This is a genomic window from Rothia sp. CCM 9416 (assembly GCF_048513535.1).
GTDB lineage: Bacteria > Actinomycetota > Actinomycetes > Actinomycetales > Micrococcaceae > Rothia.
Genome location: NZ_JBLXXR010000001.1, coordinates 115,343 through 230,685, shown reverse-complemented (window position 1 = coordinate 230,685; position 115,343 = coordinate 115,343). Strand labels below are relative to the sequence as shown.

Sequence of the window (115,343 nt, the reverse complement as noted above, 5' to 3'; positions counted from 1 at the left end):
CCAATACGGCGAAATGTACACCTTCGACACCGTCTGCAACGACGTCCTCCAACGCAAAGAACCCCTCGACTGGAACGCCCCCACCGACAAGGGCTACTAAACACCCATGAAAACACCCACCACCGCAGCGTAAAGGTAACTTGCCCATAAATTCCGTAATATGGCTTGGCTCAAACTCTTTAGTATCTACCGCTATATAACTTATGTAACTGAGAAATCTCTGGTCCCACTAGATAAAAGAGTCTCATTGGTCGCAAAAAAGCTATAGACTGCGTACACTCAGGATATTTGGTTCCACCAAATTACTAGAAAGTTGGTAGGCATTTTCTACCCTGACCGGGTAGCCCTACCTGCCCTGTAGCACACACCCACAGATCCGGCTGAAAGGTGACCGAGCATGCCCGTGCCCCCTCTTGCCCAACGTACCCCACTTGAACGTACCCACCACGGTGATACTTTTATCGACCACTACGAGTGGCTCCGCGATAAAGAAAGCCAGCAGGTACTGGACTATCTGAAGGCAGAAAACGCTTACACTGAGGCCGCGACAGCCGACCAACAGCCCCTACGTGACGCTATTTTTGAAGAAATCAAGGGCCGCACCCAGCAAACCGACATGTCGGTGCCTTCGCGCAGGGGGGCCTGGTGGTACTTCAATCGCACCGTCGCCGGTCAGCAGTACCCGATTATGTGCCGGGTTCCCGCTCAGACCGAGGGCAGCCTGGCGGAGCGCTACGAGCCACCGGTCGTTCAGCCCGGCCAGCCTCTTGACGGGGAGCAGGTCGTTCTGGACTGTAACGACTTCGCCCGCGATATGGCTTTCTTCTCACTGGGCTCTTTTCAGGTCACCCGTGACGGCACCCTTTTGACTTTCGGTGTTGATGACTCCGGCGATGAACGCTACACCCAGTACTTTAAGAATCTGGAGACCGGTGACTTCCTCCCCGAAACTTTGGAGAACATCTTTGCCGGTGCTTTCTTTGCCTCCGGCGCAAGCCACCTGATCTACTCAGTGGCTGATGAGTCCTGGCGGCCCTATGAGATTCGCGCTCATGCGCTGGGCACCAGCCCGGAGCAGGACATTGTGCTCTACCGCGAGGACGACCCCGGTATGTGGCTAAGCGCGAACATGTCCTCATCCCGCACCCACCTTGTGATTACGTCCTCAAATTCTGAATACTCAGAGACTCGCATTATTAACATTCACGAGCTGGGCCAGCTTGAGCCCACCCTCATCCTGCACCGGGATGCTGGGCTTGAGCACACCACCGACATTATCGATGTCAACGGAACCGGCTACCTGGTACTGGGGCACAATTACCAGGCTCCTAACGGTGAGGTTGTTCTTGCTCCCCTGCATGACCGGTATCTTGCTTTTGAGGACTTCCGGGCGGGCTGGATTCCTCTGATGCCGCACAGTTCCGATGTCAGGATTGAGAGCTTCAAGTTCTCCCGTAACCACTGGGTGGTTATGGCACGTGAGAACACCACGGTCAAGGTCTTTATTGCCCCTCGGAGTGCTCTAGCAGAGCAAATTGCAAACCCGCATGCTCAGGGAATAGAGCTCTATGAGCCGGGCGGTTTTACCGATGAGCTTTATACCTCGGCCTTTTCGGGGGTCAATATCATGTCCCCGGTGATACGGCTGAACTACACTTCCTATCTAACCCCCAATAGCGTCTACGATTATTTCCCGGACAGCGATGAGCTCATTTTGCGCCGGCAGACCCCGGTCCTTGGCTACCTGCCAGAGCAGTACACGGCCTACCGCATGTGGGCACCAGCTGAGGACGGGGCTATGATTCCTCTGTCTGTCATGCACCGCGCTGACCTGGATCGGAGTCAGGGACACCCTGTGATTCAGTACGGCTACGGCTCCTACGAGTCCTCCATGGACCCCTATTTCTCAACGGCCCGCCTGAGCGTGCTGGACCGAAACGTCGTTTTCGTTGTTGCCCATGTTCGAGGTGGCGGGGAGCTGGGCCGCGCCTGGTACACCGAGGGCAAGAAACTGGCTAAGAAGAACACCTTTACCGATTTCATTGCTGCTACCGACTTTTTGGCACAGCAGCCCTGGGTTGATGCCTCCCGCATCGGAATTATGGGCGGTTCTGCCGGTGGTCTACTGATGGGTGCGGTGGTGAACATGGCTCCCGAGAAGTACGCCGCTTGTCTTGCACAGGTACCCTTTGTGGATGCTCTGACCACCATTCTTGATCCTAACCTGCCGCTATCGTCCCTGGAGTGGGAGGAGTGGGGCAACCCCATAACCGACCGTGAGGTCTATGAGTACATGAAGTCCTACAGCCCCTACGAAAATATCCGCCCGGTTCGCTACCCCGCCATTGCAGCGGTCACCTCGCTCAATGACACCCGAGTTTTCTATGTGGAGCCAGCCAAGTGGGTTGCCGCTCTTAGGCACACCATTGCACAGGACTCCCCCACGCCTCTCCTGAAGATTGAGATGGAGGGCGGTCACGGTGGCGGTTCGGGGCGCTATACCGCCTGGAAAGAAATCGCCTGGGACTATGCCTTCTTACTACAAAAGTTAGGTGCTCAAGACTGAGCGGACACAGGCCGGACGGCCCCTTGCATAAGTTACGACTATGACAAACAATATTTCAAAGGTCCCTCTGAGCATCACTCAGGAGGTCTTACTCTCCATTCTCAGTAAACCTGCTTACCGGGCTCAGTGGATGCCCTATGCTCAGAGGCAAAGGGGCTCTTTGGTCAACCAAAGAGCTGTAGCCACCTTCATCGCCTATCATCTCTCTGACGAGACTGGCACAGAGGTATCAGTAGAATCGCTTAAGGACCGCGTATCACGCGCACTCACGGGCTATCTACCCTCCGATTCAACGCTTCAGCTCTTTGCGTCCGCTTTTGGTTTCACTCTCTCAGAGCGCCAGGAGCTACGCCAAGCCCTTTCGGCAGATACCTTCTCTCGCAGGGCTATATCCACTACCTCGGCAGATGAGGAAGAGCCACCAGATGCCCTAGAAAGAGCACGTTCAGACTATACTTCTTTGTCCACTATCATGATCTGCCATACGGATAGGGAGGGCCTTTTAACCAGCATCGACATTACAGAAGTGATCCAAGCTGACAGGGATCATGTCACCCGTATCCTACCCCGCTTTGAGGCCCCTCAGGCTGATTTTAATCTGCTGGAGGGGGGTCAGCTACAGGTGACCCAGGCGCCGGAGAAGATCAAACCCCACGGGGAGGATAACACCCTGTGGGAATTGGTTATCCAGCCTCCTAGCCCCATCCGCAAGGAACAGATCCACCAGGTACGGTATCGAATCGATATCGACCCCTCTGAAGATCAGCTCATAGATAACCAAAATTGCATCACCCTGGGGCCTTTTGAAAAGGCCCGTTACAATTTCACCTTAGTGATTGATGGACAGGCACCCCTGAAGAACATGGTCAAAAAAATCTGGGGACCCACCATCGATGAATCCGAATTGATTGATTCTTCTAGCCTGCCCGACCAGTCCTATCATTCCCTGTCCCTACCCATTATTCAGGACACCATTGTTGCCTACCAGTGGGAGCACTCCCACTCAGATTCTTAAGGCTTTGAGAGAAAGTCACTCTAGTCATGAATCATAATCCTGATTTTCCTTCCCTGGACGAGGGTGCCCAGCTACCGGCGCCCCATTCCTTTCGTGACCAGTCGGTCAAACTAGCCAGCGCGATTCTGCGCCAGGAACTACTCTCTGCAAGCAACCGCGCTATCTGGTCTAAGCACACCGCTTCAGATGGCGATCCGCCCTCCCAGACTCTCTCAGTCAGGGCCATATCCAGGGCCATCGCCGCCCATTGCAAACACTATTATGGTCAAGACTGCTCCAGCAACCGCTATAAAGACCGGGTCAGCCGCGCTATTCGCGGGGAGCATATCAGTCTTGACACCCTCAATCTTTTCACCGAAACCTTCAGTTTCAGCCCCTCCGCCAGCGCTAACCTCCATGAAGTACTGACCACTGGGATCGAAACGGATGAGATGCTCGGAATGCTCAGAGTGGTCCCCCAGGCATCTATCGTCAGTTCCTTCACCAGAGTTGATTTAGCCCCCTCAGATCAGGATGGGGAAGACCATGTCATGGCTCATATCAACGCCAAGCTCCTGAGCCTAGAGACCGGTTGCTCGGCCTTACTGCTACCGCTTTCAGCTACTAGCACAGTCACCGTCCGAGAGAGCAACTTCTTACTCAGCAGGCTAGAGGGTGGCCCGGAGTGGGTTTTTACTCCCATGCAGTACATACCACCCCTGCAAACCTTTATGCTCAGGTTTTCTGTCCTTATCCAGGCTCCTGCCGATTCCGAGGGATTCCGAAAAATCCACTTCCCCTTAGCGACGCGCGTTCATTCCACCGGGATCCGGGTTGAGACGGGAGGACAGAAAAAAGACATCGAAATTCTACTGGAGGGTCGCGGGTCCAAAGCAGACACAACTTTAATCCATGAAACAGTGGAGGACTACTCGTCCTGTTTTATCCCCCTACTCAGCGACGACTATCTGGTGGTTCGATGGCGCTAGCAGCTGCCTTTTCCCGGTGCTACATAAGAACGACATGGGCACTTATAGAATCAAAGCACCGGTTGAGGTAAAACGGCTGAGGCCCTCTTGAGGGGTTACTCAGCCAGCCAGGAGGGCTCTAACCAGCCTGACAAACCGCAGGTGCTCACCTCATATCTGCAGGCATGCTGGCCAGTAGGATCTCTCCCCCCAGAGATCTGGCTCTCCTAAGGGCGGAACCCACCCGGTCACTGATTCAGGTAGTTTTGGTGCGATATAGCTCCTGAATCTCTAGGGCTTGTTTTTCAAGCCCAGCTCTTGGCCCGAAAGGTCAAGATGATGCCCCTAGGGTATAAATGGTGCGAGTCAAACAGCCCACCTGCTAGCAGGTGGGCTGTTTGCTATTGAGGCCCCCCGTAGAGGCTTTTATACAGCCAGTTTTTCTAAAATCAGCTCGCGCACACGTCCGGCATCTGCCTGCCCCCGGGTTGCTTTCATGACCTGGCCAACGATAGCGCCAACAGCCTGAATCTTGCCGGCCCGAATCTTATCGGCAACATCGGGCATAGCTGCCAGAGCATCGTCGATAGCGGCGGTCAGCGCCCCATCGTCAGAAACAACAGCAAGGCCGCGCTTCTCGACGATTTCAGCGGGTTGGCCTTCACCGTCAATGACAAAGCCAAGTACCTGGCGGGCAATCTTGTCGTTAATCTTCTGAGCTTCAACCAGCTTATTTAGCTCGACAACGGTCTGGGCAGTCACACCGGTTTCCGTCAGTTCAACTTCACCTTCCTTGGCGATACGAGCGATTTCGCCCATCCACCACTTACGAGCAACGGAGGCGGGAGCACCAGCAGCTACGGTTTCCTCGATAGCGTCCATAGCACCGGCGTTTACTACGTCGCGGAACTCCTCGTCCGAGAAACCCCAGTCAGCCTTCAGACGGCGACGGCGCTCGGCAGGAGGCTCGGGTAGCTCTGCACGCAGGCGCTCAATCCATTCACTGTCGGTAACGACGGGAACCAAATCGGGCTCCGGGAAGTAGCGGTAATCGTCAGCATCGGACTTGGGGCGACCCGATGTGGTTTCGCGGGTGTCCTCGTGCCAGTGACGGGTCTCCTGAACGACCTTCTCCCCTGCCTCAAGAACAGCCGCGTGGCGCTGAATCTCGTAGCGGACAGCACGCTCAACGGAACGCAGTGAGTTCACGTTCTTGGTTTCTGAGCGGGTACCGAACTCGGTGGTGCCCTTAGGCATGAGCGAGACGTTGGCATCACAGCGCACGTTACCGCGTTCCATCTTGGCATCGGAGATACCCAGGTTTTTGACGATTTCACGGATTGCCGCAACGTAGGCGCGGGCCAGCTCGGGCGCACGCTCACCGGCACCCACAATGGGGCGGGTCACAATCTCAATGAGCGGAACACCGGCACGGTTGTAATCCACCAGTGAGAAGTCAGCGCCCTGGATACGGCCAGCGCTACCACCCTTGTGGGTCAGCTTACCGGCGTCCTCTTCCATGTGGGCACGTTCAATCTCAATGGTAAAGACGGTGCCATCTTCCAGCTCGACATCCAGTGACCCGTTGGCGGCGATGGGCTCATCGTATTGGGAGGTCTGGAAGTTCTTGGGGGTATCGGGGTAGAAGTAGTTCTTCCGCGCGAAATGTGAGATAGGAGCGATTTCGCAGCCCAGAGCCAGACCCAGCTTAATCGCGGATTCAACAGCCTTGCCATTGACCACCGGAAGAACACCGGGCAACCCCAGCGAAACAGGGGTGATGTTGGTGTTGGGGGTGTCACCGAACTCGTTGGGGGCCGCGTCAAACATCTTGGTTTTGGTGTTGAGCTCTACGTGCACCTCAAAGCCAAGTACGGGGTCGTACTTCTCCATGGCTTCTTCAAACGACAGGATTTCGTCAGACATTTACTTAGCTCCCTCGAAGTCGAAGTCACGGATTAGGGTTTCAGTATCGGGTAACTGCTCGTGCAGGTAGCCACCCCATTGAGCGACAAGCAGGGCTTCCAGGCCTGCACCTGCGCGGTAGAGACGGGCGTCCTCATGGGCAGGAGCGGTGAACTGGATACCCACGGGCAGGCCGTCTTCATCTGCTAGACCGGCAGGCAGAGACAGCGAAGGAACACCGGCTAGGTTGGTGGGCACGGTAGCGATATCGCCCTTGTACATAGCCATGGGGTCGCCCTTGGTCTTCTCACCCAGCTTGTAGGCGGTGGTGGGAGCGGTGGGGCTGATCAGTACATCTGCAAGCTCAAAAGCCTTAGCGTAATCGCGCTGAATCAGGGTGCGAACCTTCTGGGCTGAGCCATAGTAGGCATCGTAGTAGCCGGCAGAGAGTGCGTAGGTACCCAGAATGATGCGGCGCTTAGCCTCGGCACCAAAGCCTGCTGCACGAGAAGCAGCCATGACGCGCTCGATGGTAATGTTGCCTTCTTCGGGCAGCTTACGCAGGCCAAAACGAACGCCGTCATACTTAGCCAGGTTTGAAGAAACCTCCGAAGCCATAATCAGGTAGTAGGCACCGATTGCTTCCCTGACGGAGGGCAGGGACACCTCAACGATTTCGGCTCCGGCTTCTTTGAGAAGTTCCAGTGACTCATTGAAGCGAGCCATGACACCGGCTTGGAAGCCCTCGCCGGTCAGTTCCTTGATGACGCCTACGCGCAGACCCTTGATGCCACCCTCAGCGGCACCTTCACGGGCTGCCTGAGCGTAAGCAGGGACCTGAACGGGCAGTGAAGTGGAGTCCTTGGGGTCATGCCCACCGATGACCTCGTGCAGTAGCGCGGTATCAAGGACGGTGCGAGCACAGGGGCCTACCTGATCCAGAGATGAGGCCATAGCAATGACACCGTAGCGGGAGACTGAGCCGTAGGTGGGCTTGACACCGACGGAGCCGGTAAGAGCCGCAGGCTGACGGATTGAACCACCTGTGTCGGTCCCCAGGGCCAAAGGAGCCTGGAAAGCCGCAACGGCAACGGCTGAGCCGCCGCCTGAGCCGCCGGGAATGCGATCCAGTGCCCAGGGGTTGCGGGTTACGCCAAAGGCGGAGTGCTCGGTGGTGGAACCCATCGCAAATTCATCGAGATTGGTCTTACCCAGAATAGGCATGCGCGCTTGGCGGAGCTTCTGGGTAACGGTACCGTCGTAAGGGCTTATCCAGCCCTCAAGCATGCGGGAGGCGGCAGTGGTGGGCTGACCCTTGGTGACAATCAGATCCTTCACGGCGATAGGGACACCGGCCAGGGCAGGCAGTTCCTTACCAGCGGCACGGTCTTGGTCAACGCTCCGAGCAACAGCCAAAGCTTCCTCAGAGTTCAGGTGCAAGAAAGCGTTCAGGCCGCTCTTGCCAGCGGCCCGGTTATCGGGGTCAAGCGCCTGACCATCGGTAGCAAGGATATGCTCCAGGTAGGCCTGGGTCACCTCAACTGAGGTCAGCTCACCAGCGGCAAGCTTTTCAGCAATTTCGGCTGCGGACAGTTTAATAATGTCAGTCATGCCTGCTCCTTAATCTTCGTCCAAAATAGCGGGCACCTTGAACTTGCCGTCCTCAGCGTCGGGGGCGCCGGAGAGAGCTTCATCAGCGCGCAGGGTCTCCCCTACAAGGTCTTCGCGGAAGACGTTCTTGAGCGGAATCGGGTGGCTGGTTGCCGGGATATCGTCAGAGACAGCATCAGAAACAGATTTAACGGATTCAACGATGATGTCGAGTTCAGCGGCCATGGCAGCTAGTTCCTCGTCAGTCATCTCGATATGAGCCAGGGTAGCTAGGTGCGCTACCTGCTCACTCGTAATTACAGACATAATCACTTCCACATTTTAGATAGAGGTTTTCATGGTCTATCTTAGCCCGCTTGCCTGCTTAACACGATTTTCCCGCCCTTACCCAGGAGCTAAGAAACCCACGACCATGGAGAGCGCAGAAAAAGCTGTGGCCTACACCCTAGGGTGTAGGCCACAGCTACAGGTTTTATAACCGCTTGAAGCTAAGAGTTGAGGTCTTACTTAGCGGGGATGTTCAGTACCCAACCGATTTCAATGACGTTTGCGTCCTTGATGAGGTCGGAGTTAGCTGCTACCAGCTCGTCCCAGCCGTTGAAGCCGTGAGCGTAGGCGATAGCGGAAAGGGTGTCACCGGCAACAACGGTGTAGGTCTGACCTGCGGGTGCAGCCTCAACAACGGGAGCTGCTTCAACGACAGGTGCTGCTTCAACAACGGGAGCTGCCTCAACAACAGGTGCAGCTTCAACGACAGGTGCTGCTTCAACAACGGGAGCTGCCTCAACAACAGGAGCAACAACTTCGGTTACGGTGGTTGACTGTGCTGCCACTGCAGGAGTCTCAGCAACGGCTGCGGGTGCGCTACCGGTGCCGTAGGCGTAGAGGTTCAAGCGAGATGAACATGCAGGCCAGGCGCCCCAGCCCTGCATCTGCAGGAGGTTTTCAGCTACACGAATCTGCTCTGCCTTTGAAGCAAACTGGGGGCTACCGGAGCCACCTGCTGCTGCCCAGGATGAAGGGGTGAACTGCAGACCACCGTAGAAGCCGTTACCGGTATTGATTGACCAGTTACCGCCTGACTCACACTGAGCCAGAGCTTCCCAAGCTTCGAGGGGGGCAGCGTTTGCTGCGGGGGTAGCTGCCAGAGATGCGGCTGCTGCGCCACCGATTGCCAGTACTGCTGCTGAACGACGAATATTGGAAGACATGTAATGCTCCGTGAGGCCACCTTATGCTCTTTCCATCCCTGGACGTCTTCGCATTGCCGTCTACCCGTAATCGTAGTGGGATCAGTTGAGGCTATACCCTGTAGACGGCATCAGGTGTGCGGTACAGCCCAGCATGCGTTCACGGCTTCCACCGTGAACTATTGACCGCCCATTCGGACAATCGTTTATTGATTCGTAGATAACGATAACGTAACGATTTCAGCTTTGCCAACCCCAATTTGAGACACAACACAGTCAAAGGGCGCGACCCCCATCGCCTCTGGAGGGTGCGATACACACACTTAAAGACAGGCTTGTATCACCCTTCACACCTTAAAAAATCCCTGATTTTTGGGGATATATAGGTTTTGTATCTGGGAGGCTAAGAGCGGGACAAGCATTTTTTAGACAGGTTAGAAGGTTCTTTTAATTTCTCAAAAAAATTTTCAACCCCTAGCCTGGCAGGTGGTTCTAGGTCACAAAAAGGTCACAAGGTCCAAAAACCCTGTGACCTTTCTGTAATTACCCTCTAGTGGGTAGGTTCGCTTGCACCCGCCAGAAGCGCACGGAACCCAGCCTCGTCCAACACAGGGACACCAAGCTGTTCAGCCTTATCCAGCTTAGAGCCAGCTGAAGCCCCTGCCACCAGGTAACTTGTCTTCTTAGAAATCGATCCAGATGCCTTGCCACCACGAATGATAATCGCTTCCTTTGCGCTATCGCGGGTAAAGCCCTCTAGAGTACCGGTGACCACTATAGTCAGGCCCTCCAGCGTCCTCTCAATTGCGGTGTCTCGTTCGTCCTCCATGCGGACCCCAGCAGCAGCCCAACGCTCAAGGATCTCTAGATGCCAGTCCTCACCAAACCATTCCATGAGGGAACGAGCAATAATTGCCCCTACCCCATCTACATGCGCCAACTCTTCTTCACTGGCCGCCCTGATAGCATCCATTGAACCGAACTCTGTGGCCAGGGCACGAGCCGCAGTGGGCCCAACATGGCGGATAGAGAGTGCAACCAATACCCTCCACAAGGGCTGATTCTTGGCCTTTTCAAGCTGCTCGAAGAGCTTTTCAGTATTGCGAGTGGGAGCGCTCGGCTTTTTGGCGGTGCCACGGGTGTAGAAATAAGGCACAAGTTCGGTAGCACCGGTAGCAACACCCTTGACCTTCTTCTCTCGCTCAATCCGAACATCAGCTAAGTCTTCGGCGGTGAGGTCAAAAAGGAAGGCTTCAGATACCAGTGGTGCCTGGGCAGGGGCGGCAGGACTGGTCAAAGCTCGAGCGGCCTCGTACCCCAGGGCTTCAATATCAAAAGCACCGCGCCCGGCCAGGTGGTTAACGCGCTCGGTTAGCTGAGCCGGGCATGAACGAGCATTGAGACAGCGAATATCGACGTCCCCGTCCTTAGCCGGGGCAAGAGGCTGACCACATGAGGGGCAGTCTGTGGGCATCACGAACTCCCGCTCACTACCGTCACGTAGCGCAACAACGGGGCCTACGATTTCGGGGATGACATCCCCAGCCTTGCGCAGTACAACGGTATCGCCAACCAGAACCCCCTTAGCTTTCACCACATCCTGGTTATGCAGGGTAGCCATCTCAACGGTAGAGCCTGCAACCTTTACCGGCTCCATTACACCGTAAGGAGTGACGCGCCCGGTGCGCCCAACGTTGACCCGAATATCAAGTAGCTTGGTGTTGACTTCCTCCGGTGGATACTTATAGGCAACGGCCCAGCGAGGCACCCGTGAGGTATAGCCCAGGCGCTCCTGGGTAAAAAAATCATTGACCTTAATGACGATGCCATCAATCTCGTGCACCAGAGAGTGGCGCTGATCGCCGTACTGGGCAATGAAATCGAGAATCTCGGCCCTGCCAGTCAGCAGCTGGGAGTAGGGGCTCACCGGCAGACCCCAGGCTTTGAGCTGGTCGTAGGTCTCGTACTGGGTGCTGATATCAAGCCCGGTGCGCGAGCCAATACCGTGCACAAACATGCTCAGGGGGCGCTCGGCGGTCAAGGCCGCATCTTTTTGACGTAGCGAACCAGCCGCCGCATTGCGGGGATTAGCAAACGGCGCCTTGCCCTGGGCAATCATCTGCTCATTCAATGAACGGAAGTCAGCCGAGGAAATAAAGACCTCACCGCGAATCTCCAGCTCTTCGGGGTGGCCCTGCCCCGCTAATTGGGTGGGGATAGAAGCGATAGTCAGTACGTTGTGGGTGACGTCTTCGCCCGTGGTACCGTCGCCGCGAGTAGCGGCACGAACCAGCTTGCCCCGACGGTAGAGCAGGTTGACAGCCAGACCATCAATTTTCAGCTCGGTCAGCCAAGCCGGGGTCTTCCCGGTCATCTGCTGAGCATTAGCCTCAGCGCGGTCCAACCAAGCGCCCAACTCTTCTAGTGAGAAAACATCTTCCAGAGAGTACATACGGGCCAGGTGGGTTACCGGGGCGAAGGCGGCTGAAGCTTCGCCTCCCACCTCTTGGGTCGGTGAGTCGTTAGCTACCAGCTCAGGATACTGGGCTTCCAGCTTCTCAAGGTCCCGGTAGAGGGTATCGTAGGCAGCATCGGAGATGGTAGGAGCATCGTTCACATAGTAGCTTTGACGCGCCTGACGCACCCGGTCCACAAGCTGGTCATACTGCTCACGAATATCTGTGGGAATCTGCTGGCGCTCACCGCCGCTTGCTTGAAGCTCGAGGGCAGTTTCTTCGACAGAGGCTAAGTCTTTATTTTCACTCACGCTTCCATTGTGCCCTATAGGAGGGCTTGACCAAGAAAACCGGGCGTAGATATGGAACAAACCCCACGCAAAAGCCCCACCTGCATCTGCAGGTGGGGCTCTGTCATTAGCCGTTTATTTCATGGTGCAGGTCTTTCTCAGAGTGGAACTGCTCTTCTTCGGTTGTGGTTGTATGGTGGTAGTCATAACCGTCAATACCTGTCACAATCTGCTGGGCGGCGCTCTCAGTTAGCTCCTTGAGCTCATCGGCACGAGCTTGGGCATCCTCAGTTGTAATCGCATCGGCTACCACAACCGTGATGTTGTCACGCCCGCCAGCACGCAGAGCCGCCATCTGAAGCACATCCGCCGCATCTTGGGGGTGCTCAACGGTAGCTAAGACACGCGCCATATAGTTATGGGACAGCTCGCCGGAAAGCCCATCGGAGCACATCATCAGGCGATCCCCCTCGCGGGCAGGAATTACCCAGAAATCAGGTTCCCAGTAGTTACCGGTACCCAGCGCACGAGTAATGACGTTGCGCCGGGGGTGTGTCAGCGCCTCAAGAGCAGTAATCTGGCCTGTATCGACCAGGTACTGAACCTCGGAGTGATCCACAGTAATCTGCTCAAGCTCCAAACCGTCGACAGGGCCGTTCGAGATAGAAAGAGCGTCCTCGGTTTCTACGTCTTCACTGCGCACCAGCCGGTAGGTGCGAGAGTCACCCACATTGAAAATAAACCACATCTGCTGGTCCCCTATATGGGTGAGCCAGGCACCGGTCACGGTGGTACCTGCTCGTAGGTCCAGGGCACCTTTAATGGCTTCATCGGCTTCCCCGATGATCCCTTTAATCTTGTCTAGAGTCTTGAGAATCTGACGATTAAGCGCTGAAGTTTCTTTACGACGTCGGCGGAGCAGGCGGCTACCTGCATCCCCAGAAAGAGCCTCGCTCGCGACCTCGGAGTCAAAGGCTTTTTCTTCTTCAGGGGTCATGCCACCGGGCAAACTAAAGATTGGAGAATAGGCCAGAGTACGAGTGCATAAGCGCGAAGCAACCTCGCCTTTCTCGTGCCCTCCCATTCCATCAGCTACCACGCAGAGAGTGCCAGCAACGACCACGGAGTCTTCATTATTATCGCGGTACTGGCCTACGTCAGTTGACTTGCCCGCATATACGGTGAGTTGTGGGGCCGGGGTCATTCGAAATCGATCTCCAGTTCGTTGCCTATGCCCGGGGTTATTGCCACGGGCCTAACATTACCGAACCCGCGCACGTTACGTACGCCCTGCGGGATCAGCACAAATCGTTTATCGTCTTCAAGCGCCTCAGCGGTTGAAGCATCGGTGAGCACAATTCCGGGCTCAGTCAAAGCTACCAGGCGAGAAGCCAGGTTAACAGTGGGGCCGTAGATATCGCCCAGACGGGGCAGAACCCGCCCCCATACAAAGGACACTCGAGCTTCGGGGAGCAGGGGGTCTTCGCTAATGAGCTTTGAGAGCGCCAAGGCGATACGAGCACCATCTTCAGGGGACTCTACCAGGTACATGACCTCATCGCCCACGGTTTTGATGATACGCCCGCCCCCCACAGCAATAACTTCGGCGCATCGCTGCTCAAAGTTCTTCACCAGAGAAGCCAGTTTGCGCTCGTTCATCTCACGCGAGAGAGAGGTATACGAAACAAGGTCAACAAAGCCAACACCGCGCGCCAAGGGCAAATCACTATCGGCCAGTGGTGCGCCGTCTTCCTCGTTGCGCAAAGCAAGGCGCAAAATCGCAGAGTTAAGCATGCGACGGTAGCCATAGACCGTAATATCCTCGAGGTCTTCAATCAGACGCGGGAGCAGGTTCAGCAGTTCCCCCCGGGCTTGTGTATCGGTCAGACCCCCGTGGATTACCATGTCTTCAACCAAGGCCTCTACCTGCCAGACAACCATGCGGTCCATCATTTGCCCGACCGAGCGGGTAATGGAAAGAGCGGCCTCTTCGGAGAGCTGGCCTTCTTGCACTAGAGAGTTCACCGTCTTAAGCGCCTTGCTGTCGGCGTGCGTGAAGTGCTCGTCATCATCCTTGTGGTTAGGGAGCCCCAAAGACCGCCAAATTTTACGGGCGGTCAGCAGGGAAACACCGGCTTCTTCAGCCACCTCCCGGCGTTTCATGGTCAGGTTATCACCCAAGAGAGCACGCTCAAGCTCTAGCACTCCCCGGCGGGCTTCGTCACTGCGGTAGAGCAGACTCTGGACGCGATTATGGGGGCGCCTGCTCCGGCTGCTTGCACTGCCGGTTTCCTCGGCTCTTTCGCTACCGGGTGCTGACTTCTCCACTGGAGTATTCCTTCTCTTCTCTCTGGCCTGAGCTCGGTGCCTCGCCATTATTACTAGCTGGACCCCAAGGGGCCTTCTTCAAGAATACCCAAATCGGTGTGACTTGGGCTACGACCGGCAGGGGTAGAGTTTCATTTACCTGCATATTCTATGCCCCCGGTCACTTTTTCAAAAACCATACAGCCATATGTGGGCTCATCACAGGACTTTTTAGGCAAAAACCCAAGGCAACTCCTGCCTCGCTTGGTCAAAAGGGATACCCCTTAGACGCCCAAAGGTGCTAGCGCTCTAGATACTCTTCTTGAGCAGTGCGGATACGGGCACTAAATCTCTCGGGATCAGGAACAGCCCGCAAAACATGGCTGATGCCACGCCCATACACGGTCAAAGGAGCCGCCGCCACAACCCCCATCAAAGCTTTGTACCCCACGCTCACCCTCTCAATTTCATACAGGGGGACGCAAATGTCTTTCTTGGCAGATAAGCCCCGGCGAATGACCAGCCGATCACTGGTCAGCAGGTAACTGGTCAAAATCCAGGCTGCGAGGTACCTGACGGCAAGCACAGCCAGCACCAAAGACACCATAAGGGCCGGGTATGAGATCCAGGCCTGCGCCGAGCCTAGCGCCGAGGAAAAACTCCACAGTGCCATGGCTACCAGCACATAGCACAGAGGGCGCACAAGCACGATCCCGTGAGCGCGCGTAGCGGTCAGCGTGTATTCATCTGGGTTGAGTGGTCCGCGTAGTTTCATCGCCTTTGAGTGTATCGGGGAAAGCTGAAAACATACCTCAACCCACCCTGAAAAGAGCCCTGTATATATAGGTATAAATGATTGGGAACAGGCCTCCCTTTACGCTCCAGCACCGTATCCTTCGGGTCGCACATGCACCACATCACCTACAGTGAAGCTGCGTTCCTGACCGGTAGCTGAGCGAACAACCAGTTGACCTTGGTCGGTCAGGTCTACACCGATTCCTCGGAAAATCTCCTCCCCCGGAAGGTGAATGGTCAGTCTGGAACCCAGGGTACTCATGGCGTCTTTGAGTCTCTGAATCAGAGTTCCTGCTCCCCTGTCAATCCCAGCATCAAAGCCTGCCGCCGCAAAGTCACGATAGTGCTGTTCAAACCGCTGGGCCAAGATGTTGAGAGCGCGGTTAAGATTGACCTCCTGTCCGGTTGCAACAAGAGTGCTAGTGGCAGTGGGCACCGGCAGCTGTTCCTGGTTGACGTTCAGGTTCATACCAATACCCACCACTACCGAGATGTTCCCTTCTGGCTCTATGACCAGTTGAGCAAGAACCCCGCAGACCTTACGGTTTCCCAGCAAAACGTCATTGGGCCACTTGATGGAGGGGCTTAGCCCACACAGTTGCTCCAGGGCATCACAAGCCGCCAAGGCCACCAGCGAAGTAAACCAGTGATACTGATCAGGCGCTACCTTATTGGCAGGGTTGGCATGAGGGCGCACCATAAAACTCGTTGCAAGGGTTGCACCGGGCGGAGCGACCCACACCCTATCCAGACGCCCCTTACCTGCATTCTGGTCTGAGGTACTCACCAGTGAAAGTTCACCGTAGCTACGCCGAGTCAGCGCATCGCCTACCAGAATCTTGCGGGCGTATTCGTTGGTAGACCCGACCCTGGTCAGCGCCTCAACCCGGTCGTACCCGGTCAGGTTAAGCTCAGTTGCGCTGAGTTTGGCGTGCATGATGGGCCCTTCTAGCTTGGGGTATCTTCTGCCCGTCATTTTACGGCTTTTGTAGCTTCCGCCGTAAGAGGGGTGAGATACTGGCTACACCATGCACCCTATGAAAGGCTATTCCCTTGGCAGTTTATGCAGTCCAGTACTCTTACGGTTCCGCCGAAGTTCAGGCTGAGCACCGACCCGCCCACCGTCAATACCTTGCCCAGCTCCACGAGCAGGGCAAGCTCTACGTCTCAGGTCCCTTGGTCGATGATCCCGCCGGCGCTCTGCTGATCTTTGAAGTACAGAACCGCCAAGAGCTCGACCAGCTTGTTGCGGCTGACCCCATGCACTCCGGCGGCGCCGTTACCGGCCACACTGTCCGCGAATGGAACCCTGTCATCGGCAAGCTCGGTTAGTAAATACAGTAAATACTGAGTATCTCCAGGGAGGGGTTAGGGCAGAGCTACGTCTCATGACATAGCCAGATGCTCTAGCCCCGTCTCTTATTTAGAAAAAATGACCTCAAAATCACAAGAATAATTGGGTGGCACAAGCGGCGCAGTCTATAGTTATTAGGAAGGACCCCACCGCCGGTCAGTTCCCATCCGCCCTACCAACCCCCGCGTGAGAAGGCCCAGCATGAGCGAGAACTCCACTTCCGAAGCCCCCGATCTGACCACCACAGCCGGTAAGATTGCGGACTTCTACGCCCGCCGCGAGCAGACCCTAGCCCCTACCGGTCAAGGCCCTATCGACCGCCAGCATGAGCGAGGCAAGCAAACCGCTCGCGAGCGCATCGAGATGCTCCTGGATGAGGGTTCTTTCGTTGAGTTTGATGCTCTAGCCAAGCACCGCACCACCGCTTTCGGTATGGAGAAGAAGAAGCCACTCGGTGACGGTTTGGTTTCTGGCTATGGCACTATTGACGGGCGACTGGTTGCTGTTTATTCTCAGGACTTCACTGTCTACGGTGGTTCACTGTCGCAGGTCAACGGCGAGAAGATTGTTAAGGTTCAGAAGTTTGCCCTGAAAAATGGTTGCCCCATTATCGGCATTAATGACGGTGGCGGCGCCCGTATTCAGGAGGGCGTGGCTTCGCTGGCTATGTTTGCCGATATCTTCCGCATGAACGTTCGGGCCTCGGGGGTCATCCCCCAGATTTCGGTCATCATGGGTCCCTGCGCTGGCGGTGCGGCTTACTCCCCCGCTCTAACTGATTACATTGTCATGGTAGATAAGACCAGCCACATGTTTATTACCGGCCCCGATGTAATTAAGACTGTGACCGGTGAAGAAGTTGATATGGAGACTCTGGGTGGTGCCCGCCAGCACAATGCTGTCACCGGTACCTCCACTTACCTGGCTGAGGATGAAGAGGACGCCTTTGACTTTGTGCGTGAGCTGGTAGAGTTTCTGCCCTCTAATAATCTCAGCGAGCCTTTCCCGCTGGATCATGACCAGGAGCCGCAGGTTACGGTCGATGACCTTGACCTGGATTTGCTGATTCCCGATTCCGCCAACCAGCCCTACGATATGCGGGCTGTGATTGAGTCGGTCGTTGATGACGGCCACTTCTTTGAATTACAGGCGCTTTATGCCCCCAACGTGATGATTGGCTATGCCCGCCTTGAGGGTAAGACCGTGGGCATTGTGGCTAACCAGCCCATGCAGTTTGCGGGAACCCTCGATATCAATGCTTCGGAGAAGGCCGCTCGCTTTGTGCGTAACTGCGATGCCTTCAACATCCCCATTCTCACTTTTGTTGACGTTCCCGGCTTCCTACCCGGTACCGACCAGGAGTTCAACGGAATCATCCGCCGCGGCGCTAAGCTACTCTACGCTTATGCTGAGGCGACGGTTCCGCTGGTTACCGTCATTACCCGCAAGGCCTACGGTGGTGCCTACATTGTGATGGGTTCCAAGAAGCTGGGCGCTGATATTAACCTGGCCTGGCCCACTGCCCAGATTGGTGTCATGGGTGCCCAGGGTGCCGTTAATATTCTCTACCGCCGTGAGCTGGCTGCTCTTGCCCAAGAAGGTGGCGACATTGAGGCTAAACGGGCTGAGCTGATTCAGAAGTACGAGGAAGAACTGCTTAACCCCTACCAGGCGGCTGAGCTCGGCTTTATTGACGAGGTAATCGCGCCCTCCGAAACCCGCGTCCGTCTTGTAGGCGCCTTGCGTGCTCTGCACGATAAGCGGGCAGCAACCCCCGCCAAGAAGCACGGCAACATTCCCCTGTAAAGGTTTAGGTAGATATGGCAACCGCTAACCCGCTCTCCCTTCTGGGCTTCGGCAAGAAACAGCCTGCACCCCGTTCTACCCCTGCCAAAGTAGAGCACGATACACCGGGTGCTCTCGAAGAGCCTCCCGCTCTTTTTTCTGTGGTCAAGGGCAACCCAACCGAGGAGGAACTAGCAGCCCTTGCCAGCGTGATTGTCGCAGCTCAGCAGCAGGCTAATGCGCACAAAGAAACCGCGCTGGAGCTGTGGCAACGCCGTCTGAATAACACCCAACGGCTAGGTGTGAAGCTTCGACCGGGGCCGGGGTCTTGGAGACGGGCGCGGCCCCAGTAGCATCATGTGGTGAGGGTAGCTAGCTAAGTTACCTAACCTTTACCTGTGACCGCTCCCATAAAAGCTAGGTCATACTGCCTACAATGGTAGGTATGACTATGCACCCTGAACTTCCTGAAATTTTCCGCACCGAACGCCCGGAAACCCAGATTGACCGGATCGCCAACGCTCACTTTGAGAAACTCCTAGAACTTGATCCTGCCTTTGCCACCATGGAGGGCTATAAGGGCCGGGAAACCGAGTACGCAGACTACTCCCCTGCGGGTATCGAAGAATATGTGGCTACTGTTCGGGCTACCCTTGCCGCACTTGATAGCGCCCAACCAGCAGATGATATTGATCTTGTCACTCTCGATGCTATGCGCGAGCGCCTGGGCCTTGAGATTGAACTGCACGAAGCAGGACTCGACAGCTGGGAGCTCAACAACATCGCCTGCCCCGTTCAAACAATTCGCGCCACCTTTGACTTGATGAACCGCTCCACTCCCGAGGACTGGGGGCACATCGCAGGGCGTCTGCACAATGTTGCTGCCGCTATTTCTGGTTTTACAGAAACCCTAGAACAGGCTCGTCAAGCAGGTAAGGTCTCTGCTGTTCGCCAGGTCGATACCATTATCGAGCAGGTGGGCGCTTACGTCTCTGAGGGCGGTTTCTTTGATTCGTTGGCTCAGGAAGTCGTGGATGCCTGCCCCGAACACGCTGAGCAGGCCCGATCCGGGGCAGAATCGGCCAAGGCCGGTTACGGTAAGTTCCTGACCTATTTGAAAGAAACTCTGCGCCCCGAAGCCCCTGAACAGGATGCCGTGGGCCGTGACCGCTACGCCCTGTACTCCCGCAAATTTGTGGGAACCGCCCTGGACCTTGAGGAAACCTACGCCTGGGGTGTGGAAGAACTCGACCGGATTATCGAGGCACAGAAGCAGGTTGCCGAGCAGATCAAACCCGGGGCCAGTATCGAAGAGGCCAAAGCACTTCTTGACGCGGACCCCGAGCGAACTCTCAAGGGAACCGATGCTCTGCAGGCCTGGATGCAGAAACTATCCGACGCCGCAGTCGACTACCTGAGCCGTGAGCACTTCACCATTGAAGGTCCCCTGCGCAAGCTTGAGTGCATGATTGCCCCCACTCAGGAGGGCGGTATCTACTACACCGGACCGTCCGCTGATTTTGAGCGGGCAGGGCGTATGTGGTGGTCTGTTCCTGCGGGCGAGGACACCTTCGGTACCTGGCGTGAGACCTCGACGGTCTACCACGAGGGAGTCCCCGGCCACCACCTACAGGTTGCTTACGCAACCGCTATGGCCGATGCCCTCAACAAGTGGCGTGCCAGTGCCTGCTGGGTCTCCGGTTACGGCGAAGGCTGGGCTCTCTACGCTGAGCGCCTGATGGATGAGCTGGGCTATCTTTCTGATTCCGGTGACCGGATGGGTATGCTCGATGCCCAACGCATGCGCGCGGCACGGGTGGTCTTTGACATTGGTTTGCACTGCCAGTTTGAGATCCCTGAGCGTTGGGTAGCTGAACTCGGTCTTGAACCGGGTGTCTGGGATGCGGAGCGCGGCTACGCCTTCCTGGAAGCTAACCTGGATACCTCTGAGGGCCAGCGCCGCTTTGAGTTCCTGCGCTACCTGGGCTGGCCGGGCCAGGCTCCCTCCTACAAGGTAGGTGAGCGTGTCTGGCTCCAGCTCCGGGAGCAGGCACGAGCTGCCGGTATCTCTGATCGAGACTTCCATACCCGCGCCCTCCTTCTGGGCTCAGTAGGGCTTGACACCCTGCGCCGAGCACTAGCAGCCTAAATACAGCTCATATGCCCCGCACTCTTACCGGTGCGGGGCATGTGGCAAGGCCTCCACCGGTTAGGCCGGTGGCCCGCCAGCGCTTTAGACCTGGTTGAGAGGCCTTGACCTCTTCTTTTATAGTCATTGCGGTACTAGACTGTGATTTACCTTACCCATCGTGGGGGTAAATCCTCACCCAGCTCAAAGGAGAGCCATGACTGTCTATGCCGCACCTGGATCCAAGGATTCACTTCTTACTTTTAAGTCCCGCTACGATCACTTCATTGGGGGCCAGTGGGTAGCTCCAACCGGAGGAGACTACTTTGAGGACTACTCCCCGGTCACCGGCAAACCCTTCACCGAGGTTGCCCGAGGAAGCGCTGCGGATATTGATAAAGCCGTCGATGCTGCCGAGAAAGCCTTTATGACCTGGGGCAAGAGCTCACCTACAGAGCGAGCCACCCTCCTGCTCAAGCTGGCGAGCATCATGGAGGATAATCTAGAGAAAATAGCTGTAGCCGAGACCTGGGAGAACGGCAAACCAGTCCGCGAAACCCTTGCCGCGGATATCCCCCTGGCCATCGACCAGCTACGCTACTTCGCCTCGGCAATCCGAACGCAGGAAGGCCGTATCTCCCAGCTGGACGAGGACACCGTTGCCTACCATTTTCATGAGCCCCTGGGAGTCGTAGGGCAAATTATCCCCTGGAACTTCCCCATCCTTATGGCTATTTGGAAGATCGCCCCGGCCCTGGCAACGGGTAACACTATCGTACTCAAGCCGGCCGAGCAGACACCTGCCTCCATCCTCTTTCTCGCGGACCTTTGGAAGGATGTATTACCAGCCGGTGTGCTCAACATTGTTAATGGTTTTGGGGCTGAAGCCGGCGCTGCGCTTTCTGGGCACAAGAGAATCCGCAAAATAGCCTTCACCGGCGAAACCACCACCGGCTCCATCATCATGAAAGCCGCCTCTGAGAACATCATTCCGGTCACCCTTGAGCTGGGTGGTAAGTCACCTAACATCTTCTTTGCCGATGTGGCTAGCCAAGAGGACTCTTTCTACAGCAAGGCCCTGGAGGGGTTTGCCTCCTTCGGCCTTAACCAGGGTGAGGTTTGCACCTGCCCTTCCCGTGCCCTAATTCAGAAGCCCATTTACGATAGCTTTGTGGAAGCTGGAATTGAGCGGGTCAAAGCTATGAAGCAGGGCAACCCCCTCGATACCGAGACTATGGTGGGTGCTCAGGCATCGCGGGAGCAGTGGGATAAGATTACCGGCTACCTGCAGCTGGGTAAAGAGGAAGGCGCGGAGGTCCTCGTCGGTGGCCAGGCCTGTGAACTGAGTGGCGATTTGGCCGGGGGCTGGTATATTCAGCCCACCGTCTTTGCTGGAAATAACGATATGAGGATTTTCCGTGAGGAAATTTTTGGTCCTGTGCTGGCAACCACCAGTTTCACCGATTTTGATGATGCTATTCGCATCGCCAATGACACCGACTACGGTCTGGGCGCAGGGGTTTGGAGCCGAGATCAGTTCACCGCCTACCGTGCTGGGCGTGCGATCCAGGCCGGTCGAGTCTGGGTCAATAACTATCACAACTACCCGGCGCACGCAGCCTTTGGCGGGTACAAGAAATCCGGTATTGGCCGGGAGAACCATCTGATGATGCTTGAACACTACCAGCAGACCAAAAACCTGCTGGTCTCCTACAGCCCTGAGCCGACAGGCCTCTTCTAGGCCCTGGGTGTTCTAGGCTCTGGGTGTTCCAGGCCCTGAGCCAGAGCCGAGCAAGAATAACCCCGCCCTTTCTCTCCTGACTCCGAGCTTATTCACCGGGGCTAGGAGAGAAAGAGCGGGTTTTATGCACTTATCAAAGTCTCTTTCCTACAAGACATTAGACTGGTCATATGCAGACCTCCACCAGCACCGATGACAACGGCCAGGACTCGCCCCGCTTGATTCTGGCTTCAGCCTCCCCAGCTCGCAAAAAACTCCTTGAAGACGCCGGCCTAAACTTCACGGTCATGGTCAGTGACGTCGATGAGGACGCCGCCCTAGCGCAAGCACAAAACCAGGCTTACGCGCGGGGGCTGGGGGAGATTACTCCCGCCCAGACAGCCCAGTTACTGGCCAAGGCAAAAGCTCAGGCCGTTGCAGCGCTCCCCGAAACCGCCGGTGCCCTGGTTCTGGGGTGCGATTCCGTCTTCGAGCTTGACGGGCAGGCCTACGGCAAGCCCGGCACCGCTGAGCAAGCCCTCCAACGTATCACCGCAATGAGCGGGCGGAGCGGGCTATTGCATACGGGGCACTGGCTCATCGACAACCGCACAGGCACCCAGCAGAAACTGCCCGAAGCCAGCGAGCTCCGCACCGCAACCGTCCACTTTGACACGCTCAGCCCGGCAGAAGCTGAACGGTATGTAGCCACCGGAGAACCCATCTGGGTGGCAGGTTCCTTCACCATCGACGGCTTCGGCGCCGCCTTTATTCGTGGGATTGAGGGCGAATATCACACCGTCGTAGGACTCTCAATCCATGCCCTGCGTACAATGCTGGGCAGTCTAGGCGTTTCAATCACCGACATTTGGAAAAAATCGCGATAAATTTCAAGATGCGGCTTTTTCTGCTTGCCATCGTAAGCGTGCCTAAAAACCGCCTCACCCGCCAGCGCGCTGCACTAGGCGGGGTAAAACTACCGAGGAGCTGTACGTGACTGAAACTAAGACCCAGGATCAGCAATTTACCCCTGTTGCAGGCCGCCACACCGGCCCCGTCAGTAAGGTACTCATTGCCAACCGTGGTGAGATCGCTGTGCGCGTTATCCGCGCCGCTCAGGACGAGGGAATCGCCACCGTAGCGGTCTACGCTGACCCTGACCGCCAGGCCCAGCACGTCCAGCTTGCCGATGAATCCTATGCCCTGGGTGGTAACACCGCTACCGAGTCCTACCTGGTCATGGACAAACTCCTTGAGGTTGCCCGCCGCTCCGGTGCCGATGCGGTACACCCCGGCTACGGCTTCCTCTCAGAAAACGCCCAGTTCGCCCAGCAGGTCATTGACGCTGGGCTGACCTGGATTGGGCCCTCCCCCGAATCTATTAACCGTCTGGGCGATAAGGTAGCCGCCCGCCATATCGCGGAAAAGGTCGGCGCGCCCCTGGTTCCCGGAACCAAGGACCCCGTCAAGAGCGCCGCTGAGGTCGAGGCTTTTGCCGATGAGTTCGGCCTGCCCGTTGCCATTAAGGCAGCTTTTGGTGGTGGCGGACGCGGTATTAAGGTTGCCCGCGAGCGCCAAGGTATTGGTGAGCTCTACGACTCAGCGGTGCGCGAAGCCCTTGCGGCCTTTGGGCGCGGTGAATGCTTTATCGAGCGTTTCTTGGATTCCCCACGCCATGTGGAAACTCAGTGCCTGGCCGATGCGCACGGCAATGTTGTGGTGGTTTCCACCCGCGACTGTTCACTGCAGCGCCGTAACCAGAAGCTGGTTGAAGAGGCACCTGCTCCTTACCTGACCGATGATCAGAACAAGCGTCTCTACGATGCTTCTAAGGCAATTTTGCGGGAGGCTGGCTACCAGGGCGCGGGTACCTGCGAGTTCTTGGTGGGTACCGACGGCACTATCTCCTTCTTGGAGGTCAATACCCGCCTGCAGGTGGAGCACCCGGTTTCTGAGGAAGTCACCGGTATTGACCTGGTACGTGAGCAGTTCCGGATTGCGCGCGGCGAAGAAATTAGCCCGGTTGACCCCCAGGTGCGGGGCCACTCCTTCGAGTTCCGTATCAACGGTGAGGACGCCGGCCGGAGCTTCATGCCCTCCCCCGGCACTATTGACAGGCTGGTTGTGCCCCAGGGGCCTGGCGTGCGCTGGGATTCCGGGGTCATTGCCGGCGATACCGTCAGTGGCAACTTTGACTCTATGATTGCCAAGCTCATTGTGACCGGTGCTGACCGTGACCAGGCTCTTGCGCGCGCCCGCCGTGCGCTGGGTGAACTGGTGATTGAGGGTATGCCCACGGTCGCCAACTTTCACGCTGCCGTTCTTAATGACCCCGCTTTTGCTCCCGGTGAGGGCGGCACCTTTGCTGTGCACACCCGTTGGATTGAGACCGAATTCAAGAATAATCTGCCCGCCTACGATGGTGCTCTTACCCTGGCCGAGGCTGAGGACGAGCGCCAGAAGATTACCGTTGAGGTCAACGGCAAGCGCATGGAAATTACCATGCCCTCCTTAGCCGGTACCGGTGCTAAGCCCGCCTCTGCGGCTAAGGCCCGTAAGTCCCGTTCGGCTCGTGGCGGCGCAAGCGGCCCGGCCAATAGCAATGAGCTGACCAGTCCCATGCAGGGCACTATCGTCAAGGTGGCGGTCAAGGACGGCACTAAGGTCGCTGAGGGTGATCTGATTGTGGTTCTTGAAGCCATGAAGATGGAACAGCCTATTACAGCGCACAAGGCAGGTAAGGTCACCGGTCTCAAGCTCAAAGCAGGCGATACCGTTTCTGCTGGGGCCCTTGTTGCAACCATCAAATAGGTAGCCTGCCCTAGGTTTATGCCGGGGCATGCCCGCTGCCTGATACCCGCCCAAGGGCTATCTGGTAGGTAGGGTATGCCCCTGTCTATTTGCCACCAGTGAATAGCGCTCTCAGAATATGAAACACAAGTTTCAGAATGAGAACCGGAGTCTTACATTAAAACCGTAGGCATACACCCCATATATCCCGAGAGAAAACCATGTCCACCTCCACTAGGCCTCGTAGAGACTCCGCAGATATCACGGTGCCCCGCAGTCGGGTCATTCTGGCCTCGCTGATTGGTACCACCATTGAGTTCTATGACTTCTACATCTATGCCACCGCAGCTGTAGCTGTCTTCCCCGCACTCTTCTTCACCGGCAACGATGACACCGCCAAGCTACTAGCTTCTATGGCAACTTTTGGTGCCGCCTTTATTGCCCGTCCAATTGGCTCTGTCGTCTTCGGTCACTTCGGTGACAAGGTAGGCCGCAAGGCCACCCTGGTGGGCGCGCTACTGACCATGGGTATCGCAACCTTCCTGATCGGTCTGCTCCCCACCTACTACCAGATTGGCCTGTGGGCCCCTACTCTGCTAACTATCCTGCGCTTCTGCCAGGGCCTGGGCCTGGGCGGTGAATGGTCAGGTGCGGCCCTGCTGGCCACCGAGTACGCCCAAGAAGGTAAGCGTGCACGCGCAGCTATGTGGCCCCAGCTTGGGGCACCGTTTGGCTTTATTCTGGCTAACGGTTTCATGCTGCTTCTTACCCTGTCGATGGGTTTCACCTCGCTAGCGGCCGGTGACAGTCTGAACCACGGCTTCCTGGTCTGGGGCTGGCGTATCCCCTTCATAGCTTCTATCATCATGGTGGCGGTTGGGCTCTACGTGCGTTTCAAACTGGAGGAAACCCCGATCTTTAAGCAGGCACTAGAGCAGGAACAGAAGGTTAAGACCCCTCTGGCTGAAGCTTTCCGTGTTGCCAGGTGGCCCATGATTCAGGGGACTTTCATTATGCTGGCTACCTACGTTCTCTTCTACCTGATGACTGCCTGGATCCTCTCCTTCGGTATCGGCAAGATTGAAGACGGCGGCCTGGGCATTGCCTATCGCACCTTCCTGGTTATCCAGATCATCACCATTCTCTTCTTTGCCGCAATGGTTCCTGTATCGGGCTGGCTGGCAGATAAGTATGGTCGCCGCTCCTCCCAGCTGGTGATTACCGCTTTCATCATGATCTTCGGTATGTCTTTCGGCTTCCTGATGGACCCTGCCAGTGTTGGTACCGGGTCCAACGCTAACATTGGGCGTATTATCCTCTTCATGGCCATCGGAATGACCCTGATGGGCCTGACCTTTGGTTCCATGTCGGCCTACCTGCCCGAGCTTTTCCCCACCAACGTTCGCTATACCGCTAGCGGTATCAGCTACAACGTGGCCTCCATCCTGGGGGCGGCGCTAACCCCCTACGCAGCGGTTTGGCTCAACGCCCACGGCGGCGTTGGCGCAGTGGGGCTTTACCTGGCCGGTGCAAGCTTGCTCACCCTAATCTTTATGGCTATTACCCATGAGACCAGGGACGTTAACCTAACTACCATGGAGCGAACCCAGTAGGTTCTATAAAAATCCAGCATCATAGAGCGCCGCAGGTCTTTCCCACGCTGGAAGACCGGCGGCGCTTTTGGTATATCTATGGGTTTTTATTTGGTGTGAAGCTGGCGGGCGGCTTCTGAGATAGAGCCGGTCAAGGAGGGGTAGACCGTGAAACACTCGGCAATATCATCGACGTGCAACTTCTTATCCACAGCCAAGGACAGCGGGAAGATGAGCTCCGAGGCTCGCGGACCAACTACAACACCACCGATCACGGTGCCCGAATGTTTGCGAGCAAAAATCTTGATGAAGCCATCCTCAACAGCCATCATCTTGGCACGCGGGTTAGTAGCCAACGGTAGCATGACCATATCGGCCTGGTACTTGCCCTGCTCGATTTCGCGCTGGCTGACGCCAACAGTGGCGATCTCGGGGGCGGTGAAGATATTAGCCGCTACCTGATGGGTTCGCAGGGGCTTAACGGTGTCCCCCATCATATGAGACACAGCTACTCGGCCCTGCATAGCCGCAACTGATGCCAGCGGGTAAACACCTGTGCAGTCACCGGCGGCGTAGATATTGGAGATATTGGTACGAGAGACGCGGTCCACGTTGATGTGCCCGGTCTCGTTGACCTCAACCCCTGCCTGAGCCAGGCCCAGGTTCTCTGTATTGGGGATCGAGCCCACGGCGATCAAAACGTGGGAGCCAGAGACCTTACGCCCGTCCCCCAGGGTTACGATAACGCCGTCACCCGCCTCGTTGTAGCAGGCGGCGTCGGCCCGCGAACGCGGCATAACTCGGACGCCGCGGCGTTCAAAGACATTTTCAAGAACGGTTGCGGCGTCTTGGTCTTCACCGGGAAGAACCTGGTCACGCGAGGAGATGAGTGTAACCGATGAGCCCAGGCCCTTGTAGGCTGAAGCGAACTCAGCACCGGTGACACCAGAGCCAACAACGATTAGCTCTTCGGGGAGCTTTTCAAGCTGGTAAAGCTGGGTCCAGTTAAGGATTCGCTTACCATCTGGCTGGGCGGTGGGTAGCTCACGGGGGTGAGTTCCTACTGCAAGGAGGATAAAATCTGCTGCAAGCTCATAGACCAGGCCGGTCTTGTCGGTGACTTCAATGGTGTGCTTGTCAACGAGCTTACCCCTCCCGTGGATAATCTTGACCCCACTACGTTCCAGGGTTCGTTTGATGTCCTGGGACTGCTGGTGGGCCAGAGCAAGTAGCCGCTCATTGACCTTTGCCAGGTCAACCGAGATAGGGGGCGGAGAGTCGTCCTCCCCCACCGAGATAGCTAGTTCTTGGGCCTTACCGAAGCGGTTGCGAGCATCTGCGCTTGCAATCAGTGTTTTGGATGGCACAACGTCGGTAAGAACGGCCGAACCGCCCATACCTTTGTCTTCAATCAGTGTTACATCGGCACCGTGGCTTGCGGCTACCAGGGCGGCCTCGTAGCCACCGGGGCCTCCACCAAGAATGACGAGTTTGTGTGATGCGTAGTCTGTTTTTAGAGTCACACCTTATATTGTGTCCTACATCGCAGGAACCCTCAACTTAAGAGGTGCAGGCGGTTGCGGTAGCCCGCTGAGTGTTCACTGTTTACCGGGTAAGGCTACTTCTTTTGTGCTCGCAGATATAGGTGGGTGGCGGGCGGGTTTGGTACCGTAGGTAGGGTGTTGAATGATTCAAATATTTCCTCCGTATCCACCGCTGACCCCTCGCACCCGGCGCTTGTTCGCGCCCGCGAAGCAGCTGACTTTATTGCCGAGAAAACCGGTGTAGAAAAGCATGATCTGGCACTGACGCTCGGGTCAGGCTGGGGTCAAGCCGCCTCCCTGATTGGTGAGGCAACCCACGTCCTCTCCGCCGATGAGGTTCCGGGCTTTCACAAGGCCGCCGTGGTTGGCCACCCCGGGACCATTACCTCAATTTTGACCCCCGGCGGTCAACGTGCCCTGGTCATCGGTGCCCGCACCCACTACTACGAGGGGCGCGGTGTTGAAGCCGTGGTCCATGGTGTTCGTACCGCTGCTGCAACCGGTGCCCGGACCATGATTCTGACCAACGGCTGCGGTGGCCTCAATCCGGCCTACTCAGCCGGTGAGCCTGTGCTGATTGCCGATCACATCAACTTCACCTCAGCGTCTCCACTCACCGGCGCCCACTTTGTTGATTTGACCGACCTATACTCACCGCGTATCCGCGACCTGGCAAAAGGTATTGACCCCAGCCTGCAAGAAGGCGTCTACATGCAGTTCCCTGGCCCCCACTACGAGACTCCTTCCGAAGTTGGCATGGCCGGTGTCTTAGGTGCTGATCTGGTGGGTATGTCCACCGCTCTTGAAGCCATTGCCGCCCGCGCCGCAGGCCTTGAAGTCTTTGGTATCTCACTGGTTACCAATCTGGCCGCAGGTATCCAGGAGACCCCTCTGAGCCACGCTGAGGTTATTGAGGCTGGCCAGGCCGCTGGCCCCCGCATCTCGCGCCTGCTGGCAGATATTATTGCGGCCCTCTAAACCCGGGCTTATCCCATCACCGGCCCCGGCATACTTTCTGCCGGGGCTTGACACCTCTCACCTTGGAGAACACACATGACCCCAGATATTAACCAGCTTCTTGAGCAAGCCCGCGCCTGGGTAGCTCTTGACCCCGACGCGGAGACCAAAAGCCAGCTTGAGGGCATCATTGCGCAGGTAGAGGCCGGCAGCCAAGATGCTGCCGCTGACCTGGCAGACCGCTTTAGCGGGACTCTACAGTTCGGTACCGCTGGTCTACGTGCTGAGCTGGGGGCAGGTCCCATGCGTATGAACCGTGTGGTTGTTCAGCGGGCTGCCCAGGGGCTAGCTAACTACGCGGTAGCACGAGCACGGGCGGAGGGCTGGGAGAAGATTTCGGCCGTCGTGGGCTTTGATGCCCGTAAGAACTCCGATATCTTTGCCACCGATACCGCCGCTATCTTCACCGCCGCAGGCATCGAGACCCACCTCATGCCCAGCGCCCTGCCCACCCCTGTTACAGCCTGGGCCACCCGCGAATACGGGGCAGAAATAGGGGTCATGGTCACGGCTTCCCACAACCCGCCCAACGATAACGGCTATAAGGTCTACCTCGGTGGGGCCGCCGTTGAACCCGGTGCGCGCGGTGCCCAGATTATTCCGCCCTATGACGGTGATATTGCCGCCTCCATCGCGGCGGTTGAAGCCCCTGTGCTGGCTGCTGAGGGCTGGAATGTACTCCCCGCGAGCCTTGCCACCGACTACATCAACAGGGTCACTCCCCTGGTGGAAACCAAAGAACGGGACCTCAAGATTGTTCTGACCCCCATGCACGGCGTGGGCGGCAAGACCGCTCTTGCTGTGCTGAACCAGGCCGGTTTTAAGAATGTCACTCTGGTCCCTGAGCAGGCTGACCCGGACCCTAACTTCTCGACCGTGGCCTTCCCCAACCCAGAAGAGCCCGGCGCCCTGGACCTAGCGATGGCCCTTGCCCAGCACATTGATGCCGACCTGATTATCGCTAACGACCCAGACGCTGACCGCGCCGCCTTTGCCATCAGGCAAGAGGGCACCTGGCGTATGCTCCGCGGGGACGAAACAGGCACTATTTTGGCCTCTCGTCTGCTGGCTCAGCTGACCAATCCGGCACAGGCAACCTTTGCTAACTCGATTGTCTCCTCCCGCCAGATGGGCGCCCTGGCCCGCGCCGCGGGAGTCAAGCACGTTGAAACCCTCACCGGCTTCAAGTGGATTGCCCGTGTTGAGGACCTAACCTTTGGCTACGAAGAAGCCCTGGGCTACTGCGTCGATCATGCCCAGGTCCGCGATAAGGACGGCATCTCTGCCGCCCTGGTCATGGCCGACTACGCCCAGGAACTCAAGGATGCTGCTTCTTCTTTCCCCGCGCTTCTCGATGAGATTGCCCGTGAACACGGTGTCTACGCTACCGACCAGCTTTCGGTGCGCGTTGATGATTTAGCCCTGATTCCGGCCATGATGAAGCGCCTGCGCACCGCGCCTCCTCAGGACTTGGCAGGTTCGCCGGTGACTGTCAGTGATGACCTGACCCAGGGTAGCGAGGCTCTGCCCCCGACCGACGGCATGCGCTTCTATACCGAAGACTCATCGCGCGTCATTGTGCGCCCCTCTGGCACCGAGCCCAAGCTCAAGTGCTACCTTGAAGTCCTTGTGCCCGTTACCGAATCCGTAGCAGAGGCCCGTTCGATAGCCGCAGACCGGCTTGCCCGCATTACCGAAGATATGAAAATCGCGCTGGGCCTCTAAGCCCACGTTGCAAGGAGAAACCATGACTCTTGAACTTACCCAGGCCGAGCTGGCCGCCATGATTGACCACACCATTTTGGCTCCCAGCGCCTCCGAAGAGGACGTCCGCCGGCTCTGCTCCGAAGCCAAGCGCTACGGCTTCGCCAGCGTCTGCGCTAACCCAGTTTGGGCACCGGTCCTGGCTGAAGAGCTAGCCGGCTCTCAGTCCCTTCCCTGCGTTGTAGTGGGCTTCCCCTTCGGCGCTTCCGCCACCGTGGTTAAGGCTTTTGAGGCTAAAACCGCAGTTGAGGCAGGTGCCGCTGAGGTCGATATGGTCATCAACATTGCCGATGCCAAGGCCGGCAAGAAGGAGGCCCTGGTTGCAGATATTAAGGCTGTAGCCGATGCCGTCCACGCAGGTGGCGCCCAGCTTAAGGTCATCATTGAAACCTCTGAGCTCACCGATGAGCAGAAGGTTCTGGCTTGCCAGGCTTCTGTTGAGGCAGGTGCTGACTTTGTGAAGACCTCCACCGGCTACTCAGCGTCGGGTGCCACCCTTGAAGACATTGCCCTTATGCGCAAGACCGTTGGCCCCGACCTGGGTGTTAAGGCTTCTGGCGGTGTGCGCACCCGCCAAGATGCGCTGGCCATGATTGAGGCTGGCGCTACCCGTATCGGTGCTTCTCAGGGTATCGCTATCATTGAAGCGGGGCAGGAAACACCTGGGGCCTACTAAAAGCGCGGGGCCCCCCGTAGGGGTGCAAACCTCTAGCTGAACACCTATACTATCTATAAAAGCACACACATCCCACTAAAGGATTTCTCATGGATAATGCCACTGAGCAGCAAGAAGCCGAGAAGCGGTCCAACGTTGAATCGTTGGGTCTGGAATCTGGTAATCGCAAGCGGAGCGGCGCCCCCCAGTACTCCGGCACCAAGGAGCTTGGCTCAAACATCGCCCTTTTTGTTCTCTGCTTTGTTATGCTCTTGGGTTGCCTTTATACCCTGGGCATGTACCCCGAGGGCGGCTGGGTCTGGTGGATGGTTGCCGTTATTCTCTACGGTGTAACCTTCATGGTTCCGCTTTGGATTCTTCCCTCTAAGACCAATGAGCGCGTGCACACCGGCGGTAGCGATCTCTTCCTTAAGTAAGTTCTGCTAGCACAAGGCAAGGCAAAAGGGGCTGGCCCACCGTCATGGTGGGCCAGCCTCTTTTATTACAGCTGCCCCAGCTAGGGGTTAAGCCGTACCTGCCTCAAAGATGGCGTGGATAAACTGCTCAGTCCACTCCACGATGGCTTCATCTACCAGGTCTTTGCCACCAAGCCGGGCTGTCTTGGGGCGGGGAACAAGAATCTGCCAGTTCTCTGTACCGGGAATCTGCCGGTAGGTTGAGCCGGGGTACATACGCTCTAGGCGCATCTGGCGGGACTCTGGCAGGTCATTGACCGGGAAAAACCGTATCTTGGGTCCCATAGCGACGATTTCCTCCAGACCCACAGCCCGAGCACGGTGGCGTAGGGAGGCAACTTTAAAGAGGTTCTCCACGGGGGCCGGGGGCTGGCCGTAACGGTCAATGAGTTCTTCGCGGGCTTCGCCCAGTTCCTCAGCGGTCTGAGCCTGAGCAATCTGACGATAGGCAGAAAGACGCAGGCGTTCGGAGGAAACGTAGTCGTGGGGCATGTGAGCGTTGACGGGTAGGTCCACCTTGATGTCGGCCGGTGTTTCTTCTTTATCTCCGTGTTGGAAGGAGGCTACGGCCTCCCCCACCAGACGCAGGTAGAGGTCAAAGCCAACACCTGCAATATGCCCTGACTGTTCACCACCAAGCAGGTTACCAGCCCCGCGAATCTCAAGGTCTTTCATGGCAAGGCGCATACCCGCGCCCAGCTCGTTGTGGGTAGCAACAGCTTTAAGGCGCTCATGGGCGACCTCGCTCAGCATCTTCTCTACCGGGTAGAGGAAGTAGGCGTAGGCGCGTTCGCGGCCACGGCCTACACGCCCGCGCAACTGGTGAAGCTGGGACAACCCGTAGTTCTGGGCTTGGTCCACAATCAGGGTATTGGCGTTGGAGATATCCAGGCCGGTCTCCACAATGGTAGTTGAGACGAGCACATCGAACTTCTTTTCCCAGAAGTCCACAATGATTTTTTCCAGCCGGGACTCGCTCATGCGCCCGTGCGCAACGGCAATACGGGCCTCGGGCACCAGTTTCTGAATCTCGTTGGCGGTTTCTTCGATAGTGGCGACCCGGTTATGAACCACAAAGACCTGGCCTTCGCGTATGAGCTCCCGGCGGATAGCGGCGGTTACCTGTTGATCGGTCTTGGGGCCAACAAAGGTGAGAACCGGGTGGCGTTCCTCAGGCGGGGTGGCCAGGGTGGAGGTCTCCCGGATACCGGTCAGTGACATCTCCAGAGTGCGAGGAATGGGGGTGGCACTCATGGCTAGCACGTCCACGTTGGTGCGCATGGTTTTGAGCTTTTCCTTATGCTCCACTCCGAAGCGCTGTTCCTCGTCAATAATAACCAGGCCCAGGTCCTTCCATTCGATGGACTCGGACAGAATCCGGTGGGTGCCCACCACAAGATCGACGGAGCCGTGCTTGATTCCCTCGATGGTTTCGGCAGATTCTTTAGCTTTTTGGAAGCGGGAGAGCACCTTGATAGAGACGGGGAAGCCGGAGAAGCGCTCGGTGAAAGTCTCGTAGTGTTGCTGGGCCAGCAAGGTGGTGGGGACCAGAACTGCCACCTGCTTGCCATCTTGAACGGCTTTGAAGGCGGCACGCACAGCGATTTCGGTCTTGCCGTAGCCCACATCCCCCGAGATCAGGCGGTCCATGGGGATTTCTTTCTCCATGTCGGCCTTGACCTCGTTGATAGCCGAGAGCTGGTCGGGTGTCTCGTTGTAGGGGAAGGCTTCTTCCAGTTCACCCTGCCAGGGGGTGTCGGGCCCAAAGGCATGACCGCGCGAGGCCTGGCGGGCAGAATACAGTTTAATGAGATCAGCGGCGATTTCCTTGACCGCTTTGCGGGCCTTTGACTTAGTCTTGGCCCAGTCGGAACCGCCCATTTTAGAGAGTACCGGAGCGTCACCGCCCACATAGCTAGAGACCTGGTCCAGCTGGTCGCTGGGCACAAAGAGCCTGTCCTTGGGGCCGCCCCGCTTAGAGGGGGCGTACTCCAGTACCAGGTACTCTTTCATGGGCTTGGGCTGGCCCGGGGTGACTGTGGCCCCGGCAATGGGGCGCTGAATCAGCTCCACGAACTGACCGATACCGTGTTGTTCATGCACTACGTAGTCCCCCGCACTCAAAGACATGGGATCTACCGCGTTCTTTCGGCGGCGCACCGGTAGCTTGCCACTGCGCAAATCGCGGGTAGCGTAGGGGCTGGTACGGCCCAGGATATCCGCCTCGGTGAGCAGACCGAGCCGCTCGGTGTCCATCATGAAGCCGCGCCCCATGCTAGCGGTTGTCATCTCGATCATGCCGGGCTCGGGTGGATTGGTCAGGTCTTGGACGCGTGATGCCGGAATCTCAGCCTGCTGGAAGAGGTCGAGTAAGCGGGCTAGCGGGCCGGGGCCGTCCGTCACGACGGTGATCCGCCAGCCGGCCTTAATCTTCTTACCGACCTCGGTGAGCAGTTCGTTGACGTTGCCCGCGTAGGTGTGCGGGGCACGTGCAGCAAGCTGAACGGAGTCAATGCCGTCATCGACCGCATCATCTACACCCAGTGCAGTCATGGCCCACCAGCCAAAGCCTCGGGCAAGGGCTTCATCACGGATTGAGGCAACGGTCCTGAATCCACCTTGGCTCAGCTCCTGGGGGCTGCGGTCAGTCAGGTCAATAGGAGCCTGGGAGGTTTCGGTAGCTGAGTCCCAGGCAGCAAGGAGGAACTCTTCGTTGGTTGCTACCAGGTCGTGGGCTCGCGAGCGCACCCGCTCAGGTTCGAAAACAAGGGGCAGGGAGCCAGCAGGCAGGTGATCGAGCAGGGTCACCATGTCGTCAACCAGTAAGGGGATGAGGGACTCCATACCCTCTACGTAAATACCGCCTGCAATTTTTTCAAGCATGGCGGCTGCCCCCGGGAAATCGGCTTTGAGACGGGCTGCTTTGCTCATAACCGCCGGGGTTATAAGCAGTTCACGGCAGGGTGGTGCCACAAGTTCTTGGGGGTGCTCCTGTCCGGGGAGGGTTCGTTGGTCAGCTATCGAGAAGTAACGGATGCTCTCCACTTCATCGCCGAAGAATTCGACGCGTACGGGATGGGCGGCAGTAGGGGAAAAGATGTCGATGATTCCGCCTCGAACAGCGAACTCTCCTCGCTTAGAGACTAAGTCAACCCGTGAATAGGCGGCGTTTGCCAGGGTTTTGATGAGCTCATCGAAGTCTTGTTCTTGGCCTAGCTTGAGATAAACCGGGAGCATCTTTTCAAGACCAGCAACCAGCGGCTGGAGGACCGAGCGAATGGGTGCCACCACGATACGGGGGGCCTGAGGGCCTCCTTGATCGAGCGCACGCAAAACGGAGAGCCTTTGTCCTACGGTATCGCTTCGGGGTGAGAGCCGTTCATGGGGCAGGGTTTCCCATGCAGGAAAGAGCTGGACTGCCCCGGGCTCTACCAGAGCGCCAAGAGCTGTTGCGGTGTCTTCAGCTTCTCGATCGGTGGCTGTAATTGCGAGCAGGACAGGCTGAGTAGCTTCTGGTGCGGAGGCACTCAGTTGGTCAGCCAAACCCGCTAGCACAAAGGGGCGGGCTCCATCGGGAGCACCGATGATGAACTCATCAACACGTGATGATGGGCTTGCAAAAGCCTGATTGCTAATAGCCCGATAACTCGGTTCCTGGCTCAGGGCGGCGGTGATACCACGCAATGACATGTTCGCTCCATCGATCAGACCTCTAGTGCAGCCCCCATTATCCCATAGGCGGCCCCCTGCCAAGGTAGGGTGATGTGGGCCATTGAAGGGGTCTTAGCAGGCAGTAACTCTTGCCCCCACATTTGGGGATTTTATCCCCAGCATTGACATACTTTAGATAGATTCCCTGGTGAGGAATTTATTGCCTTGTCCCCACAAGTTACTACCAAGTAACCTGATTTTTTACAGGGGTTATACCGATAAAATTGAAGTGTCTAGCTCACCTCCGGTTTCCTATAAATCTTCTCGCACAAGTCCCGGGGGCGCTAGCTTATTTCGCACCATCTTAAGGGACTACATGAACATATTAGGGACCTCTCTATCCTTTTTCCCCGCTATATCTCCCTTTCGGACTATAGCCCTCACCGCATCATTAGCAGCCAGTTTGGGATTGACGGCCTGCGGGTCAATGACCACCCCTGAAACTTCAGGCAGCAGTTCAGCTACGGCATCTGCCACCAAGGCCTCAGGAAATGCTACAAGCGCACCCGGGAGCGCTTCTGCTGTGGCACAGCCATCTGCTAGCTCAAATAGCTCGGAAGAGGCTCTGCCCGAAAATAACCAGGCAGCAAGTGCTCTAGCCCAGGCCACTGAAGCGAAGTCGGATGCAGACGAGGTAAAGAAAACCGAAGAGCTCTACAACCAGGTTGAGGAAACTCTCTCCAAGGTCCCCCCCCTTGATGTGCCAGGAGCAGAAGAGCTCTCTCCCGAGGGTTCAACCGCACAGGACGACAAGGCCCTGGCCGAGCCTAGCTCCTATGTCTCTCCTGAAACCATGTCGCAGCTAGAAACCATCACCACCGGTAGCGCCCTCGACCAGTACATTGCCACTGCCACCGAATACGCAATGAGTGGCTGGCATGTAGAAGGTAGCTCCAAGGTCATCGGTACACCCAAAATTGCCGACGGCGAATATCAGGGCCAGAAAGCAAAGATTCTCGAAGTCTGCCTTGATTCATCCCAAGTCAAAGTATTTGACTCCTCCGGAAACCTCATGAACTCGGCCCAGGCCACACGCTCCCTGAACATCTTTACCCTGATCGAAGACAAAGGGACTTGGAAAATAGCCTCCCAAGATTTCCCCAATAACGCAGATTGCTAACAGACATGAAAAAACCATCACTCATCACCAAGATCTCAGTAGGAGCTCTTGCCTTAGGCCTAGGTGTCTCCCTACTCCCCGGAGCAACAGCCACCAATGATTTTGCCCCTAACGGCCTGTCTTCGGAAACCGCCGCTGCCTCCTGCTGGGAGGTCAAACAAAACGACCCCACAGCAAAGTCAGGAACCTACTGGCTCTATACCCCCTCCATGGACGCCCCAGAAAAATTTTACTGTGACCAGGAAACAGACGGCGGCGGCTGGGTTCTCATCGGCCGAGGACGAGAAGGCTGGGCTGAGGACTACTACGGTCGCGGCGATGCCTCTGAGCTCTATACTCAGCCTGAAGGCTCAACTGCCTTCACCCCCGTCCAGCTCTCATCAGAAAAAGTGGATCAACTTCTCAATGGACAAAGAGTTGACTCTTTACAGGATGGAATCCGCTTCCGTCGCGCAGCAGACATGAATGGTCGTAGCTGGCAGAATACCTACGCCAAACGATCACAGACAGAAAAGTGGAGTTGGGCCCTACGCGCCACAGCCAACTGGTCAGACATTCGTTTTGAGAATCCCCCCTTCACCAGTTCTAACTACAGCACACCTGCCTCCCTAGGTAGCGTAGGCAGTTGGGGTTCTTTCAACACTCTTGATTTCACCACCTCTAAAACCTATGGGTGGAAGAATGGTTTTGCCTACAAGGCCGGTGTGTGGGGTAGCTCATCAGCCACCTCCTACCTCTGGTCACCGAGCTACGGCACCCCGCCCATAGCCTTCACCCAGGTCTTTATCCGCCCCCGAATTACTCAGAACACGGCGGGTTTTAAGGCCATCGGTGATAGCGGATTACCCGCTGAGACCAACCGTCAACTGCCCAACAGCTACACGGCTTCTATGCGTTGGCGAACCTCCGAAGACTCAGGAACCGGTGTTGTCTCTGAACTCAACACCCGAGTCCAGGCCATTGCTCAGGTCGGCAACACTGTCTTTACCGGAGGGGACTTCAAGAATGTTGTCAGCGCCAACGGCGAAACCGTTAACCAGGCTTTCATCGCGGGCTACGACGTCAACACAGCCGAATTAGTCCGCACCTTCACCCCCACCTTCAACGGGCAAATCAAGTCTTTGGCGGCCCTACCCAATAACCTGCTGGCCGTAGGTGGCGAGTTCAGCCGAGTCAACGGAAAACCAGCCAACGGGTTTGTCATTTTAGACCCGGTTACAGGTCAAACAGATACCTCCCTAGACTGGGATATTGAAAATAGGCTGGCCTCCGGAGTTCCCGTAGTCAAAACCATTGAAGTTCACGGCGATTATGTTTACATCGGTGGTTCTTTCACTCACGTCAAGGGTGCCAACCGCCTCAGCTACGCATACTCTCGTAACGCCGCCAGGTTCTCCTTGAGCGACGGGACAGTTGATATTAGCTGGCGCCCTGCCACTAACGGCACCGTTAACGGCATCTCAGCCAGCGATGACGGGGTAGCCCTTGCTGGCTACTTCACCACAGTCAGCGGCCAGCCCTCTCGAAAGCTGGCCTACCTAAAAACCACCGAGGGCACCCTGGCTAAAAGCTGGAATTGGGCCTTGTCCCACCGGGCAGATAACCCCTACCCCAGCGACGGCTTCCAGTTTGATGTTCAGGATGTAGGGGACTCCATCTGGGCCGGTGGTGCTGAGCACCTCATTGCCCAATACGATAAGTCCGATCTTTCTCGACGCTCATCCTCTATCGCCAAAAAGGGTGGAGACTTCCAAGATCTGAGCTTTGACCCGCAGGCTAACGTTATCTACGGCTCCTGTCACTGTGGTGACTGGATTTATCAGGGAGGCCAGCAGTACAGCACCCCTTGGGAAACCTCCTCTAATATCCACCGGATCCGGCTAATCGCCGCCTTTGATGCCCAGTCTGGTCACCTGCTACCAGAGTTCGCACCCGATCTTGCCGGGGCAAGAGGGTATGGCGTTTGGGCCTCCTTCCTCGATTCCACCGGTGTCCTATGGGTGGGTGGGGATATCACCCGTTCCCGAGGCGCAAACGGTACCCAAGCAACGGTGGGCTTCGCTCGCTTTACTCCCCAGGATGTTACTGCAGCTGCTGCACCTAGCAACCTGCAGGTCACCTCAGACGGAACTAACGACCAGCTCACCTGGGACAGCAACACTGCTGGCCGCACCGATTACCAGGTACTGCGCAACGATCGCGTGATTGCTACAGTCACTCAGGGCACCTCTTACTCGGTTGCTCACACAGATGATGCTCGCTACTTTGTACGCTCAGTCGATAACGTAGGCAACTACTCTGAGACAACCCCTGTTGCCCTGGCAGAAGTCAAGGCCCCACCAGCGGAGCCCACTACCCCACCCGCTGAGGAGTCCCCGGTGACTCCCCCAGACCTGCCCCAACCCACCAAGGCCCCGGTAAGCCCACCTGTGGAACCAGGACCAGGCGAGGACCCGCTTACCCCACCGGATCAGCCGGAGCCCGGGCAGGACCCTGATCAGCCCGCCGATGGGGCTGACCCAGTGGCTCCCCCCATTGGGGAGGACACTCCCGCTGACCCAGAACAACCCGATGTTGAAGATAATCCGGCTCCAGCTGACCCGGTGGAACCGATTGAGCCGGAGAAACCAGCCGACCAAAAAATCATTGCCTCTGGAGATGACTGGCGGGTAGCTTTTCACCTCTTCAGTGACTTTGACCGTAGCTGGCGCGATACCAATTACAGGTACAACACCGCCTGGCAGTGGTACACGGCACCAACTTCAATCGGTTGGGGTGAAGGTAGCCTGAAGACCCAGCTGACCTTCAACTTCTTCACCCAGCCCTCGTCCTTCTTCTTGCGTAAGGAGTTCACCTTGAACCCCGCTCCTAACCAGGAGCTGGTCCTGACTACCTACGCTGATGATGGCATCGCTATCTATGTCAACGGCAAGGAAGTGGCCCGTCAGAACCTCCCTGCCAATGCCTACCCTAGGACGGCTGCTCTTGCACGAGTTTCTTATGCTGATGCAAAGGCTAACCCGCTTACTATCACCATTCCGTCTAAGGATCTCAAAGATGGTAAGAACGTCATCGCGGTTGAGGTTCATTCCTACCGTCGTGGCGAACCTACCACCTTCGATATGGATGCAACTCTGGTAACACGCTAGAAGCTGCTCGGGCAAAGAATAGAAAATCCTGCTCCCCAAAGGTTTCCCTTTGATGAGCAGGATTTTCTACCTTCCTATACATCCCGGTAAAAGATTAAGCTCTGGGTCTTTTTGCCTACATGTTTAGCGGCGGCTTATGAAGACAGGGGACCCTTTCGTCCACCGTTTAGCTGACAAATGATAGGGACAAGTCCTTATAAATATGGGGCTTGTCCCAAGAAGGTCGGCTACTGTTTGAATCTACTCTGACCTAAGATTGAGGGATATACCCCCCACCCTTGAGCGGCATCTACCTTTCCCTACACCTGAGGGGTAAAGCAATGATAGGCCGCCTCAGGGGCTAACAAGCGGTCCGCACACCGCACTTATCTGCTCGCACTTTACTAGGGACTTCCAGGGCATGGCTATGACCTCTTCTTCCTCTGGCACCAAAGGCCGGTTCAGGGAAACACTTTCACATTTGAATGCAGCGCAGAAGCCCGGGGTGGGCGTACCTGCTTACACCCGCTGGGTTAATCGTCGGGTCGCACGCATCTTTGCAGCCGCTGCCGTTAAGTGTGGTATTACCCCAAACGGCGTCACCGCCATCAGCGCCCTCACCTCGCTGCTAGCCATGCTTCTCTTGCTGACTGCCCAGCCCGCTTTGGCTGTGGGCGCGCTTGCAGCTTTCCTCTTTGCCCTGGGCTACGCGCTCGACTCCGCTGATGGCCAGGTTGCCCGCGTGACAGGCAAATCCTCCCCCGCCGGGGAATGGCTAGATCACGTCGTTGATGCTATGCGTACCCCCGCCATGCACCTGACCATCCTGATCGGCTTCATCAAGTACCCCGGCAGCTGGCCTGTGACAGGCTGGCAGCTCTGGTGGCTACCCCTGGCTTTTTCGGTTCTGATGACCGGCCACTTCATGAGCCAGATTCTGGCAGAACAGCTCCGTAAAAAGCACGCTAGGCAGGAGCCACCCTCGGGGGGAAGTCTTCGCTCTTTCATCAATCTACATATGGATTCCGGTACTTTCTGCTGGGTCTTTATTCTCTGGGGAACGGGCTGGGGCTTCCTCATTGCCTACGGCCTCCTCTTCCTCTCAAACGCAGCAACGGTTCTTCTCTCCATGCGCCGTAAGTTCCTGTCACTCAGTACACCTCAAGGAGCATAGGTCCCATGTCCGACGTTAAAATTTCAGCACTTATTGCAACCGCAGGGGCACGCCCCCAGCTGTTGCGACAGACCGTTCAATCCATGTTTGACCAGGACTACACCGGTCACATCGAGGTTATCGTTGTGTTTGACTACGTTGATATCGATGATCTATCCGATATGACGGTACCGCCCAACCGCTCTCTTAAGACCATTGTTAACTCACATTCGAAGGGTCTTGCCGGCGGACGGAACACCGGTGTGGTTGAGGCCAGCGGTGAATGTGTTGGCTTCTGCGACGATGATGATTATTGGTACCCCACCCGTATCTCTGAACAGATCAAACTCTGGAAAGAGCACCCGGAGGCTATCGCCATTTCATCTGGCATCGTCATTCGTTCTGAAGGTAAGGAGATCGAACGTCTTGCTCCTGCGCTTGCAAGATTCGACGACTTCCTGCGCTCTCGCATCACCGAGATTAATCCCTGCACCACGCTCTTTAAGCGTGATGACCTAGTTCCTGGCGGGCGTATTGGGCTGGTTGATGAAAAGCTCCCCGCCGCCTATGGTGAAGACTACGATCTGCTCCTGCGGGCAACCCGTTGCGGTGATATTTACTCAATTCAGAAGCCCGGCGCGCTCATACTCTGGGATCGCCCCTCCTTCTTTGCGGGGCACTGGCAGTCAATGGTCGATGGTCTTACCTATATTCTCCAGAAGTACCCCGAGTTTGAGCGTCAGCCCAAAGGCACCGCGAGAATCGCCGGTCAGATCGCTTTTGCACATGCTGCCCTGGGCAACCGCAAACCCGCGCAGGCATACGCAAGATCGGCACTGCGTCGCGACCCCCTACAGGTTCGGGCCTGGGCCGCACGCTGTATTGCAGCGGGACTCATCAAGCCCGAATTTCTACTGAACCTGGTGAATAAAACAGGTAGAGGGCTCTAGATCCGCATGACGGTTCCACTCTCCCCAACCTCACACTACAATCGATTTCTGTCAGCGGTGCCCCCCACCGTGGACGCACCGCTCCCGGCCTGGCCCATTTTAATCCTGCTCTATGGCTTCCCCCTTGTGTGGGCTATGGGTTTCATGCAGTTCGCCCCAACGGTTCTAGCCTTGATCATGATTGTTCTCATGGTCATGCGCCGACACGTGATGGTTCATTCCACCATGTGGGTCTGGTTCGCTCTCATGTTCTGGGGGCTTATCTGCCTTGTCTCCATCAATACAGGATCGGAGTTTTTAGGCTGGTTCCAGCGCTACATGAACATCTTCAATGTGGGTATCTACACCGTCTATTTCTTTAATGCCCGTGAACGGATCCCTAACCACATCATGCTGGGCGGCCTGCTGACTATATGGGCAACGGTCGTTATCCTGGGCTACGCCGCCCTAGCTTTCCCCAACTTTAGGCTTCAAACGCCCATGAGTTTTGTCTTGCCGGGTTCGCTACTCAATAACGACCTGGTGAAAGCCTATGTGCTCCCCCCCATGGCAGAAGTTCAGCTCCCGTGGGGAGTCGACGTACCCTACAACAGGCCCTCAGCGCCTTTCCCCTACGCCAACTCATGGGGTTTAGCTTATGCGCTACTCACCCCCGTTGTTTTTGCTGTGATTACCGGGGTTCACTCACGTAAAACCCAGATCCTTCTTGTCCTTGCCGTAGTTGTTTCGCTAGTCCCAGCAGTGGCAACCTCAAACCGAGGTATGTTCATTGGCCTGGGCGCAGCTTTTGCCTATGTCCTCTTCCGTTTGCTTCTTCGCGGTGACTGGCGTGCTTTGGGTATAGGCTTTGTGCTCTTCCTTGGGGGCATCACCTACCTCACGGTTTCCGGTGCTATTGAGGAAATCTTGGGCCGCCAGGAGTATTCAAACTCAACCGGTGGTCGGGCCTCACTCTACGAGCTCACTTTTGAGTACACCTTGCGTTCACCACTCGTAGGCTATGGAACCTCCAAGATGGCCGATAACGTGGGTGTTTCAATGGGCACCCAGGGCCAGGTGTGGGCTCTCATGTTCTGCTTTGGTTTTGTTGGTCTGGGGCTCTTCCTACTCTATGTAGTCTCAGTCCTCATCAATACCTGGAACGTTGCATCGCTGACCGGTATGTGGGTTCACTCGGTGATTGTGGCAGCGCTAGCAGTGGTCTTCTTCTATTCCTTCGACGTCATTCAGCTCACCGTTCTTATGCTGACGGTAGCCATGATGATGAGATCTCGAATGTACGGGGAGGGCCTCTAATGGCTCGTTCTCTTGCAAAAAGTGGAGCTTTCTCAACGCTGTACGTCATGTACGGTTCGGCTGCGGCCTTTGTGGCTACGCTTATAGTGTCAAATGGTGTAGGTAAAGCCGGTGCGGGTTCCTTCTTTCAAGTCATGGCACTCTTTGCGATTGCGACTTCGCTCTGTGTCTTTGGTGCAGATACCGGCCTTGTAAGAGCCATGAGCGCACAGCGAGCTCTGGGGCAGTATTCCCTTCTACCGAAGCTCTTACGATATGCTTTTGGCCCCGCAACCCTCATTGCTTTCACGGTTCTTATTGCGGCAACCCTTATCGCGCTACCGGTTGTGACCCCCAATATGGGCACTGAAAACCGTACAGCTATCCTTGCCAGCGCACCTTTTATTCTGGTTGCGGCCTGGATGACACTGTGCTTCGGGGCACTCCGGGGACTGGGCTACACCGTAGAGTTCACCTTTCTCCAAAGCGCGCTCCTGCCTACCCTTCGTATTCTGGCTGTTCTGCTCGCTGTCAGTATCTCAGGGGCCATTCTCTCTTTGGCTCTGGCATGGTCACTCCCCCTGCTCCTTGTCTTTGCAGTTTCAGCGCTATGGGTTCGCAAGTACATGCCTCAGGGTGAAGATCTTCCCAGCTATCCAGCAAAGCATCTAGCTATTGAAGCCATGGCAAGTACACCTGTCACTGCGCCCGAGACCGCAAAAAGTTTCTGGGCCTTCAGCTCAGCGCGCGGTGTCTCGGCCATGGTCGAGGCGGTCCTGGAATGGATTGATGTCCTGCTCATCGGCCTCTTCTTAGGCCCGGCAGCCAGCGGCGTCTACGGCGCTGTCAATCGTTGTGTCCGTGTCGGTGCAATGGTTGAGCATACCGCCCGCGTGGTCACCGGGCCAGAGATCTCCTCAGCAATCGCTCGGGGTGACCTTATTAGAGCTCGCCAGATCTTTGTCTCCGCAACCCGGATTCTGGTGGCTGTTGGTTGGCCTTTTTTCATCACCTTGGCGGCCTTCGGCCCCGCGCTACTGGGATTCTTTGGCTCCGGGTTTGTTGAGGGAGCACCGCTCTTTTGGATCATCGGGGTAGCCATGCTGGTTCAGATGGCCGCCGGTGGCGTTCAGAGTGTACTTCTCATGAGCGGGCGTAGCCGCTGGCAACTTTACAACAAGCTCTCCGCACTAGCTGTTGCAGTCGCTCTCAACCTCACCCTGATTCCACTCTGGGGGCTAGCTGGGGCAGCAACCGCTTGGGCCTCAGCCGTCCTCACAGACTGTGTGCTGGCCACGGTTCAGGTCTACGGAAAACTCGGCATCAGGCCCCGCCCTTCCGAGCTGCTCCCGGTCATGAGTCTTGCGGCTGGAACTCCGTCTCTTGGAGCCGTGGGAGTTCACCTCATCTGGGGAAACCAATTCTTAGGACTCATCATCTACCTAGTTACGGTGGTACCGCTCTATGCGGCTCTCATCTACCGTTTCCGACATCAGGTAGGCCTGGAACAAGTCATCGACTCACTCACTCGCAAATTTAGCCGCTAGGCAACACATCTTGATTAATCTTTAGGGAAGGACTCATACTCATGGAACGCCAATCACGGTTAAGAACCAAGGACCAGCAAACCACACCCGTATCGCTCGGAGCAGCAGCTCGGCGGGTTCTGCGCCACCGCTTTGTGGTGCTTACCAGTTTAATGATCTTCGCGGCGCTCGGCGCTGTGGCAGGGCTTATCCTTCCTAACTCATACCAGTCTAAAGCCGTGATCAATGTAACCCAGCCCAGCTCCGGCGCATCGGGACTCCGTGCTAGCCTGAACACTATTGACATGGATACCGAAGAGGCTATTGCAGGTTCCCGCACTGTACTCGAGGCAGCTGCCAATCAGCTGGGTTTAGATGCTGATGACCTCAAAGATATGGTCAGCGTGGCAGGCCATTCCAACAGCACCATTCTCGATATTATGGTCAGCTCGGATTCACCTGAAAGATCAGCCGAGATCGCTAATACTGTAGCCCACGCTTACCTCAAACACAGGTCAGATACAATCCGGACAACCCGGGAAGAAACCCGCAAAAATATCGACGCTGTCTCTGCGGGGATGGATTCAGGAATCGTCAACCAGGCTATCCTGAGCCTAGAGGCCACCTCCACAGATACCGGCACTATTATCTCAAGCGCCCAAGCCCCTAGCAGACCATCAAATTTCACTCTGGCGCAAACCATCTTTATTGGTGCAGGAATAGGCCTGCTCCTAGGAATTTTTGCAGCCTACATCGTGGATAGAACTTCGAGGGTTCTCGGCTACCCCGAGCGTCTCTCTGAAATTGCTCAGGCTCCCGTCTCTATCATCAAGAGTGGTTCCGAAGAGGAATCTATTGCCCAGCTTCTCCGCCGAATGGATGTTGCCGATGGCAATCTCAAGAAGGCTAACTTTGATGGTGTTACTGTCTTCTCCCCTACCCCTCGCGCGGCAGGTGCGCTGACTACCTTTCTCATCAAGGGGATTTCTGACCCCGATTTTGTCGTAACCGAGGCTCCGGTTTTCAACTCTCTAACCAACAATCAGCTCAAGGCTCATATCAAGCAGAACAAGCCGCTGATTGTAGATACTCCGGCCTCAGCCTCTCTTGCAAAGGTCCTCCTTTCAGCTGACCAGAGCGGCGTTCTACTCCTGCCTTTTACCCCCAAAAGCACGGTGAAGAGCGTACGACGCCTGTTTAGTGAGCTCACTCCCTCAAGCTCCACCCAGGTTATCCCTGTTTACTTTGACACGCATACTCACGAGAAATAATCACCCATGAAGGTCCTTCTAACAGCAAGTGCTGGTGGCCATCTGGCTCAGCTTATAGCCCTTGAAAAGTTCTGGAAAGAGCACGATCGGGCCTGGGCAACCTTTGAGCTACCCGAAGTTAAGGCCGCTTTAGACGGCGAGCGCACCTACTGGGTACACTTCCCGACAACCCGGAATATTCCTAACGCAATCCGGAATATCGGTGTTGCCTGGCGGGTACTCCGCAAGGAGCGGCCCGATGCCGTTATCTCAACCGGTGCTGCGGTTGCCGTTCCGTTCTTTATTATCGCCAAGCTTCTTGGCATCAAAACGGTCTTTATTGAGTGCTATGACCGTATTACTATGCCAACGCTCACCGGCCGCATCTGCTACCCCATGAGCGATCTTTTTGTGGTGCAGTGGGAGGAGCAGAAAAAGATATTCCCTGAGGCCGTCAATATCGGCCATATTCTCTGAGCGAGGAGGTAGCTTTGAGCGAGAAAAAATATGATCTGGTTGTATCTCTGGGCACTGATTACCACCATTTTGACCGTCTTGTGCATTGGGTGGATGAGTATCTTGCGGCACGCCCTCAGGTGAGCTGTCTTGTTCAACATGGTTTCACGGCTCCTCCTCAACATGCTGAGGCTGTTGAGCGTTTGCCCCGTGCTGAACTACTGGAACTCTACCGCTCTGCGAAGGTGGTCTTGGTGCAGGGCGGGCCAGGGTCAATTTTGGATGCTCGTGAGGTAGGTGCGATTCCGCTGGCAGTCCCCCGTGTTGCTGAACTTGATGAGGTAGTTGATAATCACCAGGTTGAGTTCTCTCGTGTGATGCAGACACACGGTGAGACCATCGTGGTCAACAGCGCAGAAGATCTCCTGAATAAGCTTGATGCAGCTTTCGCTGACCCGGATTCTCTGCGAGGAACCTACCGTGTACCCGGCAGTGATAAGGCTGCCGATAATCTTACGGAGTCCTTTAGCCGCATTGGTAGTGGCCAGCCAAGTGGGTTTGTTCGCAGGGTCTGGCAGATTCTGTTGGGAATGTGCAGGAGGCCAAGCTAGGTCTGCCCCCCTTACCGCTAGCGCATTAAGGTACAAGCCTGTGGGTATCTGCTCTTAGGCTCAACGATTTAGCCATCAGTGAGCAGGGCTCGCATTTCTCAGTGTTCAAACATGTTAACCCCGTAGAATGGGGCAGGACAGAAACTATTTGCCCTGAAAGGCTTCACTATGGCTGTTCAAAGCTCCACCACTATTAACGCCGGCATCGATTTGGTTGCACGTGCTTTTGCCGACGAGAACTTTGCCCGTTTTGCAAGTGAAAAGGTACGGGTGACTTTTGAGTCTTTCCAGCTTCAGGGTGACCCTGCGGCAGCTTTTACCACCACCACTGTTCGTTCCGTACCTGCTGATCGTCTGCCCGATATGGCCAAGAAGATCCCCGGTGCTTCTCATGGCATCTCCCTGACCCAGGTCGATCAGGTCTCTGCGCCCGCGGCTGATGGTTCACGCACCGTTGTCTCAGAAGTATCTGTTAAGGGTGTTCCCGTAACCGGCAAAGCTAGCCAGAGCCTTACCCCCCAGGGAGATACGACCGTGGCTAATGTTGAGGGCGAAGTTAAGTGCTCTATCCCGCTGGTAGGTAAGAAAATTGCGGCGGCAGCTGAGCCTCAGATTGGCCGCGTGTTCTCGGCTCTGGGTTCCTGCGCAGAAGAGTTCATTCAGAACAACTACTAGGCCAGATAGCCCCATATAGCTCAAGCGGCGCCCTACCCGTTCGGGTAGGGCGCCTCTTTTCTTGGCTTCAATGGGACTTAGGCCGCAGATGGCATAGAAAGTGCCTTCAGGGCGGCGCGTAACTTAGTGCTGGAGGTGTGAGCGGTGTAGGGGAAGTAAACTACGTGAACACCGACCTCCGCAAACCGGCGCTCTAACTCCTTACCACGAGCAGTACCTTTCCAGTCGTCACCTTTAAAGAAGGTGTTGAAACGAACCTGTTCCCAGGTCTCTAGCTTATCTTCTACCGTTTCTGCTCGAACTTCATCGACAAAATCAATGTGAGAGACGATTTCCATACGCTCAGCCAAGGGCACGATGGGGCGTCGGCCCTTGGTCAGCTCTAACATTTCATCTGAGACGACTCCTGCAATCAGATAGTCGCAGTTCTTTTTTGCTTCACGCAAGATGTTGAGGTGGCCTACGTGAAAGAGGTCAAAGGCGCCAGCGGCGTAACCGATATTCATTGTTCCCCTGAAGAAAAGTGCGAAAGAACCCGCGTGCGAAAACGGGATGTTAGTGTATTTTCAGTCCTTAAGACTACGGGAGTTAACCTGCTATTGGTAGCCGTTTGAACCGCCTCTTTGGGGGACAGCCCACACTGAAAGAGGCTGGCGTGACCTGCAATAAGACCCGCCCCCTTAGCTATCTTCCATAGCCGGGACGGGCCTTATGTCAGGGGCTAAGCCGCAGATAATACCGGGGCCTAGCGGGCAGCGGCTTCTTTAGTGGCTTCTTCTGCCGCGACCCACGAAAGCATGGCGCATTTCACGCGGGCCACGAATTTGGAGACACCGGCAAAAGCTGCAGCGTCGCCGAGCGCTTCCTCATCGGGTTCAATCTGACCGCGTGAGCGGAGCATCTCGCGGAAGTCATCAACAAGTTTTTGGAACTCTTCTACGGTCATGCCAGGGGCCATCTCTGATAACACAGAAGCCGCCGCCATGGAGATTGAGCAGCCGTCGCCTTCCCAGGAGACCGACTGGATAAGGGGTTGGTTGGTATCAAGAATAATCCGCAGGTTAATCTCGTCACCGCAGGTTGGGTTGTACTGGTGGTTGGTGGCTACCCGTGCCCCTTCTGCCGGTTCAAGCAGGCCCTCACCGCTGCGCTGTTTGGAATGTTCAAGGATAATTTGCTGATAAAGCTGTTCTAGGCCGCTCATTACAGTATCTCTTCTTTCGTTGTAGGTCTTAGAAATGGTGCAGACTAAGCACCCGCCCTCCCGGGTTCTTGCGGAGAGGGTAAGGGACTACAGCAGGTCTTAGTCGGTATACCCGAAGTAGGGGCGTACCTTTGCTAGCTCTTCAATGAAACGCTCAACGTCCTGGGTGCTCGTGTAGATGTAGGCTGATGCTCGCGTTGAGGCGGTGATGCCTAGGGCGCGGTGGAGGGGCTGGGCGCAATGGTGACCCACACGAACCGCAATGCCCTGCTGGTCCAGCAGCTGACCCACATCGTGCGGGTGTACCCCATCGACATGCACGGAGACAAGCCCAGCACGCGGCTGCCCCACTGAGGGACCCAACAACCGCACACCGGGAATCTGGCTCACACCCTCAGCTAGGAGCTGCCCCAGGTGAGCTTCCCAGGCGTGGACGCGGTCCATACCTAGGTGTTGCAGGTAGCGCACGGCCTCGGCCCAGGCAACAGCCTGGGAGACCCGCTGGGTACCGGCCTCAAACTTGATGGGAGCAGGCATCCATTCAGCTTCGGTCATGGTGACCTTGGTGATCATGGACCCGCCGGTGAGGAATGGTGGCAGAGCCTCTAAAAGTTCATGTCGGCCGTACAGGGCACCGATGCCGGTAGGTGCCAGCATTTTGTGCGCAGAAAACACCGCAAAATCAACGCCGAGCGCTTTGACATCGACCTGCATGTGGGGTGCAGACTGGCAGGCATCGAGAACGGTTAGCGCCCCCACCCGCTCTGCCAGCTGGACCATGAACGCCACATCGGTCATGGAGCCAGCAACGTTAGAAACATGGGTGAAAGCTAGGACGCGGGTACGCTCTGTGACGATATTCTCCGCCGCCTGGTAGTCAATCAGCCCATCTGCCGTCACCGGGACATAACGGAGGGTTGCCCCGGTGCGGGCCGCAAGAATCTGCCAGGGAATAATGTTGGCGTGGTGTTCCTGCTCCGTAGTGATGATTTCATCACCGGGCTTGAGCGCAAAAGCTCGGGCGGCTTCTGCCCCAATACCGTCAGATGCGTTGCCCAGGGAGTAAGCCAGGAGATTCAGGGCCTCGGTGGCGTTTGAGGTCCATACCAGCTCGTTCTCCGCAGCTCCAAGGAATCCAGCTACCGTGCGCCGGGCGTCCTCAAAGGCATCGGTTGCATCAACTGCTAGGGTGTGGGCACCGCGGTGAACCGCAGAGTTAGCGCCCAGATAGTAGTTGCGCTCAGCATCAAGGACCTGAAGAGGATTCTGGCTCGTTGCACCCGTGTCGAGGTAAATCAGCGGTTGGTCGTTGACCGTGCGGTCAAGAATCGGGAAATCCTTACGCACTTCGGCCACAAGATCATCTGTGAGTTCCACCCCGGCCGGGGTGCGGTACTGGCTAGCCACCGATATCTGCCCTTCTTTCGAATCCTGCCTGTATAACGGCATGCTTTTATAGCCTATTCCCAAAAAAGGAAGAAAGGTAGTTAGGTGGGGCTGGCCTATTCCAAGTTCACAGCATCTAGGCCTGGTCCCTCTTGACGTGAAATTTTTGCTGGGCCGCAAGAAGCCCATCAGTGATCAGCAGTTCAAGGGCCTGCGCCGAATCAGACACCAGAAGGGGGAGCTCTTTCTTCTCAAGTTGTGAGAAGGGCCTGAGAACGAAATCTGCGGTCTGTATACGACCCGGAGGTCGGCCAATCCCGGTACGCACCCGATAGTAATCTTTGGTTCCCAGTGCCTTTGTCATGTCGCGGAGCCCATTATGCCCGCCTTCTCCCCCACCGATTTTCAGTTTGATAGTGCCGAAGGGGATATCCAGTTCATCGTGTACTGCGATAATCCGCTCAGGCTCAATACCGTAAAATCTCGAGAGTTCTGCCGCGGGGCCACCCGAAAGATTCATATAGGTTAGAGGCTTTGCCAGGATCAGGCGGGGGCCTCCCATGCCCAGACGTCCTTCTAGCACTTGGGCACGAGCTTTTGAGTGCTTCTTAAAGCTACCGCCAACCTCACGCGCTAATTGGTCTAGGACCATCTGACCTATGTTGTGACGGGTTGCAGCATACTCAGTACCGGGGTTCCCCAGACCGATCACGAGCCAAGCCTCTGCCATGTAACTCACCTTTCTGAGCTGATGATACAAAGAGGGTCTGCGCCGTAAATACTACGACGCAGACCCCTGAGGTTAGAAACCTCTAAACTTATTCAGCTTCATCTACCAGGGCATCAGCTTCGGCACCCTCAGGAGCGTTTTCGCCTTCTTCGCCGGTCTCGGGAACGTCAAGTTCCTCGGGCTCAGAAACGTTAACGATTAGAAGCTCGGGATCTGCTACCAGGGTAACGCCGGCGGGCAGTTCAATATCAGATGCATGAACGTGCTGACCGATTTCGCGACCTTCGATGTTAACAACCAGGCTCTCGGGGAGCTTGAGGGCATCTGCTTCAACCAGCAGGAAGGTTTCTGTCTGGTTTGCGACAGCGCCAACTACAGGCTCGCCCTCAACATGGATGGAAACTTCAATCTGAACCAGCTCGCCACTCTTAACGGTCTGCAGGTCAAGGTGCTGGAGTTCGGGGCGGATGGGGTGACGCTGGATGTCCTTGATCATGACGAGGTGTGATTCACCTTCGATGTCGAGTTCGAGGATAGCGTTGTCAACGCGAGCAGCCAGGGTGGTTGCGTGGCCGGGCATGATAACGTGCTTGGGCTCTTCGCCGTGGCCGTAAATTACTGCGGGGATGTCGCCTGCCATGCGGATGCGACGAGCGTAGCCCTTGCCGAAGTCGTTGCGGGGTGTTGCGGAAATCTTGATGGTATCTGACATGGTCAGCCATCCTTTCTATGGTTAGGAGTGATGCGCCAAGTGGTGTAGTGAACTGGCGCCAGAAATCACTTTCTAACCAGCCACCGTCAGGTTCGGACCTACCGTCTATAAGACGGTATTCCACTGCCTTGGCCTGTCGCACTATTCAGTGCAACTTTTCAAGTATGACCGATTTCGGCGGCAAAGACAAGAAAAGCGCTGTGGTCTTTATAGGTCACCACAGCGCTTTGCCCTGTTTTAGTGCTCTGCCATGTATTCTGCAAGGGCTTCCCCGTGATTACGGGGGGTGAAGCCCGCTTCGATAATTTTTGACAGGTCCATTGCGGAGTTGGTGGGGCGGGGCGCGAATACCTCAGCCTTGGCGAAGTAGTCTGCCGTGCTGACAGGGCGTACCCGGTCAGCCGAGTGCCCGCCCGCTTCAAAAACAGCTTGAGCGATCTCTGCCCAGGTAACTACATCACCGGTGTTCGAGACATGATAGGTGCCGTAGTCACACTGATTTTCGAGCAGGTGCACAATGGCACCGGCCAAATCGCGGGTGAAGGTCGGACGCCCGTGCTGGTCGGCAACCACCGTGGGGTCGATGCCACGCTCAGCCAGTGACTTCATGATTTCGATGAAGTTCTTACCATCGCCCATGACCCAGGAAGTTCGAACAATATAGTGGCGGGCTACAGAGCGGGCCGCCATTTCACCGGCGGCCTTGGACTGACCATAGACACCCAGCGGAGCCAGCGGTGCATCCACTGCGTATTCCTGCCCCAGTGGCAGGCTACCGTCAAAAACATAGTCGGTGGATACGTGTACCAGCGGAACCCCGGCCTGATCGGCGACACGGGCAAGAGCGGCGACGCCGGTGGCGTTAGCAGCCCAGGCATCGGCCCGACCCTGGGCGGTCTCTGCCTGGTCCACAGCGGTGTAAGCTGCCGCGTTGATGATGCCTCGTAAGGAGCGCCAACGATAGGCCTGCACCCACGAATCGGGGTCGGCCAGGTCAAGCTCATCACGGCCGGCGGCCAGGTAGGGAGTACCGCTTGCCTCAAGCTGTTTGACCAGTTCACGGCCCAACTGGCCCTTGGCACCAACCACCAGGAAGGGAGCGGGGGCAAGGGGTTCTACCTGAGCCAGGCGGGGGTGGCTCTTGTCCTTCTCCGATAGCTCAGCATCTTTAAGAGCAATGGGCCAGTCGATAGCTACGGTCTCATCGGCCAGGTTCAAGAAGGAGTACTCGGACTGGGCATTAGCCGACCAGTGATCGTTGACCAGGTAAGTGTAGGCAGTGTTATCCTCTAAGGTCTGGAAGGAGTTACCCACACCGCGCGGCACGAACACCGCAGTGTCGGGACCGAGTTCTACGGTCACGGTTTTACCGAACGATTCTCCGGCGCGCAGGTCTACCCAGGCACCAAAGATGCGGCCGGTTGCCACAGAGACGTACTTATCCCAAGGCTCAGCGTGAATACCGCGAGTGGTACCTACTGAGGCGTTAAAGGAAATGTTGTTCTGGACGGGTCCGAAATCGGGCAGACCGGCGGCCAACATTTTCTCCCGCTGCCAGTTCTCCTTGAACCAACCACGGTTATCACCGTGTTGCGGAATATCAATGACCAGCAGGCCGGGAATCTCGGTGGTGTAAACAGCAAGGTCTTTGGGCATTACTGGCCAGCCTTTGCGTATTTAGCCTCAACCTCAGCTTTGAGGGGCTCCCACCAGGCTCGGTTATCGGTGTACCAGGCGATGGTGTCAGCAAGACCAGCCTCAAAGTTGGTGAATTGCGGCTCCCAACCAAGTTCTTCGCGCAGGCGGGTGCCGTCAATGGCGTAGCGCAGGTCGTGACCGGGGCGGTCAACAACGTGCTCAAAAGCGTCCTCAGGCTGACCCATCAGGCGCAGGATAGTACGAAGCACCGTGATGTTGTTCTCTTCACCGTTTGCACCGATGAGGTAGGTCTCACCGATAGCGCCCTTTTCCAGAATTGTATGAACAGCGCTGGAGTGATCTGATGCGTGAATCCAGTCGCGGACGTTCAGGCCTTGGCCGTAGAGTTTAGGCTGGATACCTGCCAGGATATTGGTGATCTGGCGAGGAATAAACTTCTCGATGTGCTGGTAGGGGCCGTAGTTATTGGAGCAGTTAGAGATAGTTGCTTCAATACCGAAAGAACGTACCCAGGCACGCACCAGCAGGTCAGAACCGGCCTTTGTTGAAGAGTAAGGTGAGGAGGGATTATAGGGGGTAGTCTCAGTGAACTTAGCGGGGTCATCAAGCTCAAGATCACCAAAAACCTCATCGGTTGAGATGTGGTGGTAGCGGGTCTTATGCTGACGGACTGCTTCCAGAAGCGTAAAAGTACCAACCAGGTTGGTGTGAACAAAAGGACTGGGGTCGTTCAAGGAATTATCGTTGTGTGACTCTGCAGCATAATGGACGACTGCATCAGCCTCTCTCACCAGAGGGTTGACGACGTCCATATCTGCGATATCGCCTTTAACCACTTCACACCGGTCAGCAGGCAAGCCAGCCAGTGACATTTCATTGGCGGCATAAGTCATTTTATCGAGGACAAGAACACTATGATTAGTTTTTTCAAGAAGATAGTGAACAAAGTTTGAGCCGATAAAGCCGGCACCGCCGGTAACAAGAATTTTTCCCATGAAGCTAACAATAGTGGTAAATCACCTCAAAGTAGAGGCTATGTTAGCCCCACGAGATGTGGTGTTCATGCCACAATGGAAACTATGAAGGGAATTTTACTCGCAGGGGGTACCGGTTCGCGCCTCCACCCCATTACGCTCGGCATCAGCAAACAGCTCACGCCTGTTTATGACAAGCCGATGATTTACTACCCCATTTCGACCCTTATGTTGGCCGGAATCCAAGACATCCTGATTATCACAACACCCCAAGATCAGGAGCAGTTCAAGCGGCTTCTCGGTGATGGTTCGCAGTTCGGCGTCAATTTCAGCTACCAGGTTCAGCCCTCTCCTGATGGACTTGCTCAGGCCTTTATTCTGGGTGAAAGCCATATCGGAAATGACACCGCAGCCCTTGTGCTCGGTGACAACATTTTCTACGGCCCCGGTTTGGGCAATCAGCTCCGCAAATACAATGATGTGGATGGTGCCGCTGTTTTTGGTTACCGTGTTTCGGACCCCACTGCCTACGGTGTTGTTGAATTTGACGATAATTTCAGAGCTATTTCTATTGAAGAAAAGCCAGAAATTCCTAAAAGTGATTACGCAATCCCTGGCCTCTACTTTTACGATAACAAGGTTATTGAATACGCCAAGGCCATTAAGCCCTCCCCCCGTGGCGAACTAGAGATTACCGACCTCAATAGGATCTATCTAGAGCAAGGCAAATTGCAGGTTGAAGTTCTTCCGCGCGGAACAGCTTGGCTCGATACCGGGACCTTCGGCTCTCTTGCCGATGCAACAAATTTCGTCCGCACGGTTCAGGCCCGCCAGGGTCTTTCCATCGGCGCCCCCGAAGAAATTGGGTGGCGCATGGGTTGGATTGATGACGACCGGCTTGCTGAACTTGCACGACCTCTCGCTAAAAGCGGTTACGGCAAGTACCTGCTGGGCCTTCTCAAATAAGAGATATTTAACATTGCTGGTGTCTTGGGATGAGTTCTGACTCCTAGGACTGCCAAACAGCTGCTGTTAGAATCAAAACAAACTTTATTCTTTTTCAACTGCTTTAAACTCACATTTAGGTTACTGATGACCATACTTGACTTCGTGCGAATGTTACGCGCCAATCTAAAATTTCTCATAGTAGGAGCCCTGATCGGGGCTTTGCTGGGCTTTGGCTACTCCCTCCTACAGCCCAAGGTTTACTCCTCGTCGTCAACTGGCTATGTAACCGTTGGGGACGGCAGCGGTATTGGGGATGTCATAGCCGGATCCACAGCGGCCAAGGAGAAAGCCAACGCCTACCTAGCCCTGGTTAATAGCGGTGCTGTTGCTGAGGAGATCGTCGCCGCCAACCCCAACCTGAACCTGAGCCGGGGACAGGTCCAAGGCAATCTTTCCGCAAGCGTTGATTCCAACTCCGCACTCATCAAGGTCTCAGCCACAGGGTCAAGCCCCGAGACGGCCCAGGCTCTAGCCAACTCTTCGCTGGAAGCTGTAGCCAAAGTTGTTAACGACATGGAAGGCTCAAGCAGCGTAAAGGTTATCCCGCTTGAGGATGCCAGCCTTAACCAGCGTCCGGTAAGCCCGGATACCCAGAAACTGGTTCTAACCGGCGCTGCCGCTGGCCTGGGGCTAGTTCTAGTAACTATCCTTTTGCGCCGAACCCTTGATACCAAGCTCCGCACTCGCAACGATGCCACTCAAGCAACCGAAGCTGGGATCTTGGGAGTACTGCCTGTGTCAGACGAGCTTGATGAGGAGAACATCCTCAAGGCAGGTAAGGATCATGTTTCACAAGAAGCTATCCGCCAGATGCGCACCAATCTGCGCTTTGTTAATATCGATAACCCCCCTCATTCGCTGATTGTGACCTCTGCCGAGCCCGGTGAAGGTAAATCAACCGTATCGACTTCCCTGGCCCGGGCCCTGTCCGATGCTGGTGAACCGGTTATTATTATCGACGCTGATCTTCGCCGCCCTACTATTGCCAAGAAGTTCAAAATTGACTCTAAGGTGGGTCTGACCCAGGTGCTAGCTGGCCAGGTCGAACTTGCCGATGCCGTTCGCCAGTTTGAGGACTCTCAGCTCTTCATTCTTCCAGCCGGCCGCATCCCCCCCAACCCCTCAGAGCTCCTAGGGTCCGAGAAAATGCGTCAGCTCATCGCTGAGCTAGCCGGCGAGTTCGTTGTCATCATTGACGTCCCCCCGGTCCTTCCTGTTACCGACGCGGTCCTTCTCTCAACTGCTGTGGACGGTGTTGTGCTGGTCGGTACCGTGGGCAAGACCCGCAAGGAAAACCTGGCAGAAGCTACTGCCAACCTGCGTAAGGTCAGCGCTAAAATCCTGGGGGTCGTCATCAATAAGGCTCCCCGCACGGGTCTGGGTAACTCCTACTATGGCTTCGCCTACAGCTCCAATAAGGGTTACACCAGCTACTACGGCCAGGACACCACCAAGTCGAAAAAATCCAAGAAGGGGAAGAAAAGCTCAGCTAAGTCAGTTGAGTCCGCACCCCAGGAGTCTTAGAACTCAAATAGTGCTGTAAGGTGAGTTTTATGCCAGTCGTTTATGTAGCGACTGGCATAAACTCTATAATCCAGGGATTATCGAAGTAAGGTCTATGTCAAAAGAACAAAGTGCCCAAACATCAGCTGTCTCTGATGTTCCCCTTGCATTGCGTATCAGCCTTTCTCATGCTTATTTTCAGCATTTAGCTAACCGGCACGGCATCGATATTCTGCATGTGAAGGGTTATGCCTTTGCGCAGGAGGTCTACCGCCAGGGTAGGGTGAGCACAGATGTTGATTTGCTGGTCCGGCCTGAGCACCTACAGAAGCTCATAGAAGCTACCCAGAGTGATGGCTGGGAAATCATTGCTCGGTTTGAGACAGGGTCAATCTTTGAACATGCTATGACCCTCTACCACGGGTCATGGGGGCTTGTTGACATCCACCGGTACTTCCCTGGAATCGGTGATGCTCAAGGCTCAGCCTTTGAAACTCTCTGGCAACAACGGCGAACGCGGGAGATAGCTCATTATCCCTGCTACCTGCCTTCTCTGACCGACTCCCGTATTTTTGTTGTAGTACACGGGGCGCGTTCCGAAAATGAGTACAAGGCCGATATTGAGTATCTTCGTAAGACCCTCTCCCCCGGTCAGTGGCAGGACATGAGAGATCGTCTACCGGCGCTGGATGCTGAACTTGCTTTCGCGGCTGCTCTGCAGGAGCTGGACAGTTTCAGGGATCACCCTGACTATCTGCTCTGGAAGTCAGTATCGGAAAAGACCTCAACCTATATCCGGTGGAAGGCCCGGTTCATGCATGCCAAAGGGTTCAGGGCAAAGACGAGGGTGGTGTTCAGTATCGTGATGGTTAATAAAGATCATCTCGCCATGGAGCTAGGGCACCCACCCACCAAAGAAGAAATCCGTCAGAAGTTCTTCTCCCGGTTTATCTTCTGGAAGAAGAAGTCATGAAGGAACAAACGATGCGATACAGCCGCGCGAACCATATCGGCTTCATCATGGGGTTCGAGAGTGGGCAAAGCGCAGATGATGAAACCTATGTAGCGAATCTGCTGACCTCGGAGATTTCTGTTCTTCGCGGGCCCAGCGCCTTGATATGGGAGATTCTGGACTCTCCCCGTAGTTCCGAAGAGATTATCGCTGATATGCAAGATATCTACGGTGTGCCCCGTGAAACCGTGGCAGATAGCGTCCTCAATTTTCTGGACTCGTTAGTCCGGCAAAACCTTCTAGAGCTCACGGACTAAACCTAAAACTGATGAGGGCGGGGAACAGCTAGCTGTTACCCGCCCTCTCCTTTTAAGACCTGGCGCGCTATTGCTTGACTTGTTCCCTGATTTGCTGGATAAACCGCTCCTCACTGAACTGGGAGATATGCTCCTGGATTCTCTGGGCTGAGTAGTCATCGGAACAAAAGTCTTCAACAGCCCGACGGATCTCAGGGGCTGTTGGCAGGTCGATGAAGGTACCGGTGATTCCCTCACGGATAGTGTCGAGGAAGCCACCTGCTTTCAGGGCAATGGTAGGCTTACCGAAGGCTCCACCCTCAAGCGGGGTGATCCCGAAATCTTCGTGAGAGACCGCTAGCAGAGCTCGCGCATGAGCGTAGGCGTACTGCATCTGTTCATCGCTAAGTTCAGATGCGAAAGCTATGTTGGGGGTGCTCATCGCTTTAAGCTCATCCGCCATAGGTCCGGAACCGATGACCAAGAGTTTCTGGTCGAGCCCAGCAAAAGCCTCGACGGCATGCTGGATATTTTTGTAAGGTAGCAGACGGGAAACAAGCAGATAGTAGCCATCTGCCATGAAGTCTTCAAGACCCGGGATGGGACTCAGAGGACCGTTTGAATCCATAGAATGTGGAGGGAAAATTACCCTAGCTTGTTTGCCGTAGACATCAAAAATTCTTTGCTGGATGATGCTGGAGTTGGCTATATAGTGATCATGCCTGCCAGCAGCGCGCTGATCCCACCGACGCAAGAAGGGGCGCAAGGCTTTAAAACCTAACTCAATGGCCTTATTCATGCTGCTGCCCATATATTGATCCGTGAGGTAAATCCAGCGGGCAGGAGAGTGGCAATAGATCAAGCTCTGTGCGGGAAGGTTGAACCCGTGGGCCCACCCGGTTGACGATACGATCACTCTCTCAGCATCAACTTTGAGTCTGCTCGAGAAGAAGGGAAGTAGCGGTAGCGCTAGGCGGTGGTCTTTACGGAAGAGACCCACCTTGTTAAGGGGAGAAGTGATAACGGTGCAGTTCTTGAACTCAGGGTAAGTCTTCTCTGGGTCATAGAGAGTGGTGTAAATGGGAGCGTCAGGGAAGGCCTTGTGCAGGGCAAGAACTACCCGCTCGGCACCGCCACGCTGGGTGAGATAGTCGTGAGCTATTGCGACCGGGTAGCTTGCCTCTGCCGCAGAAGTAGAACGAGAACGCATGGGGGTGGGTTCTTCTTTCAGCTAGAAATTTTTTTGTGCACGGTGGGGGTATCTTGTACCAGCATAGCTGGAGGATTCAACGACGAGAGCAATAATCTTTTCAGCTATTTGGGCAGGCACCCGCGGGGCCAGCCAGTCAACTAGATTTCCCAGATAGTTTACGCTTCTTTCTGTCATAAACTGGGCCATAAACCTCACTGCAAACCCCCAAACCCCTGAGGGTTTTATTGGTTTCAGCGCATCCTGACCGTGTTTTTCAAGAAATATATTTCGAGCAGAACCGGAAAAGAGCGCTCTGCGAGCTTTTCCTGCAGTTGTTGTTGCCGCAATATAGTGCCTTACTTCAAGGTCACGGGCAAGAACAAACTTTGCCCCAGCATCGGCGAGCATCTTGCCCATATCAACGTCTTCCCAGCCGTAGAGACGATATCGCGGGTCATAGCCACCTACCGTGTGGTAAAGCTCGGAGGGCATTGAGCAGTTGGCAGCCCAGTAGTGCCACCAGCCTGCGGGGTCCGATGAATAGGCATCGTCCCTGAACCTTTGATCGCGGTAATGTCCATAAAACTTAGCGTGAGGGGTAGCGGGGAAGATGTTGTGCACAAGACCCATCACAGCACGCCGAGGCTGTTCCTGATGGTATGCAATGTGTCGAGAAATGTATTCCTCGTTCATTTCGATGTCGTCATCGCAGCGTATCAAAATAGCGGCGTCGGCGGCCCGGTAGCCTGCATTCAGGGCAGCGACCCTCCCCTGGTTCTGGTCAAAAACAATCATGCTGAGGTTAAGTCGTCCACGGTCAATATAGCTCTGGACAACAGCGGCTGAATTGTCGATATCGCCATCAAGGACGACAATAACCTGAAAGTTCTTTTCGGTTTGACCTTCTAAGGCATCCAAGGGGTAGTGCAACTTGGGCGCTCCCCTGCGGCTTGGGATAATAACGGCGGCTTGATAAGTTGTCATAATAATTTCAGTCTGTATTTTCTATTCGTTTAATAATTTCGGCAACTCTTGCCTTACCAGATTCGGGAGAATAGTTCTCAAACCACCGCCAGTAACTCCTGTTTAGGAGATCTTGAGAAGCTGAGAAATCTTCACTCGCCATCTCATCTAAGGCAAGGATCATCTCCGCCAGCTGTAAACTATCGCCCTGCCGGAAAATCCAGGGGTAGTCACGTCCCACAACCTCAGGTAAGGCACCTGCATCTGAAACGATAAGGGGCATTCGGGCGCTCATAGCTTCAGCTGCAACCAGCCCGAATGACTCATCCACTTCTGAGGGAACAACCAGAATATCGCTCTGAGAAAAGAGCTCACCGGGATCAACCCAACCCAACAGACGGCACTTATCCCCCAAGTGATCTAAAGCCAGGTTCACCTTCTCTTGGCTAGAGGCATCAATAAATTTTGCCTCACCCCCAATAAGTAACTCATACCGTCTATCACCAGAATCATTGAGCAGTTTAAGCGCATGAGCTAAAGTATGGGTCCCTTTAATGAGAGCAGGACGCCCTAAAAAACCGATACGAACATGGGGTTCTTGTGGCTGAACTTTGGGGGAATCTGATACCTCCGCCACCCAGTTTTCGAACGCTACAGAACGGGGCACACGCTCTGCGACATAATAGCTGGGCACCAACACGAGACGAGCACCTTTTTTAGCTACTCCATAAGCAAATTTTTGGATGCCGGTAGGTAACTGATGTAAGTGTACTAGCCGGTTTTGATCCCCAGCCGTAGCCAGAGCCGGCACAAGACCGTTACACCACAGAAAAGCATCCCTATGGTGTGCCCGCCAAACACGAAGCTGTGCCATATAAGATTTTCTGTCCCTTGCTTCTAGGGAAATTGTTGAAAACCCTTCATCCTTTGCAAGGTCTAGAAGTTCCCCCGGCTCAGTCGGACTCAAAATCGTGACCTCATGCCTTAATGAACGCAGAGCTCGGGCCACGTTCAGAAGCATAACTTCACCTCCGCCTATGGCCCCGTGGTTTGAAGCAATAACAATCTTCAACTTACTCTCCTGCCCCGGCTAATAGCGCAGTTACAGTTACCCACATGTGGTAGGTATGCCGTCTGCATTAAACCTTTCGGAAAGAAGTCAGAGTGCAGTACCTCTTTGGAGTCATAGGCTTCAATGAGTCCTCCAGCTAAAATCTCACGTCCTGCCGTAGCTTCAACAAAAGCTTGAGCCCAGTCCTGAGATACCTTATCATCTGCATCGCAGAAGAGAATAGTTTCTCCCTCTGACTGTGAGGCAACAAAATTCCTAGCCGTTGGAATCCCCTGCAGGTCGGGCTGACTAAAAGTCTTTATCCTAAACTTTGAGGTATATTTTTGGCTCCATAATTTTATGGTATGCGAAGTTTCATCAGTCGAACCATTATCGACGACTATAACCTCATAGGTCACCCCTGGAGATATTTTTTGGTTAGCCACCGCTTCGAGCTGATTCTCCAGACTGGAACCACCATTTTTCACGCAAACTATAATTGAGGCGCCATATGGTTGGGTCATTTCCTCAAACTCCTGATTTCCTTATCGTAGCCAAATAATTTAACCTTGGAGTTCGCAGGTAATGAGGTAACCGCTGCACGCAGCACATAGCCCATGCAGATAGCCCAAGGCAACGTATAAAAGACTTCGCCCAACCGGAAAGCACAAATCAGCAAGGCAACACCCACCCCCTGGGCAAGCACTCTATAGAGGGGTTCATCCCTTCTCTGCTTGCTCAGGGGGCGCACAGCAACAAACAGGGTAAGAGCAACCAAGACAACAGCCCAAATCCAGCCACCCTCGACAAAAGCAGCCCAATAGGAATTGTGGAAAAACCAGGTTCTATCTGCAGAAGAATCATAGACATATGCCTCCCCCAGCCCCTGTCCAAAGAAGCCGGTTTCTTGAACCTTAGTCCATGACATCTCGTCAATACGGGCGCGTAGGGAGTCACTACCAGATCGGTCACCAAAGACCTTTGCATCAGCATAATCCTCGGTCACCAAGTTCAGAAGGAAGTAAAAAACCCCCAGAAGCAAAACCTTAATCATTGGGTGAAAACGCGGCGCAATGAGAATCCAGAGATAGGCAAAAAGCAAGGCCGCCAGAGAGGTTCTTGAGCCTGTCTCCCACAACAGAAGACAGGAAACCGCCAGCCCCAAAATCTGCTGCCAGCGCTTTGAATAGACGGTCATAATCAAAAGAGCAAAAAGGGCATGAACCAAACCAGCATAATTTTTATCCCCAAGATACCCGGTGAGGTAGCCCCCGTAGGTGTCCGGTGCAAGACCAGCAAAGAACAAGCCAGCGTTGGTAAAAAGTGCTGTGCAATAGCCAAGAATAGCGGAGCGAAGATGTATTCTGCCCACCGCAATCACATAAATAAGCCCGGTTGTGGCCACAAGACGAATAAATCGTCGCGTAGCGTCAGCGGCATAAAGGCTGGGGTCACTCACGGCAGATACGATGGCGATATAAGCCAGGATTATCCCCAGTACAACAAAAAAAGTTGAGTACCTGCCCAAAGAAAAAATTGACTTTCGCGTGAGGGCATAACCGACAATAATGAAGACCATGAGCTGGTTGAAAGGCAAGCCCAAGCCAGGAAGAGGCTCACCATAAATCAAGGCGGCAAAAAGTAGGAAATCTACTATACGAACCTGTGAAACCTGAGTTTCTGTTCGCTTTAACAAATGCTTTCCATGCTCGCTCAGGGTCTTCTGCCCCAAAGTCAATTTACCCTCGTCGGTCACACCAACAACAGCCATACCTATCTGCCCCTCTGATATTGTGCTACAAGCTGATATGCCATCTCTTCTCTGTTAGCCCAGCTAAATGTCTGTGGAGTATGCGCGGTCGCAGCCTGCTCTAGCAGACACCGGGCAACCGTGCTTGCGGCCGTCTGGCGGTTCATCTGGTTGAGCGAGGGCACAAGCTCCTTGCCGTCCAAGATCTCGGGGTTGCCCCCAACCGCTGTTGCTACAAGAGCTAGCCCGGCTGCTTTGGCATCGAGCAGGGTATAAGAACAATTCTCCCAGACCGAGAGCTGAACCAGCAGGTCTGAGCGGCCCATAGCTTCGATGGGGTCAACAAAGCCGGGAAAACTCACGGATTCCAAAAGCCCAAGTTCTGCAACCTGTCTCTGTAGATCTTCTTTCAGTTCGCCGCTACCGGCAATCTCCAAGGTAGCCCCCGGAATTTCCTGACGAACAGCGGCAAAAGCCTCCACCAGTACGTCCAACCCCTTCTCAGGAGCTAGCCGAGAAAGCGATAGCACACGCAAAGCACCGGGGGCAGGCTGAACACGGCAGCTTTCAACGGCTGAGGCGACCCGAGCTGTATCAAGGCCGTTATAAACCACCGCAACCCCACGAGCACCCCACTTACCTTTCATCTGGTCAGCGGTGGACTGAGAAACAGCCAGCAAGCCATCTGTCCCCCACAAACGCACGCGGTGCACCTGCTCCATCACCCGCGAGCGCCAAGAAGTACCGTGGTAGACCGCATCGTCCCCGGCAATACCGTGTTCGGTTGTAAAAACCCGAGGTATATGGGTGCCCCTGCGCAGTATCTTGTTGACCTTGCGTAGGTTCACGGTCGCAGCGGCTACCACATCCGCATAAGCCAGGTGGCTGTGCACGATTGCTGGTTTGAGTTCGTCAATGACGGTGTTGAGGGTTGCCCGGGAAGTTGAGAATCCTGCAGCTGGCCCAAAATCAGCTTCGCGTACTTCAGCCCCGAGTTCTTTAAGTCGAACGGAAAGCTCCCCTGGCGGGCAGAGAACCACCAGGCGGTAGCCGGGTAGCCCGACCTCAGCGAGGTCGCTGATGTGCCGGGCTACACCACCAAAATCGGGGACCGGAACGCAGTGAAGCGCCACCGGTAGGTCGCTGTTTACAGCCACTTTTCCAGCCTATCCAGGGCAGTGAAGAAGCCCTCACCGTTGTTGACGTGGCCCTGCCAGATTTCGGGGATAAAGGATGAGTTGGGGGTAAGTTCGCGCAGCTGCTTGCCCAGCGCGGCCCAGTCCACGTCGCCTTCGCCCACCTGGACGCCTTCGCCATCCACGCCCACACCGTCAACCAGGTGCAGGTGGATAGAGCGGGGGGCCAGCAGGTCCACGGCTTCTGACAGCGGCATCTTGAGGAAGTTAGCCGCCAGCATGGTGTGGGAGATATCCAGGCAGAGGGCGGTGTTGAAGGTATCGGAGAACTCTGCGGTGTCCTTGGGGTCAAGGAAGAGGTTGTGGTACTGCTGGCCACCCATGAGCCAGGGGTAAGGGGGCAGGGTCTGAGCAGCAATTCGCACGCCGGAGGTGTCCAGCTTAGCCAGGGCCTGGCCGATACGCTCGTATTTATCGGCACGGGCAGCCGGGGCAATGTGGCCGTCCTTGGTGAAACCGCCCATGGTGACAACCATGACCGGGTCATCATCTAGGGTGAAGTAGCGGGTCAAGTCGCGGGTGATGTCGATGGTGCGCTGGACCTCGGCGATGGAGCGTTCCCAGATTTCCTGGTCGCGTGAGGCTAGGTCTACCAGGAAGTCCCCGGCGAAGAGGTCGGGCAGGTGGGTGGTGAATGACATGTCTAACTTGCGGTCAAAGACATCGTCAATGTTGACTTCCAGGTCCTTGTAGCTGAAGTGGAATTCAAGGAAATCAGGCTTGGCTTCTGAAATCAGCGGCTTGTAGTCGTGGTAGCGAACGGGTAGGCCCCAGGGGCGGTCGAATTTGAAGTCGCGGCGGGTCACCAGGTCGTCTTTGAGATCGCCCTCGAAGAAGAAGGAGCCGGCCTCAACCTCGCGCTGCATGGTGCGTCCCAGGAGCTGGGGCAGGTAGTTGGGCTGCAGTCCACGGCCAGGTGACTTGACCTCAACGTCGGCTTCGGTGACGACCTCGCCCTTGGCGATAGTGCGGGTAGCCACCAGTGACTTAGCCAGGTTCACACGGTTCATAAGCTCACCAGTGGATACTTGGCGGGGTGCGGCGGTACCGATGGACTCCTCAACCTCACGAATCTGCTGGACCATAGCCTTGAACTCTTCGGGTAGCAGGGAGACGGTATGGTCGTTGCCCTCAAGGGTCTTGTCAATGGTGAAGTGCTTCTCAATAATCTTGGCACCGCGAGCAACAGCAGCGATGGGTACATGATAGCCGCGTTCGTGGCCGGAGTAGCCAACCAAGCACTGGCCGATTTCTGCCAGGCGGTCCATATAGGCCAGGTTGACATCCTTGAAGGGCGCAGGGTAGGTGGACTGGCATTGGAGTAGCCCATAAGAGGCACCGAGTGAACGGAGCAGTTTGACCGATTCACGGATCTCTTCTTCGCGGCTCATGCCGGTTGAGATAAGCATGGGCAGGCCCCGTGAGGCCATGTCACGGAGCAGGTCATGGTTGGTTAGGTCAGCTGAGGCAACCTTGAGGCCCTGTACACCGTAATCCACCAGAGCCTGAACGGAGGGGGCATCCCAGGGGGTGCACATGATGTCCATGTCGTGCTGTTTGACATGGTCAAAGACCTCATACATCTGATCTACGGTGAAGGAGAAACGAGAGAGCAAATCGAGGGTGTACTGAACACCCAGGTCCTCGCCTGCTGACTTGGAGCCCTTCTGGCGGTAGAGAGCGTCCATGTCACGAAGCTGGAATTTAACAGCATCGGCACCGGTATCAACAGCCAGGTCTACCAGGCGCTTAGCCAGGTCAACGTCGCCCTGGTGGTTGTTGCCGATTTCAGCAATGATGAAGGCTGGTGAGTCCTCGGAGATCTCGGTGCGGCCAATACGCAGGACGTTCTGCTCATCCATGGCGATAGCGACCAGGTGGCCGCGCTCATCGACCAGGGGAAGGTGGCTAATCCCCTTGGCAAACTCCTTCTGAAGTTCAGCGGGCTCAGAACCAACCGGTGCGGTCTTGACGCCCAGGTGAGCGACGTCAAGGGCGCTGGTTTCCAGCGAGGCGGTGGGGTTGGCAATCAGCCAGCGCCGGAAGTCGCCGTCGGATAGCGAGCCTTTGAGAACGCCGGATTCATTGACCAGGAAAATGATGCGCTGGCCGTTAGCGGAGATTTTGTGGAGGGCGGTTAGAACCGGGTCCTCTGAGAAAACGATGTAGGGGGTGATGTTACGTTCGATAATCATGGGGGATTAGCCTTTTTTCTTGTGCGAGGGTGCGAGGGTGGTAAGAAGCTGGTGTTCAGCGAGGGAGAAGTCAATCATGGCATCGATGTCCACGCCTTCTACCTCATCGAGAATGAAGAGCTCAATCTTTCCGCCCAGACGGTTATGGAGGCTTTCATAGAGCTCTGTGCTGGTGATGTACATGGACCCGTTTTCGCGGTAGCGGAAGGTCTCACGGGTAAGTTCCTGCCTGCGAGGCCGATTCATAACTTCGTACTGTGCTGTCGGAGGCTCTGTTGCCGCCCAGATGAAGGGGCCGATGGGGATGACCCCCACCATGGAGTCCGAGTCTGAGTCTGCAAACTGGCGGATAGCCCGTTCCAGGGTGCCGGGTAGGCGGACGGGGCTGGTGGCCTGCAAGAGCATAACCGCATCCGGCCGTCTGCCGTCCTGCGTGTAGAAATCAATCGCGTGCTCAATCACCGGTTCGGTTGCGGTGGTGTCCTTAGCCAGGTGGGCCGGGCGGATAAAGGGCACCTCTGCCCCGTATTCACGGGCAGTATCGGCCAGTTCTGCGTCGTCGGTGGACACCACAACGTCTACTGTATGTTCACCTGCCAGAGCTTTCTGCGCCTCAAGAGCCTGCTCAATGGTCCAGGCAACCAGCGGTTTCCCAGCGATAGGCTTGAGGTTCTTGCGCGGGATTCCCTTAGACCCGCCGCGAACGGGTATCACGCAAAGAATACGCATGCTGTCTAGTTCTCCAATGATTGAGTGAGGATATGTGCGATGGTTTCCGCCGGTTCACGGCTCGGAAGCTGAGGTGCCGGGGTCGGTTCGCTCCCCCAGGGGCTCATGCCGTAGCGCTCCCAGAAATCCTGCAACCACTGCGGCGGATGCGGGTGGTAGACCCAAGCTGGAACCCCGCGAATAGCTGCTTCTAGGACCCCCGTTGAAAATACAGAGACTACCGGGGAATTTAGCGTGTTGAGGGGCTGATGACCAGAATCTATCTCTATACCCATTTTGGCCCACAACCTATGGGTAAGTACAGACAATTTATCTTTTTCACCGGGATGGGGCCTGTACGGTGCTCCGTGCTGACGGCAAAAAGTGTAGCCAGCGCGTACAAAGGAGGAGCGGGGTAGTTCTGCCCCGTGCATTTGACCTAAGAAAACAGGCCGATCTTGAAGTGACTGCTGAGCAACCTGAGGTGCTTTCTGCGCCGCATCATAGAAGAGTTGAGAACCCACCACGCGGTAGTCCACATCGCTTCGTCCTGAAATCCAAAACCGTGCGTCATCATCAGAAAAAGCTAGCAAAGTGCAGTTGGCAGGTAGCGGGGGGGCATAAGGCGTGATGAGTCCGTGTTGAACCACTAGGTAGGTGGCTTTTTGTTGTCGGGCAAAACGGTAGGCGGCAGCACCTAGCGGTAAGTAGTGTCCTACCGCCAGTACCTGTTGCACTGTGCATAGTTCGGAAAGCTCTGCTTCAACAATCGTTTGAGTTGTCCAACCCTGACCGGGTAAACAATCACTGACATCCTGCGGCGCAAATACTGCCATTGGAAGATCGGTGAGAAACTCCAAGGGACGCACCAAAGAACTCATAGTCGTAGGTGAGGTTGAATCTAACACCACCAGAACCTGGGGTTCACAGCCGCGAATATGCAGGACCCCGCTGACCAACTCCTCCTCGTCAGGAGCACCAGAACCTGAAACCAGACCCGTAACAATCGTGGGCAGATTCCGTGCCATACCTTTAAGCCTGCGTACACTATCTGCATTTTGCTGCCATTGGTACCAGGTGGCTAGGTCCTCAGGGATATTCAAACCATACTTGGTTACTTCCACAGCACCTCCAAGGCCTTGATGCGATGATCAAAAGTGTGCTCGTCCAGGGTACGTTTCTGCCCAGCCTCGCGAATCTGCTGTGCCCACTGCGGGTCCGCCAAAATGCGTTTGCACAGTTCAATGAGCTCATCCCCAGACTCGTATGCCAGTACTTCGCTTCCGACCTCGTAGTAGCGTGAAACGTCGGTACGGTCAATGATTTGTAGACCGCCCACACCAGATGCCTCAAAGGTACGCATGGTGAAGCCATCCTGATCCCCATGGATATTGAGGGTTGCGGGGGAACCTGCCATCAGGCCATAGGCCTCAGACCGGTCCAGGTCGCGGCCTGCAGGCACACCTGAGTCTTTCAAGTTCCGGCTACGTGCAACGTCCCACCAGTGACGCGACCACTGTTTTCCGTAGGCCTTCACCGGGACACCAGCGGATTGCAACTGGTTCAGCATCTGTTCACGCCCCAGGTAACGGGCCCCCACAAATGTAATGTCATGGTTTGGCTGAGGCCTGAAATGCATGGCAGAGTCAAAAGCTAGGGGTATTTCCACGGCATCAAAACCCTGGCCTTTAAGATTCTGGACGTCCGAAGGGCTATAGCTGGCTATAGGGCCGAGCAACCCCAGATCGAAGTCCTTATCTGAGTAGCGCATACGCCGTAACTCGTCGTACATCCAGGTAGCATACCGGGTGCAGGATTCCTGGAGGACATGCCACCAGGCGTCGCCTAGCTGATCGCCTTTAACAACCAGAACGATGTCGGGGCGCTCTTGGGTAAGCCGTGCGATGGCTTTATGGGTGACAAGGTTCTCGAACGATGCCGGCCGGAAACGCTCCGGCAGATCGTGCAGGGCCTTGTTCCGTACGCGCTCAGCTAGGTTAGTGGGCACATCGTACAGGTGACTAATGACTTCGTAGCCTTGCTTGCTGAGGGAATCAGCAATTGTTTTCCAGTATCCGTAGAAAACAGGAGAGACCAAAAGAAGTTTTGGTTGCTTCATTTATTCGGCTAGCCCTCGTTCGGTAAGTTCCTCAAGAGCGGTATCCCAGGCTTCGCTTTTCGCGCCGGGAACGGTCCAAGACTTGTGAATGAAATCAGCGATAGATTCGCGCGCAGCCCAACGGGCCTTGGGGGCACCGAGGGAGTAGGCGAAGCTCATATCGGCCAGGGCGTGGTTGATGTCGCCAGCTCGTTTAATCTCAACGTGCTCGATAACGGACTGTGAACCGCCGGGGACAGCGTCAATAGAGAACTGTGCCAGCTGGTCCAGGGTGATACGCTCACCGGATCCCAGGTTCAGAGTGCGCGGTGACTCTTCGATAGCCGGGGAGTTTTCCAAAGCCCAGACGATAAAACGGGCGACGTCTTCTACGTGAATGAAGTCGCGGGTTGCGGTACCGTCACCGTAGACAGAGAGGTTTTTACCTTCGCGGAGGCGGGCTAGGAAGGCTGCGAGAACACCGGTGTAGGGGTTGTGCAGGGCCTGGCCGGGGCCGATAACGTTCTGGGGGCGAATAACGGTTGCGGGGACCTTACCGGTGGTAACATCCCGGACAGCCTGCTCGCCTTGGGACTTGGTTTCACCGTAGACGGAGAGGGGGTTGTGGTCATCGTTTTCGGTGGTGCCGCGGTCTTCAAAGCCTTCGCCGTAGACGGCGCGGGAGCTGAGCGAGATAAGCGGTGCCTTCCATTTGACGGCGTACTGGGCTGCCAGGCGGGTGCCTTCCACATTCACACGGCGGTAGCGCTCGGTTTCGTACATGGACTGGGCGGTACCGGTTTCAGCAGCCAGGTGAATGATTGCATCGGCCGGTTCCAGGGCTTCCCAGGCTGCTGGATCGGACACATCCCCCACGATGATCTCACCGGGGAACTTCGCTTTTTCTGCCTCGATATCCTGGTGGACCTGTTCAAGGAGGTTATCGAGGGCAATAAGGGTGTGCCCCTGCTCTGCCAGGTGGGCTGCTACCTTAAGGCCAATGAAACCGACGCCGCCGGTAATAAGAATTTTCATAAGATTAACTTTCTAAGCGTTAGATGGAGAAGTGATGGCGCGGGGCCGGAACCCCAGCTACAGTGGCACCCGCAGGCACATCTCTAGTCACGTCGGCACCCGCGCACACGACCTTATTATCGCCGATAGTTACACCGCCAAGAATCACTGCATTCTGCCCGATCAAGACCTATTCGCCGATTGAGATAGGACCTGTTCCCAATACCTGAGCCAGGTTTTCTTTCAGATGTTCTGCAGAGTTGATCAGCAATGACTGTATTAGATCCGATGGAAACCTGGTCATAGGCGTGGATATGGCACCGGTGGCCAACGTAAACGCTATCCCCCATCGTTAGTTCCCTCTCGGCTTCAGCCTGCAACCAGCGCCCTTCAAAGATAGAGACATCTTTACCAAGGCTGATGTTCTCTAGGCCTCTAAGTTTCAGGGGCGAAACAATGACGGTTTTTTCAGCAAACTTTTTGAATGCCGCCGAATAGAGCGTTCGAGAAATCAGGCTAGATGTTATCCACCGCAGGGAAAGCATTTTCTCAACGATAGTTCGTCTTATCATGATGCCGCCTTGAGATAGGAGAGTTCCTGGTTCAGTATTTCTTTTGCCTTAACTCCGGGACTCCGGACTTCTCGAATCCTATTCACGGCAAAGTTAGCGTAACTGGTCAGCTTCAAAGCAACGATGAGCTTCTTCTGCTCATCCCATTTCTGCGCATATCTAAGGCGAGACTCAAGAAGCCAACAGCGACGACGAGTACTGTCGCCGCTGGAACCGCCGCCAAGGTGTTCGACCGTAATCGTTCCATCAAAGACTCGGGGAACTCCCCGGTCGCGCAGCCGGCGCTGCAGGTCTACCTCTTCACAGTTCATGAAGAATGTCTCATCAAAGCCACCCATCTCCAGGAACAGCTCTGTCGGTAGTATCATGCAGGCACCGATAACCCAATCGGTTTCAACGACTGCTCCGGTTGTGCATTTGAGGTCATGGCCCACCATACGGTGCCAGAAGTTAGTTGAACGGAAACGCGCTAAGGGTGTGAACCATTCCCACACATAGTGAAAGGTCGTAGGGAAGGCGCGGCCCACCCACTGGCCAGTACCCTTGTGGTCAACAACCTGGGGGCTGACCAGAGCACGCCCCAGGCGCTCACCGGAATCAACCATAGCCTGCAAGAAGTTGGGCTTGAGAGTCAGGTCGCTGTTGAGGATAAACAACCAGCGGCCGGTAGCTACGGCAGCCCCTGAGTTCACAGCGCTACCAAACCCGCCGTTTGCCTCCCGGCGGACAAGGCGCACTGCCTCGGTCTGGGGGAAGGGCTCAGGTGAGCAATCGTCCGCAACAATAATCTCGAACGAGTAGCCGGTATCTTGGTGCTTCAGCGCATCGATAAGTTCAAGGGTTGGCTCCGCTGAACCGTAGTGCGGAATAACGATAGAAATATCCAACGCTGAACCTCTCCCACTCTTCGTTTGAGTCGTCAGTACTAGTTAACAAGACCGTGTGTGCAGAGCCAGCACACTAAAATGATAGGATCCCGAGAAAAATGAAAACCCCCAAATATATAGTCCAACTGCCATTTTACATGGCAACCAATCCCCTCAGGAGAAGTTTTTACTGTGTTAGGTATTACCCGGTTGAGCCATCTACCCAGGTCAGATGAATCTCATAATAGCGCTCACACCTCTGAGCCTGCTTCCTCCCGGTAAAGTCGGAGATAAACCATTTCAAGAATCAGAAATATAGGTATATAAATAATGCCAACTAGCGCAGAAGAGAAACGCCAAAAGCATTACACCCGTCAGAAAACGCTGGTAGGTTCAATCAGCCAGAAAGTCAAAGGCTCTGGTCGGGCCGTTTTTGCTCGAGTTCTTACCTCTATCCGCCGGGGTCCCGATACTGTTCTCATTCCTCCTCCCTTTGCGCGAGGAGGGAACTGGCTCTTCGAGTGGATGGCCGCTCGCGCCCAGACCCAAAGCTCCGGGCTTCCAACACGACTCCAACAGTCAGCCGGAATGGAAAGCTGGCTCGCTGAGTTTCCCCGGCTACGAGAACTCACAGTTAGACCCCAAGATGTCAAGTTTTCGTTCATGCGGAAAATTGCCTTTCACCAAGACCTTGCTAAGCACTTCTCAGCCCATGACTTTTCGGACTTTATCGAGCAGTATTTGCTGACCTCTGAGTCCTTCTCACAGCGCCTTCAAGAGGCACGGCAGGTTGTCACGAGCGAAAGTATCGTCGTCAATATTCGCCGAGGAGATTACTACTCCAACCCTGTGATTCACCATGACTTTGGTATTGATACTGTCAGCTACGTTACCAAAGCAATACGACAGGCCATAGACGTTAAACCAGCTGACACCATCATTGTGACCAGCGACGACATTGGCTGGTGCAAAGAAAACCTAGCTTTCCTCGAAGCCTACGGAAAAGTTATGTTCGATAAAGATAATCCTGGAACATTTACCGACCTTGCTTTTGTGGCTGTAGGCCACCGGCTTATTTTGACCAATACAACTTTTGGTTACTGGGGAGGGTACATCGCATCCTTTACACACGGAGCTCAGGTCTGGATACCTAATATCCATGAACGAGCTAATCTTTTGGGTGACAGTCAGCGCCCTATGCAACACCTCGCTAACTGGAATGTGGTCACGCCCCCGCCAGGAGTTGAGACCTGGTTAGAGAGCGAAGAAAACTGAGATGAACCTTACTCACACATTTAAACAGATCAAGCATCAGGCTTACCTTGTAAACCAACAAATCAAGATAGCTCAGAAAGCGCGGGCAATCCGTCGTTCATATGAATTTGTTAGTCGCTACAGCTCACTCAACCACACCTTTACGCTCCCCCCACTCCCCCGTGTGCCGGGAATCTGGGGTATCGCTATGGTCAAGAATGAGGCGGATGTTATCGAGCAGGCTGTTAAGCACCTGCTTGACCAGGGGCTTGACCATATCATCATTGTCGATAACGGTTCAGAAGACAAGACCGTTGAGATCCTTCACGACTTAGCGCGCACTCACCCTATCAGTGTTGGCACCGATAACGAACCGGCCTACTACCAGTCGGAGAAGATGACATGGCTAGCAGATAAAGCAAAAGAACACGGTGCCACGTGGATTGTTCCTTTTGATGCTGACGAGTTCTGGTTCGGCACTGCAGGGTCGCTTGCTAGTGCTTTAGCTGTGGCACGAGAGCCGATTTTGGAGGCACTGATCTATAATCAGTTTCCCCAACCCGATGGGTCCTGGAAAGTAGATGCTACCCCGCACCAGGAAGCCAAAATCTGTTTCAAACCCAACAGGCCCTTTGTGGTGGCTATGGGTAATCACAGCCTGATAGGGCCGGGAAAAACCGGCACAAGCAAAATCGCTATTTTGCACCGGCCTTGGCGGAGCTTTGAGCAGTTCGAGCGTAAAATTCGACAAGGATCTGCCGCGCTACAACTCACAGACCTACCCGAGCACTTGGGGTACCATTGGAGATCTCTGAGCTTTGCCAGCAGCGATGAGCTTCGGCAAGTCTGGAGTAGACTAATAACCGGGGAAAAGGTCGAAGAAGATATTGCTTGGAAACCGTCTGGCAATCTCATTCCGCTTACTGAACCACTACCTAGCCGGTGGGAGAAGTTACCTCCTGGAATTTCAGTTCTGTAAAGCATTTAGAGGATTAAACCTAAATTTTTTCTTCCCCCCAAGATTTTCCAGGTATATTCCGGTCTAAGTAGATAACAAGCACAGACACCCCATAAAATTAAAAGTAATTTCGACTCCCTAAACAGGAATGTCGCGTACATAAGTTACAGGAGCCCCTTTGGTTAATACGAGCCTGCTTCAAAAACGAGCCTCTACCCTGACTCGCCTCATTCCGGATATGTTCCGCCCTTCCTTTTATCCAACTGCCCAGTATGCACGGGCTTTTTGGTGGAACGATACACCTAACTTCGGGGATCTTATTACCCCTTTCCTCTTACGCCAGATGGGGATAGCACCGATTCTTAAACCCGCCAAGTCTGCCGATTTACTGGGGGCTGGGTCCGTTCTCGAACTCCTGGGTGAAGACTACAATGGGATTATCTGGGGCTCTGGCAAGATGCATGAGCACGAAGAGACCAATCTCCCGCATGCACAATTTCTGGGAGTACGCGGTCATCTAACCCGGGCAGCATTAGGCTTATCTAAAGACGCCACTACTGTAGGTGATCCTGGCCTGCTGATGTCTGATTATGTGAAGCGTAAAGCCGCTACCGTGGATATAGCTGTCATTCCTCATTTTAGCCACCAACAAGAAGACTGGGTGCATGGGCTCAGAGAAGAAGCATCTCGCCGATCACTAAAAATTATCGACGTAGGTAACTCCCCCCTTAAAGTTGTAGAGCAAATCGCACAAGCTAGATACGTGTTAACAACTTCCCTGCACGGTCTTATCTGTGCAGATGCCCTAGGAGTTCCGGCTGCATGGGCTCTGCCAGAGCCAGTACTCGCCGGTGCCACCTTTAAATTCCGGGACTATTCTTCTGTCGTAGATCCGCAAGGGAAAATCGAGGGGCGTTTCGATTCGATAGAGAACCTCTTAAATCCCGATTCGCTCAAGCGTATCGCTCAGAGTCCTGATTCTGCCTTAGTTAAGGCAACACAGGAAAATCTTCGGAGTACCCTACAACGTATACCGCAGCTTCTGCCGACCCCCCACGTTCTGCCCCTCACTCTTCCTGTTCACCAGTATCGTCCATAGATAGAGAGCCATTATGAAAAGGCTAGAACTACTCGATACCACCCGTCTGGTTGCAGCGGTGATGGTAGTTTTTTTCCACTGGACTTTCAACGGAATTAACAATGGGAAGATTGGTACGATAGACCATCCTCCGAGCATCTCCCAAGTAACTCAGTATGGATACTGGGGAGTTACCCTTTTCTTCTTGATTAGTGGATTTGTTATTTCCTACTCGATACAGAGTAAAACCGCTCGTCAGTATGTCACGGCTCGTCTAACTAGACTCTACCCAGCTTTCTGGGTCTGTCTGCTCCTGACAACAGCTGTAGCTTTGTTAGTACGCCCAGGACGTGGAATGGATATTCAGGGTCCCGCCCAGTTTTTTGCCAATCTAACGATGGTTCCAAATTTGCTAGGCCAAGATTATGTGGATGGGGCTTACTGGACTCTAGGGTTTGAACTTTTCTTCTATTTCATTGTCTTGCTCATCATGCTCATAGGGCTGGCAAACTATCTGACCCCCATTATGATTGGGTGGGCTTTCCTCTGCGCGGCCGATGAGTTCCTCATACGTCATCAGGATTACTTCATCACTTCTCGCCCCTTCCCAGCTTTCATTGGGGGAGCCCTTATCGCCAGCTACGTTTTCGGGCATCGCTCTGTTTTCAAGCTACTAGCGATATCTTGTGCCTGGCTCTGCACCATCAGCAGTGAAGTTGGGTATTCCAAATTATTGGAGGCTATCCATCACCGCAACTATTCTTCAATTGTGGTGGCTCTTTTGGTTACATGTTTCTTCGCCATTCTGATGCTTAACGCTATACCCAGGATCCGGTTCATTAAAATACCTCACTCAAGGCTAGCGGGCGATCTGACCTACCCGCTCTATCTCCTACACGCACATTTGGGTTACATGGCCATAAGCATGTGGGCAAAGCTTGTCCGCCCAGAGCTTTTTTTGCTTTTTGTCGTGCTCCAGCTAGCTATCTTCATGCTTCTTTCCTATTGCGTTAACAGATATGCTGAAAGAGCTCTACGCAAGTTCTGGAAGATATTTTTTGACCGTACATTCGGATCCGTCATTGAGGGTATCGATAAGTTATTTATCCAGGTCCTTCCCTACCGCAGAACATCGCCCCCTTTCAAGGAATATAAAATATGAAACGTTCCCCCCTCCTCACTAATTTCAAGAAGATGGGGAATCTTTTTGATAAAAAAGCTAAAAGAACTCTCGTTATTATCGCGATTCTCTCTTCAGTTCTGGCTATCTCAGAAACCATTGCCATTGTCCTTGTTCTACCTCTTATCAATCTCGCTATGGGGCAGGAAAACGCTATACCCGGATTTCTCAAAAATTCGTTAGAAGCCTTGGGCATAGACCAGCCTTCAGGCCAGGGGTTAGTCCTTGTAATTGCGCTGATTTTAATCTTCATTACAAAAGATTTACTCACCATGTGGTTCAACTGGAGGCAATCAGGGTTCCTAGCCAACCAAAGGGTAAAGACTTCATCACGCCTCATGGAGCAGTTCATGTCCATGCCGTGGGGCTCTTTCCGGCAACGCACCACTGCGGAGATGATCCGCACTATGAACGATGCCACAGCGCAGGTCTATTCACTGGTAGTTGGTGGTTTCCTTGGGCTATCTAACGCTCTTATTACAACTCTAGCCATTCTGATAGCACTATTGATAGCCGTCCCTCTCCCTACTTTAGCTATCCTCGTTTACTTCAGTGTAGCCAGTTTTATCTACGGGCGAATCATTCGTTCTCGCACCTTAGCAGCAGGCGAACAAATTATGACTGCTTCTGTGCAAGGTTACCTGCGCGCGCTACATGGGCTGGGAGCATTTAAGGAAATTACTCTACGGCATACTGAAGAGTATTTTACGACCCATTACCGGCAGGCTGCACGTGAAGGTGCCTACGCGGCACGTTTCGCGTCCTTCCTATCGTCTATCCCTAAATATTTATTAGAGATTCTTTTTATCCTAGCTGTTGGTGGTCTACTTGCTTACATGTTCCTCTCAGCGGATGGGCCAGCTGCTCTAGGTGCTATGGCCTTGTTGGTTGCTGCAGGTTTCAGATTGCTCCCCAACATAGCACTTATTATCTCATCGACTAATAACATTAGCCTGGGCTCCAAGTCTTTGGACGTAGTTTTAGATGAGTTATACACCCAGTATCGCCCCCTTCCCACTCAACATGAGTATCTGGAACGCCTACCTTTCCATCACGAGATTGAGCTTAAAGACGTTCACTTTAGCTTTCCTGGGGCTGAGGAAGAAACCATCAAAGGCGTGAATCTAAAGATTCCTTTTGGAACCTCCGTTGCTTTTGTGGGGGGGTCTGGTGCAGGCAAAACTACAATGGTTGATTTAATTCTCGGGCTTCTGCCCGCCACTCAAGGTCAAGTATTAGCAGATGGAGTGGATATCCAGTCACATGTGCGTAGCTGGCAAGAAAACGTCTCGATGGTCGCTCAGGATGTTTACATGTCTGGCTGGTCTCTTCAACAGAATATCGTATTTGACAGTGATACCACCGACCCGGTACGTCTAAAAGATGCAGTCCGTCGTGCCCAGCTCGATGATTTAGTTGCCTCTTTACCCAAGGGGTTAGATAGCGAGTGTGGTGAAGGTGGTAGCCGTCTCTCTGGCGGTCAGCGCCAGCGGGTGGGCATTGCCCGAGCCTTGTATAGAAACCCTGCCCTACTGGTTCTAGACGAAGCAACCTCTGCTCTCGATAATTTGACAGAGAAAAAGATTACCGAAACGATTGATCGCCTCCACGGAGAGGTCACCGTTGTTGTTGTAGCGCATAGACTTTCAACCGTAAAAAACGCTGATCTTATCGTCTATATGAAAGACGGAAAAGTCAGCGCTACAGGCAGTTTCGTGGAGCTTCAGAAAAAGAGCCCCGAATTTGCCAAGCTTGTCGAGTTAGGTTCCTTAGACCGTGCTTAGAACACTTTAAGAGAAAAATCTCCGCCTGTTCTTGCATAAAATAGCTCCGCCCAGTGGCTAGGATTCTAGCTACCGGGCGGAGTATTTACTTCATTTTAAGGTTAAGAGTTCTGATGATGCTCACTATCTGGGTCCCAGGTATTCCAGATTAAAAACTTGCCCCTGCGCATGGGGCCTTCTGCTGCAAATTTGATCCGTTCATCGGGGCGACCATTCGAGATATTCTCCCAGACTTCCTGAATTTCATCACGCGTTAGTTTGCTCCCGGCCTCCCAATGCGGAGCAAACCACGAAAGGTCTTCCTGGGTGAGCTTTGAGCTGGTTGTACCCTGGCGGACCTTACGGATAATCTGCTCCACTCCCCTGTACTGGATATGCAAAATATCCAGGCCGCGCCCTCGCTGCCCAAGCCTTGTCACATTATGGTTCCCCGGAATAATAACCACAAACGGGTGCGAACGGAAAGCTACCTTACCGGGGAAAGAGTCGGCGCTATCCATAACCAGTTCTGTTCGTACTATGTCCTGCGGGGAATCAACGACCGGCACCGTGTGGTGGAACCCGGCGTACACAACAGATAGGTCGGTACTCAAAAAGTATTCTTTAAGGCTCTTGCCTTCGGCGTACCAGAACTCGTCACCGTCAAAAGGGATAATCCAGCGGGCACCTCGCTGCCAGGCCAGATGAGCCATATAGGTCATCTTTTCTGACTGTGCATGAACTGGGTTCACATCGCGGGCGATTAGAAGACGCTGATCTCTATTTGACCGTTCACATAGGTATTCCCAGGTACCGTCGTCAGACTGGTTATCGGCAATCAGTATCTTATCGACACCCTGTTTAAATAGGTGGTCAATAACGTGCGGCAAAATATCCAATTCGTTCTTGACCACCGTAATAGCCCAGAGCTCTTTACGCCCTACGCTGACCGGCGGGAGGGCACTGTGAAAGTGAATCTGGCGGATAGCTGCAATCTGCCGTTTGATTGCTTTAAGGCTTGCGTACTGTTTTACCGTATAGCTCAGTTGCCCCAGCTCTTGGCGCACCCGCTGGATTACTTTCAAGAATAGATACCTGTCTTTCAGAAACTACAAAAGGAGGACGGACTCCCCCGCGCAGAGCAGCTAAAAGCAATCTGGCAGGGAAAATTTCAACCGAACTACAGTCTAATCTAAGGAATTCAGCAACAACACGTTTTTTATCTCTACTGGTGCAGAGCAGACAAGTATCACAAAAAATTGTTATCTATTTCAACGCTACGTTCATATTCTCACCCAATACGATATCTGCTTTACTTGGCACATTATCGGCACCTAGTACGGTGCTCTTAGCTAGTCCAGAAACAGATAAGACTCATTTTAAAACAGAAGGGGCCGGGTCAAAGACCCAGCCCCTGAGCATTTACCGACCAAGCTTAGTTTGACCGACCATCAAAGAGGCTAGTGACAGAGCCTTCATCGAAGACTTCCTTGATAGCGCGTGCCAGCAGGGGGGCAATGGAAAGCACGGTCAGGTTCTCAAACTTCTGTTCGGGGCGCAGTGGCAGGGTATTAGTAACAACAACCTCACTAGCACCGCACTGGCTTAGCCTTTCAGCAGCAGGCTCAGAGAAAACCGCGTGGGTTGCCGCGATAATAACGTCCTTAGCGCCATTGTCCTTAAGGACCTTGACCGCACCGGCAATAGTGCCGCCGGTGTCAATCATGTCATCAATCAGAACACAGGTACGGCCCTTGATATCGCCCACCACGGTCTTAGAAACAGCCTGGTTGGGGACGTTAATATCGCGGGTCTTGTGAACGAAAGCCAGAGGTGCACCGCCCAGGAGCTCTGCCCACTGCTCAGCGACACGTACACGGCCGGTATCGGGGGAAACAACAGTAACGTTTGAGGTGTCTACCTTGCTGGCAACGTGCTCAGCAAGAAGCGGGATAGCCATGAGGTGATCCACAGGACCGTCAAAAAAGCCCTGAATCTGCGCGGTGTGCAGATCAACGCTCATCAGACGGTCAGCACCAGCAGTCTTGTAAAGATCTGCAACCAGACGGGCTGAGATGGGCTCGCGGCCCTTATGCTTTTTGTCCTGGCGGGCGTAAGGGTAGAAAGGAGAAACAACAGTAATGGAACGGGCGGATGCTCGCTTGAGCGAGTCAATCATAATCAGCTGTTCCATGAGGGCATCGTTAATGGGTGCCGGGTGAGACTGAATCACGAAAGCATCTTTACCGCGTACCGATTCGTTGAATCGGACGTAGGTTTCCCCATTAGCAAAAGTGTAGGCAGATGAGGGAAGAACCTCGTTTCCTAGCTCAGCAGCAATCTGCTCAGCCAGTTCGGGGTGGGCACGCCCGGAGACCAAGGCCATCTTCTTTTCGCCCGGATTCGTAATCTCAGTCATTACTGCTTATCGCTTTCCTTTTCAGGCTGTGCCGGCTGCTGCGCCAAAGCCGCCTCGGCGGCTTGGGCAGCCTCTGTTCCAGCGCGTTTTTCAATGACCCAGCGCTCGATATTGCGTTGGGGAGCTTCGTTGATGGCAAGAGCCCCAGCGGGTACGTCCTTGCGGATAACGGTTCCAGCACCAGAATACGCCCCGTCACCAATGTTTACGGGAGCAACATACATGTTGTCTGAACCCATGCGAACGTTACTTCCCACGGTTGAGCGGGACTTATTCACACCGTCATAGTTAACGAACACTGAAGCGGCTCCAATATTGGAGTTCTCACCGATGGTGACGTCGCCAGCATAGGACAGGTGGGGGAGCTTAGATCCGGCACCGATCTCTGCGTTCTTGGTTTCCACGAAAGTACCGATCTTACCCTTGACACCGAGCTTGGTGCCGGGGCGCAGGTAGGCGAAGGGGCCAACACTTGCACCGTCTGCAATTTCTGAGTCGTAGCCTTCGGTGCGTGAGATAGTGGCCTTCTCCCCTACCTTGACGTTGGTGAGCGTGGTGTCTGGGCCAATCACGGAGCCGGTAGCGATGTGGGTGGTTCCCTTGAGGTGCGTGCCGGGAAGAATGGTGACATCGTTTTCGATGGTTACGGTGACATCAATCCATGTGCTCTCGGGGTCAACAATGGTGACACCACCGACCATGTGGCCATGAGTAATGCGGTCGTTGAGTTTGCGACCCAGCTGAGCCAGCTGAACACGGTCATTAGCGCCTTCTACCTCCCAACGGTCCTCGATATCGAGTGCCGAGGTGCGGTGGCCGTCTTCGCGAGCAATGGATAGGACATCGGTAATGTACTTCTCGCCCTGAGCGTTATCGGTGGTGACGCGGGTTAGCGAGTTACGCAGAACAGTGGCATCGAAAGCATAAATACCAGAGTTAATCTCGGTGATGGCAAGCTGTTCAGGGGTGGCATCTTTAGCTTCAACGATGGCAGTGACTTCGCCTGATTCGTTGCGGACGATACGGCCGTAGGATCCGGGCTCCTCAAGGTGTGTCGTCAGAACAGTGACAGCGTTTTTACCTTCTTCGTGGAAGGCGATCAGCTTACGCAGACTTTCGGTCTTCAGCAGGGGAACATCGCCGTAGGTTACTACGACCGTCCCCTCTACCTGACCCACTTCGGAGTCAAGGCCCAGCAGGCCGACCTCTACAGCGCGGCCGGTTCCGGGAATCTCGTCCTGATCGATGATGGTGACCTGCGCATCAAAGGCGGTGACATGCTCAGCCACCTTGTCACGCTGGTGACGTACAACAACGGCAAGGTTCTTGGGTTCAAGTTCCCGCGCCACGGCAACAGCGTGCTCCACCATGGAGCGACCACCGATAGGGTGCATAACCTTGGGAGTTGATGACTTCATACGGGTTCCGGCCCCCGCAGCCAGAACGATCACGGCAGATGGGGCTGATGTAACTACTGTCACTGTATGGAACTCCTCAAGTGAGTGATACCCCAAAAATATGCCATGAAGGCACCGGGGTGGTTGAGCTCCGCCACAAGGACTCGAACCTTGAATAACGGCTCCAAAGGCCGCTGTGTTGCCAATTACACCATGGCGGAATAGGGCTGCCCTAGCTCAGTCCCATGCTGGGTTGAGCAGGAGCAGACTTAGACCATAGTAGCAAAGATAAAGTTAGGGTGCTAAATAAGAACTTTCTGAAAGCTACCGGGTAGCTGATAAATTGCTAATTCCCTAGCCAGGGCACGACAATATCCAGTGCTTCTTGAATTCGCTGGACAGCTACCTTGGCGGCCTCTGGTCCACGCAGGTAAGGATCAGCAACCTCGTCTTGGGCAAGAGGTTCTTCGTCATACTGCATCATGAAAGCAACCGGGTCAACGCGCTTGCCTGCTTGCTTCTGCACCCTGGCCATCTGGCATAGCAGGTGAACCTTTGAACGGTACTGGGGCCATTCATGCACGATCCAGTCCAGGTGCTCTTTCTCCATGACCAGCACAAGAGCTGACTCTCTGACCAGGCGTTCCGTGATTTGTTTGGCAAGGTGCTGATCGTACTGAGCACCACGTTGAGCGAGTTCGATATCAATATGGCGGGCAACCCCTGCCCCAACCATTGCACCGGTACCGGCACTATTAAAAGTCCAAGTAGAGCCATCCTCTAGCATTGCCTCTGCCAGATATTGGGCACTGGCGGAACGGGCTATATTACCGGTACAGACGAACAAGACCTCTTTTTTTGTATATGCATGATCCGGTTCAGGATCTGTTCGATCCCCCACTTTTCTCAGTAGCGAGGAAACCCCAAAACTTATCATTGCACTCCGCTCAATCTCTCTTGTTTAGGCCAGACACCTGCCGCCCATAGAGATTCTACCTGCAAATCACAGCTTGGTGGTGGGCTAACACTCTGGGGATCTAGCCCAATACCCGCATGCTGTTTTCCTTATTTTTACCTCCTCATGTTCCCTAAGGCTGTAGCCTAGTGTGGTGGCAGCGTGACATTTTGAAGACTAAATGCAGGCCACAACATACAGTGATTTGGAGGTAGATGTGATCTCACCAGTAGATGTTTATGTGGCCGTTCCAAAAGAACCAGGTTGGGCACCCATACTATCTATGGCAGATTTGCTATGCGGCTACCTGGAAACTCAACCGATTCTGCTTGACACCAGTTCATCCTTATCACTCTCGACCCGGCTCCTGGGGATGATTCCTCGAAGAAAGGGCGGAAAACGGCAGGCTCTAGTCATTGCTTACGATCCTGGGCAGCTAAACGCTATCGCCCAAAATCATCTTTTTTTGAAACAGTATTCTGCTTGCTTTGGCTGGGTTATAGACAGTTTTTGGACTGAGCGAATACCCCGTATCGCGCGTAGTAACCAAACCTATACGAAAATCTTTGTTACTGACCCAGCTGATCTAGAAGATTGGCGCAGAGCAGGCGTTGAATCCCTCGGCATTTTGCAATGGGGTACGGATGTGTGGTCAAACCTTTCAGATCGTTTGGCATCTGTGGAACATAAGACAACCGATTTACTCCGGGTCGGCAGACAACCAGTTGCATGGAAAAATGATGCTATAACTGCCCAAGTAGCCCAGGAACATGGACTTATCTTTGAGGGGCGCCCCGGATTTGGAAAATCAGCAGATGCTTCAGCCAAGATGCTCAATAATGCGCTCAGTCAAACAAAATCTGTCCTGGCTTTTTCAGTCAAAGTAAGCCCAAGAAATTACACCCATCCAACCAAGGACTATATTACGGGGCGCTGGCTCGATGCGCTGGCATGGGGAGCAGTTGTCGTTGGCCAAAAACCAGATTCGGCTTCGTCCAGGGACCTGTTATGGGATACCGCAACCGTCGATATATCTCCAGACGATATCAGACGCGGAATGAAGCAGATTAGTGAAGCCTTAGATTCTTTCTCAAGAAAGCAAGCAAGCATTAATATACTCAATTCGTTAGAGAATTTTGACTGGAGGCACCGTTTTTCGTCTCTCTTTGATCATATGGGCATTACTTCCAAAAAACTGAACCAGGATATGTCTGACATGAGCCAGATTCTCATTCAAGAACGAAAAATTCTCGCTAAGGAATAATAAAAATATGGCCCATCTATTAGGCGGCGAAGAGCTGCATATCGAATTTCCTACCCGCACTATCTTTGAGGGCATCACCGTAGGCCTCAACGAGGGTGACCGCATCGGCATCGTGGGCCGCAACGGTGACGGTAAATCCACTCTGCTTTCCCTACTGGGCGGGCGCTTGGCCCCAGATTCCGGCAAGGTCACAGTGCGCTCAGGCACACGAATTGGCTACCTTGACCAAGCTGATATCCTGGACAACACCCTGACCGTGGGTCAGGCAATTGTGGGCGATACCCCCGAATACGAATGGGCATCTGACCCCAAGGTACGCGACGTCATCGCCGGCCTGGTCTCTGACCTGAACTGGAATGCGCCAGTTGAGTCACTCTCAGGCGGTCAACGCCGACGCGTAGCCCTTGCAGCGCTGCTAGCCGGTGACTGGGATGTGCTCATGCTCGATGAGCCTACCAACCACCTCGATGTTGAAGCCATTACCTGGCTAGCCCAGCACCTCAAAAACCGCTGGCCCAAGAATGCCGGAGGCCTGCTGACAGTCACCCACGACCGCTGGTTCCTGGATGAAATCTGCACCGGCACCTGGGAAGTCCACGACGGACTGGTAGAACCTTTCGAAGGTGGCTACGCCGCCTACATCCTCCAGCGCGTTGAACGCGACCGTCAGGCCGCAACTGCCGAAGCTAAACGCCAGAACCTGATGCGCAAGGAGCTGGCCTGGTTGCGTCGCGGCGCCCCGGCCCGCACCTCCAAGCCCAAGTTCCGTATCGATGCGGCCAATGCTCTCATTGCTGATGTCCCCCCGGTCCGCAACACTGTGGAGCTCTCCCAGATGGCGGTAGCACGCCTGGGCAAGGACGTGGTCGATATTGAGGATGTGGATGTTAGCTACCCCGATACCCAAGACCCAACCCGCACCAAGGATGTCCTCAAAAAGGTCACCTGGAGAATAGCCCCAGGTGAGCGCACCGGCATTATGGGCGTCAATGGGGCCGGTAAGTCGACTCTGCTGGGCCTGATCACCCGTGCTGTGCAACCGACCCGTGGCCGGGTCAAGCACGGTAAGACGGTCAAGGTGGCTACCCTGACCCAGCAACTCGATGAGCTCACAGAAGTGGCTCACGAGCGGGTTTCCGATATCATTGGGCGCAAGCGCAGCACCTATGTGACCGGTGGTAAGGAGATGACTCCCGGCCAGCTTCTTGAACGGCTCGGCTTTACCTCTGCTCAGCTTTCAACCCCGGTGAAGGATCTTTCGGGTGGGCAGAAGCGCCGCCTGCAGCTGCTGCTCATTTTGTTGGATGAACCCAACGTACTCATTCTTGATGAGCCCTCCAACGACCTGGACACGGACATGCTGGCAGCTATGGAGGATCTTCTTGATACCTGGCCCGGCACCTTGCTGGTAGTCTCGCACGACCGCTACCTAATGGAGCGAGTCACCGACCAGCAGTACGCCCTCTTTGACGGCAGGTTCACACACCTGCCCGGTGGGATTGACCAGTATCTGCTCATGTCGGCACAGGCGGCGGCTCACCCTGCCCAGACTGCCCTTGATTCGTCGCCCCTAGGTAAGCAGGGGTCTGCAGAAAGCAGCGCTACTAAGGTGGGCGGCGCAGAGCTGAGGGCCGCCCAGAAGGAAATCAACCAGATTGACCGTAAGCTCACCAAACTGGCCGAACAGAGGCAGAAGCTGGCTGAGAAAATGACGGTTCACGACCAGTCTGACTACACCGGTCTGGCGGAGCTGGGCGCCCAGCAAGAGGCAATCCAGAACGAGGTCGAAGAACTAGAAATACGCTGGCTAGAACTTGCGGATAGGGTTGAGGGGAATTAGTACTGGCCAGGAAACAATTGGAGGGCCCCTAAAGGTTGATGGACTTTCCGCCAGGGCATTTCTTGAAAACTGCATCCCTTAACCTCTTGAGGTCTTATCCCCCTGGTTTCCGCTACTAGTAATTTTGGTTTAGGTTGATGACTTCATGACGTTCGTAATTCAGTTAATAGTATTACTATCCTTGCTCTACCTGGTGGGCAGACTCTCGAATCCCAAAAAATTTCGGGATTCCAATGATGATTATTCATTTATCACGGTTCTGGCCCATATGCTGATTATTTTAGTGACCTCAGCTTTGATTCTCAGCGGGCAGATTATAATTCTTTTGGCTGGTCTTGCGCTCTACACCTGGTGTACACAGGACCCGGCTGCCCCAGTACCGCTTGAAGACGACATGCTGAACGTGGGTTTCAGTAGCTATAAGTTTGATGGCGGAAACTTTTTGCTAGGGATCGCAATACTTATTCTCATAACAGCTATTGTCCACTTTTGGGTTAGGGCAAAATTTTTTGAAAGATTTCCTCGGCATAGCCCTGACATGAAAGAAATTGAAATATCTGAATACTTCATACAGTGGCTAACCATTTATCTTGCTGTCTATCAGTTTATTTTTGACGGACTTAAAAACGCATTCTCTTTTGTAGACACCCCAGAAAACACAGCAGCTTTCTTTAATATTGCCCTGACACCGCAAAACATTAACCTAGTGCTCCAGCCGCTCCTTATCGCTTCTTGGATCACCCTTGTGATCTCAAAGATACGCCTACAACGTAAGCATGAAGCAGATTTATAGAATCTAAGACTTCAAGCGCTTCTTAGCCTGTGGCTCTCGTTCTTCCACGGATGCTTACAACGGTTGGTCCGGAGCCGGACACAAAGCTGGCAGCTACACCCGGTTGGTGGGCTAGCCCTTCCAGGGTCGATTGGAGTTCGGGCAGAAGACTGCTAGCGGGTGCGGCTAGGTCATTGCGGAGCAAGCTCGAAATGATGGGAAGACGCTCAGCCAAGGGAGCTTGTGAGGTCAAGGCGTCAATCAGGGTAGCAGGTACCTCCAGAACAGGGTCCGGTGCCGGGTAGCGCCCGGCTTCCCTGCCCGCGTCCAGTTCACGGAAAACCGCAGGTGTCGATAAGCCCGCCGAAGCAGGGCAGAAGCCAAAGCAAAGCTGCTCTGTACCTTCCGGCACTTCAAGAGGGGTGAGCTTCTCCCCCAGGCCCAAACCCACGGCTAAACCGCCAAGCAGGGCAAAGGGCACATCCGCCCCTAGAGAGGCCGCTAGCTCTAGCAAACGCTCCCGGGGAACAGAATCCTGCACCAGGTCTGCCTGCACCAGATAGGCGTTCATAGCTTTCATGGCGGCCGCCGCATCAGCTGAGCCGCCTCCCATGCCACCGGCCACCGGCACCGCCTTCTCAATGTGGACTTCCACCGAGATATCTTGCAGCCTGAGTCCCTGCTCTTGGAGCACGGCCAAAGCTCCCCGGTAGGCTAGGTTACTGGCATCCAGCGGGACCAGGGCCGGGTCAAAAGTACCAGCAGCCACCTGCTCTGCCACGGGTGAGCCGGGAGTTACGCTCAAAGACTGGGTAATACCCGGGGCCTTAGCGGAACGAACGGTTACCCGCTCTAGAACATCTACCGCTGCGTATAGAGAGGCTACCTCGTGGTAGCCATCAGCGCGCAGAGGTCCTACTGCAAAATACAGATTAACCTTGCCGGGGGCAGTTGCAGAGCAGCTCAGCACGGTCATTGCTCACCACCGGTAGAGACCGAGAAACCCTCTGCGGGTACCTGCCGCGCCGCTTGGGCAATCTTGATGTAGTCGTGGATATCCAGCTTTTCACCGCGCTCTTGCGGGTCAATCTCTGCGGCCTCAAGCACAGCCCCGGCACGAGCAGCAGAACCCGCCCAGCTCGCAAGCGCGGCCCGCAGGGTCTTACGACGCTGAGCAAAAGCGGCATCGACAATAGCGAAAACTTCCTCACGCGGCAGGTCAGACAGTAACTCTTTGCGGCGTTTGAAGGATACCAACCCGGACTTGATCTTGGGGGCAGGCCAGAAAACATTGGTACCAATAACACCGGCCTTAGAGACCTCAGCAAACCAGTTGGCTTTCACACTCGGTACACCGTAAATTTTAGAGCCGGGCTGAGCCGATAGGCGGTCAGCTACCTCATCCTGAACCATGACCAAGGCATGTTCAATAGAGGGGAAAGTCGCAAACATGTGAAGCAGAACAGGCACAGCGACGTTGTAGGGCAGGTTAGCCACCAGGGCGCTGGGCCTGCGGGGTAGCTCGGTCACTTTCATGGCATCGGAAAGTACTACATCGATCCGGCTCTCGGAGCCGGGGCGCATAGCGGCAATAGTTGTTGGGAGCTCTTGGGCCAGGGGCGGGTCGATCTCTACAGCGACCATATCCTTGGCGGCATCCAGTATGCCCAGGGTTAAGGAACCCAGGCCGGGGCCAATCTCCACCACCGTCTCGTCGGGGCCGATATTGGCCGCCGCAATAATACGACGAATGGTGTTGGGGTCAATCACAAAGTTCTGCCCCAGGGTCTTGGTGGGACGGATGCCTAAGCGGTCGGCCAGGTCGCGGATTTGGTGGGGGCCAAGTAGTTGCTGTTCAGTCACCCCTCCAGTCTAGCGGTATCGCAACTTAGAGAGACCCCACAGGTAAACTCCACAGGGAAACCACTTACCCCGGGTAAGCCACACCGCTCACTGGCTCGGAGCCTTTAGCCCGGTAAGCCGGTAAAATCATTGACCGTACTTGCTTTCCCACACCCAGAGGTTGCTATGCCCAATCGTCCCGCTGAGCCAACCCTACCGAGCATCGGCGTAAGCCTTGCGCGGGCGCTCACCAGCAGATGGGCCTTAGCCACAGCCCTGGCTCTCACAGTGCTCAGTATCTATCCCTTCCTCTGGGACGAGAAAATGCAGGCCCGGCACTTCTTTGACCTTCAGGTCTACTACGGCGGGGTAGCTCACTGGCTGGAAACCGGCAGGCTCTATGACTGGGCCTTACCGCCCGAGGAGGTCTACGGCTTCACCTACCCGCCCTTTGCCGCCCTGGTCTTTACGCCCTTTGTTCTGCTGACCAATGCCCAAACAGCCGGGCCGATCTTCCTCATCTGCAACGTGGCGGCTCTGGTTAGCCTGGTCTACCTGAGTTGCCGGGGTATGGGAGTCAGCAAGCGCCCAGCTCTGGCGGCAGGTTTGTGGCTCACTCCTCTGCTGCTCAAGTTCTTCCCCATCAGCTTTAACATGGAGCTGGGGCAGATTAACCTCTTCTTGGTCCTACTCATTCTGACCGACGTTATCTACCTGAAGAACACCCGCTGGCACGGAATCCTGATTGCCATCACCGCCTGCATCAAGCTCACCCCGGCTGTCTTTGGTCTGCTCTTTCTGGCAACCCGCGACTGGAAATCACTCGCCCGCTTTGTAGGCACTGGCCTGGCCAGCATCGTGCTCAGCTTCGCGGTTGATTTTGAGATCGCCCGCGAATACTTTACTGAAAAGATCTTCGAATCCGGGCGGGTAGGGAGCATCACCGGAGCGCTCAACTACAACCTACTGGGCACCTGGGCCATGCTCTTCCCCACAGGTATTGCAGCAGTTCTCTTTGTCATCTCTGCTGTATCCGCTCTGGTGCTTTCCTACCTCGCAGCACGTTCCCTAGCCCGGCGGGGCCAGTACCTGGGGGCCGCCAGCGCGGTTGCGGCGCTGGGGCTACTACTCTCCCCCATCTCCTGGACCCACCACTGGGTCTGGTTCGTTATCTTCATCATCTTTGCTACCCTCTACGGGCTGGCCCGCAGGCAGAGTAGCTACCTCTACCTGGCGGCCACCGGCACCTTACTTTTCTCCATGCCTTTCGCCGTATGGTTTGGGGGCTATAACTGGGGAGGGAATGAATGGCCTAATTCATTGGCTCTCATTCACTCTCTACCAGTTTTCTGGGCTTTGCTGTATCTGCTAGTCCCAGTCCTTGAAGGGCGCAAAACCCTAGAAGCCCTCGATACCCCAGCTACCGTAAGCGGCCAGTGAGTTAGCCCTAATATCGCGGCACAACTCTTCGAGATCGCGGTCTAGGTGCGCGGCCATATACCGCACCGTGTAGTTGGTCATGTAGCTGGCATTGGGGCGGCCCCGGAAGGGGTGCGGGGTCAGGAAAGGCGCATCGGTTTCTGCCAGAATCAGCTCACGGCGAGCCATGCTCAGCGACTCCTGGATATCCCGTGAGTTCTTAAAGGTTACGGTCCCAGCAAAGCTCATATACCAGCCCCGCTCATTGCAGATTCGCGCCAGTTCTGGCCCACCGGAGTAGCAGTGGAAAATCACCGTCTCGGGTGCGCCCTCATCCAGCAGAACCCGCACAACATCGTCGTGGGCATCGCGGTCATGAATCTGGAGTGCCTTACCGTGTTTTTTAGCCATACGGATATGGGTACGGAAGGAGTCCTCCTGGGCCTGACGGCCATCTTTACCGGTGCGGAAGTAGTCCAACCCGGTTTCGCCCAGGGCACGGACGCGGGGGTCAGCGGCCAGGGTGTTGATGACGGCCAGGGCGGCTTCGAGCTGCCCGGCCTCGGCCAGTTTGGGTGCTTCGTTGGGGTGCAGGGCTACAGCGGCTAGAACGCGGGGGTCAGCCTGGGCCATGCTCACGGCATAGAGAGAGCTGGAAACATCGCAACCCACCTGCACGATAGCACCAATGCCCAGAGCCTCACCGGTGTCCAGAGCATCACGGGCGGTAATGGCTACCTCTCCATCGAGCAGGTCCATGTGAGTGTGATTATCCACGATTGCGTAGGGTAGGGGCGCGGGGGCGGGCGGAAAGGTTAGGTTACGACGGCGGCCGTCTTCCCCGGTGGTACCGCGGCGACGGGTGCCCTCGCCGCTGGCTTCGCCCTCCACCCGGTAGTGTTCTGCCCGGTAGGCTGGGGGTATTTCGCCCTCATAGATTCTGGGCGGGTTCTCAAAGATACTAGCTCCCTGCTCCTGCCTATCGGGCAAGAGGGTAGCAAAACGCTCAGCTAACTGGGTGAGTTCTTCGGGGCTCAGGCTATGGTCACTGGTGCACATGGTTTTTAGCTTTCCTGGTTTTTAAGATCGAGAACTGCCTGGTAGAGGTCGCGTTTGGAGACCCCGTGCGCTTCGGCCACCTGGGCGCAGGCCGCTTTCAGGCGGATACCACCCTCGGTCATTTCAAGGACAAGGTCGGTCAGGTCTTCAGCCTGCGCAGCCTCAGGAGCGCCCGCGCCTTCAAGCACAATCACGATTTCACCGCGCATCTGCTTGGATTCGCTCCACTCAATCAGCTCTGCCAGGGTTCCTCGGGCTATCTCTTCGTGAAGTTTGGTCAGTTCCCGGCAGACCGCCGCCCGGCGTTGCTCCCCAAAGTTCTTAGCAAAGTCTTTGAGGGTCGCAGCCAGCCTGTGGGGCGACTCGTAGAAGACCATGGTGCGCTCTTCTGCTACCAAAGAGGTCAGCCTGCGGGAGCGGTCAGAACCTTTACGCGCCAGGAAGCCCTCAAAGGTAAAGCGCCCAGACGGCAGGCCAGATAGGGCCAGGGCAGTCACCATAGCTGAGGGCCCGGGGAGAGCGGTGACGGTCAGGCCTGCTTGGGCTACAGCGGCAGCGGCTACATAGCCGGGGTCAGAAACTGCAGGCATACCGGCATCGGACATGAGGAGGACTGTCTGCCCATCGGCCACAGCCTGCACAATCTGTCTAGCCCGTTCGGTTTCGTTGTGGTCGTGGTTGACCAGCACACGCCCCCGGGTGGTAACGCCCAGCCCGGAGGCCAGTTTACGCAGGGTGCGGCTGTCTTCAACGGCAAGGATATCTGCGGTTGCCAGGGCTTGGCGCAGGCGGTGGCTAGCATCGCCCAGATTGCCGATAGGGGTAGCGCCCAGTATGAGGGCACCGCTGCTTGTCTCGGTCTGGGCTGTAGGCTGTGGGGAAGATTCCATAGCTTTTAACCCTACTATCTCAGGTTGGCTCGAACCATGTGGCGGGCCAATCAATTACCATTGCTTAGGTGAAAGCAAACCCAACCAACGCCGTCCTTTCCCTGCCCGAAGCCTTTAGCGAGTCCGCTTTGCGGGCCCGCCTGGCTGTTACAGCCCTTACTTTCCCGCGCCGAGGGTGGCTAGCTCCCCTGCTGGTACTGATCCTGGCGGGGCTGATGCGTTTTGTAAACCTTTCAAACCCGAACGCTATTGTGTTCGATGAAACCTACTACGCTAAAGACGGCTATTCCCTCTTGCATTTTGGGTATGAGCGCAACTGGGTTGAGGGTGCTAACGACAGCTTTGTAGCCGGTGCCCCCAGCGGTATTTTGGAGACCCCGGAGTATGTGGTTCACCCGCCGGTTGGCAAGTGGATGATTGCACTGGGCATGGCGGTCTTTGGGGACGATAATCCCCTGGGTTGGCGTTTTGCTGCGGCTCTTACCGGTACCCTGTCGGTGGGGTTGGTCATGCTGGCGGGTTGGCTGCTTTTCCGTTCGGTAACGGTGGCTTCGCTGGCCGGTTTACTGATTTCGGTGGACGGACTTCACCTGGTGCAGTCTCGGTTTGCTCTGCTCGATATTTTCTTGATGTTCTGGCTCCTAGCCACCTTTGTTGCCCTGCTTCTGGACCGCTACCAGGGCAGGCGCAGGCTAGCCTCACGGCTGGCAGAAGCCGCCACCGCTAACGGGGGCACCCCGCCGGATAGCCTCATGGTCTACGGCCCCACACTGGGCTTGCGCTCCTGGAGATTAATTGCCGGTATCTGCGCGGGCCTAGCAGTCGGTGTTAAGTGGAACGCCCTCTTTTTTATCGCTATCTTCGGTCTGATGACCGTCTTCTGGGATGCCAACGCCCGCCGTATGGCCGGTATCAGGCGCTGGTACCTGGCCGGTTTCCTGCGCGACGGTATTCGGGCCTTCTTCTCGCTTATTGGGGTAGGTCTGGTCACCTACCTGGCTACCTGGAGCGGCTGGTTTGCCTCACAGGATGCCTACGACCGTCACTGGGCGCAGGAGCACCCTGGTGAGGGTGTTCTGTGGCTACCGCAGTCCCTGCGCTCGCTGTGGGAATACCACCGCTCAGCCTATGCCTTCCACTCGGGGCTGGATTCCCCGCATAACTATGCTTCACCGGCCTGGCAGTGGCTCATTCTGGGGCGGCCTACCAGCTACTACTACGAGTCCCCCAAGATGGGTACTGACGGTTGTACTGTAGATTCCTGCTCGCAGGCTATCTTGAACATTGGCAACCCGGCTATCTGGTGGAGCTTCCTTGTGGTTGGCGTGTTCTCCCTGGTTATTTTTCTGATTCGCCGCGACTGGCGGTTCGGTGCTCTCTTTGCGGTTTTTGCGGTGGGCTACTTCCCCTGGTTTGCCTACCCTACGCGCACCATGTTCTACTTCTATGCGCTCTCTTTTGAGCCTTACCTTATTCTTATGCTGGCAGGTGTTCTGGGTCTGGCCTTAGGACGTTCTGGCGATACCGTCCGCCGACGCAAGCTGGGCTTGGCTTTGGTTGGGGTCTTCGTGGTCTTTGTTCTCCTGGTCTCTACCTACTACTGGCCTATTTGGACGGCGCAGACCGTGCCCTATACCGAGTGGCGCGAGCGCATGTGGTTTGACGGTTGGATCTAGGAGGGGCCTGGTCTCTAGGCTTTCTGGTTGGCAGCACGACGTTTGAGAGCCTCTTGCCTGCGGCGGGCGGTGGGCCAGGTACTGACCAGAAGCACAAGCGTTACCAGCAGAACAATAATGCCGGCGGTCAGAGCGGCATCTAGCCAGAACTGAGGCGGGTAGAGACGAATCAGGGTGTCAGACATACGGAACTGCCAGTTTCCCTGGGGGAAGAAGACCTGGTGGAAAGTAGTGAAGAAGGATTCCCAGCCCAGGATTCCAGAGACGCCCAGAGCGGTAGCGAGTAGCAGGGTCAGCAAGCTGCCGGTAAAGAGGCTCGAGCGCACCAGACCGGGTGCTTTGGTGGGCAGAGTGCGGGCTGAAAGTAGGGCGGCCACCAGCATGAGAGCGGCCAAGGTCAGGGAGCAGAGAATGACCCGTTTGACGTCAGTCATGTGCTCAACCTCGGTCGGCAGGAAGGCGGCAACTCCCCCGGTCTGGATATCGGCCAGGTAGGATTCCGGTGCCAGGTTGAGGATATAGTCCAGCCCGTAAGAGCCCAGGCGCATGCGCTCAGCAGTGTCAAAGCCGTAGGTGTCAGCGGGGAACCCGGGGCGGTGGTATTCAGCCCACAGGAAGGCAGAGCTGGCTACAAAGCGTACAGCCAGCATCAGGGTAATAAGAGGGACGGACAGGGTGATGATCAGTCGGCGGAGCACCAGAAAACGCGGTTTTTCTGTAGCTTTCTTCTGAGTTTTCCGGGCCCGGAGCTGGGGAGATTCGGTGCCTACCACCGGCTCTGCAGCGTCCCTAGCCTGAGAAGCACGGGCAACCGGAGCAGCAGATACAGCAGCGGGCTCTGTAACAACCGGTTCCAGAGGCGCAGTCCACGGCGCTGGGTCAGTGACCGGCTCGGCTTCCTTCCCTGCCGCTGAGGGGGCCGAAGACCGGGTAACAGTAGCTGGTGTACCGGCGCTCTTTTTAACGGCGGGGAGTAATTTTTCCCATTCGCGGGTTGTCTCTGCGCCTTCAGGGGTGTTGTGGTTAGGTTCTATTGCCATGGTTCCTCACACGGGGTTAGTCTCTCTGCTCTAGTATCTTACGCTGTGGGAACAAAAACTCCCGCCTGATTGAAACAGGCGGGAGTTTTTCAGGAGCGGGCAGAGAACCGGTTTTTACCAGTTACCCACCCATGCTTCGTCATCGTAATTTTCGAAAGGAATGTTCCAGTCGCCGTAGCCGTCATCGGGGTCAGCCTGGAGGTAGCCGGTATTGATAGTCTCTACAATGTCACCGACACCGAAGGTGTCGTAGAAGAACTTGACATCTTCGGGGAGCATCCCAATACAACCGTGAGAGACGTTATAGGCACCTACCGATGACCAGGCCCCGGGCAAGGCCTGATGAACGAACACGCCACCGGAGGTCAGGCGGGAAGTCCAGGAGGCCCAGAAAGGCTCATAGTAGTGGGCATCGCCCTTCTTGAGTTCTAGGGAACCGGGGTTGAAGTAGTAGCTCTCAGCCTTCTCCATGATGGGGAGCTGGCCAACAACAGAGGGCCACTCCGGGTTGCCCAGGGTGATGTAAGCTTCGCGCACCAGCACATCGTCAACGTACATTTTGATGGTTTTGGTGTTGTTATCGGCCAGAGCGTAGCGCTTGTTCCAGGTCTTGAAGCTGCGGGTGGTGGTGTGGTTACCGATCATGCCCTTGCCCAGGTCAAGGCCGAAGATATCGATAGTGACGGTCACTGTGGAGTTGGTGGCCCATTTATCTGCGGGGCGGTAGCGCACCATGTAGTCGCTGTACCAGCGGAACTTACCGGCTCGGTCACCACCGCCGGTAACGGTAATCCGCTTCTCTACCTCTGCCTTATTGATGACAGGTTCTGAGAAGTTGAACTGGATAATCTGGCCGATGCCGTAGCTGGCACCGTCAGCAATGTTCATGTGAGCATCGGCTTCGTAGGCCGGTGACACGGTGGAGAAAGTACTTTCGCCTTGGCCTCTTGCTCCCTGAGCGTCTTGGGCAGTCCAGCTGACGGTGTAGGTGCTGTGGAAGAGCATATTCTCGGTGGAGGTCCAGCTACTACCGTCCTCAGAGAGCGCACCAGCTAGTTTTTGGCCTTCGGCGGTGGTGACGGTGACATCGGTCAGGGTGGAGTCAGCAGAAGTAACCTTGACCTTCTCTATGGGGTTGATTTCTATCTCATCAAGTGCGGGGTAAACCTCAACGGTGCCGGTAAATTCCTTGGGCGCGGCGCTAGTGCTAGCCGGTGAGCTGGCTGTTCCAGGAGATGCGGAGCCCTCTGCTACCGGCTTAGTCTGTGATGAGCAAGCTGCCAGAGCTAGAGTACCCAGGGCGCCAACGGCCACAAAGGATCGACGGGTAAAGACATCTGATAGAGCTGAGGAGGGTGGATTTACCACGTAGGTCATCTTCCTTAGGTGAATATGTGTGCGATTGTTCAGGTTGTGCACCTGAAAGCATATCTGAAATCAAAGGCTTCTAGGTCTCTATCAGGCCACCCCTAATGCTGGCAATCTGCTGGGAGCACCAAAAGGTAAAAGCCTACCCAGGCCCCAAAAGATAAAAGTCGGGGCGCAAGATTTAAAGTACCTGCCGCTTAGATACTGCGCAGAGGAGGAAAGGACTGCCCAAGGGGTTCACTAGCTTCCTGCCAGGCTTCACTTTCATCTAGGCGGACGACGCTCCAGCCCTGGGGCGCGGTCAGACGGTCAGCGTGGAACTCACACAGGTCGTAGGCGTGGGGCTCACGGTGCACCGACAGCGGCCCAATCACAGCGGTGGATTGGGCGTAGGCATAAGTCAGGGTGAAAATAGCCTCACGTTGGCAGGTCTGGCGTGAGCACTGGCGAGTTGATGCCATGAATCAAGCCTTTCTTTCTTAGATAGCTTGCTTGCGGAGACGGCGACGTTCACGCTCGGATAGGCCACCCCAGATTCCGAAACGTTCATCGTTGTCCATGGCGTATTCAAGGCATGCCTCACGCACGGGGCACTCACTACACACCCGCTTAGCATCGCGGGTCGACCCGCCCTTTTCGGGGAAGAAGGCTTCGGGGTCGGTTTGGGCGCACAGGGCATCTGCCTGCCAGGACAGCTCCCCTTCATCGCCATCAGTGCTGTAGATGCCCGCGGCCTGTTGCCAGAGCGATAGGGCATCGGCATCGCTGGAGAAAATATCGGCTGAATGCGCGGCAGAGGGCCTAGCTGACTTACCTCGCCCGGTAGGGACTGAGCTGTTAATCAGTGCGGTGGCCTGGTCTTCAAGGTATTGGGTGGAGTGCATGTTGTGGTGATGGGCCAGATCAGGCTTTTGCCCGGCGACACCGTATGTGAGGCGGCTATGTAGGCCCATGGTCTTCCCTTTCATATCCCGGTAGAGGACTGAATGTATGGTAACCGGTCTTGTAAACCTGGATTACCGGTTGATATGCACACAATCTGAGTACGATAAACCGTCTATGGCCTGCTGGCGCACAGGCGGTCTATAACGGTGCATAAAAAATTCCCTGCACCTAATTACACGCGTGTCATGCCCTATTCGTCAAGCTGAGATAAAAATTTCTCACGTTACACGAGATTTTTGTTCAATAATTTGCGTTTCTCTGTGGTATATGCAAGATGCGGTCGTCTAGAAGATTCAGCGCAAAGTGGCATAAAGTTAGGGGCATGACCTCAGCAGATATGGGCGCTAGGCCCACTTTCCCCCGTTTCATAGATACCCTGTCGCAACGGCAGACTCCAGCTCTGCTCTGGTATTCAGTACCGGGTGAACGTATTGAGCTTTCAGGCAGGGTTCTTAACAATTGGGTGGCTAAAACCGCTAACTTACTGGTAGACGAGTGCGACCTGGAGGCCAATCAGCTTCTTGCCCTGCCTAAGCGCTTGCACTGGCGGTCCCTGATTCTGGCTCTTGCGGCTCTTCGCGTGGGGGCAGAAATTACCTTTGATGGGGAGCGTCCAGCACAGGTTTTTGCGGCTTTTGATCCGGCGGAGTGCGCCAAAGCAGATGCGGAGCATAGGCTGGTTCTTGCCAGTGAGCCCTTGGCACCGCGCTTTAACGGGGAGCTACCGGTAGGGGCTCTTGACTACGCAGCCGAGGTACGCTTGCACCCCGATGTCTACATGGGCTTCCCTGAGCCCGACCCGCAGGAGAAAGCCTGGGAGGGCACCAGTTACAGGGAGCTTATGCTGGCACTTGAAGAGCGAGTGCTGAACCTCGACAGCCAGCTGGGGCAGGAGACTGCTGCTCTCTGCCTACAGAGCCGGGATTTGACTACGGGCTCTCTTACTCAGGCACTTGTAGCGCTGAGCGCAGGGTACGCAGTGCTTATTCTGGACCCCCACATCGAGTGGGACCAAGAACGAATCAGTCGAGTTTTGGGCGACGAACGGGCCCAGCTTTATCCGGCTCAATAACAGGCAGAGAACCAGTTATTATCTTGGTTGCCTCTTCAATGAGCTCCGCGCGTTCCTCTTCAGCCGTCTTGTCTTGGGTGTGGCTCTTGCTCTGGGAGAAAACCCAGAACTTGTAGAGGAAGTAGCGAACGATAGTACCCAGGATTGTACCGATGATGGTACCTGAGATAAAGGATGCCATCGGGCTGGTGAGATGCAGAATATAGAGGCTAAAGAGCACACAAGATGTTTCAACACCAATCCCAATAGCGTTGACGATGCCAAATTCGATAGCCTCACGGGTTTTGTTGCCGGTTCGCTTCTGCCTAAAGGTCCACATACGGTTGACGATCCAGGAGAAGACCGTAGCTACTACACCAGCGACTACTTTGGCCTTGGCATGTCCGTCTGCAAGAATTGAATGCATCAAGAACCAAGTAACCGCGGAATTCAGAACGAATGCAAGGCCCCCTACGGTTAAAAATTGGAGGATCTCGGTACCGTGTTCTTTCCACAGTACCTGCACACGTTGGGTCAAGGAACTCAATTTTCTCCCTTACTTGGCAGTGCTTCCCGGTTGTTTTCTTAACGGTAGGTAATAGCGTACCTGGCGGCGGGGAGCAAGACACTCATCTGTTCACATAGTACAGCCTGTCGAGCAGGCGCTTAGCTCTCAAGAGTATTTTTTGCTTACATGTGGCGGTGGATTAGCTGGGAATAATCTCCACACCAGGCAGGCGCTTCATTATGTGGGGAATACTTTTACAAGCCCCCTGCGCACGGGTAGCCTAGTGGATGTGACCTACCCTATGACTGGACCCAAAATTGGTGTTGTTGGTGGTGGCCAGCTGGCCCGCATGATGGCCCCTGCTGCCACGGAACTTGGCTTTGACCTGACTGTTCTGGCAGAAGATTCGGGAGTATGTGCCCGTGCGGCGGTCGCGCAGGCACCAATTGGTGATTACCGCGACTACGAAACTCTGGCGGCTTTTGCCCGCGAGGTTGATGTTCTCACTTTTGACCATGAGCACGTTCCCACGGCTTTGCTGGAACGGTTAATCTCTGAGGGAATCAACGTCCAACCGCGTCCCTCCGCCCTGGTCTATGCCCAGGACAAGATTCAGATGCGTAAGGCGGTTGACCGGCTGGGGCTACCCAACCCGCGCTGGGCCGAGATAAGAACCCTCGATGAGCTCCTGGCTTTTGGTGACAGCATCGGGTGGCCGCTTGTGCTGAAGACTCCTCGTGGCGGTTACGACGGCAAGGGGGTCATGGTTCTTGATTCTGCTCAGCAGGCGGCCCAAGAATCTGCCTCCTGGTTTGAGCAACTCCCCCAGCGCACTGATTTCTCTGCCTTGCTTGCAGAAGAAAAGGTCCCTTTCAGTCGGGAACTCTCTGCCCTGGTAGCCCGCAACGATGCCGGCCAGGTTGAACCCTGGGCTGTAGCCGAATCTATCCAGGTCAATTCCGTATGCGATGAGGTCATGGCCCCCGCACCGGGCATCAGTGACCGGGTAGCCCAGAAGGCCCAGGATGCCGCTGTCACGGTAGCAACCGAGCTTGGTGTTACCGGCGTTATGGCCGTTGAGCTCTTTGAAGTACCCGGCAGTGATCACGGCTTCCTAATCAACGAGTTCGCCATGCGCCCCCACAACTCTGGCCACTGGACCCAGGACGGCTCAGTCACCAGCCAGTTTGAGCAGCACCTCCGCGCGGTAGCCAACTATCCCCTCGGTAGTACCGCGATCAAGGGCGAGGTGGCGCTCATGAAGAATTTCTTGGGTGGAACCAACGACGATATTTTTGGAGTCTATCCCGCCCTCATGAAAGCCTACCCGGCCGCCAAAGTGCACTACTACGGCAAGGCGGTTAAGCCCGGTCGCAAGATTGGGCATATTAACCTGACCGGGTCGCGCGCTGAACTCAGCGACCTGAGGCAGCAGGCAGCCCAGGCCGCCTCCCTACTCACCAACGGCCTAGCCTAAGGGCTCGGTCTGATGCTCAATCTTTAGTAACCCGGCTTTAGGCCACCAACCCCAAGGAGCGCTCATGGCTTCCCCTTACGATTCAAGCAACCCCATCGTCGGTATTGTGATGGGCTCCGATTCTGACTGGCCGGTCATGGAAGCCGCCGTTCAGGCTCTGGAAGAGTTCGGCATCCCCTACGAGGTCGATGTTGTCTCCGCCCACCGTATGCCCCAAGACATGATTGCCTACGGCCGTAAGGCCCACGAACGGGGCCTGCGCGTGATTATTGCCGGTGCCGGCGGTGCCGCGCACCTGCCCGGTATGCTGGCTTCGGTGACTCCCTTGCCTGTGGTTGGTGTGCCGATCAAACTCAAGAGCCTCGACGGCATGGACTCACTGCTCTCAATCGTTCAGATGCCCGCAGGGGTTCCCGTGGCAACCGTCTCTATCGACGGTGCCCGCAACGCTGGCCTGCTTGCCCTTCGAATCCTGGGTTCAGGTGATGACGGTTTTGCCCGCCAGGTCCGCTCAGATTTGGTCGATTTTGCCGCTTCGCTCCGCCAAAGCGCCCAGGACAAGGGTTCAGCCCTGCGCGCTAAGGTCCAAGAGTACAAAGACGAGCTCGATGAATCCGCTCCCCGGCCTGCGCTCTCACAGCAGGCTCCCAAGGCCGCTACCAAGCCTACCGATGAGGGACCTAAAACACCCTACGCCCCCTAAAGAGCGACAGAGGTGAGCAGAATAAAAACTCTTTTCTCACCGCGCGCCCCGTTAGCACCCAGTTTCTTTCGCTAGTGTGGTTGAGTAGTTTTCTACTCAGCCACACCGGCTTCTTGTGAACCATCATTTTCAGGGAGGCACCCTATGTCCCGCCAGAGTAACCAGCCCTTGGCACCCGAGCCTATTAGTGGCACCCGGGGGCGTGGTCAACACCTTGCTGAGCCTCTCTACACGGATCCTCTGCGCCACCCAGAAAAGGCCTCGGCGGGGGTACGATCACGCCGCGCCTGGGTCTTACTTCTACTTACTCTGGTTCTGCCCGGTTCAGCCCAGCTCCTGACCGGGCGTAGGGTGCTGGGGCGCAGAGCACTCATCGTCACCCTGTCCATGTGGGCGCTGGTTATACTGCTGGTTATGCTGTGGGCAGTACGCCGCACCCTGGTTCTTTCACTCTTGACAAGCGCCTGGTCGCTCATGCTGGTCACCGGCCTGCTGATTCTGCTGGCCGCAGGCTGGGTGCTCCTTCTGGTTGATACCCTATTAGCTATCCGCCCAGGCCTACTCGAAGGCCGCTCCAAGACTCTGGTAACGCTGGCAGTCATAGCCTCAATTCTGGTGACCGGTGGAGGCCTAACCTACGGCGCTTACGTCACTTGGCTAGGACGCGGGGTCCTGGGCAATATCTTTGCCGGTGGGACCCAGCTTAAAGAACAGGACGGTCGCTACAACATTCTTCTCATGGGTGGTGATGCCGGGGCCGACCGTGTGGGCCGCCGCCCCGACTCCATGACCGTTGCATCTATTGATGCCAAAACCGGCCAGGCCATCACTATCTCGGTTCCGCGTAACCTCCAGAACGCTATCTTTGAGGAAAACTCACCGCTCTGGCAGGTCTACCCCGAGGGTTTTAACTGCGGTGATGAGTGCATCCTCAATGCCCTCTACCCCACTGTCACAGCTAACTATGCTGACCTTTATCCCGGAGCTGACGATCCCGGGGCCGAGGCCACCATGGACGCTGTTTCTGGGGTTCTGGGAATTACCGTAGAGAACTATCTACTCATTGATATGTCAGGCTTCGAACAGCTCATTGATGCCTTGGGCGGTATCACTATTGATGTGGGTGGTCGTGTACCCATTGGCGGCGGCACCAATGAGATTACCGGCCTGCCCAACCCCATTGACGGCTATATTGAGCCGGGTGTTCAACACCTTGATGGTTTCCATGCGCTCTGGTATGCCCGTTCCCGTGAGGGTGCCAGTGACTACGACAGGCAGGCCCGCCAGCGCTGTGTGCAGGCCGCTATGCTCAAACAGCTTGATCCTGCCAACGTTCTGACCAAGTTTGCCGATATCACCGCTGCCGGTGAGCAGGTCATCGAGACCAATCTGCCCCAAAACGGCCTGGCGGCCCTAGGCGATGTGGCTCTTAAGTCCAAGAATTACGGCCTCATTCAGTTTGCGGCTGGCCCTCCCTACTTTGACGCTTTGTTCCCCACCTACCCCGATTTTGACCAGCTCCAGGCCGCCATCCAGCAGGTAATTACGGACTCAGCCCAGGGTATCCAGCCCACAGCGGTCTCCGCCGCCGCAGAGGCAAACGGTGTCCCTGTCATTGAAACCGTGGCCTACCGCGCCCAGCCTGTCGCTGAGCTGAGCGAGAACGGGACCTGCTCAGTACCTTAGGAGCAGAAAGCCGGTGGCTAAAGGCGGTAAGCTGGTGAGCATGAGTAATATCTTGCAGTCAGATATCTGGGCTAAGTTCCAAGAAGCAAACGGCCACCAAGTTTTCCGTGGTCAGGGTGAGGGCTGGCGGTATATGGCCACCCTGGAAGGCGGTTCAACCGGCCGCTATCTTTATGCTCCCTACGGCCCCGACGCTGACAATGAAGTAGCTTTCGATGCCGCTATTGCCGATATGAAGCACCTAGCATCTGACGCTAACTGCTGGTTTATTCGGGTTGAACCCACTAACAGCGCTATCTGGGGTGAGCCTAGTGGCCAAGCGTTCCTTGCGGCCAAGGGTTTCAAGCTCTCTCCTCGCCAGATTCAGCCGGCCCACACCCAGGTCATTGATCTGACTCAGTCAGAAGAGGACATTCTCAAGGGGATGTCAGCAACCAACCGCAACCTGCACCGAAATATCCACAAGAAGGGTGTTTCTTTCGAGAAGTCTCAGAACCCAGCAGACGTCGATATTCTGCTAGGCTACTTGGACCAGACCGCTAACCGCCTGGGCTTCAACCGCCAGCAGGACGACTACCTCAGGACGGTCGCTGAGGTGCTGATGCCCGCGGGGGCGGCCAACCTGTTCATCGCTAAGGCTGACGGAGAGCCGATCGGCGCTTCACTCTGCTACGACTCAGATGACACTCGCACCTATGCGCACGCAGCGACCTCCTTTGAGCACCGCAGGCTCACAGTAGGCAACCCGCTCCTGTCACACATTATTTTCGATGCTAAAGAGTCCGGCCTCAGCTACATGGATCTCTTTGGTATTGCCCCCACCGATGATCCCGACCACGAATGGGCTGGTTTTACCAAATTTAAGAAATCTTTTGGGGGCGCCTCAGTGTCTTTCCCCGGCACCTGGGATTTGCCCGTCTCTACTAACGGATACAGGGCCTACAAGGGTATCCGTTCAGCCCGTGAGCTTGCGGGCAAAGGCAAGAGCCTTGCTACCGAGAGAGTCCTTCCCAAGGCCAAGGGCACCTTAGCGGCTCTTGGTACCAAGCTGGGTAAGTAAATACCTAAGCTAAGACATAAAGCGCTGGCCCACCGATACTCCTATCGGTGGGCCAGCGCTTTATCTTTTATCTCAGTGGCTATTTAGCCCTGCATCAGGCTAGAGAGAACCTCTGAGTAGCGGGAGAGCTTATGTTCAGCTTCAATCAGGCGTACAGTACCTGATTTGGCGCGCATGACCAGTGACTGGGTGGTTACGGTGTCGCGGCCGTAACGTACACCGCGGAGTAGTTTGCCGTCGGTAATACCGGTTGCGGCAAAGAAGCAGTTATCGGTGGTAACCAGGTCATCGGTGGTGAGAACCGCATCGAGGTCGTGTCCGGCATCCAGTGCCTTCTGGCGCTCCGCTTCATCGGTAGGAGCCAGACGGCCCTGAATGATGCCACCGGTTGCCTTAATAGCGCAGGCCGAAACAATACCTTCGGGGGTACCACCAATACCCATCATCAGGTCCACGCCGGTGCCCTCACGGCAAGCTGCAATAGCACCAGCAACGTCACCGTCCAGGATCATGCGGGTACGCGCACCGGTGGCGCGAATATCTTCAACCAGCTTGGCATGGCGGGGACGGTCCAGCACACATACGGTCAGCTGGCTAACGCTGGTGCCCTTAGCCTTAGCAACAAGGTGCAGGTTCTGCTTGACGGGCAGGCGCAAATCAACCAGATCGGCGGCCTCAGGGCCGGTGACCAGTTTCTCCATGTAGAACACAGCGGAGGGATCAAACATGGTTCCGCTTTCGGCTACCGCGATGACCGAAAGAGCGTTATCCATGCCCAGAGCGGTAAGGCGGGTACCGTCAATCGGATCGACCGCAACATCAAAGCGGGTTCCGCTACCGTCACCCACCTGCTCGCCGTTAAAGAGCATGGGGGCCTCATCTTTTTCGCCCTCGCCAATGACAACGGTTCCGTTGAATTGAACGGTTTTCAAACGGGCACGCATGGCATCAACGGCCGCGCCATCTGCCATGTTCTTATCACCGGCACCTACCAGGGGGCCGGACGCAATGGCTGCCGCTTCTGTAGCTCTCACCAATTCGAGCGCGAGATTGCGGTCTTCCTTGCTTATTGGGGACATCTTCTCACCTTCGAGTTCTTATCAATTATTTTTAGGCGCAACACCGCACTGGGACGCTTCGCTGCGCCGTATACCTTCTAGCCTACTCGTTTCATCTCTGCCTTTCATGGCCCCACCCCGTCCGCTCCAGCTAAATCGGCTATATGACACAATGAACCTCGGTTGGCGTAGGAGCCACTTCGTATATGAGAATAGGAGACGTGACTTCATCCATGACTCCTGGCCCCCAGCGCCCCACAGACTCCCAGCAGCTAGCTGGCAACGACAGCCAGCCATCAGCTACCGCACCGGAGAACGGTGATGACCGTGTCCTGCCCCAGATCACAGAAAAGCAGGCCCAGCGCATCAACGCCCCAGCGCGCAATATGGTGATTTCCATGGTGGTCATGGTTCTTCTTCTGCTACCGGTTATCTGGCTCATGCCGCAGCCCAACAAGAACCCCTACCGCCCCTCAGTAGACCTACCCCTTGTAGCCTATGAGGCCAGTGACCAGGCAGGCTACCCGGTGGCGGCTGCCCAGCAGCAGGGCTGGCACTACAACTATGCCCGCTGGGTCACCGGCCAAGCGGATGGTATCAACTATTGGTCAACCGGCCAGGTCACACCCACCAACCATTTCATTGAGCTGATTCAAGCTACCAACACCAACCCCACCTGGATAGCCCAGACCGTAGGCAATGCGGTACCGGAGGCTAGGGTCAACGTAGCATCCCTCGAATGGGAAGTCCGGTCCTTGGCTGATCCCGACCATAAATCTAAGGTAACTACTTTCTACATTGGAGAGGTCAAGGGAACCACTCTCATTTTCAAGGGAGAAGCTGAAGCCTCTGAGTTCCAGGCCCTGATTGAAGCAACAGTCAGTTATATGGACTCCCCCACCTCGACAGTCGCGCCCACGCCCTCCAGCGGCATCCGCTAGGACACACCACAAGATAAGTGGCAGTTCATCTGCCGGGAGCGGGAAACAGCCTGCTAGGTTAGTCTTCAACAGATTGATCGCCGGAAAGAAGCCCAGCATGAGCACCAGCATTGAAACCCCCATCCAGGCCTGGGAACGCCTGGTAGAAGGCAACGCCCGTTTTGTGGCGGGTACACGCTCCCACCCCAATCAAGACGCTACTCGTAGGGCTGAACTGGTCGATGGGCAGTACCCCTTTGCCGCTATTTTTGGCTGTGGGGACTCCCGCCTGGCAGCTGAGATTATTTTCGATTTGGGTCTGGGCGATGCTTTTGTGGTTCGTACTGCCGGGCAGGTACTCGATGATGCCGTTCTAGGTTCTTTAGAATACGCAGCCGGTGAACTCAACATTCATCTCATCATGGTACTGGGGCACGATGCCTGCGGTGCAATTACGGCAACCAGGCAGGCTCTCGAATCCGGGACTATGCCACCGGGCTTTATCCGCAACCTGGTAGAAGGAATCCTGCCCTCAGTTATCTCCCCCGAACTGCCGGAAAATGCCAGTATCAGCGACATGGTAGTTGAGCACACCCGCCAAACAGCAGCCCGTATTGCCGAACAGTCCGGGATTATCCGAGAAGGTATCGAGGACGGCAGTATTGCCGTCATCGGGGTTTTTTACCATCTGGCTGATGGCAAAGCCGACCTGGTCTATTCCTCCTCCCCACTCATCACAATTTAGTGCTCTTCTCAGCTGTCATCTTCCGACTCGGATGCGACAGGCATCACGCAAACGTACTAAGCTATAGCTATGACTGAAAACACTGAATACCGCATTGAACACGACACTATGGGTGAGGTTCGCGTCCCAAAAAGCGCCCTCTACCGTGCCCAGACCCAGCGTGCCGTTGAGAATTTCCCCATCTCAGGTCAAACTCTGGAGCCCGCCCACATTCGTGCTCTAGCTCTCATCAAGAAAGCAGCTGCGAGCGCCAATGAAGAGCTCGGTGTGCTTGACTCTACCCGTGCCCAGGCTATCCGCGACGCCGCTGACCTGGTAGCTTCGGGTGCCTACGATGAGCACTTCCCCATCGATGTTTTCCAGACCGGCTCCGGTACCTCATCGAATATGAACACCAACGAGGTACTCGCCACCCTGGCTAACCGCGCCCTGTCCGGTAACGATATTGAGGTTCACCCCAACGACCATGTGAACGCTTCTCAGTCCTCCAACGATGTCTTCCCAACCTCCGTCCACCTGGCAGCTACCGAGGCTCTGCTCAAGGACCTGGTCCCTGCGCTGGAGTACCTGGCTGAGTCACTCGAGCGTAAGGCTCTTGAGTTCAAGGGCGTTGTTAAGTCCGGCCGCACTCACCTGATGGACGCTACCCCCGTGACCCTAGGCCAGGAGTTCTCCGGTTACGCAGCTCAGGTACGTTACGGTATTGAGCGTATCCATGCCTCACTCCCCCGCGTAGCTGAGGTACCCCTGGGTGGCACCGCCGTCGGTACCGGCATTAACACACCTGATGGTTTCTCCGCGCGTGTGATTGAACTCTTGGCTGAGGAAACCGGCCTGCCCCTGACCGAGGCACGCAACCACTTTGAGGCTCAGGCCAACCGAGACGGTCTGGTTGAGGCCTCTGGCCAGCTGCGCAATATCGCCTACTCTTTCATGAAGATTAATAACGATATTCGGTGGATGGGTTCGGGACCCAATACCGGTCTGGGTGAGATCCATATTCCCGACCTTCAGCCCGGCTCCTCGATTATGCCTGGTAAGGTCAATCCCGTTATCTGTGAGGCGGCCATTATGGTTGCCGCCCAGGTCATCGGTAATGACACCACTATCGCCCTGTCATCGACCAACGGTGCTTTTGAGCTGAATGTGGGTATTCCAGTCATGGCCGCTAATTTGCTCCAATCGATCCGTTTGCTGTCCAATACCTCGCGTGTGATGGCCGATAAGATGATTGACGGGCTTGAGGCAAATGTAGAGCGTGCTCGATTCCTGGCGGAGGCTTCGCCCTCCACCGTGACCCCCATGAACAAGCTCATTGGTTACGAGGCCGCTGCAAAGATCGCTAAGTACTCGGTAGCTCATAAGACTACCGTCCGCGAAGCCGTGATTGCTCTGGGCTACGTTGAGCGCGGTGAGGTCACCGAAGAACAGCTCGATCAGGCACTCGATGTCACCAAGATGCTGGGTAGTTTCTAACCTCCCCCGCTAGCTAAGAGCAAAGCCCCGGCGCCCTTGTATGGGCCGGGGCTTTGGCTGTCTTAGGGGTGGGAGAGAAGGTCGAAGCGGGCGCCCTGACGGTGCTTGAGGGCCGCGTCGATGCGGTCTAACATGCGCGGGCTACAGAACTGAGTGAGGTCTTCTAGCGGCACCCAACGTACCTCGCTTGATTCTTCGTCGTTGACGGTGGCTTCTCCTGACACATAGCGGCAATAGAAAGTGTGGTCCAGAAACTGGCAGCGATCCCCATTACCAAAGGTCATGGACGGGTCCGCTTTGACCTGCCCCAGGGCAACCACCTCAATCACCACGTTCGCCTCTTCCTGGGCTTCGCGTAGGCAGGTCAGGGCGGGGCTTTCCCCGGGGTCAACGATGCCGGTCACCGGAGTCCACTGACCGTTATCACTGCGGCGTACCAGGAGGATATCGCCATTCTCACGCTGGATAACCGCGGTAGCACCCGATAGCCACAGGAGCTCGTGGCCGACTTTGCTACGGAGCTGGGTGATGAAGTCTGGGGTAGGCATGGGGTCTCCTTTCAGGGAGCGACCGGGACGGGGGGGGCACATTAGGTAGCGGGGAATAGCAAGGCAATGGTGGTGCCTAAGAGCATGAAAGGGCCAAAGGCTATATGGGTTCTGGCCTGTGCTCTGCCAGTGAGTATCAGTGCCAGGGAGTAGAGGCCGCCCAGGAGGAAGATGAGCAGGTTGCCCCAGAGCAGGTTAAGCGGGGAGAAGTAACCCAGGAGCAGACCCAAGACACCGGCAAGCTTGATGTCGCCCAAGCCGAGGGCCCCGCCAGAAGCAAGGCGCATCACCCAGTAGAAGCCCCCCATGATCACCCCGGAGTAAGCAGTCTGGCGGGCAGTCTCAAAGCTATCGGGGGCTGTCAGCAGGATAACCCCCAGTAGAGGCAGGCCGACTAGCGCGTACATGGGCAGAACAATCCGGTCAGGCAGGCGGTGCTCCCGCGCATCGATAATCCACAGGCGAGTGGCACAGAGAAGGTAGTAACCGGCCACCCACCCCATCAGGAGGGCCGCTAAGCCTGACTGCCAGCTACCTGCCAGAGCATCGGCTAGCAACTGATAAAGCTCGTGCGCCATATTCGATTAAGAGCCGAAACGGCGTTGACGCTGGGCGTAGTCACGCAGGGCCCGCACGAAATCTACCCTGCGGAAATCGGGCCATAGGGCCTCACAGAAATAGAACTCAGAGTAAGCCGACTGCCAGGTCATAAAACCGGAAAGTCGTTGTTCCCCCGATGTGCGGATCAGCAGGTCCGGGTCAGGCATGCCGCTGGTATACAGGTGGCGGGAGATATCTTCAATGGTGACCTTCTCGGAAAGCTCTTCAAGGCTGGCACCCTGCTCGGCTGCTTCACGGAGCAGGCTCCGCACCGCGTCGGTAATCTCCTGACGACCGCCGTACCCGACGGCGATATTTACCTGAAGCCCGCACAGCGAGGCTGTCTGGTTCTCTCCCTCTTCAAGAGTGGAACGTAGACTCTCGGGGAGAGAATCGAGACGGCCCACAGCCTTAATCCGCGCAATTTGAGCGGCAGCAAGTTTTTGCGCGAACCCCTCGATGACCTCTACCAAATCATTAAGCTCTTCGCTGCTACGTTTTAAGTTCTCGGTAGAAAGCATGTAGAGAGTCACCATAGGAATCTTAAGCTCGGTACACCAGCCGAGAAACTCAATGATGCGAGCGGCGCCTGCTTCATGACCGTGCTTGGTACTCTCCCCCAAGAGAGCTGCCCAGCGGCGGTTGCCGTCAACCAGCACACCAATGTGCTGGGGTAGCTTTGAGCCAGGAATCCCTGCTGTTAGCGACCGCTCATAGACCGTATAAAGAGGTTGCGGTAACTTCATGTAAGGCTCCTGAAAAGACGGTGCATGGTGAGTTCTACCCTGCTCATTCTACCCTGTGTCGCACATCGGCTGACCCCACCAGTACAAACCTAGCTTGAAGATCCGCATTCTATTTCTGGCAGGTAACAAACCAAGCCGGCTTAACCTGCCATACTGAGTATATGGATTCAGATGTTGGCAATCCCCAGACCGGTGGAACCGAAGCATTAGAGAATACGTATCGAGAACCTCAAGTCACCCAGGTCCAAGAAGAAATCATGGACTTCTACCGTACCCACGGTAAACCGCTCCTGCGCGGTTGGATTCACGCTGGCTTTACCCCTATCGCCTTTGTCGCCGGAATTATTCTGATTCTTCTCTCTGGCGGTGGCACCCTGGGTGTAGCCTGCGCAATTTTTGCATTCACCGGGGTCCTGCTCTTTGGTGCCTCGGGAATCTACCACCGGGGCTACTGGTCCGCCGGCCCGCGTATGGTGCTCAAACGGCTTGACCACGCAAATATCACCCTCCTGATTGCGGGCACCTACACCCCCATTGCTCTCACCTTGCTGACAGGTACCCAGCGCTCCGTTCTGCTCTGGGTTATCTGGGGCTGCGCGCTTTCAGTATCCCTCTTCAGAATCTTTTGGACGGGGGCACCCCGCTGGCTCTACACCCCGATCTACGTCATCATGGGCCTGATCGCTGTCTTCTTCCTGGGTGACTTCTGGCAGGTCTCCCCCACGTCCACCGTCCTCATTGCTACCGGTGGGCTCACCTACATTGTGGGGGCAGGCTTCTACGCCACCAAAAAACCGGCCCTACTGCCCCAGGTGTTTGGGTTCCATGAGCTCTTCCATGTATTCACCGTGCTGGGTTTTATCCAGCACTACATTGCAGTTCTTATCAGCCTATTGCACTAGCTAGCCTAGGGAGCCAGTTGTACGCATCCCCCGGTATAGCACGGGGCGGGCACCCGGCATGGGATACCGCCTCCCACAGGACCGGTAAAGCTATCAGACCGTTTTTCTAGTGCGGGCGTCGCAGATGATCCTGAGCAACAACAGCCTCATCACGAACTGTCGGAACAACCTGGCCCTGCTGCCCAGCAGCGGCTGCCTCCGCCGCAGCACGTTCCTCAGCTTCACGCGCAATGGCGTACTCACTGCGGTACCGCAGGCGCCGGGCACGGCGCGTCAAATCAAGACCCAACAAGATAATGGCAAGAGCCATAATAGAAGTCACGATAAAGCCAATAATGCCGGGTGAGCCCCTAAAAGAACCGTCCGGGTTCACCGTTGTAATAACGGTGGGGGTAGCCTCAGCGGCGAGGAGAATAAAGGGAGTCAGTGCTGACACGGTGATGATGTCCTCCGTTGAGGGGTTAAAAGCGGGCACGGCCGGTAGGACCGTAAACCATTCTACGCGCCCAGGTTGCCCCAAGCGATGACAGCTAGGTAAGGCACTTAGCTTGCAGTGAAGTCGATACCAGCCGCAAAACAGGTTTCGGGTAACTCGGTGCCCACCCGGGAATGAGCCAGCACATAGTCCTCAAAAGGCCAAATCTTCTTCTGAATCTCGGGCGATACCACAAAAAATATGGAGTCCGGCGCCACCTGGGAACGATGAGCCAGCAGAGCCTGATCACGCTTTTCAAAAAAGTCAGCACAGTTAATGCGGGTAGTAGTCTGGTGCCGGGATATCGGGGGCCGGTGCCCCTCAGCGTCCTCTTCCAAGGACATTGCAATCCACTGGGCAAAAGGAGACTCAAGACCCTCAGCCTCAAGATAGCTGTTAAAAGCCTTCATACGGTCCAGGCTAAAAGCGCGGTCATAGTAAATCTTAGAAACCTGCCAAGGTTGACCGGTCCCGGGGTAAGCACCGGGCTCCCCCGCCTTCTGGAAAGCCTCCATCGACACCCGGTGGGTCATGATGTGGTCCGGGTGCGGGTAGCCACCTATCTCGTCATAGGTGAGAATAAGGTGGGGCTTGAAGTCCCTTACCAACCGGATCAAAGGAGCCGCAGCCTGCTCCAGCGGCAGGCTGGCAAAAGAGCCAAAGGGAAGCGGGGGCAAGGGATCACCTTGGGGAAGCCCTGAATCGACAAAACCAATCCAGCGGTGCTCAATCCCTAAGACCTCAGCGGCCTGCTTCATCTCAGCACGGCGAACACCCGCCAAATCACGGTGAGCAAGAGGGTCGCTCTCTACCTCAGCGTTCAGGATATCTCCGCGCTCGCCACCGGTCATCGATGCAACCATCACACGGGCACCACGAGCTACATAAGCTGCCATACTTGCGGCTCCCTTTGACGATTCATCGTCAGGGTGGGCGTGGACAGCCAGAATACGCAGGCCGGTGTAATCATCCTTCAGGGGAGCCACCAGGGCCGGGTCATAGGCTGGGGTAGATATTTCTGCTACGGTCATACGATAACTCTCTTAGGCAAGGTGACAGGCCGGTGTTTGGGGTATCGTAAGGAGTGCTACCCACTCGAACACACTGGTCAATTCTACCTGCCAGAAACCCGAAGATAGCACCCCATGTTACCCCGTATGAAAGGCCCGGCCATGGCCGCCACCAAGCTCCAAGACCGCTACGGTACAGCCCGCCAGCGAAAGCCCTTACCCAAGGGCTTTTGGTACATGCTCAGCCTCATAGCGGCTGTCATCGGTGGGGCTTTCGTTCTGTGGGTACAGCTCGATGCCAACGACCAGCCAACGGCCCGTGATGTGGGGTTCACCCTGACTAGTTCCGATGAGGTCAAGCTAACCTTTGAGGTCAGCAAACACCCCGAGGACACCGCCATCTGCGCCGTCAAAGCGCTCAACTCAGCGGGCGCGCCCGTAGGTTGGAAAGAAGTAGCAGTGGGCCCCTACACGGACCAGAACGGCAACGGCATTTCGGTTCAAACCGTACAGCTACGGGTACTGGGCGAAGCTACCACCACGACCGTTGACAGTTGCTGGAAAGCCCCCTAACCGCCCGCTATCTCGTCTCAAGTTGAGGCGCGGCCACCGTCTATGGGTAGACTAGGCACGAAAACCTTGAAAGAGTACAGGCTATCGCTCTGTCTCTTTCTCAGATTCAGCCGGTGCAAGAGAATCTAACACCGCACCGATTACAAGGAGTAATAATGACAGAACGCGAAGGCGCTTGGCTCACTCCCGAAGCCTACGACAAGCTCAAGGCTGAGCTAGAGCACCTCTCTGGACCCTACCGCCAGGAAATCATCGACCGTATCTCTGCGGCCCGTGATGAGGGCGACCTCAAGGAAAACGGCGGCTACCACGCCGCTCGCGAAGAGCAGGGTAAGAATGAGGGCCGCATCAAGCAGCTCCAGCAACTGCTTGAAAATGCCCAGGTGTCAGATAAACCTGCAGCCGATGACGGCATTGTCACCCCCGGCATGGTCGTTGAAGCCAAGATCGGCGGCAAGACTATGACCTTCCTGCTGGGATCCCGCGAAGTCGCTGATACCCTGGTCGATGGTAGCGACCTGCAGGTCTTCTCTGAGAAGTCCCCCATGGGGGCCGCCATCAACGGGCACAAGGTTGGTGAAGAGCTCTCCTACGAGGCCCCGAACGGTAAGCAGATTCCTGTTACCATCGTCTCCGCTAAACCCTTCCAGGGCTAGTAGCCAGCCATGAGGCAAAATAAAAGCCCGGGGGCTTCTCTTCTTGAAGGGAAGCACCCGGGCTTTTGAGGATCTATGCTGCTTCTGCAGTCCTTGCAGGCTACGGCAGGGTCTGACCCTTGGCTTAGTAGACCACAATCGGCTGATAGCCGGCGGCCTCTAGCGCCGCAATTACTTCTTTGCAGTGCTCAGCGCCCTTGGTCTCCATATCAATGGTGATGGACACATCGCCCATCGACAGGGCACCGCCCACACGGGTGTGGTCCACACCGGTCACATTGGCATCGCGCTCAGAAATGATGCGCGAGATAGTGGTGAGCTCACCGGGGCGGTCATTGAGCATCATCTTGATAGTCATGTAACGCCCAGCGGCTGACAGGCCTCGCTGAATCACCTTAAGCATGAGCATGGGGTCGATATTGCCGCCCGAAAGAACACAGACGGTAGTGCCCAGGTCACCGTATTTTTCTTTCAGGCTCCCGCTTATGAGAGCGGCAACCGATACAGAACCGGCAGGCTCAACAACTAATTTGTTGCGTTCCATCAGGAAGATAAGGGCACGGGCGATTTCGTCCTCAGATACCGTATGAACATCGTCCACCAGGGTTTTAATGATGGTGAAGGGAAGCTGACCGGGCCGGCCTACCGCAATACCGTCAGCGATAGTCGATACCTTTTTGAGGGGCACCAGAGCATCGGCAGCTAGTGAGGGTGGGTAGGCTGCAGCATGTTCAGCCTGCAAGCCGATAATGCGAATCTTTTTGCCGAGCTGTTTTTCTTTTTCACGCACAGCAATAGACAGGCCAGCCAGTAGGCCACCACCGCCAACACCTACCAGGATAGTGTCGACATCAGGAACCTGCTCCAGAATTTCAAGGCCCAAGGTACCCTGCCCCGCGATAATATCCTCATTATCGAAAGGATGAACAAAAACAGCACCCGTTTCCTCAGCGAAACGTTTGGCCTCAGCCAGCGCCTCATCAACATTAACGCCGTGCAGGATAACCTCTGCCCCGTGGCTGCGGGTGGCAGCAACCTTGGGCAGTGCAGCGCCCTGCGGCATGTAGATTCGGGCAGAGATCCCCAGGCGAGAGGCTGCAAGGGCTACGCCCTGGGCGTGGTTTCCAGCCGAGGCAGCGACCACTCCAAGGGCCTTTTCAGCCTGAGTCAGTTTAGCCATGCGCACATAGGCACCGCGTACCTTGAAGGACCCCGATCGTTGTAGATTCTCACATTTGAGAAACACCTCGGAACCTATCTGTTCACTGAGGGCACGGGAGTGAGCAACCGGGGTGCGTTCAATAACACCCTTGAGTAGTTGGGTTGCTTCTTCGATCTTATCTATGCTTACGTGGAGCTTTTCAGCTGCGGTATCTTGCACGGCTGTACCCTTTATTTGGTAGCTTCTTGGTGATTCATGGGACCTGTATCTGCTCTAGCTGTCGCAGCTTCTTCTGCCTTGAACTCGCCTTCTTTTTCTTTAATACGGTTGAGGCGTTCCTTGACCTTTTCGGCAATAACTTTTCGCTCTAACCGTTTTTGCTCGTGAGGATAGAGGAACTCGCTTTCTCGAATATAGGGGTCTTTCTCCCACTCTCGTCCCGCAAGATAACGAATCACCGTGTTGGTAACTGCCAGGATGGGTACAGCGAAGAGAGCGCCAATGACGCCGTAAAGCATGGATCCTGCCAGTACCGCGATGACCACGGCCAGCGGGTGCAGAGACACAGCCTTACCCATGACCAGAGGCTGGAGAATATTAGATTCAATCTGCTGGACCAGCAGGACCATAAGTAGCATCACCAGAGCATTAACGGGGCCGTTGGCTACCAGGGCCAGCAAAACTGCAATAGCTCCGGTAAGTAAGGCACCGATAACCGGGATAAAGGAACCCAAGAAGACCAAGACGCCCAGGGGCACTGCCAGCGGGACGCCCAAGAAGAAAGCAGAGAGACCGATTCCCACCGCATCCACAGCCGCTACAAAAACCTGCACCCGCACATAAGACACTAGGGATCTCCAGCCCTGGCGACCGGCCCCGTTGACTGCCCGACGGGCCTCGCGCGGAAAGAGCTTGACGATAAACAGCCAGATTTTTTCCCCCTCTAAGAGGAAGAAGATCAGCGTAAAGAGGACGATCACCATACCGGTTCCAATATCGGCTGCAGTAGAGCTGACACTGGCCACTCCGCTAAGAATGCTCGAGGTGTTGTTTTGCAAGGTCGCTAGGAGCTGGCTG

103 protein-coding genes and 1 tRNA gene (2 of these 104 running past the window's edge) are annotated in these 115,343 nt (G+C 55.5%); 52 read left to right on the top strand and 52 right to left on the bottom strand.

Going from position 1 to position 115,343, the window contains the following annotated elements:
* The 4 genes from ACN080_RS01040 to ACN080_RS01025 all read left to right on the top strand — a co-directional run.
* Window positions 1-100, top strand: partial view of a hypothetical protein gene (locus ACN080_RS01040; RefSeq protein ID WP_419112827.1) — the final stretch only. The gene continues 464 nt to the left of window position 1, outside the view; the window shows 100 of its 564 coding nt (coding positions 465-564); the start codon falls outside the window, past its left edge; the stop codon is at window positions 98-100.
* A gap of 297 nt (window positions 101-397) precedes the next feature.
* Entirely contained in the window at window positions 398-2,566 is a 2,169-nt protein-coding gene (locus tag ACN080_RS01035) for a S9 family peptidase (RefSeq protein ID WP_419112826.1), read from the top strand.
* Between the two features lie 40 nt (window positions 2,567-2,606).
* Window positions 2,607-3,581: a hypothetical protein gene (locus ACN080_RS01030; RefSeq protein WP_419099814.1), complete on the top strand. Its 975-nt coding sequence runs from the start codon at window positions 2,607-2,609 to the stop codon at window positions 3,579-3,581.
* A gap of 26 nt (window positions 3,582-3,607) precedes the next feature.
* Entirely contained in the window at window positions 3,608-4,549 is a 942-nt protein-coding gene (locus ACN080_RS01025) for a hypothetical protein (protein ID WP_419099815.1), read from the top strand.
* A 405-nt stretch (window positions 4,550-4,954) separates the two neighbouring features.
* On the opposite strand, the gene gatB is transcribed toward ACN080_RS01025, so the two are convergent.
* The 9 genes from gatB to ACN080_RS00980 all read right to left on the bottom strand — a co-directional run bounded on the left by gatB (window position 4,955) and on the right by ACN080_RS00980 (window position 16,019).
* Complete coding sequence (gene gatB / locus ACN080_RS01020; protein ID WP_419099816.1) at window positions 4,955-6,454, bottom strand: Asp-tRNA(Asn)/Glu-tRNA(Gln) amidotransferase subunit GatB; 1,500 nt, start codon at window positions 6,452-6,454, stop codon at window positions 4,955-4,957.
* Window positions 6,455-8,044 (bottom strand): Asp-tRNA(Asn)/Glu-tRNA(Gln) amidotransferase subunit GatA, encoded by a 1,590-nt coding sequence (gene gatA, locus ACN080_RS01015; RefSeq protein WP_419112825.1) that lies wholly within the window; start codon window positions 8,042-8,044, stop codon window positions 6,455-6,457.
* Window positions 8,045-8,053: 9 nt separating this feature from the next.
* Window positions 8,054-8,350, bottom strand: a complete 297-nt coding sequence (gatC, locus tag ACN080_RS01010) for an Asp-tRNA(Asn)/Glu-tRNA(Gln) amidotransferase subunit GatC (RefSeq protein ID WP_419112824.1) — start codon at window positions 8,348-8,350, stop codon at window positions 8,054-8,056.
* Window positions 8,351-8,547: 197 nt separating this feature from the next.
* Window positions 8,548-9,255, bottom strand: coding sequence for a transglycosylase family protein (locus ACN080_RS01005; protein WP_419111329.1), 708 nt, complete (start codon window positions 9,253-9,255; stop codon window positions 8,548-8,550).
* 529 nt (window positions 9,256-9,784) lie between these two features.
* Window positions 9,785-11,923, bottom strand: coding sequence for an NAD-dependent DNA ligase LigA (ligA, locus tag ACN080_RS01000; RefSeq protein WP_419112831.1), 2,139 nt, complete (start codon window positions 11,921-11,923; stop codon window positions 9,785-9,787).
* Between the two features lie 184 nt (window positions 11,924-12,107).
* Window positions 12,108-13,184, bottom strand: a complete 1,077-nt coding sequence (locus ACN080_RS00995; protein WP_419112823.1) for a PP2C family protein-serine/threonine phosphatase — start codon at window positions 13,182-13,184, stop codon at window positions 12,108-12,110.
* On the bottom strand, window positions 13,181-14,308 hold the full coding sequence (locus tag ACN080_RS00990) for an adenylate cyclase regulatory domain-containing protein (RefSeq protein ID WP_419099821.1): 1,128 nt from the start codon (window positions 14,306-14,308) through the stop codon (window positions 13,181-13,183). The genes ACN080_RS00995 and ACN080_RS00990 overlap by 4 nt, the downstream gene beginning before the upstream one ends.
* Before the next feature lie 280 nt (window positions 14,309-14,588).
* Complete coding sequence (locus ACN080_RS00985) at window positions 14,589-15,062, bottom strand: PH domain-containing protein (RefSeq protein ID WP_419099822.1); 474 nt, start codon at window positions 15,060-15,062, stop codon at window positions 14,589-14,591.
* 99 nt (window positions 15,063-15,161) lie between these two features.
* Window positions 15,162-16,019, bottom strand: coding sequence for a biotin--[acetyl-CoA-carboxylase] ligase (locus ACN080_RS00980; RefSeq protein WP_419112822.1), 858 nt, complete (start codon window positions 16,017-16,019; stop codon window positions 15,162-15,164).
* Window positions 16,020-16,135: 116 nt separating this feature from the next.
* Here ACN080_RS00980 and ACN080_RS00975 point away from each other — a divergent pair, with 116 nt between their 5' ends.
* From ACN080_RS00975 to ACN080_RS00940, 8 genes are all read left to right on the top strand, one after another.
* The gene (locus tag ACN080_RS00975) at window positions 16,136-16,414 is read left to right on the top strand and encodes a YciI family protein (protein WP_419112821.1); all 279 of its coding nucleotides are present in this window, start codon (window positions 16,136-16,138) and stop codon (window positions 16,412-16,414) included.
* A 223-nt stretch (window positions 16,415-16,637) separates the two neighbouring features.
* Complete coding sequence (locus ACN080_RS00970) at window positions 16,638-18,242, top strand: acyl-CoA carboxylase subunit beta (RefSeq protein WP_419099825.1); 1,605 nt, start codon at window positions 16,638-16,640, stop codon at window positions 18,240-18,242.
* A 14-nt stretch (window positions 18,243-18,256) separates the two neighbouring features.
* Window positions 18,257-18,574, top strand: coding sequence for an acyl-CoA carboxylase subunit epsilon (locus ACN080_RS00965; protein ID WP_419112266.1), 318 nt, complete (start codon window positions 18,257-18,259; stop codon window positions 18,572-18,574).
* 92 nt (window positions 18,575-18,666) lie between these two features.
* A complete protein-coding gene (locus tag ACN080_RS00960) occupies window positions 18,667-20,370 on the top strand; it encodes a DUF885 domain-containing protein (RefSeq protein ID WP_419112820.1) in 1,704 nt (567 codons plus the stop codon).
* Between the two features lie 196 nt (window positions 20,371-20,566).
* Window positions 20,567-22,090 carry an aldehyde dehydrogenase family protein gene (locus ACN080_RS00955; protein ID WP_419099828.1) on the top strand — a complete coding sequence of 508 codons (1,524 nt, stop codon included), beginning with the start codon at window positions 20,567-20,569 and terminating at the stop codon, window positions 22,088-22,090.
* Window positions 22,091-22,260: 170 nt separating this feature from the next.
* Window positions 22,261-22,956, top strand: coding sequence for a Maf family protein (locus tag ACN080_RS00950; protein WP_419099829.1), 696 nt, complete (start codon window positions 22,261-22,263; stop codon window positions 22,954-22,956).
* A 106-nt stretch (window positions 22,957-23,062) separates the two neighbouring features.
* Window positions 23,063-24,880 carry an acetyl/propionyl/methylcrotonyl-CoA carboxylase subunit alpha gene (locus ACN080_RS00945; RefSeq protein ID WP_419111322.1) on the top strand — a complete coding sequence of 606 codons (1,818 nt, stop codon included), beginning with the start codon at window positions 23,063-23,065 and terminating at the stop codon, window positions 24,878-24,880.
* 200 nt (window positions 24,881-25,080) lie between these two features.
* Window positions 25,081-26,472, top strand: coding sequence for an MFS transporter (locus tag ACN080_RS00940; protein WP_419112819.1), 1,392 nt, complete (start codon window positions 25,081-25,083; stop codon window positions 26,470-26,472).
* A gap of 86 nt (window positions 26,473-26,558) precedes the next feature.
* Here ACN080_RS00940 and ACN080_RS00935 read toward each other — a convergent pair whose 3' ends face one another.
* Window positions 26,559-27,974 (bottom strand): NAD(P)H-quinone dehydrogenase, encoded by a 1,416-nt coding sequence (locus ACN080_RS00935; RefSeq protein WP_419099832.1) that lies wholly within the window; start codon window positions 27,972-27,974, stop codon window positions 26,559-26,561.
* Window positions 27,975-28,148: 174 nt separating this feature from the next.
* Here ACN080_RS00935 and ACN080_RS00930 point away from each other — a divergent pair, with 174 nt between their 5' ends.
* The 4 genes from ACN080_RS00930 to ACN080_RS00915 all read left to right on the top strand — a co-directional run bounded on the left by ACN080_RS00930 (window position 28,149) and on the right by ACN080_RS00915 (window position 31,868).
* Window positions 28,149-28,973, top strand: coding sequence for a purine-nucleoside phosphorylase (locus ACN080_RS00930; protein WP_419099996.1), 825 nt, complete (start codon window positions 28,149-28,151; stop codon window positions 28,971-28,973).
* 75 nt (window positions 28,974-29,048) lie between these two features.
* The gene (locus ACN080_RS00925; protein WP_419112818.1) at window positions 29,049-30,737 is read left to right on the top strand and encodes a phospho-sugar mutase; all 1,689 of its coding nucleotides are present in this window, start codon (window positions 29,049-29,051) and stop codon (window positions 30,735-30,737) included.
* A 22-nt stretch (window positions 30,738-30,759) separates the two neighbouring features.
* Window positions 30,760-31,452, top strand: coding sequence for a deoxyribose-phosphate aldolase (deoC, locus tag ACN080_RS00920; protein WP_419099834.1), 693 nt, complete (start codon window positions 30,760-30,762; stop codon window positions 31,450-31,452).
* 89 nt (window positions 31,453-31,541) lie between these two features.
* The gene (locus ACN080_RS00915; RefSeq protein WP_419099835.1) at window positions 31,542-31,868 is read left to right on the top strand and encodes a hypothetical protein; all 327 of its coding nucleotides are present in this window, start codon (window positions 31,542-31,544) and stop codon (window positions 31,866-31,868) included.
* Window positions 31,869-31,955: 87 nt separating this feature from the next.
* Here ACN080_RS00915 and mfd read toward each other — a convergent pair whose 3' ends face one another.
* On the bottom strand, window positions 31,956-35,597 hold the full coding sequence (gene mfd / locus ACN080_RS00910; protein ID WP_419112817.1) for a transcription-repair coupling factor: 3,642 nt from the start codon (window positions 35,595-35,597) through the stop codon (window positions 31,956-31,958).
* 544 nt (window positions 35,598-36,141) lie between these two features.
* Here mfd and ACN080_RS00905 point away from each other — a divergent pair.
* The 10 genes from ACN080_RS00905 (at window position 36,142) to ACN080_RS00860 (ending at window position 47,762) form a co-directional block, all read left to right on the top strand.
* A complete protein-coding gene (locus ACN080_RS00905; RefSeq protein WP_419112816.1) occupies window positions 36,142-36,738 on the top strand; it encodes a hypothetical protein in 597 nt (198 codons plus the stop codon).
* A gap of 5 nt (window positions 36,739-36,743) precedes the next feature.
* The gene (locus tag ACN080_RS00900) at window positions 36,744-39,887 is read left to right on the top strand and encodes a fibrinogen-like YCDxxxxGGGW domain-containing protein (RefSeq protein WP_419112815.1); all 3,144 of its coding nucleotides are present in this window, start codon (window positions 36,744-36,746) and stop codon (window positions 39,885-39,887) included.
* 406 nt (window positions 39,888-40,293) lie between these two features.
* On the top strand, window positions 40,294-41,040 hold the full coding sequence (locus ACN080_RS00895) for a CDP-alcohol phosphatidyltransferase family protein (RefSeq protein ID WP_419104464.1): 747 nt from the start codon (window positions 40,294-40,296) through the stop codon (window positions 41,038-41,040).
* 5 nt (window positions 41,041-41,045) lie between these two features.
* Window positions 41,046-41,969, top strand: a complete 924-nt coding sequence (locus ACN080_RS00890) for a glycosyltransferase family 2 protein (protein ID WP_419112814.1) — start codon at window positions 41,046-41,048, stop codon at window positions 41,967-41,969.
* A gap of 69 nt (window positions 41,970-42,038) precedes the next feature.
* A complete protein-coding gene (locus ACN080_RS00885) occupies window positions 42,039-43,265 on the top strand; it encodes an O-antigen ligase family protein (RefSeq protein ID WP_419112813.1) in 1,227 nt (408 codons plus the stop codon).
* Entirely contained in the window at window positions 43,265-44,791 is a 1,527-nt protein-coding gene (locus ACN080_RS00880) for a lipopolysaccharide biosynthesis protein (RefSeq protein ID WP_419112812.1), read from the top strand. Before ACN080_RS00885 ends, ACN080_RS00880 begins: the two co-directional genes overlap by 1 nt.
* A 41-nt stretch (window positions 44,792-44,832) precedes the next feature.
* Window positions 44,833-46,041, top strand: coding sequence for a YveK family protein (locus tag ACN080_RS00875; protein ID WP_419112811.1), 1,209 nt, complete (start codon window positions 44,833-44,835; stop codon window positions 46,039-46,041).
* 6 nt (window positions 46,042-46,047) lie between these two features.
* Window positions 46,048-46,497 (top strand): PssD/Cps14F family polysaccharide biosynthesis glycosyltransferase, encoded by a 450-nt coding sequence (gene pssD, locus ACN080_RS00870; protein WP_419099844.1) that lies wholly within the window; start codon window positions 46,048-46,050, stop codon window positions 46,495-46,497.
* A 14-nt stretch (window positions 46,498-46,511) separates the two neighbouring features.
* Complete coding sequence (locus tag ACN080_RS00865; RefSeq protein ID WP_419099845.1) at window positions 46,512-47,087, top strand: glycosyltransferase; 576 nt, start codon at window positions 46,512-46,514, stop codon at window positions 47,085-47,087.
* A gap of 168 nt (window positions 47,088-47,255) precedes the next feature.
* The gene (locus tag ACN080_RS00860) at window positions 47,256-47,762 is read left to right on the top strand and encodes a DUF2505 domain-containing protein (RefSeq protein WP_419099846.1); all 507 of its coding nucleotides are present in this window, start codon (window positions 47,256-47,258) and stop codon (window positions 47,760-47,762) included.
* 77 nt (window positions 47,763-47,839) lie between these two features.
* Here ACN080_RS00860 and ACN080_RS00855 read toward each other — a convergent pair whose 3' ends face one another.
* From ACN080_RS00855 to rfbB, 7 genes are all read right to left on the bottom strand, one after another.
* Window positions 47,840-48,268 carry an adenylyltransferase/cytidyltransferase family protein gene (locus ACN080_RS00855; RefSeq protein WP_419099847.1) on the bottom strand — a complete coding sequence of 143 codons (429 nt, stop codon included), beginning with the start codon at window positions 48,266-48,268 and terminating at the stop codon, window positions 47,840-47,842.
* Window positions 48,269-48,507: 239 nt separating this feature from the next.
* Window positions 48,508-48,966: a Fe-S cluster assembly sulfur transfer protein SufU gene (gene sufU / locus ACN080_RS00850; protein ID WP_419112277.1), complete on the bottom strand. Its 459-nt coding sequence runs from the start codon at window positions 48,964-48,966 to the stop codon at window positions 48,508-48,510.
* 99 nt (window positions 48,967-49,065) lie between these two features.
* Entirely contained in the window at window positions 49,066-50,373 is a 1,308-nt protein-coding gene (locus tag ACN080_RS00845; RefSeq protein ID WP_419112810.1) for a SufS family cysteine desulfurase, read from the bottom strand.
* A 115-nt stretch (window positions 50,374-50,488) separates the two neighbouring features.
* Window positions 50,489-51,082, bottom strand: a complete 594-nt coding sequence (gene pth, locus ACN080_RS00840) for an aminoacyl-tRNA hydrolase (protein ID WP_419112809.1) — start codon at window positions 51,080-51,082, stop codon at window positions 50,489-50,491.
* A gap of 88 nt (window positions 51,083-51,170) precedes the next feature.
* Complete coding sequence (locus tag ACN080_RS00835) at window positions 51,171-51,794, bottom strand: 50S ribosomal protein L25/general stress protein Ctc (RefSeq protein WP_419099851.1); 624 nt, start codon at window positions 51,792-51,794, stop codon at window positions 51,171-51,173.
* 237 nt (window positions 51,795-52,031) lie between these two features.
* Window positions 52,032-53,450, bottom strand: coding sequence for a dTDP-4-dehydrorhamnose reductase (rfbD, locus tag ACN080_RS00830; RefSeq protein WP_419112808.1), 1,419 nt, complete (start codon window positions 53,448-53,450; stop codon window positions 52,032-52,034).
* Complete coding sequence (gene rfbB / locus ACN080_RS00825) at window positions 53,450-54,448, bottom strand: dTDP-glucose 4,6-dehydratase (RefSeq protein WP_419112807.1); 999 nt, start codon at window positions 54,446-54,448, stop codon at window positions 53,450-53,452. The genes rfbD and rfbB overlap by 1 nt, the downstream gene beginning before the upstream one ends.
* 84 nt (window positions 54,449-54,532) lie before the next feature.
* On the opposite strand from rfbB, the gene rfbA reads away from it, so the two are divergent.
* The 4 genes from rfbA to ACN080_RS00805 all read left to right on the top strand — a co-directional run bounded on the left by rfbA (window position 54,533) and on the right by ACN080_RS00805 (window position 58,207).
* Complete coding sequence (rfbA, locus tag ACN080_RS00820) at window positions 54,533-55,393, top strand: glucose-1-phosphate thymidylyltransferase RfbA (protein ID WP_419111307.1); 861 nt, start codon at window positions 54,533-54,535, stop codon at window positions 55,391-55,393.
* 126 nt (window positions 55,394-55,519) lie between these two features.
* Window positions 55,520-56,959, top strand: coding sequence for a polysaccharide biosynthesis tyrosine autokinase (locus ACN080_RS00815; RefSeq protein WP_419112806.1), 1,440 nt, complete (start codon window positions 55,520-55,522; stop codon window positions 56,957-56,959).
* A gap of 94 nt (window positions 56,960-57,053) precedes the next feature.
* Window positions 57,054-57,911 carry a nucleotidyltransferase family protein gene (locus ACN080_RS00810; RefSeq protein ID WP_419112805.1) on the top strand — a complete coding sequence of 286 codons (858 nt, stop codon included), beginning with the start codon at window positions 57,054-57,056 and terminating at the stop codon, window positions 57,909-57,911.
* Entirely contained in the window at window positions 57,908-58,207 is a 300-nt protein-coding gene (locus ACN080_RS00805) for a PqqD family protein (protein WP_419104451.1), read from the top strand. The genes ACN080_RS00810 and ACN080_RS00805 overlap by 4 nt, the downstream gene beginning before the upstream one ends.
* A 67-nt stretch (window positions 58,208-58,274) precedes the next feature.
* On the opposite strand, the gene ACN080_RS00800 is transcribed toward ACN080_RS00805, so the two are convergent.
* From ACN080_RS00800 to ACN080_RS00750, 11 genes are read right to left on the bottom strand one after another with little or no spacing between them, the layout of a single operon-like run.
* Window positions 58,275-59,396 carry a glycosyltransferase gene (locus tag ACN080_RS00800; RefSeq protein ID WP_419112804.1) on the bottom strand — a complete coding sequence of 374 codons (1,122 nt, stop codon included), beginning with the start codon at window positions 59,394-59,396 and terminating at the stop codon, window positions 58,275-58,277.
* Window positions 59,397-59,417: 21 nt separating this feature from the next.
* A complete protein-coding gene (locus ACN080_RS00795; protein WP_419112803.1) occupies window positions 59,418-60,362 on the bottom strand; it encodes a glycosyltransferase family 2 protein in 945 nt (314 codons plus the stop codon).
* Window positions 60,363-60,369: 7 nt separating this feature from the next.
* Window positions 60,370-61,413 (bottom strand): glycosyltransferase family 4 protein, encoded by a 1,044-nt coding sequence (locus ACN080_RS00790; RefSeq protein ID WP_419112802.1) that lies wholly within the window; start codon window positions 61,411-61,413, stop codon window positions 60,370-60,372.
* Window positions 61,410-61,916, bottom strand: a complete 507-nt coding sequence (locus ACN080_RS00785; protein ID WP_419112801.1) for a glycosyltransferase family A protein — start codon at window positions 61,914-61,916, stop codon at window positions 61,410-61,412. The genes ACN080_RS00790 and ACN080_RS00785 overlap by 4 nt, the downstream gene beginning before the upstream one ends.
* Window positions 61,913-63,163 (bottom strand): O-antigen ligase family protein, encoded by a 1,251-nt coding sequence (locus ACN080_RS00780; protein ID WP_419112800.1) that lies wholly within the window; start codon window positions 63,161-63,163, stop codon window positions 61,913-61,915. Before ACN080_RS00780 ends, ACN080_RS00785 begins: the two co-directional genes overlap by 4 nt.
* A gap of 2 nt (window positions 63,164-63,165) precedes the next feature.
* Window positions 63,166-64,299, bottom strand: a complete 1,134-nt coding sequence (locus ACN080_RS00775) for a glycosyltransferase family 4 protein (protein ID WP_419112799.1) — start codon at window positions 64,297-64,299, stop codon at window positions 63,166-63,168.
* On the bottom strand, window positions 64,290-66,533 hold the full coding sequence (locus tag ACN080_RS00770) for an N-acetylneuraminate synthase family protein (RefSeq protein ID WP_419112798.1): 2,244 nt from the start codon (window positions 66,531-66,533) through the stop codon (window positions 64,290-64,292). Before ACN080_RS00770 ends, ACN080_RS00775 begins: the two co-directional genes overlap by 10 nt.
* Before the next feature lie 6 nt (window positions 66,534-66,539).
* A complete protein-coding gene (locus ACN080_RS00765) occupies window positions 66,540-67,262 on the bottom strand; it encodes a cytidylyltransferase domain-containing protein (protein WP_419099866.1) in 723 nt (240 codons plus the stop codon).
* A 5-nt stretch (window positions 67,263-67,267) separates the two neighbouring features.
* Window positions 67,268-68,365: an RNA-binding protein gene (locus ACN080_RS00760; RefSeq protein WP_419112797.1), complete on the bottom strand. Its 1,098-nt coding sequence runs from the start codon at window positions 68,363-68,365 to the stop codon at window positions 67,268-67,270.
* A complete protein-coding gene (locus ACN080_RS00755; protein ID WP_419112796.1) occupies window positions 68,356-69,360 on the bottom strand; it encodes a CgeB family protein in 1,005 nt (334 codons plus the stop codon). Before ACN080_RS00755 ends, ACN080_RS00760 begins: the two co-directional genes overlap by 10 nt.
* The gene (locus ACN080_RS00750; protein ID WP_419112795.1) at window positions 69,361-70,374 is read right to left on the bottom strand and encodes an NAD-dependent epimerase/dehydratase family protein; all 1,014 of its coding nucleotides are present in this window, start codon (window positions 70,372-70,374) and stop codon (window positions 69,361-69,363) included. It abuts the gene before it with no gap.
* Between the two features lie 34 nt (window positions 70,375-70,408).
* Here ACN080_RS00750 and ACN080_RS00745 point away from each other — a divergent pair, with 34 nt between their 5' ends.
* Window positions 70,409-70,558 (top strand): hypothetical protein, encoded by a 150-nt coding sequence (locus ACN080_RS00745; protein WP_419112794.1) that lies wholly within the window; start codon window positions 70,409-70,411, stop codon window positions 70,556-70,558.
* A gap of 363 nt (window positions 70,559-70,921) precedes the next feature.
* Here the strand turns inward: ACN080_RS00745 and ACN080_RS00740 are convergent, their stop codons facing one another.
* Window positions 70,922-71,812: a glycosyltransferase family 2 protein gene (locus ACN080_RS00740; protein WP_419112793.1), complete on the bottom strand. Its 891-nt coding sequence runs from the start codon at window positions 71,810-71,812 to the stop codon at window positions 70,922-70,924.
* A 309-nt stretch (window positions 71,813-72,121) separates the two neighbouring features.
* Here ACN080_RS00740 and ACN080_RS00735 point away from each other — a divergent pair, with 309 nt between their 5' ends.
* The 5 genes from ACN080_RS00735 to ACN080_RS00715 all read left to right on the top strand — a co-directional run bounded on the left by ACN080_RS00735 (window position 72,122) and on the right by ACN080_RS00715 (window position 78,045).
* Window positions 72,122-73,066 (top strand): alpha-1,2-fucosyltransferase, encoded by a 945-nt coding sequence (locus ACN080_RS00735; RefSeq protein WP_419112792.1) that lies wholly within the window; start codon window positions 72,122-72,124, stop codon window positions 73,064-73,066.
* Window position 73,067: 1 nt separating this feature from the next.
* Window positions 73,068-74,024 (top strand): glycosyltransferase family 2 protein, encoded by a 957-nt coding sequence (locus tag ACN080_RS00730; RefSeq protein WP_419112791.1) that lies wholly within the window; start codon window positions 73,068-73,070, stop codon window positions 74,022-74,024.
* Window positions 74,025-74,181: 157 nt separating this feature from the next.
* The gene (locus ACN080_RS00725; protein WP_419112790.1) at window positions 74,182-75,102 is read left to right on the top strand and encodes a polysaccharide pyruvyl transferase family protein; all 921 of its coding nucleotides are present in this window, start codon (window positions 74,182-74,184) and stop codon (window positions 75,100-75,102) included.
* A 13-nt stretch (window positions 75,103-75,115) separates the two neighbouring features.
* A complete protein-coding gene (locus tag ACN080_RS00720) occupies window positions 75,116-76,243 on the top strand; it encodes an acyltransferase family protein (protein ID WP_419112789.1) in 1,128 nt (375 codons plus the stop codon).
* Window positions 76,240-78,045 (top strand): ABC transporter ATP-binding protein, encoded by a 1,806-nt coding sequence (locus tag ACN080_RS00715; protein WP_419112788.1) that lies wholly within the window; start codon window positions 76,240-76,242, stop codon window positions 78,043-78,045. Before ACN080_RS00720 ends, ACN080_RS00715 begins: the two co-directional genes overlap by 4 nt.
* Before the next feature lie 101 nt (window positions 78,046-78,146).
* Here ACN080_RS00715 and ACN080_RS00710 read toward each other — a convergent pair whose 3' ends face one another.
* The 5 genes from ACN080_RS00710 to ACN080_RS00690 all read right to left on the bottom strand — a co-directional run bounded on the left by ACN080_RS00710 (window position 78,147) and on the right by ACN080_RS00690 (window position 82,687).
* Window positions 78,147-79,109, bottom strand: a complete 963-nt coding sequence (locus ACN080_RS00710; RefSeq protein WP_419112787.1) for a glycosyltransferase family 2 protein — start codon at window positions 79,107-79,109, stop codon at window positions 78,147-78,149.
* 350 nt (window positions 79,110-79,459) lie between these two features.
* The gene (locus ACN080_RS00705) at window positions 79,460-80,443 is read right to left on the bottom strand and encodes a ribose-phosphate diphosphokinase (RefSeq protein ID WP_419099871.1); all 984 of its coding nucleotides are present in this window, start codon (window positions 80,441-80,443) and stop codon (window positions 79,460-79,462) included.
* Entirely contained in the window at window positions 80,443-81,924 is a 1,482-nt protein-coding gene (gene glmU / locus ACN080_RS00700; RefSeq protein WP_419112786.1) for a bifunctional UDP-N-acetylglucosamine diphosphorylase/glucosamine-1-phosphate N-acetyltransferase GlmU, read from the bottom strand. Before glmU ends, ACN080_RS00705 begins: the two co-directional genes overlap by 1 nt.
* A 65-nt stretch (window positions 81,925-81,989) precedes the next feature.
* Window positions 81,990-82,061: transfer RNA gene (locus ACN080_RS00695), tRNA-Gln, on the bottom strand.
* 125 nt (window positions 82,062-82,186) lie between these two features.
* Window positions 82,187-82,687, bottom strand: coding sequence for a hypothetical protein (locus tag ACN080_RS00690; RefSeq protein WP_419099873.1), 501 nt, complete (start codon window positions 82,685-82,687; stop codon window positions 82,187-82,189).
* Between the two features lie 289 nt (window positions 82,688-82,976).
* On the opposite strand from ACN080_RS00690, the gene ACN080_RS00685 reads away from it, so the two are divergent.
* From ACN080_RS00685 to ACN080_RS00675, 3 genes are all read left to right on the top strand, one after another.
* The gene (locus ACN080_RS00685; protein ID WP_419112785.1) at window positions 82,977-84,059 is read left to right on the top strand and encodes a glycosyltransferase family 1 protein; all 1,083 of its coding nucleotides are present in this window, start codon (window positions 82,977-82,979) and stop codon (window positions 84,057-84,059) included.
* A gap of 7 nt (window positions 84,060-84,066) precedes the next feature.
* Complete coding sequence (locus tag ACN080_RS00680; protein ID WP_419112784.1) at window positions 84,067-85,899, top strand: ABC-F family ATP-binding cassette domain-containing protein; 1,833 nt, start codon at window positions 84,067-84,069, stop codon at window positions 85,897-85,899.
* Window positions 85,900-86,044: 145 nt separating this feature from the next.
* Window positions 86,045-86,692, top strand: a complete 648-nt coding sequence (locus tag ACN080_RS00675; protein WP_419104437.1) for an SA1002 family membrane protein — start codon at window positions 86,045-86,047, stop codon at window positions 86,690-86,692.
* Between the two features lie 22 nt (window positions 86,693-86,714).
* Here ACN080_RS00675 and ACN080_RS00670 read toward each other — a convergent pair whose 3' ends face one another.
* Both ACN080_RS00670 and rsmA read right to left on the bottom strand, forming a co-directional pair.
* Entirely contained in the window at window positions 86,715-87,647 is a 933-nt protein-coding gene (locus tag ACN080_RS00670; protein WP_419112783.1) for a 4-diphosphocytidyl-2C-methyl-D-erythritol kinase, read from the bottom strand.
* On the bottom strand, window positions 87,644-88,534 hold the full coding sequence (gene rsmA, locus ACN080_RS00665) for a 16S rRNA (adenine(1518)-N(6)/adenine(1519)-N(6))-dimethyltransferase RsmA (RefSeq protein ID WP_419112782.1): 891 nt from the start codon (window positions 88,532-88,534) through the stop codon (window positions 87,644-87,646). The genes ACN080_RS00670 and rsmA overlap by 4 nt, the downstream gene beginning before the upstream one ends.
* A gap of 165 nt (window positions 88,535-88,699) precedes the next feature.
* On the opposite strand from rsmA, the gene ACN080_RS00660 reads away from it, so the two are divergent.
* On the top strand, window positions 88,700-89,953 hold the full coding sequence (locus ACN080_RS00660; protein ID WP_419104430.1) for a glycosyltransferase 87 family protein: 1,254 nt from the start codon (window positions 88,700-88,702) through the stop codon (window positions 89,951-89,953).
* Here the strand turns inward: ACN080_RS00660 and ACN080_RS00655 are convergent.
* Window positions 89,912-90,991, bottom strand: a complete 1,080-nt coding sequence (locus tag ACN080_RS00655) for a TatD family hydrolase (protein ID WP_419112781.1) — start codon at window positions 90,989-90,991, stop codon at window positions 89,912-89,914. The two genes, ACN080_RS00660 and ACN080_RS00655, sit on opposite strands and share 42 nt — an antisense overlap.
* A 5-nt stretch (window positions 90,992-90,996) precedes the next feature.
* Complete coding sequence (gene rsmI, locus ACN080_RS00650) at window positions 90,997-91,881, bottom strand: 16S rRNA (cytidine(1402)-2'-O)-methyltransferase (protein ID WP_419104428.1); 885 nt, start codon at window positions 91,879-91,881, stop codon at window positions 90,997-90,999.
* A gap of 68 nt (window positions 91,882-91,949) precedes the next feature.
* Between rsmI and ACN080_RS00645 the strand changes: the two genes are divergently transcribed.
* Window positions 91,950-93,557, top strand: coding sequence for a dolichyl-phosphate-mannose--protein mannosyltransferase (locus ACN080_RS00645; RefSeq protein WP_419112780.1), 1,608 nt, complete (start codon window positions 91,950-91,952; stop codon window positions 93,555-93,557).
* 14 nt (window positions 93,558-93,571) lie between these two features.
* On the opposite strand, the gene ACN080_RS00640 is transcribed toward ACN080_RS00645, so the two are convergent.
* The 4 genes from ACN080_RS00640 to ACN080_RS00625 form a co-directional block, all read right to left on the bottom strand.
* Complete coding sequence (locus ACN080_RS00640; RefSeq protein WP_419112779.1) at window positions 93,572-94,597, bottom strand: TIGR01906 family membrane protein; 1,026 nt, start codon at window positions 94,595-94,597, stop codon at window positions 93,572-93,574.
* Between the two features lie 114 nt (window positions 94,598-94,711).
* The gene (locus ACN080_RS00635; protein ID WP_419112778.1) at window positions 94,712-95,974 is read right to left on the bottom strand and encodes an Ig-like domain-containing protein; all 1,263 of its coding nucleotides are present in this window, start codon (window positions 95,972-95,974) and stop codon (window positions 94,712-94,714) included.
* Window positions 95,975-96,162: 188 nt separating this feature from the next.
* Window positions 96,163-96,426: a DUF3499 domain-containing protein gene (locus ACN080_RS00630; protein ID WP_419099887.1), complete on the bottom strand. Its 264-nt coding sequence runs from the start codon at window positions 96,424-96,426 to the stop codon at window positions 96,163-96,165.
* An 18-nt stretch (window positions 96,427-96,444) separates the two neighbouring features.
* A complete protein-coding gene (locus ACN080_RS00625; RefSeq protein WP_419104424.1) occupies window positions 96,445-96,918 on the bottom strand; it encodes a WhiB family transcriptional regulator in 474 nt (157 codons plus the stop codon).
* A 314-nt stretch (window positions 96,919-97,232) separates the two neighbouring features.
* Between ACN080_RS00625 and ACN080_RS00620 the strand changes: the two genes are divergently transcribed.
* Window positions 97,233-97,982 (top strand): TIGR03089 family protein, encoded by a 750-nt coding sequence (locus ACN080_RS00620; RefSeq protein ID WP_419104423.1) that lies wholly within the window; start codon window positions 97,233-97,235, stop codon window positions 97,980-97,982.
* Here the strand turns inward: ACN080_RS00620 and ACN080_RS00615 are convergent.
* On the bottom strand, window positions 97,933-98,508 hold the full coding sequence (locus ACN080_RS00615; RefSeq protein WP_419112313.1) for a GtrA family protein: 576 nt from the start codon (window positions 98,506-98,508) through the stop codon (window positions 97,933-97,935). The two genes, ACN080_RS00620 and ACN080_RS00615, sit on opposite strands and share 50 nt — an antisense overlap.
* A 262-nt stretch (window positions 98,509-98,770) precedes the next feature.
* On the opposite strand from ACN080_RS00615, the gene ACN080_RS00610 reads away from it, so the two are divergent.
* The 4 genes from ACN080_RS00610 (at window position 98,771) to ACN080_RS00595 (ending at window position 103,395) form a co-directional block, all read left to right on the top strand.
* Window positions 98,771-99,946 (top strand): 5-(carboxyamino)imidazole ribonucleotide synthase, encoded by a 1,176-nt coding sequence (locus tag ACN080_RS00610; RefSeq protein WP_419112777.1) that lies wholly within the window; start codon window positions 98,771-98,773, stop codon window positions 99,944-99,946.
* A gap of 64 nt (window positions 99,947-100,010) precedes the next feature.
* Window positions 100,011-100,649: a 5-(carboxyamino)imidazole ribonucleotide mutase gene (gene purE, locus ACN080_RS00605; protein WP_419112776.1), complete on the top strand. Its 639-nt coding sequence runs from the start codon at window positions 100,011-100,013 to the stop codon at window positions 100,647-100,649.
* Window positions 100,650-100,793: 144 nt separating this feature from the next.
* Window positions 100,794-102,335 carry an LCP family protein gene (locus ACN080_RS00600; RefSeq protein ID WP_419112775.1) on the top strand — a complete coding sequence of 514 codons (1,542 nt, stop codon included), beginning with the start codon at window positions 100,794-100,796 and terminating at the stop codon, window positions 102,333-102,335.
* A 40-nt stretch (window positions 102,336-102,375) separates the two neighbouring features.
* A complete protein-coding gene (locus ACN080_RS00595) occupies window positions 102,376-103,395 on the top strand; it encodes a lipid II:glycine glycyltransferase FemX (protein WP_419111277.1) in 1,020 nt (339 codons plus the stop codon).
* 83 nt (window positions 103,396-103,478) lie between these two features.
* Here ACN080_RS00595 and glpX read toward each other — a convergent pair whose 3' ends face one another.
* On the bottom strand, window positions 103,479-104,474 hold the full coding sequence (gene glpX, locus ACN080_RS00590) for a class II fructose-bisphosphatase (protein ID WP_419104418.1): 996 nt from the start codon (window positions 104,472-104,474) through the stop codon (window positions 103,479-103,481).
* 200 nt (window positions 104,475-104,674) lie between these two features.
* Between glpX and ACN080_RS00585 the strand changes: the two genes are divergently transcribed.
* From ACN080_RS00585 to ACN080_RS00575, 3 genes are all read left to right on the top strand, one after another.
* Window positions 104,675-105,394: a DUF4245 domain-containing protein gene (locus ACN080_RS00585; protein ID WP_419112774.1), complete on the top strand. Its 720-nt coding sequence runs from the start codon at window positions 104,675-104,677 to the stop codon at window positions 105,392-105,394.
* A 97-nt stretch (window positions 105,395-105,491) separates the two neighbouring features.
* Window positions 105,492-106,118: a carbonic anhydrase gene (locus ACN080_RS00580; RefSeq protein WP_419099897.1), complete on the top strand. Its 627-nt coding sequence runs from the start codon at window positions 105,492-105,494 to the stop codon at window positions 106,116-106,118.
* A 69-nt stretch (window positions 106,119-106,187) separates the two neighbouring features.
* Window positions 106,188-107,594: a class II fumarate hydratase gene (locus tag ACN080_RS00575; protein ID WP_419112773.1), complete on the top strand. Its 1,407-nt coding sequence runs from the start codon at window positions 106,188-106,190 to the stop codon at window positions 107,592-107,594.
* Between the two features lie 62 nt (window positions 107,595-107,656).
* Here the strand turns inward: ACN080_RS00575 and ACN080_RS00570 are convergent, their stop codons facing one another.
* From ACN080_RS00570 to ACN080_RS00560, 3 genes are read right to left on the bottom strand one after another with little or no spacing between them, the layout of a single operon-like run.
* Window positions 107,657-108,142, bottom strand: coding sequence for an NUDIX hydrolase (locus ACN080_RS00570; RefSeq protein ID WP_419099899.1), 486 nt, complete (start codon window positions 108,140-108,142; stop codon window positions 107,657-107,659).
* Between the two features lie 41 nt (window positions 108,143-108,183).
* Window positions 108,184-108,720 carry a prepilin peptidase gene (locus ACN080_RS00565; protein WP_419112772.1) on the bottom strand — a complete coding sequence of 179 codons (537 nt, stop codon included), beginning with the start codon at window positions 108,718-108,720 and terminating at the stop codon, window positions 108,184-108,186.
* 6 nt (window positions 108,721-108,726) lie between these two features.
* Window positions 108,727-109,488: an isoprenyl transferase gene (locus ACN080_RS00560; RefSeq protein ID WP_419099901.1), complete on the bottom strand. Its 762-nt coding sequence runs from the start codon at window positions 109,486-109,488 to the stop codon at window positions 108,727-108,729.
* 161 nt (window positions 109,489-109,649) lie between these two features.
* Between ACN080_RS00560 and trhA the strand changes: the two genes are divergently transcribed.
* Complete coding sequence (gene trhA / locus ACN080_RS00555) at window positions 109,650-110,390, top strand: PAQR family membrane homeostasis protein TrhA (RefSeq protein ID WP_419104415.1); 741 nt, start codon at window positions 109,650-109,652, stop codon at window positions 110,388-110,390.
* 106 nt (window positions 110,391-110,496) lie between these two features.
* On the opposite strand, the gene ACN080_RS00550 is transcribed toward trhA, so the two are convergent.
* Both ACN080_RS00550 and mca read right to left on the bottom strand, forming a co-directional pair.
* Entirely contained in the window at window positions 110,497-110,865 is a 369-nt protein-coding gene (locus ACN080_RS00550; protein WP_419111271.1) for a hypothetical protein, read from the bottom strand.
* Between the two features lie 68 nt (window positions 110,866-110,933).
* Window positions 110,934-111,896, bottom strand: coding sequence for a mycothiol conjugate amidase Mca (mca, locus tag ACN080_RS00545; protein WP_419104413.1), 963 nt, complete (start codon window positions 111,894-111,896; stop codon window positions 110,934-110,936).
* A 114-nt stretch (window positions 111,897-112,010) separates the two neighbouring features.
* Between mca and ACN080_RS00540 the strand changes: the two genes are divergently transcribed.
* Window positions 112,011-112,448 carry a DUF4307 domain-containing protein gene (locus tag ACN080_RS00540; protein ID WP_419104412.1) on the top strand — a complete coding sequence of 146 codons (438 nt, stop codon included), beginning with the start codon at window positions 112,011-112,013 and terminating at the stop codon, window positions 112,446-112,448.
* A gap of 155 nt (window positions 112,449-112,603) precedes the next feature.
* Window positions 112,604-113,104 carry a transcription elongation factor GreA gene (gene greA, locus ACN080_RS00535; RefSeq protein ID WP_419104411.1) on the top strand — a complete coding sequence of 167 codons (501 nt, stop codon included), beginning with the start codon at window positions 112,604-112,606 and terminating at the stop codon, window positions 113,102-113,104.
* A gap of 124 nt (window positions 113,105-113,228) precedes the next feature.
* On the opposite strand, the gene ilvA is transcribed toward greA, so the two are convergent.
* Window positions 113,229-114,485, bottom strand: a complete 1,257-nt coding sequence (gene ilvA / locus ACN080_RS00530) for a threonine ammonia-lyase (protein WP_419104410.1) — start codon at window positions 114,483-114,485, stop codon at window positions 113,229-113,231.
* A gap of 11 nt (window positions 114,486-114,496) precedes the next feature.
* Window positions 114,497-115,343 carry the 3' portion of an AI-2E family transporter gene (locus ACN080_RS00525; RefSeq protein WP_419099908.1) on the bottom strand. Its footprint extends 434 nt past the window's final position, so only the last 847 of its 1,281 coding nucleotides appear in the window; its start codon lies beyond the right edge, outside the window; its stop codon occupies window positions 114,497-114,499.

Bases quoted from the DNA above. Each gene is read 5' to 3' on its own strand.
- ACN080_RS01035 (WP_419112826.1), top strand. From the start codon at position 398: ATGCCCGTGCCCCCTCTTGCCCAACGTACCCCACTTGAACGTACCCAC.
- ACN080_RS01030 (WP_419099814.1), top strand. From the start codon at position 2,607: ATGACAAACAATATTTCAAAGGTCCCTCTGAGCATCACTCAGGAGGTC.
- ACN080_RS01025 (WP_419099815.1), top strand. From the start codon at position 3,608: ATGAATCATAATCCTGATTTTCCTTCCCTGGACGAGGGTGCCCAGCTA.
- gatB (WP_419099816.1), bottom strand. From the start codon at position 6,454: ATGTCTGACGAAATCCTGTCGTTTGAAGAAGCCATGGAGAAGTACGAC.
- gatA (WP_419112825.1), bottom strand. From the start codon at position 8,044: ATGACTGACATTATTAAACTGTCCGCAGCCGAAATTGCTGAAAAGCTT.
- gatC (WP_419112824.1), bottom strand. From the start codon at position 8,350: ATGTCTGTAATTACGAGTGAGCAGGTAGCGCACCTAGCTACCCTGGCT.
- ACN080_RS01005 (WP_419111329.1), bottom strand. From the start codon at position 9,255: ATGTCTTCCAATATTCGTCGTTCAGCAGCAGTACTGGCAATCGGTGGC.
- ACN080_RS00995 (WP_419112823.1), bottom strand. From the start codon at position 13,184: ATGACCCCGGCCCCACAACTCACCGTATATGCGGGCAAGTCAACTGAC.
- ACN080_RS00985 (WP_419099822.1), bottom strand. From the start codon at position 15,062: ATGAAACTACGCGGACCACTCAACCCAGATGAATACACGCTGACCGCT.
- ACN080_RS00980 (WP_419112822.1), bottom strand. From the start codon at position 16,019: ATGCACGCCAAACTCAGCGCAACTGAGCTTAACCTGACCGGGTACGAC.
- ACN080_RS00970 (WP_419099825.1), top strand. From the start codon at position 16,638: ATGAGCGAGAACTCCACTTCCGAAGCCCCCGATCTGACCACCACAGCC.
- ACN080_RS00965 (WP_419112266.1), top strand. From the start codon at position 18,257: ATGGCAACCGCTAACCCGCTCTCCCTTCTGGGCTTCGGCAAGAAACAG.
- ACN080_RS00960 (WP_419112820.1), top strand. From the start codon at position 18,667: ATGACTATGCACCCTGAACTTCCTGAAATTTTCCGCACCGAACGCCCG.
- ACN080_RS00955 (WP_419099828.1), top strand. From the start codon at position 20,567: ATGACTGTCTATGCCGCACCTGGATCCAAGGATTCACTTCTTACTTTT.
- ACN080_RS00950 (WP_419099829.1), top strand. From the start codon at position 22,261: ATGCAGACCTCCACCAGCACCGATGACAACGGCCAGGACTCGCCCCGC.
- ACN080_RS00940 (WP_419112819.1), top strand. From the start codon at position 25,081: ATGTCCACCTCCACTAGGCCTCGTAGAGACTCCGCAGATATCACGGTG.
- ACN080_RS00925 (WP_419112818.1), top strand. From the start codon at position 29,049: ATGACCCCAGATATTAACCAGCTTCTTGAGCAAGCCCGCGCCTGGGTA.
- deoC (WP_419099834.1), top strand. From the start codon at position 30,760: ATGACTCTTGAACTTACCCAGGCCGAGCTGGCCGCCATGATTGACCAC.
- ACN080_RS00915 (WP_419099835.1), top strand. From the start codon at position 31,542: ATGGATAATGCCACTGAGCAGCAAGAAGCCGAGAAGCGGTCCAACGTT.
- mfd (WP_419112817.1), bottom strand. From the start codon at position 35,597: ATGTCATTGCGTGGTATCACCGCCGCCCTGAGCCAGGAACCGAGTTAT.
- ACN080_RS00900 (WP_419112815.1), top strand. From the start codon at position 36,744: ATGAAAAAACCATCACTCATCACCAAGATCTCAGTAGGAGCTCTTGCC.
- ACN080_RS00895 (WP_419104464.1), top strand. From the start codon at position 40,294: ATGACCTCTTCTTCCTCTGGCACCAAAGGCCGGTTCAGGGAAACACTT.
- ACN080_RS00890 (WP_419112814.1), top strand. From the start codon at position 41,046: ATGTCCGACGTTAAAATTTCAGCACTTATTGCAACCGCAGGGGCACGC.
- ACN080_RS00880 (WP_419112812.1), top strand. From the start codon at position 43,265: ATGGCTCGTTCTCTTGCAAAAAGTGGAGCTTTCTCAACGCTGTACGTC.
- ACN080_RS00875 (WP_419112811.1), top strand. From the start codon at position 44,833: ATGGAACGCCAATCACGGTTAAGAACCAAGGACCAGCAAACCACACCC.
- pssD (WP_419099844.1), top strand. From the start codon at position 46,048: ATGAAGGTCCTTCTAACAGCAAGTGCTGGTGGCCATCTGGCTCAGCTT.
- ACN080_RS00860 (WP_419099846.1), top strand. From the start codon at position 47,256: ATGGCTGTTCAAAGCTCCACCACTATTAACGCCGGCATCGATTTGGTT.
- ACN080_RS00855 (WP_419099847.1), bottom strand. From the start codon at position 48,268: ATGAATATCGGTTACGCCGCTGGCGCCTTTGACCTCTTTCACGTAGGC.
- sufU (WP_419112277.1), bottom strand. From the start codon at position 48,966: ATGAGCGGCCTAGAACAGCTTTATCAGCAAATTATCCTTGAACATTCC.
- pth (WP_419112809.1), bottom strand. From the start codon at position 51,082: ATGGCAGAGGCTTGGCTCGTGATCGGTCTGGGGAACCCCGGTACTGAG.
- ACN080_RS00835 (WP_419099851.1), bottom strand. From the start codon at position 51,794: ATGTCAGATACCATCAAGATTTCCGCAACACCCCGCAACGACTTCGGC.
- rfbD (WP_419112808.1), bottom strand. From the start codon at position 53,450: ATGCCCAAAGACCTTGCTGTTTACACCACCGAGATTCCCGGCCTGCTG.
- rfbB (WP_419112807.1), bottom strand. From the start codon at position 54,448: ATGGGAAAAATTCTTGTTACCGGCGGTGCCGGCTTTATCGGCTCAAAC.
- rfbA (WP_419111307.1), top strand. From the start codon at position 54,533: ATGAAGGGAATTTTACTCGCAGGGGGTACCGGTTCGCGCCTCCACCCC.
- ACN080_RS00815 (WP_419112806.1), top strand. From the start codon at position 55,520: ATGACCATACTTGACTTCGTGCGAATGTTACGCGCCAATCTAAAATTT.
- ACN080_RS00810 (WP_419112805.1), top strand. From the start codon at position 57,054: ATGTCAAAAGAACAAAGTGCCCAAACATCAGCTGTCTCTGATGTTCCC.
- ACN080_RS00805 (WP_419104451.1), top strand. From the start codon at position 57,908: ATGAAGGAACAAACGATGCGATACAGCCGCGCGAACCATATCGGCTTC.
- ACN080_RS00800 (WP_419112804.1), bottom strand. From the start codon at position 59,396: ATGCGTTCTCGTTCTACTTCTGCGGCAGAGGCAAGCTACCCGGTCGCA.
- ACN080_RS00795 (WP_419112803.1), bottom strand. From the start codon at position 60,362: ATGACAACTTATCAAGCCGCCGTTATTATCCCAAGCCGCAGGGGAGCG.
- ACN080_RS00785 (WP_419112801.1), bottom strand. From the start codon at position 61,916: ATGACCCAACCATATGGCGCCTCAATTATAGTTTGCGTGAAAAATGGT.
- ACN080_RS00780 (WP_419112800.1), bottom strand. From the start codon at position 63,163: ATGGCTGTTGTTGGTGTGACCGACGAGGGTAAATTGACTTTGGGGCAG.
- ACN080_RS00770 (WP_419112798.1), bottom strand. From the start codon at position 66,533: ATGATTATCGAACGTAACATCACCCCCTACATCGTTTTCTCAGAGGAC.
- ACN080_RS00765 (WP_419099866.1), bottom strand. From the start codon at position 67,262: ATGCGTATTCTTTGCGTGATACCCGTTCGCGGCGGGTCTAAGGGAATC.
- ACN080_RS00755 (WP_419112796.1), bottom strand. From the start codon at position 69,360: ATGAAGCAACCAAAACTTCTTTTGGTCTCTCCTGTTTTCTACGGATAC.
- ACN080_RS00750 (WP_419112795.1), bottom strand. From the start codon at position 70,374: ATGAAAATTCTTATTACCGGCGGCGTCGGTTTCATTGGCCTTAAGGTA.
- ACN080_RS00745 (WP_419112794.1), top strand. From the start codon at position 70,409: ATGGCGCGGGGCCGGAACCCCAGCTACAGTGGCACCCGCAGGCACATC.
- ACN080_RS00735 (WP_419112792.1), top strand. From the start codon at position 72,122: ATGCCAACTAGCGCAGAAGAGAAACGCCAAAAGCATTACACCCGTCAG.
- ACN080_RS00730 (WP_419112791.1), top strand. From the start codon at position 73,068: ATGAACCTTACTCACACATTTAAACAGATCAAGCATCAGGCTTACCTT.
- ACN080_RS00720 (WP_419112789.1), top strand. From the start codon at position 75,116: ATGAAAAGGCTAGAACTACTCGATACCACCCGTCTGGTTGCAGCGGTG.
- ACN080_RS00715 (WP_419112788.1), top strand. From the start codon at position 76,240: ATGAAACGTTCCCCCCTCCTCACTAATTTCAAGAAGATGGGGAATCTT.
- ACN080_RS00705 (WP_419099871.1), bottom strand. From the start codon at position 80,443: ATGACTGAGATTACGAATCCGGGCGAAAAGAAGATGGCCTTGGTCTCC.
- ACN080_RS00685 (WP_419112785.1), top strand. From the start codon at position 82,977: ATGCAGGCCACAACATACAGTGATTTGGAGGTAGATGTGATCTCACCA.
- ACN080_RS00680 (WP_419112784.1), top strand. From the start codon at position 84,067: ATGGCCCATCTATTAGGCGGCGAAGAGCTGCATATCGAATTTCCTACC.
- ACN080_RS00675 (WP_419104437.1), top strand. From the start codon at position 86,045: ATGACGTTCGTAATTCAGTTAATAGTATTACTATCCTTGCTCTACCTG.
- ACN080_RS00670 (WP_419112783.1), bottom strand. From the start codon at position 87,647: ATGACCGTGCTGAGCTGCTCTGCAACTGCCCCCGGCAAGGTTAATCTG.
- ACN080_RS00660 (WP_419104430.1), top strand. From the start codon at position 88,700: ATGCCCAATCGTCCCGCTGAGCCAACCCTACCGAGCATCGGCGTAAGC.
- ACN080_RS00655 (WP_419112781.1), bottom strand. From the start codon at position 90,991: ATGTGCACCAGTGACCATAGCCTGAGCCCCGAAGAACTCACCCAGTTA.
- rsmI (WP_419104428.1), bottom strand. From the start codon at position 91,881: ATGGAATCTTCCCCACAGCCTACAGCCCAGACCGAGACAAGCAGCGGT.
- ACN080_RS00640 (WP_419112779.1), bottom strand. From the start codon at position 94,597: ATGGCAATAGAACCTAACCACAACACCCCTGAAGGCGCAGAGACAACC.
- ACN080_RS00635 (WP_419112778.1), bottom strand. From the start codon at position 95,974: ATGACCTACGTGGTAAATCCACCCTCCTCAGCTCTATCAGATGTCTTT.
- ACN080_RS00630 (WP_419099887.1), bottom strand. From the start codon at position 96,426: ATGGCATCAACTCGCCAGTGCTCACGCCAGACCTGCCAACGTGAGGCT.
- ACN080_RS00625 (WP_419104424.1), bottom strand. From the start codon at position 96,918: ATGGGCCTACATAGCCGCCTCACATACGGTGTCGCCGGGCAAAAGCCT.
- ACN080_RS00620 (WP_419104423.1), top strand. From the start codon at position 97,233: ATGACCTCAGCAGATATGGGCGCTAGGCCCACTTTCCCCCGTTTCATA.
- ACN080_RS00610 (WP_419112777.1), top strand. From the start codon at position 98,771: ATGACTGGACCCAAAATTGGTGTTGTTGGTGGTGGCCAGCTGGCCCGC.
- purE (WP_419112776.1), top strand. From the start codon at position 100,011: ATGGCTTCCCCTTACGATTCAAGCAACCCCATCGTCGGTATTGTGATG.
- ACN080_RS00600 (WP_419112775.1), top strand. From the start codon at position 100,794: ATGTCCCGCCAGAGTAACCAGCCCTTGGCACCCGAGCCTATTAGTGGC.
- ACN080_RS00595 (WP_419111277.1), top strand. From the start codon at position 102,376: ATGAGTAATATCTTGCAGTCAGATATCTGGGCTAAGTTCCAAGAAGCA.
- glpX (WP_419104418.1), bottom strand. From the start codon at position 104,474: ATGTCCCCAATAAGCAAGGAAGACCGCAATCTCGCGCTCGAATTGGTG.
- ACN080_RS00580 (WP_419099897.1), top strand. From the start codon at position 105,492: ATGAGCACCAGCATTGAAACCCCCATCCAGGCCTGGGAACGCCTGGTA.
- ACN080_RS00575 (WP_419112773.1), top strand. From the start codon at position 106,188: ATGACTGAAAACACTGAATACCGCATTGAACACGACACTATGGGTGAG.
- ACN080_RS00570 (WP_419099899.1), bottom strand. From the start codon at position 108,142: ATGCCTACCCCAGACTTCATCACCCAGCTCCGTAGCAAAGTCGGCCAC.
- ACN080_RS00565 (WP_419112772.1), bottom strand. From the start codon at position 108,720: ATGGCGCACGAGCTTTATCAGTTGCTAGCCGATGCTCTGGCAGGTAGC.
- ACN080_RS00560 (WP_419099901.1), bottom strand. From the start codon at position 109,488: ATGAAGTTACCGCAACCTCTTTATACGGTCTATGAGCGGTCGCTAACA.
- trhA (WP_419104415.1), top strand. From the start codon at position 109,650: ATGGATTCAGATGTTGGCAATCCCCAGACCGGTGGAACCGAAGCATTA.
- mca (WP_419104413.1), bottom strand. From the start codon at position 111,896: ATGACCGTAGCAGAAATATCTACCCCAGCCTATGACCCGGCCCTGGTG.
- ACN080_RS00540 (WP_419104412.1), top strand. From the start codon at position 112,011: ATGTTACCCCGTATGAAAGGCCCGGCCATGGCCGCCACCAAGCTCCAA.
- greA (WP_419104411.1), top strand. From the start codon at position 112,604: ATGACAGAACGCGAAGGCGCTTGGCTCACTCCCGAAGCCTACGACAAG.